Below are 114,960 nucleotides of genomic sequence, written 5' to 3' on the forward strand. Positions count from 1 at the left end.
GCGCCAGCATGAGCAGCTTGACGGCCGTGGCGTCGCCGGGGAGGCCCGACTCCTCGTGGTACGCGACGTTCGCGTCGAGGTCGGCCCGGACCCGCTCGGTGAGGACCTTGCGCAGTCCGGGCCGGCGGGTGGCCTCGAGGCGGAGTTCCAGCAGCGCGAGATAGCCGGTGCGGAATGAGGCGACTCGGCTGACGAGCTCACGCATCAGCTCGGCGTAGGTCTCCCGGTCGCGGCCCGCCGCCCGCTGGCGGGCGATCGTGGCCTCGTCGGGCTGGAGCCGCTCATAGACGCGGGCGCCGGACTGCGTGAGTAGGTCATCGCGGCTGCCGAAGTAGTTGGACGCGGTCCCGGCGGGCACGGCGGCCTCGGCGTCCACCGCGCGGAAGGTCAGGCCGCGCGCTCCTTCCCTGGCCAGCACCTCGATCGCGGCGTCCACGAGGGCGGCGCGCCGCTGGTCGTTCCGTCTCACCATTGACACCACTCCAGCTGTAGTACTACGTTCCAACCACTACAAGCAGAGTACTACGTTTGGAGCGGCCAGAGATGCGAAAGCTCGTGTACTACGTCGGTATCACGCTCGACGGCCGCATCGCGGGCCCCGGCGGCGAGTACGACTTCTTCCCCGGCGGCGACGAACAGCAGTCCGCCGCCTACTCGAACTGGACCAACACGCTGTTTCCCGAGACGGTCCCGACCGCCTACCGCGCGGCGGTCGGCCTGGCCGACGCGCCGAACCGCCACTTCGACACCATCCTCATGGGCCTCGGCAGCTACCGGCCCGCCCTCGACGCGGGGATCACCAGCCCGTACGCCCACCTGCGCCAGTACGTGGTGTCCAGCACCCTCGAGCCCGGCATCGACCCGGCGGTCACCGTCGTCCCGGGCGACCCGCTCGGCCTCGTGCGCGAGCTCAAGCGGGAGGACGGCGCGGGGCTGGACGTATGGCTGTGCGGCGGCGGCAAGCTCGCGGGCGCCCTGCTGCCGGAGATCGACGAACTGGTGATCAAGAACTACCCCGTTGTCGCGGGTGCCGGGATTCCCGCCTTCGACGGCGCCTTCGATCCCACCGTCTTCGACGTCGCCGAGCGCACGGCCTTCCCCAACGGGGTCACCCTCACCCACCTCACCCGTCGCTGACTCGGGGCTGTGGGTCAGCGCTCATTGCCCGCCCGCAGCCAGGCGATGTACTCGGCGACCGCGCGCTCGGTGTCGTAGGCGGGCTCGTAGCCGGTGTCCTGCCGGATGCGGGTGATGTCGAGGTAGGTCTGCGAGCCGGCTCCGCCGGTGGGGAGGTCGACCCGGGCGTCCGGGACGACCTTCTTGATGGCGGCGATGATCTCGGCGTTGCTCGTGGCACGGCCGGAGGCCACGTTGTAGGTGCGGTGGTTGAGGCGGTCCGTGAGCTGGAGGAGTGCGATGGCCCGGCCCGCGTCCTTCGCGTAGCAGAGGTCGAGCGAGTCCTCCGCGTGTGCGGGCGCCGGGAGGGGGGAGAGGTCCGGCTCGGTGCCGCGCGCGGCGGCGTGGACGAGTTCGGGGGCGGCGAAGAACAGCGGGCCGTGCGGCTCGAGCGGCCCCCAGATGCCGGAGATGCGGTAGTTGATGACCTCGATGCCGGTGGCGTCGGCCAAGTGGTCGTTGAGCAGCTCCCCGATCTTCTTGAAGGTCGGGATGAGGTGCCCCGAGCTCAACGACACGGGCATGTCCTCGGTGAGCGGGCCCTCGGCTCCGCCGCCACCGTAGACGCCGATCGTGCTCGCGACCCCCACCCGCCGCACGCCCCAGTCCCGCGCGGCCTGGAGGACGTTGAGCAGGCCGCCGATCGCCTTGCGCGTCGCCTCGATGGGCTGCTCGGGGCTCGGCGGCCAGGGCATGGACCCCGCGAGGTGCACAATGCCGGTGATCTTGTGGCGGGTGCCCACGTCGAGCAGCGCGCGCAGATCGGTGATGTCGGCCCGCTCCACCGCGACTGGCGCGTCAAAGCGCCCTACCGGCGGCTCGGTGGAGCTGCGCTGGACCAGCACACACTCCTCGCCCGCGTCCAGCAGGGCCTGCACGGTGTGGGAGCCGATGAAGCCGAGCCCCCCGGTGACCAGAATCATTCCTGAGCTCTCTCTCATGGTTGTGGCTCCTGGTTGTGGCTCCACCAGAAGCGGAACGTCGTTCCGATTAATATACGGATCCAGGTTCCGTTTCGTCAACGGCCTTCGGGAGGAGGGCGGGGCGCGCGCTGGGCTGAGCACTCTTTACTCGCTGTAGAGGCCACATTGAACGGCCCGTGATGGTTGCCGTCCTAGCCTGGGAGCTTTGTGCGGCAGACGTTCGGTTCAGTGGGGGAGGCGTCGTATGGGCAGCGGCGGCGGGCGCGGTGGCGGGCACGGCGGCGGCAAGGTCCTGGACATCAAGGTGGCGGACATCAAGTCGGTCGCGCCGACGTTCCACCACCAGGCGGTGAAGCTGAGTGAGGCGCTGACCACGCTGATCTCGACGCTGGACGGCTATGGGGAGCCGTGGGGGGACGACAAGCCGGGGAAGGACTTCGGCAAGCAGTACAAGCCGAACCAGAAGCACATCGAGTCGGCGGCCGGGATTCTCGTTCTCGGTCTGACCAGCATCTATGAGGCGATGAACGACATGGCCGACGGGCATGTCGACAATGACAAGCTCATCGAGGGCATGTTCACCAAGGCCAAGCACGGCTCGGGTCATGATCAGGGTCCGGGCGCGGGCGGCCATCGGTGAGTTTCGGCAGCGATATCGAGGACAAGGCCAAGGCCCTGCTGATGAAGCTGGGCATGTGGTGGCCGGATGCCAATTCCGGCACGCTGCGCCACGCCGCGGACGCCTGGCGGACGTTCGCCGACAGCGTGGACGATGTGCGGGTCGCCAGCAACAAGGCGGCCACGACGCTCATCCACCACAACAAGGGCGAGGCGATCGACGCCTTCGAGACCTTCTGGGGGCGTTACGCCAAGGGTGAGGACGAGGGCTGGCTGAGCAATCTCGCCAAGTCGGCCCGGAACATGGCCAAGGCGCTGGACAAGTTCGCCGACACGGTCGATGACGCGATCGAGAAGCTGTGGACGCAGATCAGTATCGATGCCGTCGCACTCGTTGGTGGCGGGCTGCTGACCATCGTCACTGGGGGTGCCTCGGATGGGGTGGCGGCGGAGATCATCGCCATGGCCGCCGGTCTGGGTGTCGCCGTGGAGGAGGCGGTCGCCGTCATCGCGGCGGAGATGCTGACTGGCGCGGTCTTCACCAGTGTGCTGTCGGTGACGATCGACGCGGCGGTGGCGCAGCCGGTGAAGATCGCCCTGGGGCAGCAGAAGGGTTTCAGCCTGGACGAGGTCAATCAGGCGGCCAGGGACGGCATGATCGACGGGGGTATTTTCGGTGCCGGGCTGGGGGTGCTCAAGCCCGGTGTGATGCCGAAGCTCACCGGTGTTCCGGACCTGCTCAAGCCGCCGAAGGTGCCCTCGATGCGGCCGAATCTCGTGGAGGAGGGTCCGGCCGCCCGCCCGGCCAAGAAGTGCCCGTGCACGGGTGAGCCGATCGACATCGCGACCGGCGCGATGCTGATGGAGCACACCGATCTGACCCTGCCCGGTTCGCTGCCGCTGGTCTTCGAGCGCACTCATGTGTCCTCGTACCGGGGCGGGGTGTGGTTCGGCCCGACCTGGGCCAGCCTGCTGGACGAGCGGGTCCAACTGGACGCGGAGGGTGTGGTGTTCGCCGCCGCGGACGGGATGCGGCTGGTGTATCCGGTGCCGGAGCCGGGGGTGCCGACGCTGCCCGCGAAGGGTGCGCGGTGGCCGCTGGAGTGGGACGGCAAGCCGGACGGCGTCATGACGGTGACTGATCCGGAGGCGGGTGTGGTGCGGACGTTCGTCCGTCCCGCCGCGACGGAGGAGCCGGGCGCGGTCTACCTGGTCCTGGAGAGCCTCCAGGACCGCAATGGCGCGCGCATCGACATCGAACGCGCCCTGAGTGGTACCCCGCTGGCGATCCGCCACTCCGGGGGCTACTACCTGGCCATCGACACCGAGGGCCCGCGGGTCACCGCGCTCCGGCTGCTCGATGAGCCGCCGTCGGTCTACGAGCCCGAGTCGAACCGTGCGAGCGGCACGGTGGTGATGCGCTACGGCTACGACGAGGCGGGCAACCTCACCGAGGTCATCAACTCCAGCGGCACGCCCCTGCGGTTCACCTACGACGGCCAGGGGCGGGTCACGTCCTGGACCGACCGCAACGGCACGTCGTTCCGGTACGCATACGGGCCGGACGGGAGGGTGGTGCGCACCGAGGGCAGCGACGGCGTCTTCAACGGCGGCCTGGAGTACGACGACGAGGCGCGGACGACGGTCTACACGGACTCGCTCGGCCACGCGACGAGGTATCGCTACAGCGCCGACGGTCAGCTGGCCGAGGAGACCGATCCGCTGGGCCACACCACGCTGACGGAGTGGGACGCGCGCGGCGACCGTAAGGTCGCGGTGACGGATCCCCTGGGGCGCACGACGCGCTACGGGTACGACGAGGACGGCAACCTGACCGGCGTCACCCTGCCGGACGGCAGCGAGGCACGGGCCACGTACAACGACCTGTGTCTGCCGGTGGAGGTCACCGAGCCGGGCGGCGGGACGTGGCGCCACGCGTATGACGACACGGGGAACCTCCTCACGACGACTGACCCCGTGGGGGCCACCACGGCCTACGGCTACACCGAGCGCGGCCACCTGGCCGAGGTGACGGACGCGCTGGGCAACACCACGCGCCTGACCCCGGACCCGGCCGGGCTCCCCATCGCCGTGACGGACCCGCTGGGCCACACCACGAGCGTCCGCCGGGACACCTTCGGCCGGGTGGTGGAGGCGACGGATCCGCTGGGCCATACGACCCGTATGGGCTGGACGACCGAGGGCAGACCGGCGTGGCGCCAGGAGCCGGACGGCGCCCGGGAGAGCTGGACCTGGGACGGCGAGGGCAACCTCCTCACCCACACGGACCCGGCGGGCAACACCACCCACCAGACCTCCACCCACTTCGACGTCCCTGCCAGCCGCACCGAGCCGGACGGCGCGCGGTACGCCTTCGCCTACGACACCGAACTGCGCCTGACCGAGGTCACCAACCCCCAGGGTCTGACCTGGACCTACACCTACGACCCGGCGGGCCGGCTCACCTCCGAGACCGACTTCAACGGCCGCACCATCGGCTACACCCACGACCCGGCGGGCGAACTGCTGACCCGCACCAATGGCGCGGGCGAGACGCTGCGCTTCACCCGGGACGCGCTGGGCCGCACGACGGAACAACGCGACGAGGCGGGCGCACGGACGACGTACGCCTACGACGCGCAGGGCGCCCTGACGCGAGCGGCGAATCCGGACGTTGAGCTGACCCTCGAACGGGACGCGCTGGGCCGAGTCCGGTCGGAAACGGTCAACGGCCGGACGACGAGGTACGCGTATGACGCCGTGGGCCGCCGCACCGAACGCACGATGCCCTCGGGGCTGAGGAGCGTCTGGACCTACGACGAGTCGGGCCGCCCCACCCAACTGACCGCAGGCACGTCAGGCGTCTTGACCTTCACGTATGACGCGGCGGGCCGGGAGACGGAACGCCGCGTCGGCGAGGCGGTGAGCCTGACGCAGACCTGGGACGGGTCAGACCGCCTGACGGCCCAGACAATCGCCGAGGGCCGTGGCAACGAGGCGAACCGGATCCTCCAACACCGCTCCTACGCCTACCGCCCGGACGGCTACCTCACCGAGATCCGCGAACTGACCTCGGGCACGCGCCGCTTCGACCTCGACCCGTCCGGCCGCGTGACGGCGGTCCACGCGCACGGCTGGACCGAGACGTACGCCTACGACACGGCGGGCAACCTGACGCAGGCCACGGCCCCGGACCACGCGTCGCTTGGCGACCGGGAGTTCACCGGCACGGTGATCCACCGAGCGGGCCGCACGACGTACGAACACGACGCCCAGGGCCGCCTGACCCGCCGCACCCGCAAACTCCTCAACGGCCGGACCCGCACCTGGACCTACACCTGGAACGCGGAAGACCGCCTGACGGACGCGACAACTCCGGACGGCGACCACTGGCACTACACCTACGACCCCCTCGGCCGCCGCATATCCAAGCAACGCCTGGCCGAGGACGGCACGGTCGCGGAATCGGTGACCTTCGCATGGGAAGACACCCGCCTGGCCGAACAATCCACACCAGAGGGCAACCACACCACCTGGGACTACGCCCCGGGCACCCACCGCCCCCTGACCCAAACCGACCACACGTCACTGGTGCGCGAGCCCGGCGAATCCCTCATTGAGAAATTCACCGGTGCCGACGACGACACCACACCGCGTTTCCACGCCATCGTCACGGACCTGGTCGGCACCCCAACGGAGTTGGTCACCGCGGCTGGTGACCTGGCCTGGCAACACCGCACCACCCTCTGGGGCACGGACTTCCCCTCCGGGGCAAGCGGATCAACGGTCGACTGCCCCCTCCGCTTCCCCGGCCAATACGCCGACCCCGAAACGGGCCTGTACTACAACTACTTCCGCCACTACGACCCGGAAACGGCGCGCTACACCGCTGCCGATCCGCTTGGCCTGGATCCCGCGCCTAACCATCACCGGTACGTTGACTCGCCGTTGACGTCGCTCGATCCTCTGGGTTTGAAGTGCGGAGACCCGGTGCCTGTCCCGCGCACCGGTGTGAAGGGACTGCTCAAGGATGCGCAGCTCCCCATCTCGGGGCGCATCCGATTCGTGCCTCCAGAGAACACCTCAGTCAACGCCGGATTGTTGCGCGGTACCCGGAAGGGCTACATTGACCGATTCGGAAATGAATGGATCAAGGGGCCGTCCCGCACTGCCGGACAGCCCTTTGAATGGGATGTCCAGCTGAGCAAGACAGGAAGGGCTAAGCTCGGCTGGCTGAGCCGGGACGGAAGCCACTTGAACGTCTCGCTGGATGGGGAAATCACTCACAAGTAGGCCATGGAGTGCTTCCGGGCACGCTCACTCAAGGAATGAATCATGGAAGATCCTCTTCGCTTCTACGCAGAGGTTCGGGTCGTCGCTTGTCCCGACCGGCCGGAACTGGAGGGGGCTCTCGGTGCAATCGTCGGCATCTCCGAACCGCCGAACCCTGACACCGCTCCGAGCTTTGGGGTGATGCTTGACGGGTTCGACATTGTTCGCGTCTTTTCGAGGGAGCAAATCGCTCTGACGGGACGGGACCGCCAGGAGTCGGATTATTACTGACACCTCGCCTTGGCACGTGGGGACGTCTGGAGTTTGAGCCTGGGCTGATGGAGGTCGGAGGGCCGGTAGCCGGTGGCGGCTTATGCTGGGCGCGTGACACCGAAAGGCGAGCAGGGGCCGGCGCTGCGGGCGGATGCGGCGCGGAATCGTGCTCGGGTGTTGCGGGTCGCCCGTGAGCGATTGGCCGCCGGTGATGACTCGCTTCAGCTGAATGCCATCGCCCGGCTCGCCGGGGTGGGCGTGGGGACCGTGTATCGGCATTTCCCCAGTCGTCACGCGCTGTGGGAGGCGCTGTCGGCCGAGCGCTTTCAGGAGTTGGTCGACGCGGCCCAGGCCGCGGCCGCGGACGAGGACCCTCTCGCGGGGTTGCACCGCCTGCTGCGGTTCGCCCTCCTGGAGGCGTCGGAGGACAGCGGGTTCGCGGCCGTTCTCGAATCCGCCAGCGATGCCGACGTGCAGACCGCGACGCTGAAGGCCGAGCTCGACGGGGCCGTGGCGCATCTGCTCGACCGGGCCCGCCGGAGTGGCGCCATCCGGCGTGATGTCGAGGCCGACGACGTGCGCCGTCTGCTCTGCGGTATCGAGCACGCCATACGTTCCGGCGCCGACGACGACCCGAAGCGCGCCGAGGTCTATCTCGACGTCCTCCTCGAGGGGCTGCGGCCGCCGCGCTGACGGCGGCAGTTCTTCAGCCCAGCGAACTCCATCCCATCCCTAAACCGGATATGTATCCGGTTGTGCTAGCGTGCCCTCATCGAAGCGGATAGCTATCCGATTATGGGTGGCGAGGCGGCGGAGGGCGGCCCCATGGAGCAGCGGGCGGTAGTGACGGCGGGGACCGGGGGGATCGGGCTGGAGACCGCGATGGGGCTGGCGGCGCGTGGGTTCGGCGTGACCGTGGTGGGCCGGGACGCGGAGCGTGGCGCCGGTGCGGTCGAGCGGATCGCCGCGGTCGCGACCGGTGGCGAGCCGCAGTTCATGGCGGCCGACCTCGCGTCCCTCGAAGACGTCCGGGCGCTCGCCGCCCGACTCGCGGCCGAGGGTCCGTTGAAGGTCCTGGTCAACAACGTGGGTGCGATGTTCGCGGACCGGCAGCGGACCGTCGACGGGATCGAGGCGACGTTCGCCGTCAACCACCTCTCGCCGTACCTGCTGACCGAATCGCTCCTCGATCAGCTCAAAGCAGGCGGGCCGAGCCGGATCGTGAACGTCAGCACCGGTGCGATACGCCTCGCCAAGCGCACCTTCGACGCCGTCGAACCGCCCGGTGGCTACTACGGCTTCCACTGGTACGGCCGGGCCAAGCTCGCCAACCTCGCCTACACCCTTGACCTGGCGGAACGCCTGCGCGGCAGCGGTGTCACGGTCTTCGCGGCCGACCCCGGCGGCGCCGCGACCGACATGACCAACGGCACCATGCGCTCGCCGAAGATCGTCTCCCCGGCACTGCGCCTGCTCTGGCCGCTGGTCCGGCGGGCCATCGAACGCTCCACCGCCGGACCCGCGGCCCTGGCCGCCCGGTCGTCCATCGCCGCCGCGACCGACGCCTCCCTCGACGGCCGGACCGGCCTGCTCATCGGCCCCGAGGCCACCCCTGTCCCCGCCTCCCGCGCAAGCACCGACCGCCGGACGGTCGACGGCGTGCTCAGGCTCAGCCGACAGCTGGCACCCGTTGGCGACGATCGCTGACCGTGCCGGCCGGCCGCCCCGAAACGCCGACGTCCCTTACCCGGCTTCCCCGACCCCGGCGCGGGCGACCCCCGCCCTGGAAGCCGCGACAGTGGCGACCGCCGTCGCGGCCAGGGCGGCGCTGACCCACGCCGCGTCCCGGTAGTCGCCCGTCGTCCCGGTCGCGGCGCCCGCGATCAACGGGCCCAGGAAGGCGCCCGCGTTCAGCGCGACCGTGGCGAACGAGCCGCCCAGTGAAGGAGCCTGGGGCGCGACATGCATGACGCGGGCGACGAGCGTTGAGCCGATGCCGAACGACAGGGCGCCCTGGACGATCGTCACGACGAAGAGCGGGGCCGTATGCGCACTGGTCGCGGCCAGCACCGCCCAGCCCACGGGAAGGACCCACAGCGCCAGGAGCAGGCCCCTCCCGAGGCCGCCGTCGGCCGTGCGCCCGGCCGTGGTCACCCCCACGAACGCGCCCGCCCCGAACGTGGCGAGAAGGGCCGGGACCGCGGCGGCCGGAAGGTGGGCGACGTCCGTGGCGATGACGGCAAGGTAGGCGAAGGTCGCGAAGGTCGCCCCGTTCACCACGGCCGCGAGGACCATCGCCAACCGCACCGGGCGCGACCGCAACGCACCCGCCTCCCGCCTGACCGAGACCTCCGCCCGACCCGCCGCGTCGGCGGGCGCCCGACGGAAGACCAGCGCCAGCGCGGGCAGGCACAGGGCGGCCACGGCCCAGAACGCGGAACGCCAGCCGGACCAGTCCCCGAGCAGCGCCCCCGCGGGGACACCCGCGACGCACGACAGCGTGACCCCGGACAGCAGAACGGCGGTGGCCCTGCCGCGCCGATCCGCGGGGACCAGCGCCGACGCCACGGACATCGCGACCGCCAGAAAACCGGCGTTGACGACCGCGGCGACGACACGCGTTCCGAAGAGCACGGCGAAGTCCGTCGTGACCGCGCCGATCACATGCACGACGACGAACGCCGCCAGAAAGCCCGCCAGCGCGCGCCGCCGTGGCCAGCGCGCGCTCAACGCGGCCATCACCGGGGCGCCGACGATCATCCCGATCGCGTACGCGGACGTCAGACTCGCCGCGGCTCCCACCGATACGGACAGGTCACGGGCGATTCCCGGTACGAGACCGGACAGCATGAACTCGGACGTCCCTTGCGCGAAGACGGCGAGCGCGAGGACATAAAGGAAGACAGGCAAGAGGTCGACTCCAGCGATCAGCGATGAGCGTATGCGGGCAAGAGCGGCCGCGTGCTGGGTGTCGGACTACGCCAAGAGCCCGAGAAAGGGACCAGACACACGGAGTCGTGTCCGGTCGCCGGAAGCGAGATCGACCCGGAAATCAGGTCAGGTCAGTGGTCAGACAACTGCTCGCCGCCGAACGACCGGCGGCTCCGTTCTGTCTGATTCAGGGCTCATCACGTCGGGCACCGTACTCACAACCCCCACCGAGATCAATCCGATTTCGGCGCGCCCCAGCCCCTCCGGTACGCCGCCCAGTCCCCCGGCGTCGCCGCGAAGTCCACATACAGCGCGACGCCGAACCGCTCGCGGCGCGCGTCCTCGCGGCTCAGGCCGAGGCGGGCGCCCCGGACGGCGGCCGTCACCGTCTCGGCCGATTCACGGTGGCCCATGTCGTCGGTGTGGAAGGCCGGGAGGCCCATCAGCAGGTCGGTGCCGCGCGGGGTCGCCTCCAGGGCCAGTCGCGTCTGCTGGGCCACATACCCCCCGTACAGGCTCTCCATGGGCATCGCCGTGTCGTACGACATCACCGCGATCTGGTCGACCCGGCGGGCGACCGCGCCGAAGTACGACTGCGACCACCACTTGGGGTGACCGGCGACGAAGCCCGCGACGGAGTGGAGGGAGGGGAGCGGGTCGATCTGGTGGGCGGCCACCGACAGCGGTGCGCGGTGGGCGCGGGTGACCGCGTGCACATCGTCCAGCAGTGACAGGTAGTCCCGGTCGCCGGAGTGCAGGGGCTCCAGATCGAAGTGGACGCCCGCGAACCCCGCGTCCAGCACCTGGCGCGCCGAGCGCACGACGCGTTCGCGCGTCGCCCGTTCGCCGAGGTCCAACCCCGTCTTGCCCTCGGTGGACAGCACGTCGCCGAGCCACGCCTGGACGCGCACCCCGGGCAACTCCCGCCGCACCGCGTGCACCAGCCACCGGGCCTTCGGATAGCGCGCCGCGGGCAGACCGCCGTCATGCTCCAGCGGACCCGCGTGGACATACAGGTCCCGGACGCCGGTGCCGCGCATCCGCTGGACCAGCTCGGCCAGCTGCGCCTCCCCATTGCGCCCGTCCACCCAGGCATGCCCCAGCCACACCGCGTCCCGCTCACGGGTCCGCGTGCCGGGCGCGGGATCCCCCGCGTACTGCAGCCGCAGCGAAACCCCGGCGGTCAGAACGGGCACCACCAGCAGCACAGCGGCCCCCGCCGCCACCCGCTTGGGCCACTTCAGCCGCGGATGCGCCCAGCCCCGCACAAACGCCACCCGCCCCCGCCCGAGCACGGACGCCGCTCGGCGCAGCACACTGACGGACATGCGGTCGGGGTTTTCCGGGGGCATCGGCGGTCAGCCTCCGTCGTAGGACACGACCGTGCCGCGCAGGGCGTCGGCGACGCGTGACCCGAGGTCGTAGTCGCAGAGGTTGACGGTCCAGTTGCCGGCCGTGACCAGGGTCGCGGGCACGCCCTTGTAGGCGATGGCCTCGCGCAGCACCGCGTTCCGGTCGGCGTCCGAGGCGTGCAGGGCGAGGGTGGCGCAGTTGGGCGAGCCGGTGTCCTTGCCGGTGGTGCAGGTCAGGACGGTGTCCGAGCGCCGCTTACGGTCGCCGCAGCCCACCGCCGCCGCGAGGTCGTCGGCGAGGGCGCCGACGGTCCGGTAGCGGGGGGTGCGGCGGATGTCCGGGAGCGGATAGTCGGGGATCTTGGCCTTCTTGGGCGGAAGTACGACACCGCCGAGAGCGGCCGCGACGCGGTTCGCGAAGCGGGGCTCGGTGACCCATACGAACCAGTGACCCGCGGCGACCAGGGTCTGGCCGCTGGGGGGCTTTCTCCGGGAGGCGATGGAGTCGCCGACATCGTCGCGGTCGAAGACTTCCGGATTGAGCACGTGGATGTCGTTCTCGAACTTCGTGCCGTCGATGACGGACGCGCATCCAAGGCTCGAACCCCCGCGTCCACTGCCCTGCGAGCGGCGAGTGACCTCGCACGGGACACCACCCGCTTCGAGGGCTTCCACGACCGCGTCGGCGTCGGTGTACTCGGGCTTCGTGGGCACATTGCCCGGCATCGTGACGCTCGGGCTGGGCGACGAGCCGGTGCCGCCCTGCGTGGTGTTGCCGCACGCGGCGAGGACGGCCATGGCCGCCCCCGCCGCGAACACGCTGATCACTCGCTTCATGAACTCACTTCTTCAGGGGTCCTAGCCCGTCGCCGAGGGACGCGGTGTGAGGCCGGGGCTGGGCTCGGTCGGCTTCTTGTCGCCGCCCCCGCCGCCTCCATCGTCGTTCTTGCCACCCGAGGACGGTGGGGTGGGGGACTGTCCGGGCTCGGGCGACGGAGTACCGGGCTCCGGCTCGCCGGTCCCGGTGCCGGGCGTCTCACCGCCGTAGATCGGGTCGACGGTGAACGAGTGCCCCTTGGGGGTGGCGCCCTCCAACTGTTCCAGGGCCTTCTGGCGCTCCTCGTCGCTCAGGGCCTCCCACGCCTTGGCGTCCTCGAGGCGCGGCTGGAGCTTGTCCCAGTTCTCGCCGCGGGTCTTGATGTCGCCCCCTCGGTGGTCCGAGTCGTCCCCGTACTGCTCGTTCTTCTCGCGGACGTCGGGAGTGTCGGCGGCGTACAGCACGAACAACTGCTTGTCGGTATCCGAGCCGTACGGATTCTTCTGCAACTCCTTGAGGTAATACGCGCTCAGGCGGATGTCCTCGTTGGGGTTCTCCTCGATGTATTTGGTGAGCTGGGCATCGCTGAGGTCTCCCAGATAGGTGCCGTCCGCCGCGGTGAACACATCACGGTTGTCAGCCATGACCTTACGGGCCGTCCCCAGCTTCATATGCGTGATGCCGAGCGACTTGTCCGGCTTGATGGTCTGCTGGAGCGTCCAGTTGAACATCCTGCCGATGCTCGGCAGGAGACCACGGCCGTCCTTGTCGTAGTTCTGGTACCACTGCTGCTCCTGCCAGAGGATCGACAGCAGCAGCGTCTTGCTCATCCCGGTCTCCTTCGCGGCCCGTTCCACGGCGGCGAGCTGCGCGGGGGAGACGTTGATCGGATGCGGGCCGTCGGGCGCGCCCGTCAGGCGCAGTGCGATGGCCAGTGGGCTGTTCTTCTTCAGCGCCTCCTTGACCAGCTTCGGGTCGGAGATCTCCGTGAGGCCCCTGATGGTCCGCAGCGCGGCCGACGCCGTGGTGTCGGCCTTGGTCGCGCGGGAGAGGGCGCCCTCGATGATGCCCTGGGCGTGCCGGACCGGCTCCGACTGGCTGTCGTCACCTTTACCGGAGGCCACCGGCTTGGAGTGGGAGACGCGACCGCTGTCGTCGACGGTCAGCTCATGGTCCTTGGCGTAGCCGAGCACGCTGTTCAGGTCGCGCTGGGCGGCCTCGATCTCGTCGGCCAGGTCGTCGTAGACGCGGCACAGCTCGCGCAGCGCCAGATGCGCCGCCTCGTAGTCCTCGGCGTGCTTGACGAAGGTGCGGCGGGCGGCGAGCCCCGCGTCGGACACCCACTGCTTCTCGATGGTGCGGGCGACGTCGTCACGGGCGAAGGTGCCGATCTCCTCGCAGTGCTTGGCGGCGCTGAGGGCGTCGGTGGCGGCGTCGCGCCAGGCTTGCGGGCTCGCGGAGCGGAGGTCGGGTACGGAGACCATCAGGCGCCCTCCAGCCAGCGGGCGTCCTTGCGGAGTTCCGCCTCGATGGAGAGGTCGGTGTCCATGTAGTCGTCCATGGCGTCCGTGATGGCGGCGGCCGCTTCCCTCGCCGACTTGCCGAGCTCGTGCAGGCGGTTGCGCCATGCCGTGACGCACTCCTGGTTGGGCTTCGCGACCGCCCAGCCCGAATGGGCCTTTCCGGCGGCCTCGGGGTCGTCCAGCTTGATCTTGTTCTGCCCGGTCGCGCTGGCGGTGTGGAAGGCGCCCGCGGTCTTCTTCGGGGACGGTGGATCGACGAAGAGGCCCGGCAGCCCCGGTAGATCGGGAAACAAGGACATCAGGCTTCCCCCCAAGTAGCCGTAATGTTCATGTACTTGGCACCGTACCCGGCGCCCCGCCGAAGGGCAGGGTGCCGCGCGTACGGGCGTGGTTTCAGTACAAGGCTGTGACGGCCCGGGGGGAAAGCGGACCGCGGGGGTGACCCTGTGGAGTGGGGTCAGCCCTGGGAGGCCTTGGCCGCGGCGCAGTCGCCGCAGGTGCCGAAGATCTCGATCGTATGGGCCACGTCCACGAAGCCGTGCTCGGCGGCGATCGCGTCGGCCCACTTCTCGACGGCGGGGCCCTCCACCTCGACCGCCTTGCCGCAGGCGCGGCAGACCAGGTGGTGGTGGTGCTCCTCGCTGTTGCACCGGCGGTAGACCGCCTCGCCCTCCGTGGTGCGGAGCACGTCGACCTCGCCGGCGTCGGCGAGGGACTGGAGGGTGCGGTAGACGGTGGTCAGGCCGACCGAGTCGCCCCGGTGCTTGAGCATGTCGTGGAGCTCCTGCGCACTGCGGAACTCGTCCACCTCGTCCAGTGCCGCCGCCACCGCGGCGCGCTGCCTGGTGGACCGGCCGCGTACTGGGGGACCGGCGGTCGCCACAGCTGCCTCCTCAACCTCGCATGCTCCGTCGCTCTCGGGGCCCGTTCCGCGCCCACCGCGCTTTCTGCCCGGCCATTGTGCCAGTTATCGCTCGGGTAGCGGACGAGAGTGATGGGATGGGCGACGGAGCCGGGCGTTGGCCGAGCGGTGGACCAGGAGCAGTGGACTATACGAGTACATCGTCCCTCAGGGTGCAGCGTTCCTCAGCCGCGGCCACCCGCCCCGCGCGTCTTTTCGCCAGGGGCGCGGCCAGGGCCGTGATCACGGCGAAGACGCCGATGGCGAGGACGACGATGCTCGCGCCGGGCGGGACGTTCTTGTAGAACGAGAAGACCGTGCCGGACAGGGTCACCACGACGCCGATGGTGATCGCCAGCGCGAGCGTCATCGCGAAGCCCCGGGTGGCCTGCTGGGCGGCGGCGACCGGGACCACCATCAGGGCGCTGACCAGGAGCAGGCCCACGACGCGCATGGCGACGGTGACCGTGACGGCCGCGGTGACGGCCAGCAGCAGATTGAGCGTGCGCACCGGGAGGCCGGTCACCCGGGCGAACTCCTCGTCCTGGCAGACCGCGAACAGCTGGCGGCGCAGCCCCAGGGTGATCAGTACGACGAAGGCGGCGAGCAGGGAGATCGCGACGACGTCCTCGGGCGAGACCGTGGTGATCGAGCCGAAGAGATAGGTGGTGAGGTTGGCGTTGGAGCCGGTCGGCGAGAGGTTGATCAGCAGCACACCGCCCGCCATCCCGCCGTAGAAGAGCATCGCGAGCGCGAGATCGCCGCGGGTCTTGCCGTACCAGCGGATCAGCTCCATGAGGATCGCGCCGAGGGCGGAGACGACGACGGCGGTCCACACCGGGTTGGTGCCGGTCAGGAAGCCGAGGGCGACGCCGGTGAGGGCGACATGGCCGATACCGTCGCCCATGATCGCCTGGCGGCGCTGGACGAGGTAGATGCCGACGGCGGGCGCGGTGATGCCCACCAGGACGGCGGCGAGCAGGGCCCGCTGCATGAAGGCGTAGTCGAGGATCTCGAGCATCTCAGGTCAGCAACCCTGTCCGGATCGGTTCGGCGTCGGGCGCCGCATGGGGATGGACGTGATCGTGGCCGGGCAGCGCGTGCTGGCCCACGGCCCTGGGCGGCGGCCCGTCGTGGACGACGCAGCCGTCGCGGAGCACCACCGCGCGGTCGATCAGCGGCTCCAGCGGGCCGAGCTCGTGCAGGACGAGGAGGACCGTGGCGCCGCCGGCGACCTGCTCGCGGAGGGTGCCCGCGAGGATCTCCTGGCTGGCGAGGTCGACCCCGGCCATCGGCTCGTCCATGATCAGAAGTTCCGGTTCGCCCGCGAGGGCGCGGGCGATCAGTACGCGCTGGTGCTGACCGCCGGACAGGGCGCTCACCGGGTCCCGGGCACGGTCGGCCATGCCGACGAGCTCCAGGGCCCGCTGGACGGCCGCCCGGTCGGCCTTGCGCGGCGGCCCGAACCGGCGGCGGGCCAGCCGCCCCGCCGAGACGACCTCGCGCACGGTCGCGGGGACGCCGCTGGCGGCGGTGGTGCGCTGCGGTACGTAACCGATCCGGGCCCAGTCGCGGAAGCGGCGGCGGGGGATGCCGAAGAGAGCCAGCTCACCGCCGCTGAGCGGCACCTGGCCGACGACGGACCGTACGGCGGTGGACTTGCCCGAGCCGTTGGCGCCGAGCAGCGCCACGACCTCACCGCGGCGGACGGTCAGATCGATACCGCGCAGCACGGGGCGGCCACCGAGGGTGGCCGTCGCGCGGCGCAGGGATATGGGGTCCGCGGCCGGGTCCCCGGCGACCCCGGATTCCCCGGCCACCCTGGATCCCTCCCCGGCCACCCCGGATTCCGCGGCCGCCCCGGATTCCGCGGCCACCGCGTATCCCTCCCGGGCCAGCCCGGGTTCCCCGGCCACCCCGGATTCCCGGGTCTCCTCGGCTTCCATGGCTTCCTCCGTCACTTGGCGCCCAGCGCCTTCTCCAGCGCCTTCAGATTGGCTCGCATGACCTGGATGTAGTCGTCGCCCTTGGACCTGGAGCCGATGCCCTCGATCGGGTCCAGCACATCGGTGCGCAGATGGAGATCGCCCGCCAGCGTCCTGGCCGTGCGGTCGCTCACCAGGGTTTCGAAGAAGACGGTGTTGACCTTGTCCTTCTTGGCGATGGTGTGCAGTCCCTTGACCCGGGCCGGGCTGGGCTCGGACTCGGGGTCGAGCCCGGAGATCGCCTCCTGCCGCAGGCCGTAGCGCTCGGCGAGGTAACCGAAGGCGGCATGGGTCGTGATGAAGGTGTCCGAAGAACGGCCCTTCAAACCGCTCCGGAAGTCCTGATCGAGCGTGCTCAGCTCCTTGACCAGGGCGGTGGTGTTCTTCTTGTATGTCGCGGCGTGATCGGGGTCGGCCTTCTCCAGCGCCTTGCCGACGCCCTTGGCCACCTGGGCGTAGCGCACCGGATCCAGCCAGATGTGGGGATCGGCGGCCGCGTCGCCGGAGTGGTCGTGCCCTTCGTGCTCCCCGTGCGCTTCCTCGCCCTCGTGCCCCGCCTCGCCCTCGCCGCCGTGCTCGTGCTCGCCCTCGACCTCCGTGCCGTGGTCCTCCAGCGAGGTGTACGAGGCGGCGTCCGCCACCTGCCTCGGCTCGGCCTGGGCGATGGCCCGGTCGACGGAGGGCTGGAGCCCCTTGAGGTAGACCACCAGCCCGGCCTCGGTGAGGTCGGCGGTCTGCCGGGGGCTGATCTCCAGATCGTGCGGTTCGACGCCCGGCTTGGTCAGGGAGGAGACATGGACGGCGCTCCCGCCGATCCGCTGGGCGAGGAACTGCATGGGATAGAACGACGCCACCACGTCCAGCTTGCCGTCCGTCCTTCCGTCTCCGGCGTTGGTGGAGCAGGCTGTGAGGGTGGTCAGACCCAGTGCGGCGGCTCCGACGAGGGCGGTCATGGGCCTGAGGCGGCGTATGTTCATGACTCTCATTTTCAACAAAGATGGAAACGATTGTCAACAAGTGTCCTCTTGTTGATCGCTTCGGCTATCGATTTGATCCGGGGGGTGCCGCCGCCGGTAACCTGAAGCATTCGCTTCGTCGTCAATGTCGTCATCAATGAAGAGAGCACCGTGGCCGCCGACAAGATCGACACCATCGTCAGCCTCAGCAAGCGCCGTGGCTTCGTCTACCCGTGCAGCGAGATCTACGGCGGTCAGCGCGCCGCCTGGGACTACGGACCGCTCGGCGTGGAGCTGAAGGAGAACATCAAGCGGCAATGGTGGCGTTCCACGGTCACCTCGCGTGACGACGTCGTCGGACTCGACTCGTCCGTGATCCTGGCCCGTGAGGTGTGGGAGGCGTCCGGCCACGTCGCCACCTTCACGGACCCGCTCACCGAGTGCACCTCCTGTCACAAGCGGTTCCGCGCGGACCACCTGGAGGAGGCGTACGAGGCCAAGCACGGCCGGCTCCCCGAGAACGGCCTGGCCGACGTCAACTGCCCGCACTGCGGCAACAAGGGCAGCTTCACCGAGCCCAAGCAGTTCTCCGGGCTGCTCGCCACCCACCTCGGCCCGACCCAGGACTCCGGCTCGGTCGCGTATCTGCGCCCCGAGACCGCCCAGGGCATCTTCACCAACTTCCTCGCGGTCCAGCAGACCTCGCGCAGGAAGCCGCCGTTCGGTATCGCGCAGCTCGGCAAGTCGTTCCGCAACGAGATCACGCCGGGCAACTTCATCTTCCGTACGCGTGAATTCGAGCAGATGGAGATGGAGTTCTTCGTCAAGCCGGGCGAGGACGAGAAGTGGCACGAGTACTGGATGGAGCAGCGCTGGAACTGGTACCGGGACCTCGGTATCCAGGAGGCGAACATCCGGTGGTACGAGCACCCCAAGGAGAAGCTCTCCCACTACTCCAAGCGCACCGCTGACATCGAGTACCGCTTCAGCTTCGGCGGCTCGGAGTGGGGCGAGCTGGAGGGTGTGGCCAACCGCACCGACTACGACCTGAAGGCGCACTCCGCGGCGTCCGGCCAGGACCTGTCGTACTTCGACCAGGAGGCCGGCGAGCGCTGGACCCCCTACGTCATCGAGCCGGCGGCGGGCGTGGGCCGCGCGATGCTGGCCTTCATGCTCGACGCGTACGTCGAGGACGAGGCGCCCAACGCCAAGGGCAAGATGGAGAAGCGCACCGTGATGCGGCTCGACCCGCGGCTGGCGCCGGTCAAGGTCGCGGTGCTGCCGCTGTCCCGCAACCCGCAGCTCTCGCCGAAGGCCAAGGGGCTCGCCGCGGACCTGCGCAAGCACTGGAACATCGAGTTCGACGACGCGGGCGCGATCGGCCGCCGTTACCGCCGCCAGGACGAGATCGGCACGCCCTTCTGCGTCACCGTGGACTTCGACACCCTCGACGACAACGCCGTCACCGTGCGCGAGCGCGACACGATGAAGCAGGAGCGGGTCTCCCTCGACCAGATCCAGTCCTACCTCGGCGGCCGGCTGATCGGCTGCTGACCCGGTCCGGGCCATCGCGCCCGGACCACGGCCCGGGCCACCGCGCCCGGACCACGGGTACCGGACACATACCCGACGACGGGCTCCGGCGCCACGGACGCGAGATCCGTGGCGCCGGAGCCCGTCGACTCGGCAGAACGGGGGTTCACCAGTCGTGCGAGGCGTGACGCATCGCATCACCGCCATCCACGAGGACGGCACGGTCTTCGAGGTGAGCTACGGCTACGGTCCGGGGCAGCGGCGGATGCTCGGCTGCCAACACTGCGACTGGCAGGAGCGGATCACCTACGGCGGCGCCCGGCACAAGGGGCTCGACCACCTCGCCCAGGCGCACGGGGCCCTCGGCTCGCCGCGGATGACCGCCGACGCGGCGGCGCGCCGACAGGTCGTCCTCATCATGCTGGCCTGTTTCGCGGTGGCCGCGGTCATCGTCTGGTGGGCCGCCTCCCAGGGGTGAGCCGCGTCCCAGGCCGCCTCCCAGGGGTGCGCCGGTGGTCGTCGCGGACGGTCCGCCGTTCCCGGCCGAGGGCCAGCGCCGTGCACACCGCCGCCAGCGGCAGCTCCGCGCCGAGGGCCATCGCGAGCGCCGCCGCCAGCTCCCCGCCCGGCGCTGCCGTCACCGTGTCGAACCACGCGTCCACCACCAGCAGCGCCCCCGTCGCCGCCGCGGTCAGCCGGTGGCGGTCGTCGCCGCGCCGGCGCAGCGCGGCGGTGGCGAGCAGCCCGAGCGCTTCGAGGGCGTCCAGGCCCACCCACGCGACGTTCCAGTGGCCGACCCGCGCCGTGGACGGCAGCGTCCGGGCCAGCACGTACAGCCAGGGGACCAGCGCCGCCCCCGAGACCAGCAGCACCGGCTCCGGCCGTATGCGCCGGAGCCGCGGCGCGAACCGCGCCCTCCGCGCGGTCGCCGGGCCCGCCGGGGCGGCGGCACCGCCCTGGACCCGCAGGTCGTGGCCCAGTTGCTGGTACGGCGGCACAGCGATCCGCTGGACCGGCTGACCTCGCGCGAGCGGGACGTACTCGAGCTGATGGCGGGCGGGCGGTCGAACGCGGGAATCGCGGGGGCGCTGGTGATCAGCGAGAGCGCGGTGGCCAAGCACATCAACTCCATCTTCGGGAAGCTGGACCTGCCGGTCGCCGAGGCGGACCACCGCAGGGTGCTGGCCGTGCTGCGCTTCCTGGGCGTGGGCTGAGGGGCGCCCCGAAGGGGCGCGGGGCTGTGCCGATGTGCGGCTCCGTGGCATGGGCGCGAGCCGCCTGCGGCGGGCTGTTCCCCTACCCGCCCCTTCCCACGCAGCGTCGATTTGCGGCTCCGCCGCGTGGGGGCTCCGCCCCAGACCCCGCTCCTCAATCGCCGGAGGGGCTGATTTCAGCCCGTCAGGGGGCACCTCCCAGCGGTAGCTGGGGGAGCTTGAGGACACGCCCGAAGGGCGTCCGGGGTCCTGGGGCGAAGCCCCATGGTTCGGGAAGGGGCGGGGAGGGGAACAGCCCGCCGCAGGCGTACGCGTACCGGCGGGCACCCCCTAGCGGGCCCGCAAACCGTCCAGCAGCAGCTCGCAGACGGCCGCGAAGGCCGGGTCCATGTCCGGGTCCGACCACCGCGGCGCGAAGACGGGGTCGTGGAACTGCGCCGTCGCGTCCCACAGCGCCCGGCCCGTGGCACGGGCGTCCCGCATCGTGAACTCCCCGCTCGCGATGCCGCTTTCCACGATCGTGGTGAGCTGGCCGATCATCGTCTCGACATGGCGTGCGGCGATCTCGCTGTTCTCGGTGGCCAGCGCCAGATACGTGGCGAAGAGCTCCGGATCGACGCCCGCCTTACGGCGCTTGGCGGCGAACAGGGTGAGCAGCCAGTCCTCCAGCCGGTCGGCGGCCGGGCCCTCGGCGCGGGCGATGCGGGACAGGCTGTCGTGCTCCTGGTCCAGCCACCGCGCGGTGACCGCCTCGCGCAGCGCCGTCTTGGAGCGGAAGTGGCGGTAGACGCTGCCGTGGCTGACCCCCAGCGCCCGGGCCACGTCCACCACCGTGGCCTTCGCGGGGCCGTAGCGGCGCAGCACGTCCTCGGTGGCTTCGAGGATGCGGGCGGGCGTCAGGGGGGTCTCGGGCGGCGGCATCGGGTCCCTTACTTCTTCTCGCTGTCGAGGGCGGCCATCTGGGCCTCCGGGTAGCGGTCGCCCGCGGCGGCGTCCGCCGGAACGGCCTCCTCGATGGCGGCCAGGTCGTCGGCGTCGAGCGTAACGTCAAGCGCGCCCAGGGCCTCGGCCAACTGGTCGCGGCGGCGGGAACCGACGAGCGGGACGATGGCGGTGGAGCGCCGGACGCCCTGCGCGAGCACCCACGCGATGGCGATCTGGGCGACGCTGACGCCCTTGGCGTCGGCGATCTTGCGGAGGGCCTCCACGAGTTCGAGGTTGCGGTCGAGGTTCTCGCCCTGGAACCGCGGGGCCCTGTTGCGGAAGTCCTGGGCGTCCGTGGTGCGCTCCCGGTTCCAGTGGCCGCTGATCAGCCCGCGCGAGAGCACTCCGTACGGGGTGATGCCGATGCCCAGCTCACGGCAGACGGGCAGGATCTCGTCCTCGATACCGCGCGCGAGCAGCGAGTACTCGATCTGGAGATCCGAGATCGGGGCGACGGCGGCGGCCCGCCGGATGGTCTCGGCGCCCACCTCCGAGAGGCCGATGTGCCGTACGTAGCCCGCCTGTACGGCCTCGGCGATGGCCCCGACCGTCTCCTCGACCGGGACGGCCGGGTCGAGGCGGGCGATGCGGTAGATGTCGATGTGGTCGGTGCCCAGCCGCTGGAGCGAGTACGCGAGGAAGTTCTTGATGGCGGCGGGGCGGCCGTCATGGCCGGTCCAGGCGCCGTCCGGGCCGCGCAGGGCACCGAACTTCACGCTGGTCAGGGCGCGTTCGCGAGGGGCGGCGGGGGCGGTGCGCAGGGCCTCGCTGATGAGCAGTTCGTTGTGGCCCATGCCGTAGAAGTCGCCGGTGTCGAGCAGGGTGATCCCGGCGTCGAGGGCGGCGTGGATGGTGGCGATGGACTCGGCGCGGTCGACGCCGGCGCCGTACATGGCGGACATGCCCATACAGCCGAGGCCGATGGCGGAGACCTGGGGGCCGGTGGTGCCGAGCTGGCGGTTCTGCACGGGGGTGCTCCTTGGAATTCGGGGTGGGGTGCCCAAGAAGAGTTTGGCATGTGCGATGACAGATTTCAATATCTGTCATCGCCTACCAGTCACCCGTCCGGTTGTCCCGCTTGTCCGGCGAGCTGTCCCGCTTGTTCCGCGACCCGTTCCGCGACCTGTTCCGCGAGCTCCTTACGACACCTTGCGCGGCAGCCGCAGGCTCATCAGCACGGTCAGCGCGATCGCCCCCAGCTGGGCCGCGAGCGTGATGACCAGCGCGTCACCCATGCCCGCCGACGGCCCCAGGGACAGGAAGAGCGTGCCGAGCGTCGCCACGCCCAGCGCCAGCGCCGACTGCTGGGTGGTGACCATCACGCCGCTCCCCACCCCGGCCCGCTCGTTCGGCACATCGGCCAGCACGATCCGGATCAGCACCGGAAGCTGCAGCCCCTGCCCGAACCCGGCCAGCGCGACCCCCGGCAGCAGCCCGGCCAGCGACAGATCCGGCCAGTCCCGCCATACGGCCAGCATCAGCAGCGTGATGCCCACCGCCTGGATCAGCCCGCCCGCGGTCACCACACGGCTGCCGTACCGGCCCACCAGACGCGGCCCCATCAGCGAGGCCACGAAGAACGTCGTAGCCATCGGCGCCAGCGCCAGCCCGGCCTCCACCGGCCCGTACCGCAGCCCCTGCTGCAGCGCGACCGCGATGACGAACATGAAGCCGCCGAAGCCGATCGAGAACGGCACCACCATCGCCAGCCCGCGCCGCAGCCCGGGCAGGGCGAACAGGCTCGGCGGCAGCAGCGGCGTCTTCCCCGCGCGGTCCGCGCGCCGTTCCACGACGTAGAACGCGGCGGCCACGAACGGGAACGCGCCAAGACCCAGCCAGGTCCACAGCGGCCAGCCCGCCGCCCGCCCCTCGGTCAGCGGCACCATCAGCGTGATCAGCGACAGCGCCAGCAGTACCGTGCCCGGCACGTCCACCGGCGCGGGCCGCTTCGAGCGGGTCTCGGGGACCGTACGGACCGCGAGAACCAGGCCGATCAGCGCGACCGGCACATTGACCAGGAAGACCGCGCGCCACCCGGTGCCCGCGATGTCCGCGGCCACCAGTACACCGCCCAGGATCTGCCCCGCGACCATGGACAGACCGGCCGTCGCGCCGTACATGCTGAGCGCGCGGGCGCGGCGCGAACCGCTGGTCGAGGAGTGGATCGTGGCCAGCACCTGCGGAAGCATCAGCGCGGCCGAGGCGCCCTGCGCCACCCGGGCGCCCACCAGGCTCCAGGCGTCCGGCGCGAGGCCGCAGGCCAGCGAGGTCAGCCCGAAGGCCGCCATCCCGGCGAGGAAGAGCCGGCGCCGCCCGAAGGTGTCGCCCAGCCGCCCGCCGAGGACCAGCAGCACCGCGTACGCCACGCCGTATCCGGCGACGACCAGCTCCAGTACGGCCGGACCGGCGTGGAGGTCGTGGTCCATGGTGGGCAGGGCCACATTGACGATGAAGAAGTCGATCAGCGGCAGCGCCGCGCCCAGCAACACGGTGAACAGCCCGAGGGGGCTCAGCGCGGGTCCGGCGGAGGTGTGGGTCCGCCCGGGGGTCGTCGTCGTGCCCGGGGCGGCGGTTCTCGTTCGTATCGTGGATATCTGCGTTTCGGTCACGCTTACGAAGATCCCGCGTCGCTCAGGCTGGTACCAGAGTGTCTTTATCCTGGTACAAGAACTACCTGGCAACCGGCTGAGCCCTCAGGCACCCTGGAGCCATGACCACGATGGTGCAGGACGTGACGACCGGAGCCACGGCCGAGAGCCGGAGCGCGGGGGCCGAGATACGGCGGGGCGAACTGGCCGCGTTCCTGCGCAGCCGCCGGGAGCGGATCACGCCCGAACAGGTGGGGCTGCCCCGGGGCCGCCGCCGGCGCACCCCCGGGCTGCGCCGCGAGGAGGTCGCGCAGCTCTCGGCCGTCGGCGTGACCTGGTACACCTGGCTGGAGCAGGCCCGCGACATCCACGTCTCGGCGCAGGTCCTCGACGCCATCGCCCGCGCGCTGCTCCTGGACCGCAGCGAGCGCGCCCACCTGTTCGCCCTCGCGGGGGCCATCGACCCGACCCCGGCGAGCGAGTGCACGGGCATCCCGCAGTCACTGCAGCTCATGCTGGAGCGGCTCGAGCCGTTCCCCGCCTGCGTCCAGAACAGCCGCTTCGACCTGCTCGCCTACAACCGCAGCTACCGGCTGCTGATGTGCGACCTGGACCAGGTGGCGCCGGAAGACCGCAACTGCCTGTGGCTGGCCTTCACCAACGACGAGTGGCGCTCCAGCCTGGTGGACCGGGACGAGACGATCCGGCTGATGGCGGCCAAGTTCCGCGCCGTCATGGCCGAGCATGTGGCCGAGCCCGCCTGGAAGGCGATCGTGAAGCGGCTGGAGGAGGCCTCGCCGGAGTTCCGGGAGATCTGGGCCCGGCATGAGGTGATCCGGCCCGGCGACAAGATCAAGGTCTACCGCCAGTCGCGGGTGGGCATCCTCCGGCTGGCCTCCACCAGCCTGTGGACCGGCCCCCAGCAGGGCTCCAAGCTGCTCACGTACACCCCGGCGGACGTGGAGACGCAGGAGCGGCTGGAGCGGCTGCATGCGCTGGCGCTCGCGGAGGAGGCGGCGACGGCGGAGGCGTCCCCGGCGACGGTCTGATCCGCCGAGTCCGGGGGCGTCCGGCGGGGCGGCTTTTTCCCCTCCCCGCCCCTTCCCGTAACCAGAGGCTTCGCCCCTGGACCCGTTACCCGGGGCTTCGCCCCCAGACTCCGTAACCCGGGGCTCCGTCCGTTCCGTGGACTCCGGGGTACGGCGAGTGGGCCGTCGCCGTGGAGGGCTGCGCCGGTGGGCCGACCGTGGTCGGCCCACCGGGTGCGGCGGGCGCCCGCGCACGTTCGGGTCGTCCGGCCCGGGGGCTGGGGCGGAGCCCCGGTTTCGGGAAGGGGCGGGGAGGGGACAGCCCGCCGTAGGCGGCACCGTACGCCGGGTGGCCCCCCCCGCGGCCGACTACGCCTTGGCGCTCGCCGAGGTCTGCCCCGTCGGCTTGCCCTCCTCGAACAGCGCGGCCGCGTGCCGGGTCGTCTTCTCGGCCCAGTGGCCCGTGGTCACCAGACCCAGCAGCAGGATGACGGCGCCACAGGCGGCGATGATCCACCACGCGGGGCGGGCCGCGTCGACGAATGCCGCGGCGGCCGCGGGCGAGGCGGCGTGTCCCATTCCGCCCGCCGCCGCCGACGCGGCGCCCGCCGCCAGCACCGCGCCGATGACCGCGACGCCGAGCGACTGGCCCACCTGCCGGCTGGTGGAGGCGACGGCCGCGGCGACCCCGGCCTGGGTGCGGGGCATGCCGGAGACCGCCGTATTGGTGATGGGCGCGTTGACCATGCCGAAGCCGAGGCCGAACAGCACATAGCCGATCAGCAGCCCCACATCGCTGGCCTGGGCGTCGAAGACGGCGAACAGGACCCCGCTGGCCGTTATGGCCACCCCGGCCACCAGCATCGACGGCCGTGGCCCGCGGGCGCCGACCAGCCGTCCGGACAGCGGGGCGCAGACGAAGCACATGAACGCCATGGGCAGCATCCACAGCCCGGCGTGCAGCGCGTTGAGCCCGCGCACGTCCTGGAGATAGAGCGTGTTCATGAAGAGGTAGCCGCCGAGCGCCGCGAAAGCGCACACCGCGACGACCGTCGCCCCGCTGAACGGCGCGCTGTGGAAGAACCGCACATCGATCAGCGGTTCCGCGCGCCGCCGCTCGTAGTGGATCAGCGTGAGCAGCCCCAGGGCGGCGATCCCCGCGCAGGTGGCGATCAGTGGCGAGTCCCAGCCGCGGTCCGGCGCCTCGATGATCGCGTAGGTGAGGGTGCCCAGCACCGCGATGACCAGCAGTTGGCCGATGGGGTCGGCCCGGCGCGGCTTGGGGGCACGCGACTCGGGGACGTATCGGGCGGTGAGGAGCAGCGCCGCGAGCCCGACCGGAAGGTTTATCCAGAAGATCGAGCGCCAGCCGACGGACTCCACGAGCAGCCCGCCCACGATCGGCCCGGCCGCCATGCTGATGCCGACGACCCCGCCCCAGGCCCCGATGGCGCGGGCCCGCTCCCTGGGCTCGGTGAAGACGTTGGTGATGATCGACATGGCGACGGGGTTGAGCATCGAACCGCCGATCGCCTGCACCATGCGGAAGATCACCAGCGCTTCCAGGTTGGGCGCCAGGCTGCACAGCCCCGATCCGAGGGTGAAGATCACCAGCCCGGTCTGGAAGGTGCGTTTGCGCCCCACCCGGTCGGCCGTCGACCCCGAGAGCATCAGCAGGGCGGCGAGGACCAGGGTGTAGGCGTCGATGGTCCACTGCATTCCCGAGACGGAGGCGTGCAGATCACTCCGTATCGAGGGCAGCGCGACATTGAGAACCGTGTTGTCGAGGCTGACGAGCAGCAGACTCATGCAGCAAATCGCCAGCACAAGCATGCGCCGCCGATGGCTGAGCTCACGCATGGTTGAACGCTACATCGATACCGTCGGTGCGGCGGTCATCACCGCCCTGTCGATCCCTCTCGCGGGTGCGGGACAATAAGAGATCGGCCCCGCCCTCCCACCGTAGTACGCACGAGGAAGCTGATCCCATGACGCAATCGCCGCAGACGCCGCACACGGAGCGGACGCAGCTGCGGATCGGACCCCATACGGTCCAGCCGCCGGTCGTTCTGGCACCGATGGCCGGGATCACCAACGCTCCGTTCCGCACCCTGTGCAGGGAGTTCTCCGGCGGCAAGGGGTTGTTCGTCAGCGAGATGATCACCACCCGGGCGCTGGTGGAGCGGGACGCCAAGACGATGCGGCTGATCCACTTCGACGGCACCGAGAAGCCGCGCTCCATCCAGCTGTACGGGGTGGATCCGGTGACCGTCGGCAAGGCCGTCCAGATGATCGTGGACGAGGACCTCGCCGACCACATCGACCTCAACTTCGGCTGCCCGGTGCCCAAGGTGACCCGTAAGGGCGGCGGCTCGGCGCTCCCGTACAAGCGGCATCTGCTGCGCTCGATCCTGCGCGAGGCCGTGACCGCGGCGGGCCCGCTGCCGGTGACCATGAAGATGCGCAAGGGCATCGACGACGACCACATCACCTATCTCGACGCGGGCCGGATCGCCGTCGAGGAGGGCGTGACCGCGATCGCACTGCACGGCCGCACCGCGGCCCAGCACTACGGCGGCACCGCCGACTGGGAGGCGATCGCCCGCCTGAAGGAGGCCGTCCCCGAGATCCCGGTGCTGGGCAACGGCGACATCTGGTCCGCCGACGACGCGGTCCGGATGATGCGGCGGACGGGCTGTGACGGCGTGGTCGTGGGGCGCGGCTGCCTGGGGCGGCCGTGGCTCTTCGGCGACCTGGTGGCCGCGTTCGAGCCCGGCGACGGGGTGTCGGTGCCCGGCCCCGGCGCGTCGGGGTACGCGCGGCCGACGCTCAAGGAGGTCGCGGCCGTGATGCGCCGCCACGCCGAGCTGCTCGCCGAGTGGCTGGAGGACGAGGAGCGCGGCGTGATCGACTTCCGTAAGCACGTCGCCTGGTACACCAAGGGCTTCTCGGTGGGCTCGGAGATGCGCAAGCGGCTGGCGATCACCTCGTCCCTCGCCGAACTGGACGCCCTGCTGGCCGAGCTGGACCTGGACCAGAAGTGGCCCCCCGGCGCGGACGGCCCGCGCGGCCGCACCTCCGGCCGCAACCGCGTGGTGCTGCCCGACGGCTGGCTGGACGACCCGTACGACCTCGCGGGTGTCGGCGCGGACGCGGAGCTCGACACCTCGGGCGGCTGAGCCGGGTAGAGCGGGGCGTAAGGCGGGTAGACCGGGGCGTAAGGCGGGTAAGGGGCATAAGCCGGGTGGGGCGGCCGCGGGCCCGGTAGTCCGGGGGTCACATGGGGTCATCACCGGTTAAAGTGATGGGCTCGTGGTCGCGGTGGGATCTGGACGATCTGGGGGGATCGGTGACAAGCGTCGTCTTCGTCCACGGCACGGGGGTCCGGGCCAAGTCGTACGAGAAGAGCTTCGCGCGGGTCGTGAGCGGCCTGGGGCGGGTGAGAGCCGAGATCAGGGTCGCCCGCTGTTTCTGGGGCGAGGAGCACGGAGCCTCGCTGGGGCTCGGCGGGGCGTCGCTCCCGGTGCGTACGAAGAACCGCGGCGTCGGCGGTGACGGCGCGCTGGACGAGGACGATCCGCTGGCCGTATGGGCGCTGCTGGAGGTCGATCCGCTCGCTGAGCTGCGGGAGTTCGCGCAGGCGGCGCATGACGGCGGCGAGGAGACGGGCTTCGCGCCCGGCCGCGTCGACCCCTGGGAGACCGTCGCCGACAAGGTGCGCGGGCTGACGCTGGAGCCGGTGGCGCCCGAGGCGGAGGAGTCCGGTGGCAGCCTGCCGCGGCTGATCGCGGATCTCGTGCCGCATCTCGACGCGGCCGCCGGCCGCGTGGCCGACGAGATCTCCGGCAGCCTGGGCGGCACCTCGGCCGCCGACGGCATCGAGCCCATCGCGGCCCGCGCCGTGTACGCGCTGGCCGTCCAGCGCGCCGAGGGCCCGTACGGCGACGACGAGCCGCTCGCGGTGGACGGCGCCGACCGCGACACGGTCGTCGGCGCGCTCAGCGATCAGCTGGGCGGCACCGACCGGAGCGGATTCGTCGCCGGTGCCGCGAAGGGCGTCGCCGTACGGGCGCTCAACTCCTACCTCTCGCCGCTCTCCGCACTGGCCCACACCTTCCGTGGTGGCATCACCAGGGGCTCCGTCCCGGCCAGTGGCGACATCCTCCGCTACCAGGTGCGCGGCGCCGGAGTGCGGGACGCGATCCGGGCGGCGGCGCGCGACGCGGTCGAATCGGGGAACGGCCCGGTGGTGCTGCTCGCCCACAGCCTCGGCGGCATCGCCTGTGTCGATCTGCTCGCCGAGCCCGATCCGCCCGCCGGGGTGGAGCTGCTGGTGACGGTCGGCTCCCAGGCGCCGTTCCTCTACGAGCTGGACGCGCTCACCGCGCTGCGCCGCGACGAACCGCTGCCCGCCGCCTTCCCCCGCTGGATCAACGTCTACGACGAGCGGGATCTGCTCGGCTTCGTCGGGGAGAAGGTCTTCCCCGGCCGGGTCACCGATCTGCGCGTCAACACCCGCCAGCCCTTCCCGCGCGCCCACACCTCGTACTTCGCCCACCAGCGGCTGTACGACCTGCTGGCCCCGGAGCTGCCGAAGTGACAGCGGTGGGCGACTGGCGCCGCACCCACGCCGTGATCGTGGCGGTCGAGCAGTACAGCGGCAGCGACGACTGGAACCTCGACGGTCCGGTGAACGACGCGCTCGCGATGCGGACCTGGCTGACCGGGCTCGGCGTGCCGGCGGAGAACATCCGTCTGCTGGCCTCGCCCACGGAAGGGAACAAGTCCGCCGTGGAAGCGGCGGACCGCGACTACCGCCAGGCGGACGGCCACGTCATCCGTAAGGTCTTCATGGAGGAGCTGAGCTCCCTCGACGCGGACCGGCTGTGGATCTACTGGGCGGGACACGGCGTACAGGCCCCGGGAGGCCGCTGGAGCCTGCTGTACCCGGAGACCCGGGACCGGGACATGCGGGGTCTCGACGCGCTGAACCTGATGACGCTGCTGCGCACCGACCATCTGCCGAAGCGGGGCGTGGGCCGGGTCACGGTGATCATCGACGCCTGCTGGCAGGCCCTTCCGCTCCGCACCCACACGATGGTCGCCGACCCGGAGTGGCTCACCAGGAAGCCGGTGATCAACAAGGACCGCGATATCTACTGGATGCGCGCCTGCCAGCCCGGGGCGGTGTCCAAGAACCAGCAGGGCGCGGGCCTGTTCACCTCCGTGCTGTTACGGCAGCTCGAGGCGGCCTCCGCCGGCGGCGCGGCGCCGGACCTCGACCGGGTGTGGCAGGGGGTCCAGGACGAATTCACGCGGCTGGGCCGGGAAGAGGGCCTGCGCCAGTTCCCGACCGTGCACATCAGCAGGGGACACGGGAACGGTGAGGACATCCCGCTCGGCCCGCCCCCATCGCCGCTGGACGAGCAGCAGCGGCGGGAGCGCGGCAAGCTGATCCACGCGATCGGCGCGCTGCTGGGGGCGCAGCCCGGTCGTGCGGGGGAGGTCGTCGTCGGGCTCTGCGAGCTGTTCACCACCGACCCGCCGGACACGACGCCTCCCTCGGCCGAGGAGCTGGTCGACTGGGCGCTGGAGAACCCGCACGGCACCGTCACCCTCCTCGCGGAGCTCAGCGCCCGGACCCCGGTCCGCACGGAGATCCGCAAGGCGTGCCACGTCCTGCAGAACCAGTGGCTGACCCGCGCCGAGTACGCGGAGCTGGCCGGGCTGCTGGAGCGGCTGGGGCAGCGGGGGCGGTGCGACCTCGCCGAGGAGGGCCGGGCGCTGTTCGGCCTGGCCGATCTGCCGTTCCACGATCCGGCCCGGCTCGCCGACGCGCTGGAGGAACTGCTGCCCAAACCGGACCGCCTTCCCCAACTGCTCAGGGTCGTGGAGCGCTTCGCGGCCGTCGACGACGGGCCGGTCGCCGCCGATCTGCGCGCCTGGTCGCTGGGGTGCGCCGAACGGCTGGGGCTCAAGGGCCAGCTGATGGAGCGGCGCGGCGAGGCCACCGAGTACGCCGAGGCCGTCAAGGCGGCCGGGCTCGCCGAGGACCAAGGGGGACCTCCCGGCGGCAGCCGGGGGAGCATCCAGATCCGGCTCCACCCGTCCAGCGGGCCCGGACAGCGGCGCAGGTACGAGGTGTGGGCGCGGCGCGGCGAGGACGTGCACGCCCTGGCCAAGGTGGACACCCCCGCCTCCCTGGACGAGATACGGGGCGGCCTCGAAGCCCTGCTGAGCGCCCAGATCTACACCCCGGACACCCTGGTGGAGTTCTTCGTCTCCGCCACCGACCTCGAACTGGCCGTACACCAATGGCAGTTCGCCCAGCCGGTCAAGCGCCACCTGGGCACGGACTATCCGGTCGTCATGCGCTGCACCGAATTCCGCGAACCCCAGCGCCACGATCTGTGGAAGCGCCGCTGGAGCCGGGTCGGCACCGCCGGCACCCAGGAGCTGCGCTGGCTGCCGGGCCATATGGACTGCGGTGAGGTGTACCGCGTCGTCCAGCAGTCCATGGACACACCCGGCGCGCTGACGACCACCCCCTCGCGGGCCCGTGCGGACCTCTTCAACGCCTGTCTGTTCGGCGGGGTACCCGTCCTCATATGGCACGGCGAGGCGGAACCGTCCATAGCGGAGGACGAGATACGCGAGCTGCTCGGCGCGGAGCGGCCCCTGCGCTCCCTACCCCAGCGGCTGCGTGAACTCCGCTCCGACAGCGACCCCTACAAGAGCCACCACGGCAGCCATATGGCCCTCCTGTGGGACGATCCGCACCGCCCGCTCCCCGACCAACTCGACCTGTCCGCACCCTGAGGAGAGACGAAGAAGATGGCACAGGACTGGAGGCTCTTCCAGGGCGGCGACACCCGGCCCCACCAGGTGGAGACCTGGCCCTCCGCCCCGCCGTGGCGGCGCTTCGGCGATGACGCGCGGCGCCGGGACAAGGAGCGGCCGCTGCCGTATCTGATCTCCGACGAGGACCGCGACGTCGTCAACATGGCGCTGCATCTGCACCGCCCGCTGCTGGTCACCGGACGCCCCGGCACCGGCAAGTCGACCCTGGCCCACGCCATCGCCCGCGAGCTGATGCTGGGCGAGGTGCTGCACTGGCCGGTCAACAGCCGCTCCACGCTCACCGAGGGCCTGTACTCGTACGACGCCGTGGGCAGGCTGCGCGAAGCCTCCCTCAAGCGGCGCGCCGACGAGAGTGCCGGGACCGAGCCGGACATCGGCGACTATCTGCGGCTCGGCGCGCTCGGCACCGCGCTGCTCCCCGCCGACAAGCCCCGGGTGCTGCTCGTGGACGAGCTCGACAAGGGCGATGTCGACCTGCCCAATGACCTCCTCACGGTCTTCGAGGAGGGCGAGTTCGAGATTCCGGAGCTGGCCCGGCTGGGGGAGGGGAGGACGGTCCAGGTGCAGTACGCGGGCTCCCGGGAGAAGGCCGGGATCACCAGCGGCTGGGTCAGCTGCTCCGTCTTCCCCGTCGTCGTCATCACCAGCAACGGCGAGCGCGAGTTCCCCCCGGCGTTTCTGCGCCGCTGCGTCCGGCTCGACCTCAAGCAGCCCGACGAGGCGCAGCTCCAGAGAATCGTCACCATGCATCTGGGCGAGGAGATCGGCGCGCGGGCCCAGGAGCTGATCGCGGACTTCGTGTCCCGGCGCAACGAGCGGGAGCTGGCCACCGACCAGCTGCTCAACGCGGTCCGGCTGCGCTCCTCCGGGGTGCGGGTCGACCAGGACGTCCTCGACAAGCTCTTCCGCTCGCTGAACGAAGTCGACGCGCAATGATCGAGCGGCTGTGTGCCCTGCTGGAGGACGCGGGGGTCGAGCTCTCCGAGGTGGAGCTGCGCGACGTCCTGTGGTTCGCCGCCACCACCGCCCCGGCGCGGGGCGAAGGGGACGGCGACGAACCGCCGCCGTCCAGGCGTTCCGCCGCTCCCGCCGCCGGCGCGGCCGACGGCGAGGACGAGGCGAAGGGCGCCCAGCGGCAGCCCCCCGGGGCACTCACCCCCGGCGGACCCGAGCCAGGACCCCTCGTCCCCGCCGGGCTCTACGCCCCCGGTGCGGCCCGCCCCGCCGCGGCACGCCCGGCCCGGGCCGTCGGCCTCCGGGGCGTCCGGGCGCTCCCCGGGACACGCCGGCTGTCCCGCGCGCTGCGGCCGCTGCGGCGCAGTGTGCCGTCCCGCACGTCCTTCCGCGTCGACGAGACCGCCACCGCCGAGTGGATCGCCGAGACCGGTCTGCCGGACGTGGTGCTGCGCCCCCGCCCGGAGCGCTGGCTGAGCGTCGCGCTCATCGTGGACGACGGCCCGTCGATGGCGCTGTGGCAGCAGCTCGCCGCCGAGGTGCGCGGACTGCTGGAGCGGCAGGGCGCCTTCCGCTCCGTACGGACCTACGGCCTGGACAGCTCCCACCAGGACCGACCGGTGCTCAGGGCGCGCCCGTACGCCCCCGGCGCCCCGCGCCGCACCGCCCGCCAGCTCACCGACACCTCAGGGCGCACCGTGATGCTGGTCCTCTCGGACGGAGTGGGCCCGGGGTGGCGCGGTGGCGCGATTCCGCGGCTGCTGCGCCGCTGGGCCCGCCACTCGCCGGTGGCGGTGCTCCAGCCGCTGCCCGCGCGGATGTGGCCGGAGCGCGGTATGCCCACCCAGCGGCTGCTGGTCGACGCGGGCGGCCGTGAGGGGGCGCCCGGCCGCGCGCTGACGGTGCGCCATCCGGTGCTGCCGCGCGGCCTGGTGTCGTACGACGGCATGACACCGGTGCCCGTGCTGGAGCTGGCCGAGGGCGAGCTGGGCAGCTGGGCGGCGCTCACGGGTACCGGTGGCGGCGGTGAGCCGCTGCCGGTGATGCTGCTGGACGGCGCCGAGAAGCCGGTGGCCGCGCGGGCCACGGCCCAGGTCCCCGAGCCGACGGCCGGGGAGCGCCTGCGTCGCTTCCGCGCCGCCTCGCCCGAGGCCCAGCGCCTGGCCGGGGCGCTGGCCACGGTCCATCCGCTGACCCTGCCGGTGATGCGGCTGATCCACCAGTCGGGCGGGGGCCGTGGGGAGCGCTTCCACCCGGCGCAGCTGGCCGAGGTGTTCCTGGGCGGGCTGCTGCGCAGACGGGAGGGGAGCGCGGAGGAGTTCGAGTTCCACCCCGGTGTCGCGGATCTGCTGCTGGACGCGGTCCGGACGTCGGACGCGCTGGAGACGGCGGCGCAGGTCACCGAGTTCCTGCTGCACCGCCAGGGAAGTGGCCCCGAGTTCCGCGCCCGGCTCTCCGGCGACCACGGGGACTCCCGCGTCGCCGAGGAGGCCCGCCCGTTCGCGGCGGCGTCACCGGAGCTGCTGTCGCGGCTCGGGCTGGTGGAGGACGCGGCGGAGGAGGAGCCGCCGGAGCGGGAGGAGCCCGTGCTGCGGCCGGTGGTACCGGCCGCCTTCCCGGCACGCTCGTACACCTCCGAGCAGGTCCAGCCGCCGGTGATCGCGGTGGTGCGGCGGATCGCGGCGGACGACGGGCTGCCGAAGTCGGTGCGTGACTACGTCGACAGGATGCTGACCGAAGCCGATGAGCGGAACGAGGAGACCGGCTGGTGGGGCGTGCGGGTCCTGCCCGACGTGGCCAAGCAGCTCATCGACGCCGGCTGGCCGGAGTACGCGGACGAGCTGCGGGAGACGGCGCGGGAGCAGATCGAGGGGCTCAGATCCCGGGACGACCTCGAATCCCGCAATCTCCGTGGGCATTTGGCGATCACCCTGAACCAGCTCGGGGAGCACGACGAGGCGGAGCGCGAGCTGCGCGCGGTGGTGGCGATCTCGGGGAGGGTGCACGGCCCGGAGGACGACTACACGCTCTTCGCCCGCGGCTATCTCGTCGAGCTGCTGAGCGACGCCGAGCGGACCGAGGCGGCGGAGGAGGAGTGCCGCACGCTGATCGAGGCGTGGGAGCGCCGGGAGGACGACGACCACTGGAGGCATGCCGAGGCCAAGCATCTGCGGCGGGGGCGCCTGCTGTTGGACCTCGGGCGGGTGGCGGAGGCCGAGGAGGAAATCCGGGTCTCGGTATCCATGGCGCGGGAACTGTACGGGCCCACGCATTTCGACACCGTCAACGCACGTGCCTGGCTGTCGACCGCGATGCGGCGGCTGGACCGGCTCGACGAGGCGGAGGCCGAGATGCGGGCGGCGGCCGAGGAGTGCGCCGCGTCGGCGGAGTCGGAGGTGGATTCGCCCCTGTTGACGGCGCTCTTCACGCTCGGCGACCTGCTGAACCTCGGGCGCCGCGATGAAGAGGCGGAGTCGCTCTGGCACGATCTGGTCAACAGGACATCGGCGGGCCTCAGCCCCACCCACTGGCGGGTGCGCCGGGCGCGTCGCAACCGCGTCGACCGGCTGCGCGGACTGCGGCGGTACGAGGAGGCGGAGTCCGAGGCCGACGCGCTGGTGGCGGAGTCGTTCACCGCCGTCGGGGAGCGGCACGACGAGTCGTTCACCGCGCTGCGGACGCGCGCGTTGGTCCTGGACGACCAGGGGCGGCACGACGAGGCGCTGGCGGCTTTCCGTGACCTTCTGGAACGGCAGACCGCCGTGCTCGGGGGCGAGCATCCCAACACCCTCAGCACCCGGCACCAGCTGGCGGCCGCCCTGGGGAGGGCCGGACGACATGAGGAGGCGTTGGCGGAGTACACCGAGGTGCTCCAGGGCCGCATCCGCGTCTCGGGACCGGATGCCCAGGCGACGCTGGTGGCGCGATACAGCCGTGCCGGGGCCCTGACGCGCGTCGAGCGGGTGGCGGAGGCCGAGCGGGAGTACCGCCTGACCATGGAGGGGGAGGCCCGGGTGCTGGGTCCGGACGACCCGAGCGCCCTGCTGACCGTCTTCCAACTGGCCGCCCTGCTGCGCGACCAGGAGCGCTACGAGGAGTCCGAATCCCTGTTCCGCCGAGTGGTCGAGGGCCGCACCCGGTCCGTGGGGGCCGAGGCCAGGGAGACGCTGGTGGCCCGGCACAGCCTGGGCAATGTGCTCAACAAGCACGGCCGGTTCGCCGAGGCCGAGACGGAGATCCGGGAGACGCTCGCGGCCCGGCGGCGTGTCCTGGGACCGGAGGGCGTCGGCACTCTTTGGACCCGGTTCAACCTCGGCACCACCCTCAAGGGCCTCGGCCGCCTCGACGAGGCGGAGGCCGAATGGCGGGCCGTGCTCGAGATCAGCGAGCGCGCCCTGGGCGACGAGCACAACTGCACCGTGCGGACCCGCGAGGCCCTCGCCGGGTTGCGGGAGTCCGGGGACGACCAGCCGTCCTGAAATATGGCGCGATTCGTTCGCGGGGAACGGCGGGCCCGGTCCCCTGATGCGGGGAGGGGCCGTATCGGGGGCCGGGGAGGAGCTGCCCCTCGCCATCCGCGGAGGTGGTCGGCCACCCCTCCCGGCGTGTCGCTCATCTGAGCGGGACCCCTCTCGTTGTATCCAAAAGGCGAGACAATGGGCCGTGACAAGGCGTGATTCTCGCCACTCTGATCGGGCCTACGCTCAGATGAGCGGCACCCGAGGGATGAACCGGTGGCATCCCGCTGTGCCCACCTCTCCAATGCGTGGCACTCAGTGCCACCCACTTGATGTTCGACACCTCGAACCATCGGTTACGTATAGTGAAATTCCAAGCGTCCATCACGGGCGGAGGGTGGGTGTGTGTTCGAGGCTTGAAGGCATCTCATAAGAGTCTCGTTCGGGCGCCGCACTTTCGAACACGTGGCAGGCGGGTGGTTACAGCCGTATGACGGTGGAGTGGACCTGCTCAGAGGCCTTTGATCTGGGTACGCTCCCCGCCGTCAGGGCAGCCGAGCCGAGGAGATCGAGTCCCGTGCCGGAAACACAAGATCAGCAGAAGTTCGTTTACGACTTCACCGAGGGCAACAAGGATCTCAAGGACTTGCTCGGCGGGAAGGGGGCCAACCTCGCCGAGATGACCAATCTCGGTCTCCCGGTGCCACCGGGCTTCACCATCACCACCGAGGCCTGCAAGGTCTACCTGGCCAGCGGTGCGGAGCCCCCGGCCCTGCGCGACGAGGTGAGTGCGCACCTCGACGCCCTCGAAGCGAAGATGGGCAAGAAGCTCGGCCAGGCGGACGACCCCCTCCTCGTATCCGTACGGTCCGGCGCCAAGTTCTCGATGCCCGGGATGATGGACACCGTCCTCAACATCGGCCTCTCGGACCAGTCCGTGGCCGGGCTCGCCGCGCAGGCGGGTGACGACCGGTTCGCCTGGGACTCCTACCGGCGGCTCATCCAGATGTTCGGCAAGACCGTGCTCGGCGTGGACGGCGACCTCTTCGAGGAGGCCATCGAGCAGGCCAAACACGCCAAGGGCGTCACCGTCGACGTGGACCTCGACGCCGCCGACCTCAAGAAGCTGGTCGGCGAGTTCAAGGAGATCGTCGCCAAGGAGACCGGCCGGGGCTTCCCGCAGGAGCCGCGCGAGCAGATGGACCTCGCCGTACGAGCCGTGTTCGACTCCTGGAACGGCGACCGCGCCAAGCTCTACCGCCGCCAGGAGCGCATCCCCCACGACCTCGGCACCGCGGTCAACATCTGCTCCATGGTCTTCGGCAACCTCGGCCCCGACTCGGGCACCGGCGTCGCCTTCACCCGCGACCCGGCCAGCGGCCACCAGGGCGTCTACGGCGACTACCTGCAGAACGCCCAGGGCGAGGACGTGGTCGCGGGCATCCGCAACACCGTGCCCCTCGCCGACCTCGAGCGGATCGACCAGCGGTCCTACGACCAGCTGATGCAGATCATGGAAACCCTCGAAACGCACTACAAGGACCTGTGCGACATCGAGTTCACCATCGAGCGCGGCAAGCTGTGGATGCTCCAGACCCGCGTCGGCAAGCGCACCGCCGGGGCCGCCTTCCGGATCGCCACCCAACTGGTCGACCAGGGGCTGATCGACGAGCCCGAGGCGCTGCGCCGGGTCAACGGGGCGCAGCTCGCGCAGCTGATGTTCCCGCGCTTCGACCACGAGGTGGCCTCCGGCGACACCGTCCAGAAGATCGGCCGGGGCATCGCCGCGTCCCCGGGCGCCGCCGTCGGCAAGGCCGTCTTCGACTCGTACACCGCCGTCAAATGGTCGCGCTCGGGTGAGAAGGTCATCCTCATCCGCCGCGAGACCAACCCCGACGACCTCGACGGCATGATCGCCGCGGAGGGCATTCTGACCTCGCGCGGCGGCAAGACCTCACACGCCGCCGTCGTCGCCCGTGGCATGGGCAAGACCTGTGTGTGCGGCGCCGAGGAGCTCGAAGTCGACACCAAGCGGCGCCGCATGGTCGTGCCGGGCCAGGAGGAGCTGGTCATCGAGGAGGGCGACGTCGTCTCGATCGACGGCTCCTCCGGCAAGGTCTACCTCGGCGAGGTCCCCGTCGTGCCCTCGCCGGTCGTGGAGTACTTCGAGGGCCGGATGCACGCGGGCGCCGACGACGCCGACGAGCTGGTCGGCGCGGTCCACCGGATCATGGCGTACGCGGACCGAGTACGCAGGCTGCGCGTACGGGCCAACGCGGACAACGCCGAGGACGCCGCCCGCGCCCGCCGGTTCGGCGCCCAGGGCATCGGGCTCTGCCGCACCGAGCACATGTTCCTCGGCGAGCGCCGGGAGAAGGTCGAGCGGCTGATCCTCGCCCACACCGAAGAGGAGCGGGACACGGCGCTGGGCGAGCTGCTGCCCCTCCAGAAGAACGACTTCGTCGAGCTCTTCGAGGCGATGGACGGACTGCCGGTCACCGTCCGGCTGCTCGACCCGCCGCTGCACGAGTTCCTGCCCGACATCACCGAGCTTTCGGTGCGCGTCGCGCTCGCCGAGTCCCGCAAGGACCACAACGAGAACGACCTGCGGCTGCTCCAGGCCGTACACCGGCTCCATGAGCAGAACCCGATGCTGGGCCTGCGCGGCGTACGGCTGGGCCTGGTCATCCCCGGGCTGTTCGCCATGCAGGTGCGGGCCATCGCCGAGGCCGCCGCCGAGCGCCGCAACGCCAAGGGCGACCCGCGGGCCGAGATCATGATTCCGCTGGTCGGCACGGTCCAGGAGCTGGAGATCGTCCGCGAGGAGGCCGAGCGGGTCATCGCGGAGGTCGAGCAGGCCCGGGGCGTGGACCTCAAGCTCACCCTCGGCACCATGATCGAACTGCCGCGCGCCGCGCTGACCGCCGCCCAGATCGCCGAATCCGCCGACTTCTTCTCCTTCGGCACCAACGACCTCACCCAGACCGTCTGGGGCTTCTCCCGGGACGACGTCGAGGCCAGCTTCTTCACCGCCTACCTGGAGAAGGGCATCTTCGGCGTCAGCCCCTTCGAGACCATCGACAAGGACGGCGTCGGCTCCCTCGTCCGCGACGCCGCCCAGGCGGGCCGCGCCACCCGCCCCGACCTCAAACTGGGGGTCTGCGGTGAGCACGGCGGCGACCCGGAGTCCGTCCACTTCTTCCACGAGGTGGGTCTGGACTACGTCTCCTGCTCCCCGTTCCGCATCCCCGTGGCCCGCCTGGAAGCAGGCCGCGCGGCGGCGAATGGGCGGTAGCCGGTAGGGGGCCGGCGGATGGTGACGCCTGCGGCGGGCTGATCCCCTCCCCGCCCCTGCCACGCGGCGGAGCCCATAAGTCCACCGGAGTCGGTGCCGGGAACACCCACCCTCACCCTCGGCATCGGCTCCGGATCTCAAAGGGGGCGGCACCTTGTGCGGAGGTGCCGCCCCCTCTCACTCCCCCCACGGGAGCTGTTGCCGCGCGCATCGGCTACGTGCGGCAACACAAGTGCCCAGTCGCCGTAACGTACTCGTCACCCCCCACGGGAACGAGCAAACTGGCTCTGAGCACCGCCTGTTGAATTCCGGACGGCCCTCGGAAGTCTTTTCCCGGTGGCCCCCGGTTTTCCTGGGGAACAGCTTTCCTCTTCCGGGCTCCGTACCGCTCCCCGTTTCACATCTGGCCAAAAGGGCGTGGTGACTGACCGTGCCAGCGTGCATACTCATCGGTGATCGGGGGGCGATCGCAATGTCACGTGTGGGGGTCTGGTGCTCCGTGTTCATTTCAGTGAACTCGATCTGGCCCGGCTGCGGATGGCGGTCCGCCCGGACGCGCTCTGGGAAACCGTTTTAAGTTTCCATCGGCTGCGGGAGAACCGGGCCGAGACCGTATACGGGAAATGGCGTTCCGAGGCGCGAAACCGGCTCAACGGCGAAGCGCGGCTGCTTGCGCCGCTCATTCCGTCGCGCGGCTATTTCCCGGACTTCCTGACACCCGCCGAAGGGGTAATCGGTTGCGATGCCGCGATGTCCGCGCTGCGCGCCATCTCGGGTGAGCGCTTGCACGCGGAGCTGGCCGGACTTCCGGCGGCCCGGGCGCTCCCGGGGTGGATACGGGATCTGGCGCAGGGCGAGCGAAGATCGCTGGACCGGCTGATCAGCACGCTGCGTGCCTACCACCAGGCCGCCGTTGCCCCGTACTGGCCGCATATCCAGGCCCGGATCGAGGCGGACCGGGTGGCCCGGGGCCGCGCCCTGCTGGACGGGGGCGCCGACGGGCTGCTGGCCTCGCTGCCGCCGACGATGCGGTGGCGGGCGCCCGTGCTGGAGGTCGACTATCCGGTGGACCGCGATCTGTGGCTGCGGGGGCGGGGGTTGTTGCTGCTGCCGTCGTTCTTCTGCCGGGGGACGCCGGTGGCCTTCCGGAACCCGGATCTGACGCCCGTTCTGGTCTACCCCGTCGAACACGCCCGGTGCGGCCTGGTGCCCCGCCCCGAGCAGCGGCCCGCCGTCGCGTCGGGGTCGGGGCCCGGGCCCGGTTCAGGTTCCGGTTCCAGGTCCGGTTCCGGGTCCGCCCAGACGCTCGGCAAGCTGGTCGGGCAGACCCGCTCGGCGGTGCTGCTGGAGGTCGGCGGCGGCTGTACGACCAGTGAACTCGCCCGCAGGGTGGGCGTATCGCTGGCCTCGGCCAGCCAGCACGCCACTGTGCTGCGCGAGGCGGGCCTGGTGCACACCCTGCGCCAGGGCAGCGCCGTACTGCACACGCTGACCCCGCTGGGGGTGGCGCTGCTGCGGGGCGGGGCGCCGGGGGAGCGCGTCTTCGGGGTACCGGCGGCGCTGCCGCCGGTCGCCACGAGCGGACGGGGCCCGTCAGGGCGCGGATGAGGCCTCCCGGCCCCCGGCCATGTCGTGGTCCTCAGCCGTCCCCGGCGTGGCCCCGCCGGCCAGTTCGCCGGTGGCCACCTTGCTGTGCCGACGGCCCCAGCAGAGGAGACATGGGAGAACCACTCGGGCAGCAGCCGGTCGCGGCTCATCGCGAGGAACACCCGGCTCTGCCCCAGGTGAGCGCGACGGCCACGCCGGTCACACCGGCCTCAGTCGTCGATGCCCGTGCGCTCGACGCCCGTGACGATATAGCGCTGGAGCACGAGGAAGACCACCAGCAGCGGCACGATCGACACCGCCGCCGCCATGAACAGCTCATGGAGGTTGACGGTCTGGGCGGTGGTGAACGTCGACAGCGCCACCTGCACCGTCCACGCGTCCCGGTCCTGCCCGATGACCAGCGGCCACAGGAAGGAGTTCCAGGCGCCGATGAAGACGATCGTGCCGACCGCCGCGAACACCGGCCGGGAGTTCGGCACCACGACCCGCCAGTACGTACGCCAGTAGCCAAGACCGTCCACCCGCGCCGCGTCCTCCAGCTCCCGGGGAAAGCCCAGGAAGTACTGGCGGAAGATGAACGCCGCGACCGCGCTGAACAGCGTGGGCACCACCAGACCGCGCAGCGTGGACACCCAGCCGAGCGAGCTGACCAGCACGAAGCTGGGCACGAAGGTGACCGCCGCCGGGACCATCAAGGTGCCCAGGATCCAGTAGAAGACCACATTGGCGTAGGCGTACGGGATGCGCGCCAGGCCGTACCCGGCGAGCGAGGCCAGCAGCAGCGTGCCCACGGTGGTGAGGACCGCGATCAGCGAGGAGTTGAGCAGCGCGTGCGCCATCGGCACATTGGGGTCGTCGAACAACTCGCGGACGTTGGACCAGTGCAGCTCGCCCGGGAAGAACGTCCACCCCGGCGAGGTGATGTCCGCCTCGCTCGACAGACCGTTGCGCACCAGCAGATAGAACGGGATCAGGAAGACCAGCGCGAGCGCGAGCAGCAGCACCAGCCGCACCGCGCGCCCCACGCCGACGAGGGCGTCCCGGACGTCGCGCGACTTCGGCGGAGTGGGCATCAGTCGTCCTTCCGGCCCAGGCCGAACCAGCGGGCCTGCACCACCGTCACCACGGCGATGATCAGCGCCAGGATCACCGCGCCCGCACTGCCCAGGCCCAGGTTCTGCCCCTGGCCCAGCGCCGTGTAGTAGAGGTAGACCAGCGGCGGGCGGGCGTAGGGCGGATAGCCGCGCGAGTCCGACAGCAGGTTGTAGAACTCGTCGAACGCCTGGAAGGCGTTGATCACCAGCAGCAGCACCACAGCGACCGAGGTCGCCCGCAGCTGCGGAAAGGTGATGTGCCGGAACACCTGCCAGCCGGGCCGCGCCCCGTCCACGGCCGCCGCCTCGTACAGCCGCGGGGAGATGCGCTGCAGCCCGGCCAGGAACAGCACCATGTAGAACCCCGCCTGGAGCCACAGCCGTACGGTCACGATGACCAGCCAGTACCAGGGCGGGTCCGTGGTCGACAGCCAGGCGATCTGATCGGCGCCGAACCAGTCCAGCACGGTGTTGGCCAGCCCGAAGCGCACCCCGTTGAAGATCGACATCTTCCAGATCAGCGCCGCCACCACATACGAGCACGCCACCGGCAGGAAGAACACCGACCGGAAGAACGCCTGCGCCCAGCGCAGCCGGTTGACCATCAGCGCCAGCGAGAGCGAGAGCGCATAGGTGGCCGGGACGATGAACGCCGTGAAGACCAGGAAGGTCACCAGGCTGTCGGTGAACGCGTCGTCGCCCAGCATCGCCGCGTAGTTGTCGAGGCCGACGAAGTCCGTGGGCGAGACGGTGTTGTGCGCGTCGAAGAAGCTGAGGTAGACGCTCCAGGCCAGCGGGACGTAGGTGAAGAGGGTCAGCCCCAGCACGAACGGGCCGATGAATATCCAGAACCACAGATGGCGGTTCTGCGGGCCCAGGAGCCCGCGGACGCACGTCCCCCGCATCAGCTCTTCTTCTTCACGCGCCGCAGTTCCGCCTCGGTCTTGCGGACCACCGACCGCAGCTCGCCGTCCGGATCGGCCCCGCCCTTGATGATCCGGCTCAGCGCGTCCTGGTACGCCGTCCGGCTCGCGGAGGTCCACAGCAGCGGCTCGGCATGGCCGTGGTCGGTGACGAAGCGCACCGCCTCACCGGCCGCGCCCTGCCGCAGCTTGGCCGCCTTCGTGGCCAGCGAGATCCGGGCGGGGATGTGGAAGCCGTAGCGGAGCGCGAAGTCCTCCTGGTAGTCGGTACGTTCGACCCACAGCCACTTCACATACGCCTTCGCCACCGCCTTGTCCTGGGCCCGTGCGCTGACCGCCGCCCCGTACGCGCCGACCGGCACCGCGGGTGCGCCGTGCGCCCCGTCCTGGGGGAACGGCAGCACCCCGAAGTCGTCCCCCAGCGCCTTCTTCACCTGCGGCAGCGCCCACAGCCCGGACCACTGCATGGCGGTGAGCCCCTGGGTGAGCGCGGCCGGGTCCGACCAGTCGGAGGGCGCGCCGAGCAGCAGCGACTTCTCGGCGTAGAGCTGACGCAGCTTGCCGAGCGTCCGGGCGGCGGCCGGATCGTCGAAGCCGACCTTGCCGTCCTCGGTGACCAGCGTGAGCCCGGCGGCGTTGAGCGGGGTGCCGCCGAGGACGCCGGGGCCGCCGTCATTGCCCAGGAAGAGCCCCTTGACGTCCTTGGTGGTCAGCTCCTTGGCCGCGTCGATCAGCGCGTCGAGGCTGCGCGGCGGCTCCACCCCCGAGGCCTTGAGCATGCTCTTGCGGTAGTAGAGCAGCTGGGTGTCGATGACCTGCGGAACGGCCCAGACCTTGCCCTGATACGTCTTCGGGGCGAGCACGGCCGGGTTGAAGTCGTCCTTGGCCTCGCTGAGGAGATCGGTGAGGTCGACCACCTGACCGCCCTGGATCTGGTCCAGCGTCGGGCCGTTGACCTCGAAGACGTCCGGGCCGGACTTGGTGAGCAGCGCGGCGGCGGTCTGCTGGTCGTAGTTGCCCGGCCGCCACTGCACCTGGACGTTCGCCTTCTCGAACGCGTCGGCGTAGCGCCTGACGGCCTGTTCGGTGCCGGGCTCGCCGTACTGGTGGTACCACTGCTTGATCACTGGCTGGCCGGCGTGGTCATCGCCGTCCCGCCCGGTGTTGGACCCACAGGCGGCGGCGAGCGCGCCCGTCAGGGCCAGCCCTCCACCCGCACCCAGCAGCCTTCGGCGGCTCATGGACATCGGCGTGCGCCCCCTCGTCTCCCGGTCTCGGTCTCCCGGACTCCCGGTCTCCGTACGACTCAACGATCAACGATGGAGGCGGATTACGACAGAGGTGTTGCGGAGGGATGTCACTTTTCGGTACCGGAATGTGACGCAGAGTCGATGTCGGCGTCGGCCTCGGCGTCGGCGTCGGCGTCGGCATCGGTGTGGGGCTCGGCGCGCTCGGCGTCCATGTCGTCGAAGACGCGCTGGGCGGTGGCGAAGGCCGAGTTGGCGGCCGGGACGCCGCAGTAGATCGCCGACTGGAGCAGCACCTCGCCGATCTCCTCACGGGTCAGGCCGTTGGTGAGCGCGGCCCGGATGTGCATGGCCAGTTCGGCGTCATGGCCGTGGGCGATCAGCGCGGTGAGGGTGATACAGCTGCGGGTCCGCCGGTCCAGCCCGTCGCCGGTCCAGATCTCGCCCCAGGCGTAACGGGTGATGAAGTCCTGGAAGCGAGCGGTGAACGGGGTCGTCCGGCCCACCGCGCGATCCACGTGCGCGTCCCCGAGGACGGCCCGGCGCACCGCCATCCCGGCGGCGTGGCGGGAGCCGTCGTCCCGTGCGGGTGCTGGGCTGTTGAGGTGGGTGAGCAGCGCCCCGGTGACCGCCTCCGGCCGCTCCACGCCCGCCAGGTGGGCGGCCCCGGCGACCTCGAGCAGGCTCGCGCCGGGCACCGTGTCGGCGATTTGGCGGGCGTGGGAGGGCGGGGTCGCGGGGTCGTCCCGACCGGCCACGACGAGGGTGGGTGCCGTGATCTTCTCCAGGTCGGCCGTCATGTCGTACGCGGCGAGAGCGTCACAGCAGGCGGCGTAGCCCGCACGGTCGGTGGCCCGCAGATCCTCGATCAGCGCGGCGCCGACGGGCGTGCGGGCGAAGTCGTGCGAGAACCAGGTGCCGGGACGGCTCGCCACCATCGCCTCCGTCCCCTCGGCCCGTACGAGCGCGGCCCGCTCCCGCCAGACGGCGGGATCCCCGAACCGGGCCGAGGAGCAGACGACGGACAGGCGGCTGATCCGGTCGGGGTGGTGCGCGGCGAGATGCAGCCCGACAGCGCCGCCGATCGAGATCCCCGCGTACGCGAACCGCTCCCATCCCTGATCGTCGGCGAGCCGCAGCACGAGGGCGGCGAGATCGTCGATGGTGGCCGACCCGTCCGAGGGCAGCGGCGCGGCGGGGGAGCCCCCGTGGCCGGGCAGATCCCAGCGCAGTACGCGATGGCCCCGGGCGAGCGCGGGGAGCTGGGGCTCCCAGACGGCGAGGGACGTGCCGATGGAGGGGCCGAGGATGACGGGCGGGGCGGTGGGGGGTCCGCTGAGGTCGTGGTGCGGTGGGGTGTTGGTCATGGGGTGGGAGCTCCGGGGGGGGGCGGGGGTGCGGCGTGGTCTGGGGCTGTGTGCGGGGGTTGGTGGCCGGGTGCGGGCCGGTGGTTGTTCCCCGCCCCGCCCCTTCCCGAACCAAGGGCTCCGCCCCTGGACCCCGGGGCTTCGCTGCCCGGTGCGGGCATCTTCCAGCCCCCCTGCCCCCGAGCGCCCTTCGGGCGTGTCCTCAAGCTCCTCCAGCTACCGCTGGGAGGTGCCCCCTGGACGGGCTGGATTTTCCAGCCCGTCCGGCGCTTGAGGACCGGGGTCCGGGGCGGAGCCCCGGCGGGGGCGGGGGCGGAGCCCCGTGGTGGGGGGCCGGGGGTCCGCCTGGTTCGGGAAGGGACGGGGTGGGGTGGGGAACAGGCCGCCGGAGGCGGCTACGCATCGCGGGTCAGGGCGCGGTCCACCAGGGCGGGGGCCGCGCCCACGTACCTCGTCGGGTCCGTCAGTTCGCGTAGGCGATCAGGCGGCAGGACGCCCGACAGCGCTTCGGCCAACCCCGCACCCTCCTTCGCCGCCTCCGCCAGGAGTTCCTTCGCACGGGCCCGCCCGAGCCCCGGCGCGAGCGCGGCGATGAGGCGCTCGCTGACGATCAGGCCATCCGTCAGCCCCAGGTTCGCGGCCATCCGGTCCGGGAAGACCCGCAGCCCGGAGGCGAGTTCCACGGCGTCGCGGGCGGCACCCCCGGCGAGCCGCAACAGTTCCCGCAGCGGCTGCCACTCCGCGTGCCACGCCCCACCCGGCCGTTCGTCCTCCGCGGCGAGCGAGCCGAGCAGGGTGGCGGCATGGCCCGGGGCCTGACGGGCCGCGGCGGCCATCAGCGTGGCGCGCACGGGGTTCGACTTATGGGGCATCGCGGACGAGCCGCCCCCCGCCCCCTCCGCCACCTCACCGATCTCCGTCCGCGAGAGCACCAGCACATCCGCCGCCATCTTCCCCAGCGCGCCCACGGCGAAGGCGAGCGCGGTGCCCAGGTCGGCGACGGGGGTGCGCAGGGTGTGCCAGGGCAGTTCGGGTTCGGCGAGACCGGTCTCCTCGGCGAACCGGCCCAGCAGCGGAGCCCCGCCGTCGAAGGCCGCCAACGTGCCCGCAGCACCGCCCAGTTGGGCGGGCGGCCGCAGTGCCGTGAGCCGGGCGCGGGCGTCCAGGACGAGCGCCCGCCAGCCCGCCGCCTTCAGGCCGAAGGTGGTGGGTACGGCGTGCTGGGTGAGGGTGCGACCGGGCATCGGGGTGTCGCGGTGCGCGGCGGCGAGCCGCGCCAGCTCCGCCGCCGTACGCTCCAGATCGGCCACGATCAGCGGCAGCGCCCGCGCGGCCACCAGCATCGCGGCCGTGTCCACGATGTCCTGGCTGGTCGCGCCCCGGTGGACGTACGACGCGGCCTCGGCGTCCGTACGGGCCACCGCCGCCGTGAGATCGGCGACCAGCGGGATGACCGGGTTGCCCCCGGAGCGGGCGCGCAGCGCCAGGTCACGTGCGTCGTACAGCTCGACGCGGGCCGCGCCCGCCACCGCCTCCGCCGCCCCGGCCGGTGCCACCACCCGCGCCAGCGCGGCCTCGGCGTCCAGCATGGCCCGCAGAAACGCCGTGTCGCCCGTGGCGGCCTCCACCGCCGACCCGGCCCGCACCGGTGACAGCAGCCCTACATCCTCGCTGTCGGAAGTACCAGGACTAGCGGAACTCAAGGAAAACCGTCTCCCCTTCGCCCTGAAGGCGGATGTCGAAACGATAGGTCCCCGGCGGGGACGCCGCCGTCGCCACCAGCGTCTCGCGGCGCGCCGGATCCAGCGAGGCGAGCAGCGGGTCGGCGGCGTTGGCCTCGGCGTTCCCGGGGAAGTACACGCGGGTGAAGAGATGGTGCAGCAGCCCCCGGGCGTGGACGCACACGCTGATGTACGGCGCGGCGGGCGCGGCCGGGCCGCCCGGTGGCAGGGTACGGGCCGTCCAGTGGCCGTCCGCGTCGGTGGCGATGCGGCCGAAGCCGGTGAAGTCCACGCCGTTGCGCCCGAGGAAGCCGCCGGTCACCGGGTCGCGCCGCATCGATCCGCCCGCCCCGGCGAGCGAGCCGTCCGGGCCCGCCTGCCACAGTTCCACCAGGGCGTCCGGGACGGGGGCGCCCTCGCCGTCGCGGACATAGCCGTGGAGTGTGATGGCGCCGGGGTGCCCCGCCGGGGCCATCTCGCCGCCGCCGGGGAAGGGCAGGGCGTAGCCGTAGAAGGGGCCCACGGTGTGGGAGGGGGTGGGCGCGAGCTTCTCGCCGGGTGCGAGCCGTTCGGCGGGTGCGAGCCCTTCGGCGGGTGGGAGCTCCTGCGCGGGTACGAGCTTCTCGCTCATCGGCGCCCCTCCTCGATCCACGTGGCGGACGGCCCGTCCAGCACGATGTCCCAGCGGTAGCCCAGCGACCACTCCGGCCGCGACAGCGCGTGGTCGTAACGGGCTACCAGCCGCTGCCGCGCCGAGTCGTCCGTCACCGACTGCAGGATCGGGTCGTAGGCGAAGAGCGGATCGCCGGGGAAGTACATCTGGGTGACCAGCCGCTGTGTGAACGCCGCACCGAAGACGGAGAAGTGCAGATGCGCGGGGCGCCAGGCGTTCTCGTGGTTGCGCCACGGATACGCGCCCGGCTTGATGGTGGTGAAGTGGTACGAACCGTCGTCGCCGGTCAACGTGCGCCCCACACCGGTGAAGTTGGGGTCGAGCGGTGCGGGGTGCTGATCGCGCAGATGGGCGTAGCGGCCCGACGCGTTGGCCTGCCACAGCTCGATGAGCTGCCCCCGGACGGGGCGGCCCCGGCTGTCCAGGAGCCGTCCGGAGACGGTGATCCGCTCGCCGAGCGGCTCGCCCTGGTGCTGCACCGTGAGGTCGTTGTCGATCGCGGTGATGTCGGTGTGGCCGAAGACCGGGGTGTGCAGTTCCACGGTCTCCGGGTCGCCGTGCACCGCGACCAGCGGCTGCTCGGGGTGGCGCAGCACACTGCTGCGGTACGGGGGGAAGTCGCGCGGCGGGTGGTCGGTGGCGGGAGCGCCCTCGGCGCGCGCCTTGCCGTACGACTCCCGTATGTGCGCGAGTTCGCTGTCGATGTCGGACTGGGTGAGAGCCATGTCTGCGGTCAGCCTTACCTTTCCAGGACCAGGGCGAGGCCCTGTCCGACGCCGATGCACAAGGTGGCCAGGCCCGTCCCCGAGCCACGGGCGGCGAGCTGATGGGCGACGGCACCGGCGAGCCGGGCGCCGGAGGCGCCGAGCGGATGGCCGATGGCGATGGCGCCGCCGTGCGGGTTGACGATGTCGGGGTTCAGATCAGGCCATTCGGCGAGGCAGCCCAGCACCTGCGCGGCGAACGCCTCGTTGAGTTCGAGGGTGGCCAGATCGGCGAACGAGCGGCCCGCCTTGGCGAGGGCGCGGCGTACGGCCTCGACCGGGCCGAGCCCGAAGTACTGCGGCTCGATACCGGTGACGGCCGAGGCACCGATCCGCGCCAGGGGCTCACGTCCGGTGGCCTTCAGCCCCTCCTCGTCGACGAGCAGCAGCGCGGCCGCGCCGTCGTTGAGGGGCGAGGCGTTGCCCGCGGTGACGGTGCCGCCGGGCTTGCGGAAGGCGGGCTTGAGCTTGGCCAGGGCCTCGGTTGAAGTGTTCTCGCGGATGGTCTCGTCCCGTACGAGCCCGGTGTCCGGATACGGCAGCACCTCGGCCTCGTACGCCCCGTCCTTCCACGCCCGCGCCGCCTTCTCATGGCTGGTGAGCGCGAACGCGTCCTGTGCCTCGCGGGTGATGCCGTGCTTGTCGGCGATCAGTTCGGCGCCCTCGCCGAGGGCGACGGTCCACTCGGGCGGCATGTCCGGGTTGGTCATCCGCCAGCCCAGGGTCGTGGAGTACATCTGCTGGTGCCCGGCGGGGAAGGCGCGTTCGGGCTTGGGCAGTACCCAGGGGGCGCGGCTCATCGACTCCACACCGCCCGCGAGCGCGATATGCGCGTCACCGACCGCGATCGCGCGGGCGGCCTGCAGCACGGCCTCCAGACCAGAGGCGCAGAGCCGGTTGACGGTCGCGCCGGGCACGGTGACGGGCAGTCCGGCCAGCAGCACGGCCATGCGGGCGACGTCGCGGTTCTCCTCGCCCGCGCCGTTGGCGTTGCCGAAGTAGACGTCGTCGATGCGCGCCGGGTCCAGGGCGGGGGTGCGGGCGAGCAGGCCGCGCACCACATGGGCGGCCAGGTCGTCGGGGCGCACCCCGGACAGGGCGCCGCCGTACTTACCGATGGGGGTGCGGACGGCGTCGAGGATGTAGACATCACGCAGGGCGGTCATCGTGCGTCCTTTCCGGCGGCCTTCAGGGTGCGCAGCGCGGCCAGTTCGTCAGGGGTGGGTGGCTCGGTGGTGCCCACGGTGCCGGCGACGGTCAGCTCCCAGCCGGTGGCGGCCCGTACCCGCTCCACGGTGACGCCCGGGTGCACTTCGGTGAGCACCAGTTCGGCGGTGGCCGGGTCGGGGCGCAGGACGCCCAGGTCGGTGATGACGGCGGTGGGTCCGGCGCCCGGCATGCCGAGCTTCTTACGGTCGCCGGGGCCGCCGCCGTGGCCCAGGGTGGTCACGAAGTCCAGCCGCCGCACGAAGTTGCGGGTGGAGTGGCGCAGCACCATGAGCACCTTGCCGCAGTTGGAGGCGATCTCGGGGGCGCCGCCCGCGCCGGGGAGGCGGCCCTCGGGCTTGTCCGGGCCGCGGTCCACGACGGTGGTGTTGATGTTGGCGTAGCGGTCGACCTGGGCGGCGCCGAGGAAGCCGACGTCGATCCGGCCGCCCTGGAGCCAGTAGTTGAACATCTCCGGCACCGGGACCACCGCGTCGGCCGTCTCGGCGAGCTCGCCGTCGCCGATGGACAGCGGGAGCCGGGTGGGCTTGGAGCCGATGGTGCCCGACTCGTAGATGAGCACGAGGCCGGGGTTGACGGTGGCGCGGGCCAGGTTGGCGGCGGTGCTGGGGAGGCCGATGCCGACGAAGCAGGTCCGCGCACTGGCCAGGGCGCGGGCGGCGTTGACCTCCATCAGCTCGTCGGATGTGAAGTCCGTCGTCCCGGCGGGGGTCGCGGTCATCGGGTGAGAGCTCCCTCGCTGTTGCGCACGTTGTCGCGCACGTTCTCCTCGATCCACGTCAAGAACGCCTCACGGTCGCGGGCGATCGGGTCCCATGCCTGGTAGAAGTCGTTGTCGCGGGTCGAATACCCGGTGGCGTAGGAGGGGTGGGCGCCGCCGGGGACGACCGAGACCGCGTCGATCACCCACGTCGGCAGGACGATCCCGCCGGGGCGTGGTGTGAGCTCCTCCACGATCTCCTCCACGGTCACCAGCACCCGGTCCGCCGCGAGCGCCGCCTCCTTCTGCACCCCGGTCAGCCCCCACATCTGTACATTGCCGGCCCGGTCGGCCTGCTGGGCGTGGATGACGGTGACGTCCGGGTTGAGCGCCGCGACGGCGGCCAGCTCCTCCCCGGTGAAGGGGCAGACGACGGTGGAGACGGTGTCCGTACGGGTCGGGATGTCGCTGCCGCGATAGCCCCGCAACACGGCGAACGGCAGCTTGGAGGCGCCCGCCACATAGCGGTTCGCCATGCCCGCGTGACTGTGCTCGTCCAGCTCCAGCGGCCGTGGCCAGCCGTTCTCGACGGCGTCACGGAAGCGGTGCAGCGAGCCCACGCCGGGGTTGCCGCCCCAGGAGAACACCAGCTTGCGGACGAGTCCGGCGCCGATGAGCTGGTCGTAGATGACGTCCGGGGTCATCCGGACGAGGGTCAGATCGGTGATGCCCTGGCGGATGACCTCGTGCGCGGCGGCGTACGGGATCAGGTGGGTGAATCCCTCCATCGCGACGGTGTCCCCGTCGTGGACGAGGTCCGCCACGGCGTCCTGCAGGCTTCGGATGTCGGCCATCGTCACTCCGCGGGTCGGGATGCTCAGTGTGCTGACTAATGTGGTGTCGGTTTCGCACGCTGCCATTGGCCGGTGCGCTCGTCAAGGGAGTCTAGGTCGAATGTCGGCCTCTCGACATGGGGTCTTCCACAGGGCAGAATCACTCAGTGCACGGAGTAATGGGCGGAAGCCGGGAGGCACGGCATGGGCGGCGCGGTCGATCTGAACACGCACCCCGGGCATCTGGCCCGCCGCTTCCAGCAGGCGCACTCACTGCTGTGGGGCGCGATGGTCTCCGAGGAAACCACCTCGCCGCAGTTCGCGGTGGTCAACGTGCTGGTCGAGAAGCCGGACATCGACCAGCGGACGCTGAGCGAACACGTCCACCTCGACCGCTCCACCATCGCCGACCTGGTCGCCCGGCTGGCCCGGCGCGGCCTGCTGGAGCGGGTGCGCGACCCGAACGACGGCCGCCGCAACGTCCTGCGGCTGACGGAGGAGGGCATCCGGGTCCACCGAAAGCTGGTCACCCGGACGTCCCGGATGAACCGGGTCTTCCTCGCGCCGCTGGACGAGGCGGAGCGGGAGACCCTGCTGCGGCTGATCGCGCGGGTCGCGGACGCGGCGGAGGAGCTGCGGGCGTAGGCGCGCGGGGGTCTTTCCCCTCCCCGCCCCTTCCCGAAACCGGGGCTCCGCCCCAGCCCCCGGATCGGGGCTCCGCCCCGGGCCCCGGATCGGGGCTTTGCCTCGGGCTCCGGATCGGGGCTTTGCCTCGGGCTCCGGATCGGGGCTTTGCCTCGGGCTCCGGATCGGGGCTTTGCCTCGGGCTCCGGATCGGGGCTTTGCCTCGGGCTCCGGATCGGGGCTTTGCCTCGGGCTCCGGAACCGGGGCTTTGCCCCGGGCCCGGGCTTCGCCTCAGACCCCGGACCCTGGGCTTGGCCCCGGACCCTGGGCTTGGCCCCGGACCCTGGGCCTGGCTCCGGCCCCCGGTCCGGGCTCTGCCTCAGCCTGCGGATCGAGGCTCCGCCCTTTCCCGCGGCATCGATATGCGTGCCTCCGCCGCGTGGCGGGGCGCTGCCCCGGGCCCCGGGTCCAGGGGCGGATGCCCCAGCCCGGGCCGGGGCATCCGCCCCTTCTCGCAGCATCGATATGCGGCTCCGCCCGGACCCGGGGGCGGCGAGCGACCGTCGCCGTCGTGAACGCCTGCACCGGCGGATGATGGGGCGGGCGCCCGCGCACGTTCGGGTCGTCCGGTCCGGGGTCTGGGGCGGAGCCCCCAGTTTCGGGAAGGGGCGGGGCGGGGAGCAAGCCCGCCGCAGGCGTCACGGACCGGAGGCCGCTGGCCTGGTGCCGATGATGACCGTGGCGTCCAGCTCGTCGCATTCGGCCAGCCGTGGCTCCATCCCGCCCTCCGCCACGATGGCCATCGCCGTGGCCGCCTGCCGTCCGCTCGTCTCGAAGAGCAGGGAGCCGCCCGGGGTCAGCCAGCCGCCCGCCCCGGCGGTCACCCGGCGCAGGACGTCCAGCCCGTCCGCCCCGCCGTCCAGCGCCACGCGCGCCTCGTGGACCCGGGCCTCCGGCGGCAGCAGCCCGACCTCCTCGGTGGGCACGTACGGGACGTTGGCCAGCAGGACGTCCACGCGGCCGCGCAGCGCGGCGGGCAGCGGCTCGTAGAGGTCGCCCTCGTACACCGTGCCGCCCGCCGCCCCCACGTTGCGCCGCGCGCAGCGCACCGCGACGGGGTCGATATCGGCCGCGTACAGCTCCACCCCGCCCGAGCCCGAGCCCGAGGCCAGCGCGGCGCCCAGCGCGCCCGAGCCGCAGCACAGATCGACCACGACGGCCCCGGGCCGGGCCAGCGGTACGGCCTGCTCGACCAGGAACTCGGTGCGTCGGCGCGGTACGAAGACCCCGGGGTCGATGGATATCCGAAGCCCCCGGAACTCCGCCCAGCCGAGTACGTGCTCCAGCGGCAGCCCGGCGGCGCGCCGGTCCACCATGGCGTCGATCTCGGCCGGAACGTGGCCCATGGAAAGGATCAGCCGCGCCTCGTCCTCGGCGAACACGCACCCGGCGGCGCGGAGTCTGGTGACGACGGCGGAGAGGGTGACAAGTGAAGGTGAAGCCGACATGGAAGCCTGGAAGCCTTTCGGGATTCCTGAGGGCGCTCCCGGCAGTCAGCTATCCCGTGTATCCCCGCGGCGAGAGCACCCAGCCTGAACTGGCGTTGATGGGTCTCACCTCCTCGGTCGTACGGGTGGGGCCACAGTACCCGATACCCCGGCGCCGTGGCGGTCACGGTGCGTCCGGGGCACGGAAGGTGCGCCGGTACGCCGACGGGGCGACCCCCGCCTCCGCCGCCAGATGCCGACGCAGCGAGGTGGCGGTGGCGAAGCCGACCTCGTGGGCGACCCGTTCCACCGGCAGGTCACTGGACTCCAGCAGGCGCCGCGCCCGCCGCAGCCGCTGCTGGGTCAGCCAGCGGCCGGGGCTCAGACCGGTCTCCTCCCGGAAGCGCCGGGCGAAGGTACGGGTGCTCATCGCCGCGTGTGCGGCCAACTCGTCCAGCGACAGCGGCAGTTCCAGCCGCTGCAGCGCCCAGTCGCGGGTCGGCCCGGTGCCGGTGCCGCCCGCCGGCGGCAGCGGCCGCTCGATGTACTGCGCCTGCCCGCCGTCCCGGTACGGCGGTACGACGCAACAGCGGGCGACCTGGTTGGCCACCTCGCTGCCGTGGTCCTGGCGCACCAGGTGCAGGCAGACGTCGACACCGCTCGCCGCCCCGGCGGAGGTCAGCACGTCACCGTGGTCGACGAAGAGCACACCGGCGTCGAGCTCGACCCGGGGGAACAGCTCCCGGAAGTGGTCGCCGAGCGCCCAGTGGGTGGTGGCCCGGCGCCCGTCCAGGAGACCGGCGGCGGCCAGCAGGAAGGCGCCGGTGCAGATGGACACCAGACGGGTGCCGGGGCGGACGCGGGACAGGGCGGCGAGGGCCTGCGGGTCCGGGGCGGCGGCCGAGGCCCGGGAGATCGCGTACGGAGGGATGACCACGGTGTCCGCCTCGGCCAGCACCTCGGGACCGTGCCCGGGGGTGACGGTCAGGTCGGAGTCGGTGCGCACGGGCCGCCCGTCCGCGCTCGCGGACAGCACCTCGTAGCGGCCGTCGGCGGACCCCAGGACCCGGTGCGGGATGCCGAGTTCGAAGGGGTAGACGCCGTCGAGGGCGAGGACGACGACCTTGTGGGCGCCGGGCCGCGGGGCCGGGTGCATCAGACGGTCCAGTCCGGCCGCGCGGCCGGCGAGGTCACGGGCCCGGGAGGGCGCGGCGGACGCGGCACTGGGGCCGGGAGTGCCGTGGGCTCCGGGAACGCGGCGGGCGGCAGGGGCGATGGTCATGGCAGGAATGTATCGGAGGCTGACCTTCTGGCCATCGTCCCGGACCGGATCGTACGGCCAGGATCGGGACATGACTTCGACGGACACCCCTGAGAACCTCGCCGCCCCGGACCCTGGGGCCGCCCCGGACCCGGCCGCCGCCCCGGACCCGGCCGCCGCCCCGGACGGCGCCCCCGTGATGCTCGCCCTGCACCAGACGGCCCTCGGCGGCCCCGAGGTCCTGCGGCTGACCGAACTTCCGCGGCCCGCGCCCGGCCCCGGGGAGATCCTCGTCGCCGTGCACGCGGCCGGACTCAACCCCACGGACTTCAAGCACCGCGCGCTGAGCATCTTCCTGCCGCCCCCGCCGCTGACCCTCGGCTGGGACGTCTCCGGCACCGTCGTGGAGACCGGTTTCGGCGTCACCCTCTTCCAGCCCGGTGACGAGGTGTTCGGCATGCTGCCCTACCCGTACGGGGCCGGCTCCCACGCCGAGTACGTGACCGGCCCCACCCGCGCCTTCGCCGCCAAGCCCGCCGGGATCGACCACGTCCAGGCGGCCGCGCTGCCGCTGGCCGCGCTCACCGCCTGGCAGGCCCTCGTGGAGACCGCGGGCCTCCGGGCCGGGCAGCGGGTGCTGATCCACGCCGCGGCGGGCGGTGTCGGCCATCTCGCCGTACAGATCGCCAAGGAGCGCGGCGCGCACGTCACCGGGACGGCGAGCGCCCCCAAACACGACTTCCTGCGCGAGCTCGGCGCGGACGCCTGCGTCGACCACCGCTCCGAGGACTTCACCGACATCGAGGAGCGCTACGACGTCGTGCTCGACGCCCTCGGCGGGGAGACCGCCACCCGCTCCGTGGGCGTACTCCGCCCCGGCGGCACCCTCGTCTCCCTGGTGCCGGGCGCCCAGGACACCCGGGCGGCGGCGGAGAAGGCACGGGTACGCGCCGTCACCCTGCTCGTCGAGCACGACCAGGCCGGGATGCGCGCCATCGCCGAACTCGTCGACCGGGGCAGGCTCCGCGCCCACGTCTCCGGCACCTTCCCCCTCGCCGAAGGCGCCCGGGCCCATGTCCAGGGGGAGACGGGCCGCACCACGGGCAAACTGGTCATCACCGTGCGCTGAGGCGGGACGGCTCGAAGGCCTCCCGGGCGATCGCGCTCAGCTCACGAGCGCCTCGTACCGCACCCCCGTCAGCCGCTCGGACGCGGCCCACAGCCCCCGCCCCGCCGTGTCGCTGAGCGTCCACTTCGCACGGGCCGAACGGATGGGGGAGCCGCGCAACAGCCCCTGGAGCGGCGGGCCGAAGAAGTCGTCCTGGCGGACGTCCGGGCCGGTCGCCGCGTACAGGACGGGGAGCGTGCCCTGCTCCGGGGTCTGGGCGAAATAGCGGTTGCCGATCTCCATGAACCGCTCCTTCCCCCGGTGGCCCTCCATCTTCGGCGCGGCGGACATGAGGTTGGTCGCGGCGTAGCCGGGGTGCGCGGCGGCCGCCACGAGGCGGACGCCCGCCGCGCGCAGCCGGTGGGCGAGTTCGTGGGTGAACAGGAGATTGGCGGACTTGGAGCGGGCGTAGGCGACCCAACGCCGGTACCCCCGCTCCATGTTCAGGTCGCGCGGGTCCACCGTCCCCAGCATGTGCATAAAGCTGGAGACGGTGACCACCCGCGCCCCCGGGCCCGCCTCCAGCAGCCTCGGCAGCAGCAGCCCGGTCAGCGCGAAGTGGCCCAGGTGGTTGACGCCGAACTGCATCTCGAAGCCATCGGCGGTCCTGCGGTGCGGAAGGGCCATCACGCCCGCGTTGTTGATCAGCAGATCGAGCCGGTCGCCCTTGTGCCCGGCCGCGAAGGCCCGTACGGACGTCAGGTCCGCGAGGTCCAGCGGCGCGACCTCCACCCGCGCGCCCGGCGCCTGCGCCCGGATCCGCTCAGCCGCCTCGTCCCCCCGCTTCTCGCTGCGGCACCCGAGCACCACCCGCGCACCGCGCCGCGCCAACTCCCGGGCGGTGACGAAGCCGAGCCCGCTGTTGGCGCCGGTCACGACCGCGGTGCGGCCGGTCTGATCAGGGATGTCGCTCGCGGTCCAGCCCTTCATCGCGCGCTCCTTCGCGGTCTTTCGCGTCTGTCGCGGCCTGCGCTACGCGCCGGTAGCCCCTGTGTCCGGCGACAGCCTAAGGGCGGGGTGCCGAAGGTGCGAGGTGTACGGAACACGCATCGTGATACCGCGCCGCGCCTGCCGGGGTTGCTCGGGTCGGTCGGGTGCGGCGCCGTCTCGCGCCTTCGGCGCAAATTGAGCAGCGGGGCAGGGGGTGCCCGGCGCGGGCCGCGTCGCCGACCGCCGGGCTGGTGGGGGCGGGCGCCGGGGGCGGCTCCGGCGCTCGCGGGCTGGGACCGTTGCCGGGCTGCCGCGATGCGGGGTACCCCTTGGAAAATGGTTGACGAATTAGTTGCTTCAGATCAAGCGTTTTTCCAAGGGGTACCCGGAAGGGCCGCCCCGGCACCCACCGCTCGCAGTCCGGAGGCGCCTCGGGTGCCGAAGGGGGAAGCCGCCACCGGCGTTCACACCCGCCGACCCGGCACCCGGCGACGGCGCCGCGCTCCCCACTCCCTGCCCCGCTGCTCAATCGCGCCGAAGGCGCGAGCCGAAAGCGGCGCCCGACCGAGCGCGGTAGCCCCGCGCACCCCGTAGGCGGCGGGGTGGCTGTCGGAGCCATGAGCGATGATCTGCCCATGGCGTATGCGACGGGGGATACGGGGGGCGTCCGATGACGACCGGTGGCTGGACGGCCGTGGATGACCGGCGCGTGGTGCCCGCGCTGGGTGGGCTCATCGAGGGCACGGGGATGTGGCGGACCGGGACGCTGGCCTGCATGGAGCGGACCGGCCAGTTCCTGACCGGGGCGTGGGATCCGCCCGGCCCCGAGGGCGAGGACGGGCCCGGGATCGCCGGGGAAGGGTCGTGGGTGCGGTTCATCGGGCGGATCGGGGCCGTGGCGCTCCGGGCCGCCGTCGCGTCCACGCGTCCCGAGCGGCGCGAACGGCAGCTGGCGCTGCTGGAGATGTGGGCGGAGAGCCCGTTCGCCGATCCGGCCGCCCGGCTGCGCACCGGGATCGTGGTCACCGAGCGGTTGGCGGTGCGCGACGGGTGCGGGGCGGCCGCCAGCGTCGGGTGGAGCCGTGCGGGGCGGCGCCGGTTCGTCGAGTTGCGGACGGGGGACGCGGAGCCGCCGGGTCTGGGGGAGATCGAGGAGGCGCGGGACGTGCCGCGCGGCTGGGGGAGCCCGGAGCAGCTGCGGCGGCTGGTGGCGCTGGTCCGCGAGCGGGGCCCGGCCCCGTGGGACCGGGAGGCCGTGGCCCTGCTGCGGGAGCGTACGGGCATGGGGCGGCCCGCCGCGTCCCTCGCGCTCGCCGGGCTGCTGGAGCGGATGTACGTCCCGTTCCTGGACGCCGACGAGCGGGCGACGCTGCGGCTGAAGGTGGCCGAGGCCGAGGACGGCGCGTCCGAACTGGCCAGGCTGACCGCGTCGGAGCGGCTGGAGCTGCTCGCGGACGTACTGCCCGAGGACCCGGCCGAGCTGTGGGAGCCGGACGGGATGCGCGGGGTGGCGGAGCGGCTCGCCGAGGCGTGGCAGACGGGGCGCGGCCGGCGGGCCGTGGTGCCCGAGCGCACCCTCAAGGCGGTCGTGGAGCTCCAGCTGCTCCGCCTCTCGGCGGCCGAGTTCTGCGCGGCGTTCACCAACCCCGCCGCCGAACCCGGGCTCAGCGCACCCCTCGACACCTGGATCAAGAACAGCGAGCACGGCCCGCTGCTCACCGACGCCCGGTGGGACATCGTGCGGTTCGAGGACCGGCTGCACTCCCTCGTGCCGCACCTGGCCTGGGTCTACGCCGAGTTGCCCGCAGGCGACCCGGTCCGCGAGGGGCTGCCCGGTCTGGTGCGGCTGCTCCTGGAGCGCCTGGACCACCCGGGGCTGCTGCTGCGCGCCGGGCACCCCGCCGCCGGTTCGGGGCGTACGGTCGCCGAGCTCCAGGAGCGGTTCGGGTTCCGGCCGTACGCGGGTCCGGACCGGCTGGACGTGGCGAGCATCGACGACGGACTCACCGTCATCACGGACGGCACGGTCGACCGCAGGGGCCACCGCTCCCCGCCCAGGGTGCACTTCCGCCCCGCGTTCTACGGCGACGACGAGCGCTCCCAGGCCCTGGCGGCCCTCACCTCCGGCTTCGGCCGGGAGGACCTCCCCCTGGTCGAGTGGGTGCGCGGCCCGGTCTGCGCGCGCATCGCCGAGCGGGTCGAGGGCGCGTCGCTGCCGGTCGGGTCGTACGAGTCCAACCCGGCGGCCTCCGCGCCCGACCTGGTGGCGCGGGTCGCCGGCGCGCTCGGCCTCGACGAGGACGCGGCGGCGCTCCACCTCCAGTTGCTGGCCCTGCCCGCGCCGACCGACCGCAACGTCCGCACCTGGAACGGGTGGAAGGCCGTCCGGCACCAGAAGGCGGCCGCCGCGCTGGTCGAGCGCGGCCTCGTCATCGAGGACAAGCGCCCCCGGGCGGGCCGCCAGGTCTTCCTGCCGGGCGAGTGGATCCACGCCAAGAAGCCGTACCAGCCCATGGAGGCGTGGAAGGCGGAGCTGATCGGGCTGCGGCGCTCCTACAACCGGCGGCTGGAGAATCCGCTGCCGCTGCCCACCCGTACCCTGCCCGAACTGTTCGCCCACGCCTGGTCGCTGGTGGAGAAGGGCGAGGGACCGATCTGAACCGGCCCCTCCGCCTCGTGGGGTGAACCGGCCCCGGGCGGCCTTCCGCGCCGCTACTTCACCCGCACCTCGCACACCATCCGCCGCCGGTGGTCCACCGTGCGCTCGGGCCCGGTCAGCGTCAGCGGCACGGTGTGCCGTACGCCGGAGTCGGCGCTGGAGGAGGCCAGCCGCAGCTCCAGGGCGCCCGGTTCGACCACCCTCGTGCCATCGGCGCCCAGCGGATACGAGGCGAGGTCGGCATGGAAGGCGAAGTGGACCTCGGCGGACTCGCCCGGCCGCAGCGGCACCCGTGCGTAGCCGATCAGCCGGGACACCGGCCGGGCGATACGGGCCACCGGATCGTGGAGGTAGAGCTGTACGACCTCCGTCCCGGCCCGGTCACCGGTGTTGCGCACGGTCAGCCGGACCATGGTCTCCCCGTCGGTCGGCACATCGGTCGCGTCGGCCTCCGGGCGCTCCCAGGCGAACGAGGTGTAGGACAGCCCATGGCCGAAGGGGAACAGCGGGGTCGGGTCGATCGAGCTGGCGTCGCCGCGCAGCCCGAGCGGCGGCTGTGCGTACGTCCAGGGCTGGCCGCCGGACGTGTACGGAACGCTCACCGGCAGTCGGCCCGAGGGGTTGACGCGCCCGCTCAGCACTCCGGCGACCGCCGGGCCGCCCTCCTCACCGGGGAAGAACGCCTGCACTGCGGCGGCCAGCAGGCGCGACCAGCGGCCCAGGGCGTACGGCCGTCCGGTGAACAGCACCAGCACCACGGGGGTGCCGGTGGCCACCAGCGTGTCCAGCAACGCCCCCTGCTCACCGGGGAGTTCGAGGTCGGCGGCGTCACAGCCCTCGCCCGAGGTGCCCCGGCCGAACAGACCCGAACGGTCGCCCAGCACCGCGACGCACACATCGGCGTCCGCCGCCGTCCTGGCGGCCTGCGCCAGTCGGCTCTCTGCGGTGAGCGCCGCCGCACCGGCCGAGGTCGGTCCCCCGGCGTCCCCGGCGGAATCGGCCGGGCCGGGTGCGGCGCACCCCTCGGCATGGGTGATCCGCGCACCGGGCAGCTCGGCGCGCAGCGCGGCGAGGAGCGTCGGCACCTCGATGCCCAGGGGCAGTCCGGGGTGCTCCACCCCGACGTGGCGGGGGAAGGTGTAGCAGCCGAGCATGGCGGCGGGGTCGTCGGCGAGCGGGCCGACCACCGCGATCCGGGCGTCCGGCGCGAGCGGCAGCACATCGCTGTCGTCGGCGAGCAGCACCACCGACTCCTCGGCCAGCTCCCGCGCGACGTCCCGCATCTCCGGGGGATCGAGATCGAGGTCGCCAGGGCCTGCGGAGTCCGCAGCCCCCGCGAGCGCCGACGGCACCGGCGACCAGTCCGCATCCAGCAGCCCCAGCTCGCACTTCTGCCGCAGCACCCGCAGCGCCGCCCGGTCCACCAGCGCCTCGTCCACCTCCCCGGCCCGTACCGCGTCCCGCAGCGGGGTACCGAAGCAGCGCACTGCGGGCAGCTCCACGTCCACCCCCGCCGCCAGGGCGAGCCCGGCCGCGCCGCCCCGGGTGTCGGCCACCCGGTGGGCCAGTTCCAGGAAGGACACCCCGAAGTAGTCGGCGACGACGGTGCCGGTGAAGCCCCAGGTGTCGCGGAGCAGTTCGGTCAGCAGCCAGGGGTTGGCGGCCGAGGGCACACCGTCGAGGTCGTTGTAGGAGTGCATCACCGACCGCGCGCCCCCGTCCCGCACCGCCAGCTCGAAGGGCGGCAGGATGACATCGGCGAGTTCCCGGGGGCCGATGGAGACCGGCGCGTGGTTGCGGCCGCCCCGGGAGGCGGCGTAGCCCGCGAAGTGCTTGAGGGTGGCGACGATCCCGGCGGACTCCAGGCCGCGGACGTACGCGGTGCCGATGGTCGCGACCAGATACGGGTCCTCGCCGATGGACTCCTCGGTACGGCCCCAGCGCGTGTCCCGCACCACGTCCAGCACCGGGGCAAGACCCTGGTGGATACCGGCCGACCGCAGCGAACCGCCGATCAGCTCGGCCGCCCGCCCCACCAGCGCCGGGTCGAAGGACGCGCCCCAGGCGAGCGGGGTGGGGAAGACGGTGGCGCGCCAGGCGAAGAAGCCGGTCAGACACTCCTCATGGGCCAGCGCCGGGATCCCGAAGCGGTTCCCGGCGGCGATCCGGGCCTGGAGGCGGGCCAGCGCGGCGGCGCCCCCGGCCGGTTCGACGGGGAAGGTGCCGAAGGGGCGGGTCAGCTGGCCGATGCCGTGCGGGAGGAGGCCGTCGAGGTCCACTGCCTCGGACACCTCGTGCTGGAGCGGGGCGACGTCCTCACCCTCCTCGGCCTCGGATCCCGGCCAGACGCCGACGAGTTGGGCCAGCTTCTCCTCCAGCGTCATCGAGGAGAGCAGGGCCGCCGCGCGGTCCTCGGCGGAGAGGGAGGTGTCCTGCCAGGGCTGAGGCATGAAGCTCCTTGTCGAGGTGGGAGAACGGCTCGCGTACCGCGCGTGGCCGGCCTATTTGCCGCCCACGCCCATCAGTCCGCTGATCAGCTGACGGCGGGCGAAGAGATAGACCAGGAAGATCGGGACGATGGAGAGCACCACGGCGGTGAGCAGCGCCGGGGTGTCCACCCGGAACTCGCCCACGTAGTCGTACAGCCCCAGGGTCAGCAGCCGGTTGCTCTTGGACTGGGTGAGCAGCAGCGGGAAGAGGAAGCCGTTCCAGGCGTGCAGCGCCGACATCACCCCGACCGTGGAGATCCCGGACCGCGACAGCGGCACCACGAGCTGGAGCAGCACCCGGGTCGGGCTCGCCCCGTCCAGCGCCATCGACTCGTACAGCTCCTCGTCGATGTCGCGCATCGTGCCGACCAGGATCAGCACGCTGACCGGCAGGGAGAAGGCGGCCGTCGGCAGGATCACCGCGAGCAGGGTGTCGTACAGCTGGAGCTTGGTGATGACCAGGTAGACCGGGATCACCACCGCCTGGGAGGGGATCGCGAGACCCAGCAGGAAGATCTGGAAGATCCGGCGGGAGGCGCGGCCGCGGGCGCGGACGACGGTGTAGCCGACGGTCACCGACAGCGTGATCACGATCGCCGCGCACACGGCCGTGACCAGCGCGGTGTTGAGCAGGTAGGAGAGGAAGTCGGAGCGCAGCACCCGCCGGTAGTTGGCGAGCGTCGGATGGTCGGGCAGGGCCAGCGGGCCGTCGTCGATATAGCCGTCGCGGGTCTGGAAGGTGGCGGCCACCAGGACGTACAGCGGCAGTCCGACGATGCCGAGCCAGATCAGGGAGCCGAGCCCGGCCGGGTAGTTGGCGCGGGGCAGACCCCGGCGGCGGAGGCGGGGGCGAGGGGCCGCCGGGGTCTTGTTCGGCGTACGGACGCCGTTCAGGGGGCCGTTCGGGGAGTGGTTCGGGTGGTCGTGCAGGACGTCGGTCACATCCCCTCCCGGGTGCTGCGCATCGCGGCGAAGCCGGTGAGCCGCACCAGCAGCAGCGAGACGGTGGTGGCGACGACGACGAGGATGGTGGCGACCGCGCTGGCGTAGCCGAGGTCGAACGCCTGGAAGCCGTTCTTGTACATCAGGTACGGCACGATCGTGGTGTCCGTGCCCGGCCCGCCCTTGGTGAGGATCAGCACGGTGTCGAAGAAGGTCAGCGCGCCCACCACCATGATCACCGAGGAGGTGACGATGGTGTTGCGCAGCTGGGGCAGGGTGATCGAGAAGAACTGCCGTACGGTCCCGGCGCCGTCGATCGCCGCCGCGTCGTAGAGCGAGCGCGGGATGGCGCGGGCGCCGCCCTGGTAGATCAGCGTGTGCAGCGGGATGAACTGCCAGGCGGTGACGAAGAGGATCGCCCCGAAGGCGCCCTTGGAACTGCCGAGCAGATCGCCGTCCGCGAAGCCCAGGGCGGGCCCGATATCGGCGATCAGGCCGAAGTTGGGGTCCAGCAGGGACTTCCAGACCAGCGCGAGCGCCACGGACGAGCCGAGCAGCGGCAGGAAGAAGATCGCCGACAGCACGGCCCGGTTGCGCTGCCGCCCGGCCGCCCATACGCCCAGCAGCAGTGCGAGCGGGGTCTGGAACACCCAGGTCAGTACGGTCAGGATCAGGCTGAGCCAGATGGCCTGATGGGTTTCCGGGTCGTCCCACAGCCGGGACCAGTTGCTCATCCCGGTCCAGCTCGGGGTGCCGATGCCGTCCCAGTCGGTGAAGGCGAGGGCGCCGACCAGGACCATCGGGGCCACCGCGAAGAAGACGAAGAACAGCGCGCCGGGGAGGGCCCAGACGACGCCGGGCCTGCCGACCCCGGCCCGCCCGACGCTCGCCCGGCCGCCGGATTTCGCGGCGTCCGCCATCACATGCCCTTCAGGACGTCGACGAACCCGGCCGGGCTGAGCTGCCCGTTGAACAGCTTCTGCACGGCGGTGTGCAGCGGCGGGGTGTACTTGGCGGGCAGCGCCTGGTCCCAGGAGAGCGTGAAGTCGGGGGCCTGCTTGACCATGTCGTACTGGAACCGCGCGTAGTCGGGGTTCTCGTGCTCGGCGAGCAGGGAGGTGGCGTCGGAGGTGGTGGGGACGTCCCCGTTGGCGATCAGGTCCTTGGAGTAGTCCTGCTTCGCCGCGAACTTCACGAACTCGATCGCGGCCTTCTGCTTGTCGCCCTTCACCTTGGCGTTGACCGACCAGTAGTTGGTCGGGTTGCCGACGACGCTCTTGGGGTCACCGCTGCCGCCGGGGACCGCCGGGAAGGTGGTCCAGCCCAGCCCCGACTTGGCGAACGCGGGCTGGTTGGCCTTCTGGTTGGCGTACTCCCAGCTGCCCATCAGATGCATGGCCGCCTTGCCCTTGGCGAAGAGCGTGGAGGCCCCGTCGGCGGTGTAGTTGACCGACTTGTAGTTCTTGCCGAACGCGCCCCGGCCGACCAGGTCCCTGACCGTCTGCGCGGCCTTGAGCACCGCCGGGTCGTCCCACGCCGCCATGGACTGGCTCTGGACCTTCTGGAACACCCCGGCCCCGCCGTAGCGGTCCACCAGGTACTCCACCCACATCAGCTCGGTCCAGGCGTCGGTGCCGGCCAGCGCGAACGGGGCGACACCCTTGCCCTTGAACGTGTCGATGAGCTTCAGCAGATCGTCCCAGGACTTCGGGGGCCTGGCCCCGGCGTCCTCGAAGACGTCCTTGTTGTAGAAGAGGATCACCGGCTGCATCCCGCGCATCGGGATCCCGTAGTGCTTTCCGTCGATCGCGCCCGCGTCGAGGATCGTGGGGATGAACGCCTTCTTCAGCCCCGCGTCCTTGGCCATCGCCGGGTCCAGGTCGAGCAGCATGTCCTTCTTGACGAAGTCGCTGATGCTGCCGCCGCCCCAGTTGAAGAAGACGTCCGGGGCGTTGGGCGTGCCCATGGAGGTGCGCATCTTGTCCGAGTAGCCCTCACCGGGTACCTGGGTGAGCTTCACCTTGATGCCGGAGGTCTCGTTGAACCGCTTGACGACCTCGCGCTGCACCTTGGTCGAGGCGTCCTGGTAGACCCAGACGTCGAGGGAGCCGTCATCCGAACCCCCGGGCCCGCCGCTTCCGCAGCCGGCGAGTGCCGTTCCGACCAGCAGCACGGCCGCTGCCAGGGTGGACGCACGAAGGGTGGACCTTGACCGAGGTATGCGCATCGTGTGCCTTCCGGAAGTAGCCCGATAATTCTCGGAAGCGGTTGCGTGGAAGGTATGGGGGTGCTGATGCGGTGTCAAGGGGTGCGGCAGCGGGTGGCGTTGTTCCCCACCCCGCCCCTTCCCGAACGGGGGCTCCGCCCCCGGCCCCGCCGGGGCTCCGCCCCGGACCCCGGTCCTCAAACGCCGGACGGGCTGGAAATCCAGCCCGTCCGGCGTTTGAGGACACGCCCGAAGGGCGTTCGGGGCCGGGGGCGGAGCCCCCGATTCGGGAAGGGGTGGGTGGGGGATCAGCCCCCGGCGGGTGGGGCCGTGCTGGCGCGGACGACCAGTTGGGTGGCCAGCTCGACCCTCGGGGACTCGATCTCCTCCCCCCGCGCCTGCCGCAACACCGTACGGGCGGCCAACTTGCCCATGTCCGCGAGCGGCTGACGCACCGTCGTCAGCGGGGGCGCCGACCACCGGACCTCGGGGAGGTCGTCGAAGCCGACGACGCTCACGTCTTCCGGAACCCGCAGGCCCCGCCGCCGCAGCGCCTCGATCGCGCCCAGCGCCATCTGATCGCTGGACGCGAAGATGGCGGTCGGCGGGGTGGGGCCGGACATCAGCTGATCGCAGCCGTGGAAACCGGACTCGTGGTAGAAGTCGCCCTGCGCGACCAGGGCCTGGTCGAACGGCACCCCGGCCGCCTCCAGCGCCGCGCGGTGGCCGTCCAGCCGCGCCCGGCTGCACAGCAGCCGGGGCGGACCGGCGATCAGGCCGATCCGGCGGTGGCCGAGGCTCAGCAGATGTTCGGTGGCGGCCATGCCGCCCGCCCAGTTGGTGGCGCCCACGGTGGGCGCGTCGAGCGCCGGGGAGCCGGCCGGGTCGACGACCACGATCGGCACGTTCAGCCGCCGCAGTTCCTCGTGCACCACCGGTTCGAGTACGGACGTCACCAGGATCACCCCGTCCGAGGCGCGGGCCCGCAGGTTCTTCAGCCACTGCCGGGCGGAGCCCGCGCGGCCGTGGATCGCCGAGACCACCGTGCCCACGCCGTCCTGGTGCGCGATGTCCTCCACGCCCCGGATGATCTCCACCGCCCAGGGGCTGTCCAGGTCGTTGAAGACCAGGTCCACCAGGGCGGCGCGATCGCCGGGCGCGCTCTGGCGGCGGCGGTAGCCGTGGAGCCGCAGCAGGTCCTCGACCCGGGCCCGGGTCTCGGGCGAGACATCAGAACGGCCGTTGACCACCCGGGAGACCGTGGGCACCGACACCCCGGCCTCCTGGGCGATGGCCGTGATCGTCACCTTGGGCCGGGCGCCGCCCTCGGTGCCCCTGCTCTCCGTAGCCATTACCGCCTCCTCCGTTGACGGGAGCCACCCCCGCCTCTTGCTTCCCGGGGACGCGCCCTCGGAATCTTGCAGAAGTCTTCCGGAAAACCGGATCGGACGTGAAGAGACGAGAGAGGGACTTCCCCTGAAGCTCCTGAGCTTACGCAGCGCCGCACGGCCTGCCCCATCGTCCCGGGCACCGACGACCGACCCGGCCCGGAACCCGCCGGACGCGGCTGCGCACGGCGGTCGCGGTGTGCGCGGTCGCACTCGGCACGCTCGCCACCCTCGGCACCCCCGCGAACGCCGCGGCCGGCACCGCGCCCAGCGCCTCGTCCGGCCCGGCGGCCCGCGCCTCGTCCGGCCCGGCGGCCCGCGCATCGTCCGACGGGGCGGCCCGCGCCGACACCCCGTGGAAGCTGCGGACACCGCTGAGCGAGACCGCCTCGCGGGAGTTCTGGGACGTCGCCGCGACCGGCGTCAAGGACGCCTGGTCGGCGGGCCGCACGACGGACGGCCCCGATGGGCCCGCCCCCCTGATCAGACACTGGAACGGCAGCACATGGGCGGACGTACCCGCCGCCGCCACCGACGTCAAGCCCGCCCAGCTGGAGAAGGTCGCCGCCGCCGCGCCCGATGACGCCTGGGCGGCCGGCAGCCTGGCCGACAACACCTCCGCGCCGATCGTGCTGCAGCACTGGGACGGCAAGAAGTGGACGAAGGTCGGCCACGCGGCCCCCGCGGAGGGGTCGCTGAGCTTCGTCGGCGACCTGGCCGCGTTCGGCACGAAGTCGGCCTGGCTGACCAGTTTCGACTGGGACCCGAACGGCGGCACCCAGGTCTCCCGGCTGGAGCGCTGGACCGGCTCCGGGTGGGAGACGGTGTCCCTGCCCGCCGCCCCGGCGGCGGCCAGGTACAGCCCTGGGACATCACCGGCACCGGCCCGGACGACGTATGGGTCACCGCGAGCGCCATGACCGGCGAGGTGTCCGTACCGCTGCTGTACCACTGGAACGGCAGCGGCTGGACGGTCCGCGAGGTACCGGCCCCCGGCGAGCACCCGACCGGCTGGGTGGCCAACCACGCCGTGGCCACCGGCCGTAACTCGGTCTACGTCGTCGGGAAGACCAACGACCCGCAGTCGCCCACGGCCACCATGGCCGCCCGCTGGACCGGCAGCCGCTGGCAGTCGCTCCCCGCGCTCCCCTTCGGCGAGGCGAACGCCGCGGGCGCGGACGGCGCCGGGCGGCCGTGGATCGCCGGCTGGGCCCCGGGCAACCCGCACTCCGTACTGGCCCGTTGGACCGGTACGGAGTGGGCGACCGAGGAGTTGCCCGCCGACGTCACCGAGCACAGTGAGATGTCCACGGTGCTCGGCGTCGCGGGCGTCCCCGGGACGAAGGGCGTGCTCGCCGCGGGGACGGCAGGCTGTGCGAGCGACCCCGTCCAGTGCGGGGTGCTGGTCTCACGCGACCTGGGCTGACACCGCGTCCGCACTCGCCCGGGTACGGGTCGCATACGCCTGGACGACGATCCCCTCGTCGTCCAGGCACCGCCCCGTCTCCAGGTCGAAGCGCTGCTTCAGCAGCGGGGAGGCGACGAACGGCCGCCCGCCCGCCGAGCCCAGCAGCCCCCGGGAGAGGACGTACGCCCCGGTGAACGGGTCGCGGTTGGCGATCGCGTACACGCGCCCCGAGCGGTCCAGGAAGACCGCCGCTTGGGCGCCGTCCGGCAGCAGGGCGGCCACCCCGCGCCCGGGGGTGAGGTCGGTCAGCTCGCAGACGGCGAACCACCGCTGGTCGACGAGGAGTTCCACGCGGACCGCGGTCCGCTCGGCCGCCATGGGCGTCACGGGCGTCATGGGTGCCATGGTCATCGGCTGGCAGTCCCTTCGAGAGTACGGACGGGGAGGGTGGGGCCGGACAGGATCGTCAGGTCCGGCTTGACCTGGTCGCGCTCGGGCACGAACTTCACCGTCGGGTCGGCTGCGCCCGGCGCGTTGACGAAGGAGACGAAGCGCCGCAGCCGCTCGGGGTCGCCCAGGGTCTCGGCCCACTCGTCGCGGTAGCCGGTCACATGGTCGGCCATCATCGCCTCGAGCTCGGCGCACAGCCCCAGCGAATCCTCGACCACCACCTCGCGGACGTGGTCCAGGCCGCCCTCGATCCGCTCCAGCCAGGCCGAGGTGCGCTCCAGACGGTCCGCGGTGCGGATGTAGAACATCAGGAACCGGTCGATGAGCCGGATCAGCTCCTTGTCGTCCAGGTCCTGGGCGAGCAGATCGGCGTGGCGCGGGTCCGCCCCGCCGTTGCCGCCCACGTACAGGTTCCAGCCGTTGGACGTGGCGATCACGCCGAAGTCCTTGCCGCGCGCCTCGGCGCATTCGCGGGCACAGCCGGAGACGGCCGACTTGAGCTTGTGCGGTGAGCGCAGCCCCCGGTAGCGCAGCTCCAGGTCGATGGCCATCCGGACCGAGTCCTGCACTCCGTAGCGGCACCAGGTCTGGCCCACGCACGACTTCACGGTGCGCAGCGCCTTGCCGTACGCGTGGCCCGACTCGAAACCGGCGTCCACCAGCCGCGTCCAGATCAGCGGGAGCTGGTCCACCCGGGCGCCGAAGAGGTCGATCCGCTGACCGCCGGTGATCTTCGTATAGAGCCCGAAGTCGCGGGCCACCTCACCGATCACGATCAGCTTCTCCGGGGTGATCTCCCCGCCGGGGATCCGGGGAACGATCGAATACGACCCGTTGCGCTGGAGATTGGCCAGGAAGTGGTCGTTGGTGTCCTGGAGAGCCGCCTGCTCGCCGTCCAGGACATAGCCGCTCGCGCCCAGGGTCGGGGCCAGCGAGGCGATGATCGAGGCCACGGCGGGCTTGCACACCTCACAGCCGTCGCCCTCCCGGGCCTCCGCCCGGCCGTGGCTGTCCAGCAGCTGGGCGTAGGTGGTGATGCGCAGGGTGCGGACGATCTCGTACAGCTCGGCACGGGTGTACGCGAAGCAGCCGCACAGCCCCTTGTCCACGCTGACCCCGCCCGCCTCCAGCTCGTCGTTGACGAGCGAGGTGAGCGCCTTGACGCAACTGCCGCAGCCCGTGCCCGCCTTGGTGCACTTCTTCACCTCCGGGACGGAGGTGCAGTGGTGGTCGGTGACGGCCGACCGGATCGCGCCCTTGGTGACGTTGTGGCAGTTGCAGATGACCGCCTCGTCCGGCAGCGCGGAGGGGCCCAGGGCGGCGGGTGCGCCCAGCCCCGCCGGGAGGACGAGCTGCTCGGGGCTTACGGGCGGCACCGAGCCGGTGAGGGGGCGCAGCATGCCGTACGCCTCGGCGTCGCCGACCAGCACCCCGCCGAGGAGGGCGCCGTCGGCGCCCACCACGAGCTTCTTGTAGACGCCCGTACGGGAGTCGGAGTAGACGACGTCCAGACAGCCGTCGGCGGTGCCGTGGGCGTCGCCGAAACTGGCCACGTCGACCCCGAGGAGCTTGAGCTTGGTGGAGGTGTCGGCGCCCGTGAAGCCCTCGCCGACGGGCGAATCGGCGATCTCGCGGGCCGCCACCTCGGCCATCTCGTAGCCGGGCGCGACCAGCCCGTACACCCGGCCGTCGGCGGCCAGCGCGCACTCGCCGATCGCGTACACCGCCGGATCACTGGTACGGCACGCCGCGTCCACCGCGATGCCGCCGCGCTCGCCGACGTCCAGGCCACAGTCGCGGGCCAGTTGATCGCGGGGGCGCACACCCGCCGAGAAGATGACGAGGTCGGTCTCGATGGACGAGCCGTCGGACAGCGTCATGGCGGTCACCGCGCCGTCGGCGTCCGCCGTGATCTCCTTACCGCCGACGCCGGTGTGCACGATCAGGCCCATGTCCTCGACCGTGCGGCGCAGCGCGGCGCCGCCGCCCTCGTCCACCTGGATGGCCATCAGACGCGGGTTGAACTCCACGATGTGGGTGGTGAGCCCGAGTCCCCTGAGCGCACCGGCGGCTTCGAGCCCGAGCAGCCCGCCGCCGACGACGATGCCGGACGAGCGGTTGCCGGCGTACTCCTCGATCGCGAGCAGATCCTCGACGGTCCGGTAGACGAAGCAGCCGTCGCTGTCCTTGCCGGGCACGGGCGGGACGAACGGGTACGAGCCGGTGGCCAGCACGAGCGTGTCGTAGGCGACGGTCAGCCCGGACCGGCTGGTCACGGTGCGGGCGTCGCGGTCGATGACCTGGGCCGGGTCGCCCAGACGCAACTCGATGCCGTGCCGCGCCATGAAGCCCTCCTCGACGAGGGAGAGCTCGTCCGGGGTGCGCCCGGAGAAGTACGAGGTCAGCTGGACGCGGTCATAGGCGGGGCGGGGCTCCTCGCAGAACACGACGACGCGGGCGGTCTCCGTGACCTTCCGTTCGGCCAGCGCTTCGAGAAACCGCTGGCCGACCATGCCGTGGCCGATGAGCACGATGGTGGGTGCGGCGGTTTCTGCGCTTTTGGTGGTTCGGGGGTTCGATGCGCTCATCGTCAGGACCCTCCATCGTTGGTCAACAGGTGGAGCAAGGGGGTGGCGGGGAGCGGTTCGTCGCTCTCCCAGGTACGGGCGAGCGCGCCGACGGTGCCGAGATCGCCGAGAAGGATGCCCCCGAGCAGACGGTCACCGCGGACCACGACTTTGCGGTACGTGTTGCGAGTGGCGTCGGTGAGGTGAATGACGTCGTCGCCGGGGGCGGGGGTGGGGTTGCCGAAGGCAGCGAGGTCGAGGGGCCCGGGGGCGGAATGCCCTTCGGCCGCTGTGGTGAGGGTGAGGCGGGTGAGCGTACGGGTGCCGTGGTAACGGGGCGGGGTTTCGTTGCCGGGTGCGGCCCGGTGGCCGGGTTGTGCCCACTGGTTCCGCGCGGCGTGGTCTGGGAGAGCGGTGTCCGTGTCGCGGGGCGGGGTTTCGTTGCCGGGTGCGGCCCGGTGGCCGGGTTGTGCCCACCCGTTCCTCCCCCAGCTACCGCTGGGAGGTGCCCCCTCCGCGGAGCGATTGCCCACAACCTGGTCCCCAGGTGCGGGGTCGGGGGCGGAGCCCCGCTCGGCCCCAGGGGCGGAGCCCTGGTCGGGTCCTGGGGCGGAGCGCTGGTCGGGGTTCGGGGCGGAGCCCCTGCGGGGGGTGGGGGCAGAGCCCCGGCTGGGTCCGAGGGCGGAGCCCTGGTGGGGGTCTAGGGGGCGGAGCCCCATAGGTTCGGGGAGGGGGGGGGGGGGGGAGAGCAGGCTCGCCAGCACGTCCGCCTGTTCCTGCGCGGCGCCTGCCAACCCGTACACGACCCCCGCGTGCTCCGCGCAGTCACCGATCGCGAACACCCGCGGATCACTCGTCCGCAGCTCGTCGTCGATCACGACCCCCCGCGCCACCTCCAGCCCAGCGGCCACCGCCAGCCCGACCCGTGGCCGGACCCCGCACGCCAGCACGACCAGGTCCGCCTCCAGGGCGTATCCGTCGGCCAGTTCGACGCCGCTCACCGCGCGCCCGCCGCTCACCGCGCGCCCGCCGCTCACCGCGCGCCCGCCGTCCACCGCGCGCCCGCCGTCCACCGCGCGCCCGCCGTCCACCGCGTCCCCCGTGCGCGTGCGCAGGCCGCGGACGCGGCACTCGGTGTGGACCTCCACGCCCAGCGCCGCCATATGCCGCCGCAGGACCCCTGACGCGCCCGGGTCCAGCTGGCGCTCCATCAGGTGCTCGCCCTGCTGCGCCAGGACCACCTGGGCGCCGCGCTGGGCCAGCGCACGCGCGGCGGAGACGCCCAGGAGCCCGCCGCCGATGACGACGGCCCGCGCCCCGGGCCGTACGGCCGCGCCGAGCGCCAGGCAGTCGTCCATGGTGCGGAAGGCGTGGACGCCGTCCGGAAGCTCGTGGCCGTCCGGTTCGAACAGGCCGCGCAGCGGCGGCAGGACCGGGTTGGAGCCGGTGGCCAGCACCAGCGCGTCGTACGGCACGCGGTGGCCGTCGTCGCACACCACCTCCGCCGTGGGACGGTCGATGCGCACGACCCGCACCCCGCTGAGCCGCCGTATCCCGGCGGCGGGGGCGGGGAGCGCGATGACCTCCGGCGCGTACCGCCCGGCGAGCACCTCGGCGAGCAGCACCCGGTTGTACGCGGGGTGCGGCTCCTCGCCGATGATCGTGACCTCGACAGCCACCCTGCCGGCGCCGGTGTCGTCGGTGCCGGTGCCGGTGCCGGCTGCCGAGCCCGCACCGGGACCGGCGACCGCGCCGGCACTCGCGCCCGCGCCCCGCGCAACAAGCTGCTGTGCCAGCCTCGTGCCCGCCATGCCGCCGCCGACGATCACCACCCGGCGGCGGCTCGGGCTCATCGGCTCCCTGTACGACTCCATGCCAGGAAGCCTGCGGGGTGCCTGTTACCCGGTCGCATCCCCGCCGTTTCCCGTAGGCAACGCTGCCCTCAGCGCACCCCGTCAGCTGTTGTGAGGCACTCCGGGCGTCCCCAGCCGGATGGGGAGCCGCCGCGGGCTGTTGCCGACGAAGCTGGGGTGGGGGACCAGCTCCTCGTCGGGGATCGCCAGATCCAGCGCGGGGAAGCGGGTGAAGAGGGCATCGAGGGCGATCACGGCCTCCATGCGGGCCAGCGGGGCGCCCAGGCAGAAGTGGGCGCCGTGGCCGAAGGACAGATGGCGTGCGCCCCGGGTGACGTCGAAGCGGCCGGCGTCCGGGCCGTACGCCCGCTCGTCGCGCCCGGCGGCGGTGTACGAGATGAGCACGGGCGCGCCCTTCGGGATGACCGCGTCCCCGACCGGGAGGTCCCTCGTGGTGTAGCGGAACGGGAAGAAGGACACCGGGCTGTCGTACCGCAGCGTCTCCTCGACCACATCGCTCCAGCTCGCGGCCCCGGAGCGGACCAGATCCAGCTGGTCGCGGTGGTTGCACAGCGCCCGCACCGCGTTGGTGATCAGATTGAGCGTGGTCTCGTGCCCGGCGATGATCGTCAGCATCAGCGTGCCGATCAGCTCCTCCTCGCTGAGCCGGTCGCCGTCCTCCTCACGGACCGCGATCAGCGCGCTGGTGAGATCGTCCCCGGGGTCCCGCAGCCGGGCGGCGGCCACCTGGCCGAGGATCGCCACCATCTCGCGGTTGGCGGCCGGGACCCGCTCGGGCGCGGTCTGGGTGGAGACGATCTCGTTGGACAGCTCGTGCAGCCGGTCCTGGTAGTGGTCGTCCACGCCCAGCAGCTGGCAGATCACGCTCATGGGCAGCGGCAGCGCGAAGTGGCGGCGCAGATCGGCCACCCCGTCCGGATCGGCGGCGGCGGCCGCGCCCAGCCGCTCCAGCAGCGTGCCGGTCAGCTCGTGGACCACCGGGCGCAGCGCCTCCACCCGGCGCGGGGTGAACGCCCGGGTCACCAGGGACCGCAGCCGCTTGTGGTCCTCGCCATCCGCGGTGATCATGCCGCGCACGGTGGCGAAGGTCCGCATCGGCCAGCCGGGCGGGAGCTCGTCGTTCTGCAGCGCGGCGAAGTGGCAGGCGTTCTTGGCCACGTCGGGGTGGGTGACGAAGTCCTTCAGCTCCTCGTGCCGGGTGATGGCGTACGCCGGTACGTCACCGGGCAGCAGGACCGGGACCGCGGCCCCGCGGGCGCGCAGCTCTTCGTTCACCGCGTGCTGGCGCGCCCCGGTGGGGTCCAGGCGGTGCGGTGCGGCGGGGTCGGCGTGCGGCACGGGGCATCGGCCGTCGGTCATCTGCTGTCTCCTGCGGGGGAGTTGGGGGTCGGGACCGGTGGTCAGTCGGGGGGCGTTGCCGGTGAGCCGGAGGCCGAAGCCGAAGCCGAAGCCGAAGCGGAACCCGATCCCGATCCCGATCCCGATGCCGATCCCGATGCCGGGGCATCGGCGGCCAGCTGCGGCGTGGAGAACCGCACCGGCAGCTTGGCCAGGCCCTTGGACCACGGCGAGGTGATCCACGGAAGCTGCTCCTCCGGCACCGCGATCTCCATATCGGGCAGCCGGTGGCGCAGCGTGTCCACGGCGGTACGGGTGATCAGCCGGGCCGGATCCCGCGCCGGGCAGCCGTGCGGCCCCGCCCCGAAGGCGAGGTACGAGCGGTTGCCGACCACCGGACGCCCGTCCTCGGGCAGCACCTCGGGGTCCGCGTTGGCGCCCGCGAGGCCCAGGATGAGCATGTCCCCGGCGCGGATGTCCTGGCCGCCGAAGCGCAGATCGCGGGTGGCGTAGCGGCCGGGGAAGTTCTGGGTGGGCGGCTGGCGCCACAGCACCAGGTCCAGCGCGTCGTCCACGGTGAGGTGACCGCGGGCCAGCGAGGAGCGGAACGCGGGGTCGGTGAGCAGGATCTGGAGCGTGGAGGCGATCCAGTTCACGGTGGTGTTGTTGCCCGCGACGATGATCACCACGAGGTTGTGCAGCACCTCCTCGTCGCTGAGTCCGACGGGGTGCTCCAGCAGCCAGGACGTCAGATCCGCGCCCGGCCGCCGCTTCTTCCCGGCGATCAGCTGGAGCAGGATCTGGCCCATCCGCTTGTTGGCTCCGGTGGCGGCCACGGTCGGGGCGACGATCGTGGTGAGCGTCTCGACCAGCCGGGCCCCGTTCTCCTCGTCGAGGCCCAGCAGTTCGGTGACGACCTGCAACGGCAGGAGGCGGGCGTAACTCTCGACCAGATCCGCCGCGTGCTGGTCGGCGAACCCGGCGACCAGCCGCTCCGCGGTGGCCCGCACCCTGCGGATCAGCTCATGGCCGTTGACCCGCCCCAGCGCGTCGGCCACCGCCGAGCGCATCCGGCGGTGCGCCGCGCCGTCCGCGAACAGCAGCGCGGGGCGCCAGCCCACCAGCGGCATCAGCGGCGAGTCGGCCGCCACCCGGCCCTCGCGCAGCGGGGTCCAGCGGCGCGGGTCATGGGAGAAGTACTGCTCGTCGCGGGTGAGATGGAGCAGCTCACGGTGGCCGATGACCAGCCATGCCTCGACCCGGGGCGCGATCTCCACCGGGACCACCGGACCGTGGTCGCGCCGCATCCGCTCGTACAGGTCGGTGAGCGGACCGTCGAGCGCGGTCCCGTACAGCGGCACCCGGGAGGCGGCCCGCGCGGTCACGACGCCTCCGTCAGCGTCTCGATCAGATGCGAGACGAGCGAGATCAGCGCCTGGACCGAGGACTTGTGCTCCCGGGCGTCGCAGATGACCAGCGGGGTGTGCGGGAGCAGATCGAGCGCGGAGCGCAGATCGTCCTCGTTGTGCGGCGTGCTGTCCGGGAAGGCGTTGACGGCGACGGAGAACGGCACATCCAGGTCCTCCAGATGCCCGATCGCGTCGAAGGACGCCTCCAGATCGCGGGTGTCGACCAGCGCGAGCGCGCCCAGCGCACCGCGCGCCAGGTCCTTCCAGGCGGGGAGGAACCGCTGCTGGCCGGGGGTGCCGAAGAGGTACAGCACCAGCTCGCCGCCCAGGGTGATCCGCCCGAAGTCCAGCGCGACGGTGGTCGTGGTCTTCGACGGCCGCACCTTGGTGTCGAGCCGGGCCCCGGCCTGGCTCATCGTCGCCTCGGTGGAGAGCGGCTTGATCTCCGACACCGTGCCGATCAGCGTGGTCTTGCCGACGCCCATCGGGCCGACCACCAGGATCTTGGCCGCCCCGGCCACGCTGGACTCCACGTACATGACGGGGGTGTCGTCCATGTCATCCATGTCGTCCGTATCGCCCGTCTCGTCCGTCTCGCCTGTCTCGTTGGTGTGGTCTGTGCGGGTCGTGCGGTCCGCGTGGCCCGGGTGGCCCGGGTGGCCCGGGTGGGCCGTGTGGTGGTCGGTCCTGGTTGTGCCGTCCGTACCGGCCATCGAGATCTCAGAGCTTGCTCTCAAGCCCATCGAGCACCTTCCTCAGCAAGTCCAAATCGGCACGTTTTCGCTTGACCACCCGGATCGGCGGACGCGCCACGATGTGCCCCCAGTCGATGAGATCCGCGAGCAGCACCTGCACCACGGCCGGTGGCTGACCGAGATGGGCGGCGACCTCCGCCACCGACAACAGCCCCTGGCAGAAGTCGGCGATCCGCCGGTACTCGGGCTGGAGATGCGGCGGCAGCGCGCTCCCGGACGCCACGACGAGCGTTTCCAGCGGCAGAGCATCCCGTGAGGAACCGGCACGCCCCCGTGTGATCACATAGGGGCGCACCGCGGCCGTGGTGCGTTCCTCACCGGGCTGGCTCATGACGTCGGGCGGCCCATCGGCTCCCGCGGCTGGCTGCTCAGATGGGCACCGATCTTCGCGACCAGTAACTGCATCTGCTGAGCCACCAGGCCGACATCCGCTTCCGTATCGGTGGCCACCCCCAGCGAGGCGCCCTGACCGGCCGAGGTGAACAGCACGAACCCGCTGTCGGACTCGATCATCAGCTGCCGCACCCCGGCCTCGTCGCCGAACAGCAGCGACACCGTGGACTGGCTGGTGACCGTGAGCGCGGCACAGGCGGCGGCCAGCGACTCGGCCTCGGCCACTCCGAGCCGGGACACCTCGCCGGTCAGTCCCTCGGCGGAGTCATGGCCCATGCGCAGACCGTCCTCCGAGACGACGACGGCGTGCCGCACCCCGGGGATCCCGGTCAGCGGACGCAGCATCCATCCAACGTCGGGCAACCTGGATATGGTTCCGGCCACTACCGGCCTCCCTCTCGGTCTTCTCGGTCCGGACTCGTCTCATCCTCGGGCGGTACGGCCTCCGCTTCCGCTTCCGCTTCCGCCTCCGCTTCCGCCTCCGCTTCCGCGCGTCCGCGGCGGGTGCCGGAGACGACGCTGGTGATGGAGGCGCGGGCGGCCTCGGGTGTCCAGGGGGCCGCCGGGGTGGGTGCGGCGCGGGTGGGGGTGCCGGAGGCGGCGGCCAGGTCGACCGCGTCGGCCCCATCGGCGACGTCGGCCAGGTCGGCCACGTCGGTGGAGGAGGCCCGGGAAGCCGACGTGCCTCGGGAGGCCGGGCGGCGGCGGTTGCGGCGCCGGGGCAGCCCGGTGCCGAGGGGCGCGGGGGCACCGGGCGCGTCGGGCATGTCGTCCACGGACCTGCCGTTCAGCAGGCCGCCCCCGGCAGGGTCCGCGACGGCCGGGCCGAGCCCCGCGCCGCCCGCGTCCTGGTTCACCGTGCCGACGACCACGGGTTCCACGACCACCGGCTTGTGGTCCGCCGCCCGTACGGCGCTGGTCTGCTCGGTCAGCAGCCGGTGCGGTACGAAGACCACCACCCGCGTGCCGCCGTACGCCGACGCCGTGGACAGCTCGACGCCGAAGCCCAGCTCCCGCGACCAGCGCCCCACACAGGCGAGCCCCAGCCGGGGCACCGCGCCCAGCTGGGCCAGGTCGAGACCGTCCCGCAGCTGGCCCACGGCCTTCTCCAGCACGTCCGGCGGCATCCCGAGCCCCGCGTCGTCGATCTCGATGACCGCGCCCGCGGCGACCTCGCGGATGGCGACCGCGACCTGGGTACGGGAGGGGGAGAAGACCGTGGCGTTCTCCAGGAGTTCGGCCACCGCGTGCATCAGGCCCTCCACGGCGGGGGCCACCGCGTAGAGGGTCTGACCGCCGTGGACGTCCACCCGGCCGAACTCCACGATGCGCGACTGCGCGCCCCGCACGCAGTCGAAGAGCGACACCGGCCGGGTCTCCCGCCGCGCGGGCCAGATCCCGCACATCACCAGCAGCGTCTGGGCCTTACGGGTCATCTGGGCGGCGGCGTGGTCCGCCTTCATGACCTCGCCCATCAGCCCGGCGTCCTCGACATACTGCTCCAGGCCGTCGAGGACCTGCTGCTGCACCATCGACATGGCGTGCATATTGCGGGCCACGGACTCGAACGACGCCTGGACGGAGTCGCGCAGGATCCGCTCCCGGCGCGCCGCCTCGTCCAGATCGGTCTGTACGGCGGCCAGCCGGGCGACCTCCTCGCCGCGCTCGGCCGCCAGCGCCCGCTCCTCGGCCGCATTGGCTCGTTCCCGCTCGGAAACGGCTCGTTCTCGCTCGGTCGCCCTACGCGCGTCCGCGAGCGCGCGGCGAAGTCTGACCACCCAGGTGAGGCACAGTGATAACACCAGTACCAGCACCGCGGACGCGGCCAGCACGACGGCCCCCGTCCCCGACAGCACCTTCGACACCTCCATCTGGGACACGGCCAAGAAAGGGCAGATACTACTGACCAACTGATCAGTCTGGTCCGGTAGTTGCCAAACTCTCACGACTGGGCGGCCGTGTCCGCACCGGGGTCGGGGTTCCGGCTACGCCGCCCGGGGCAGGCGCAACAGCAGGCGAGCCCCGCCCCGCGGGCTGGTGAGCACCGTAAGGGTGCCGCCGTGGGCGTGAGCGATGTCATTGGCGATGGCGAGGCCGAGACCGGTGCCGCCGTCCTGGCGGGCCCGGGCATCATCCAGCCGGGTGAACCGCTCGAAAACGCGCTCGCGGTCGCTTTCGGGGATGCCGGGGCCGTCGTCGTCCACGGCCAGTTCGACCATGCCGCCCCGGACCGCCACGCTGATGGAGACGCTGGAACGGGTGTGGCGGCGGGCGTTGTCGGCGAGGTTGGTGAGCAGCCGGGACAGCTGCACCCGGCTGCCGGTCACGACGGCGGCCCGGTCCCGGTTCCCGGATTTCGTGAGGCGGTCCCCGGCCGTCGTGGGGTGACCTCCGGCCGTCGTGGGCTGGTCACCCCCGGCCGTCTTTGGCTGGTGACCTCCGGCCGTCGTGGGCTGGTCCATCGTGAGCGTGCCCGGGTGCCGCCGTACCTCCTCGGCCGCCAGCGCGCCGAGGTCCACCGCGGCCTTGGGCGGCGCCTCCTGCGCGTCGAGCCGGGCGAGCAGCAGCAGATCGGAGGCGACGGCCTGGAGCCGGTCGGTGTCCCGCAGCGCCTTGTGCACGGCGGCCGGCCAGTCGGTGCGCGACGGGCGGGCCAGGACCAGCTCGAGCTGTGCGCGTACGGCCGCGATGGGGCTGCGCAGCTCGTGCGAGGCGTCGGCCACGAACTGCCGCTGCCGGGTCATGGCCCGGTGCAGCCGGTCCAGCGTGGCGTTCATGGTCCGGGCCAGCCGGTGGATCTCGTCCCGCGCCCGGGGCACCGGCACCCGGCGGTGCAGATCGCGCTCGGTGATCTCGGTGAACTCCCGCCGCATCGCGGCGACCGGGCGCAGCGCTCGGCCCACCAGCAGCCAGGTGAGCCCCGCCACGAACAGCACCAGACCGGCGGCCGCGGGGGCTGCCTGACGCAGCAGCAGCCCGGTGGCGCTGTCGAGGGAGGTGGTCGAGGGGCTCACCGTCACGCTGTACGGCCGCCCGGCCTGGACGGGTTCGGTGGGCTCGGCGGATTCGGCGGATTCGGCGGATTCGCTGGGTTCGGTGGGTTCGGTGGGGAGCCTCGAGAGCCCGGGCGGCCCCTGCGAGGCGGTATCCGTCGGGGCCGTGGGGGTGACCGTCCGGCCGGAGGCGTCCCTGATCGTCACCTGGCCGGGGGCGGCGACGATGTATGCCCGCTGCGGCATGGCCCGGGCATTCCCCAGCTGGCCCTTGATCGCCACGGCGGCGTTCCTGGCGTCCAGGTCGGCGCTGGCACGGAGGTTGTGCTGGAGGGCGAGCACCAGGGCCAGCATGCACAGCGCGATGGCGAAGGCCACGGTCCCGGCGGCCGCCAGTACGGCCTTGGCACGCACGCTCAACCCGGAGGTCAGGCGCGGGCGGCGGGTCCGTATGCCCTCCGGCTCCTGCTGCCCGTGCGCCAAGTGCTCAGCGTCCGCGTCGCGTTCTGTGCCCGCGATGTGCCCCACTGTTTCACCCTCCGTCGCGGGCCAGCAGATAGCCCGCGCCCCGTATCGTGCGGATCGACCGCCGTCCGTACGGCACATCGATCTTCCGGCGCAGACTGCGGATGTAGACCTCGACCAGATTGGCCCCACCGTCGTACGCGGCGTCCCACACGCTCTGCACGATCTCGGACTTGGAGACCACCTGCCCGGCGCGCCGGGCGAGGTACTCCAGCACGGCGAACTCCTTGGCCGTGAGCGTGACCTCGTCCGTCCCGCGCGCACAGGCCAGCGCCGCGGGCTCCAGCCGCAGATCGCCCAGCTCCAGCACCTCGGGCCGGTCCAGCCCGCCGCGCCGCACCAGGGCGCGCACCCGGGCGATCAGGACGACGAAGGAGAACGGCTTGGTCAGATAGTCGTCCGCGCCCACGTCGAGCCCATCGGCCTCGTCGTACTCGCCGTCCTTGGCGGTGAGCATCAGGATCGGCGTCCAGTCGCCCTCCTCGCGCAGCCGCGAGCACAGCTGATAGCCGGAGCACCCGGGGAGCATCACATCCAGCACGATCGCCGCGTACTCGCCGGACCGGGCGAGCGCCAGGCCGCTGAGCCCGTCGGCCGCCGTCTCGATGGTGAAACCCTCCTGCTCCAGGCCCTCGGTGAGCAGTTCGCGGAGCCGGGCGTCATCTTCCACCACCAGTATGCGCACGCGGTCAGGATGGCACGGGCGAGCTGAGGCCCCGCTGAAACCGGCACCGGGTTCAGCGGGGCCTCAGGTGATTCAGCGAGGACTCAGCATCGGTGCGCCACGGTGAGTGCGCCGACGGATCAAGGGTCCTTCGGCAGCCAGTTCCACTCCCCGAACGAAGGAGAGCTGTGCCCATGTCTCGTACCCTGCCCCGTACCTCGGCCGCGAAGCGGCGCGGTGTCGTGCTCGCCGTGGCGGCGGGCGCCCTGGCGCTGGGGGCCGCGGCCCCCGCCTCGGCCTCGGCTTCCCAGTCCTCCTCTGCGTCGGCCTCCGCCGCCAAGGGGAAGACGTCCCACGGTCCGGCCCTCTGTGTGATCCGGGCCGACGACGACAGCGCCACGCCGACCACACCGACCAAGCCGGGCAAGGCGGTTGAGCATGCCAAGCCGGTCAAGCTGACCGAGGCGCGCAAGGTCGCCGGCAAGAAGGCCGTCGCGGCGTCCAAGGACCGCTCCCGCGGGCACGACGACACCTGCGTCGTCATCCCCGCCTTCCCGACCCACCCCGGGAAGACCTGCAAGGTCGTGGTGATCAGGCATGGCTCCGGGAAGCCGGGCTCCGGCCCCGCCTTCCCCACGAAGCCCGGCAAGCACACCACGCCCGCCAAGCCCTCCAAGCCGGGCAAGCCCACCAAGCCCGGTAAGCCGGGCAAGCCGGGCAAGGTCTGCGTGATCGTCATATCCAAGGACGGGCACCGGGTCACCAAGTCGTCCGCGGACGCGAAGACCGCGGCGGTCGAGGCGACCCGCGCGACCCGCTCCTGATCCACCGGCCGGCCAAGTGGGGGGCCGGCCGTCAAATGCCCGGCGCGCACGGCGCGCCGGGCATTTCCGTACGCCGTGAGACCGTGTCGGCGCCCGGGAAGCGCAGGACGAGCGAAGGCGTTCACACGGCATGTCGATCATTCACAAGACCACGATGAGCCCGACCAAGCTGGAGCTCCTCACCCCGTGGCTGCCCCAGCAGCCGTGGTACGCCGCCGCGGGGCGCCCGCCGGAGCTGTCCCGGGTCGGCGGCTTCCGGCTCGACGATCCGAAGGGCGAGGTGGGGATCGAGTTCATGGTGGTCCGGGACGACGCCGGTGACCGGCCCGCCTGGTACCACGTACCGATGACCTACCGCGCGGCGCCGCTCGACGGAGCCGAGCGGGCCCTCATCGGCACGACCGAGCACGGGGTGCTGGGGCAGCGGTGGATCTACGACGGGCCGCATGACCCGGTGCTGGTGGCCCAGTTGATCGCGCTCCTCCAGGGCTGTGCCGAACCGCAGGCGCAGAGCGAATCGCACACCCCCGACCCCTCCGTCACGGTCGGGGTGACCGGCGCCGGGTTCGACGTCCTGGCAGCCGGGGCCGCGGGGGCGACGGCCGTCGCGAACGGCCCGGACGGCACCCGTCTGCTGCTGGATGACGGAGGCCCCGCCCTCCACGTGACGCGCGTTCTGCGTGCGGAGCCCGGTGCGGAGCCCGGTGCGGAGCCTGGTGCGGAGTCCGGTCCGGACTCCGGTCCGGAGTCCGAGTCCACCGGGCCCCTGGGCCATGTCAGCGCGGGCTGGCGGCTGTCGGAGGGCGGCGAGGCCCGCGGCCGGTACGTCGTGCTGTACGGCGGCGACACGGCGTCCTGACACCCCGAACGCCCCTCACCGAACCGATAGATCCAATGAATTGACGCCCTGGAGGCGAAGCGAGGCCAATCCATGCGCGCTATATTGACGTGTTCCGCTCATAGATCCTACCTTTCCCGGGGCCACCACTCCACGAGTTCCAGCAGGGTTCCAGCAAGGTTCCGCAGGGAGGGACATGTCGGAGTACGTACGCTCACGCATCCGGAACGTCCGCAAGGCCCGTAGCGCGGCCCCCAGAGCCGCCGCCGTCGCGGCCGTCTTAGCCACCCTCGCCACCCTCGGCGCCGCGTTCGGCGGCACCGCCGACGCCGTCGCGCGCGGGCCCCGCCCCGCCGCCGATGTCTATGCCGCCGATGTCTATGCCGCCGATGTCTATGTCGCGCCCAACGGCGACGACCGCGCCCCCGGCACCCGCGCCGCCCCCGTCCGCACCCCCGAGCGCGCCCGCGGCCTCGTACGGAAGCGTGTCCCACACCAGAGTGCCGACCTTACGGTGCACCTCGCGCCGGGCACGTACCGTCTCTCCCGTCCGCTCGTCCTCGACTCCCGCGACTCCGGGGGCAATGGCCACCGCGTCATCTGGCAGGGCGGCAAGGGCACCGTGTTCAGCGGTGGGCGGGCGGTCCGGGGCTGGCGGCCGGTCAAGGGCGACGCCGGGCTGTGGTCGGCGCCCGCGCCCGCCGGGCTGGACAACACCAGGCAGCTGTATGTGAACGGCGTCCGCGCCCAGCGGGCGCGCGGGCCGATCCCGGTGACCCTCACCGCCACCGACACCGGCTACACCGCGTCCGCCGACACCCTCGCCCGCTGGCGCAACCCGTCGGACATCGAGTTCGTCTACCCCAGCGGTGAGGCGCTGTGGAACATCCAGCAGTACGGACTCGGCCCGTGGACCGAACCGCGCTGCCCCATCGGCTCGATGACCGGCACCACCGTCACCATGGCCCAGCCGTGCTGGGACAACTCCACCAAGCGCGTGGAGTTCCCCGACATCCCCGGCCGCAGCATCAACATGGTCGGCCCCGCCAAGCTCACCAGCGGCGCGCTGCCCGGCTATGCCGAGAACGCCTTCGAGGTCCTGGACCAGCCCGGGGAGTGGTACCTCGACCGGCACACCCGCACCGTCTACTACCGCCCGCGCTCCGGGGAGAACCCGCGCACCGCCGATGTGGAGGCGCCGGTCCTGGAGAAGCTGGTCGACGGGCGGGGCACCGGGCGCGCGCCGCTGCACGACATCGCCCTGCGCGGCATCGAGTTCTCGTACGCCACCTGGCTCACCCCCTCCTCGCCCGAGGGCTTCTCCGAGGTGCAGGCGGGCTATACGGTGACCGGCCCGGAGGGCTGGAAGACCCAGGGGCTGTGCGACTACACCCCGGGCGGCACCTGCCCGTACGCGTCCTGGACCAAGATGCCCGGCAACGTGGCCATCAGCCACGGCCGTGACATCGAGTTCTCCGACGACGCCTTCACCCACCTCGGCGCGGCCGGGCTCGAACTCGGCACCGGAACGCGGAACGCGACCGTACGCGGCAATGTCTTCACCGACATCTCCGGCAACGGCATGGAGATCGGCGGGGTGGACGCCCCAGAGCCGGGCAGCGACGCCGACCTCACCCGCGCGGTGTCGGTGACGAACAACCACCTCTACGCACTGCCCCGCGAGTACCACGGCGGCGTCGCCATCCTCAACGGCTACACCCGCGACAACACCATCGCCCACAACCAGATCGACCACGTCGCCTACTCGGCGATCTCGATGGGCTGGGGCGGCTGGCCCGACAAGATCGGCAAACCGGCCACCGCCAATGTCTCCCGCGACAACAGGGTGGCCGACAACCTCATCTTCGACTACATGCAGGCACTCGACGACGGCGCCGGCGTCTACACCCAGGGCCTCACCGGAAGCTCCCTCGGCAACGGCGAGAAGATCACCGGCAATGTCATCCACGACGGGTGGGGGCTGGGCCGGACCGTCTACACCGACAACGGCTGCACCTACGTCACGGTCGAGGGCAACGTCCTCTACGGCGCTCAGGCCAACGTCCTCAGCGCACACGTCGACTACCGTGACGACCTCGGCAACAACGACCCGACCCGCATCGTCGGCAACTACTGGGAGCAGGGCGACCCCGACGGGGACGACAAGGGCGTGGTGACCAGCGGCAACCACATCCTGGCCGCCCCGTCCAAGGCACCCGCCGACATCGTGGCCGCGGCCGGTCTCCAACCCCGCTACCGGGGGCTGCTCGGCCGTACGTACGCCGCCGACTCCGTGCCCGAAGCACCCACCCGCGTGGGCGACTTCGCGGCGGACGGCTCGGTGTACGTCACCTGGAACCCGTCGTATGTCGAGGGCGGGACCCCGGTCACCTCGTACACCGTCACCGCGACGTCCTCCGATGGCGCCCACACCGTCTCCACCACCGTCCCGGCGGCGCGCTTCAAGCGGATCGCGTACGCGGTGGTCGACGGGCTCATCAACGGCACGCCGTACACGGTGACCGTCACGGCCCGCAACGGGGCGGGGCGGAGCGAGACGTCGCTGTCCGCCGCGCCCGTCACGCCCACGGCGGATGGTTCCGGTGTCCTGCCCGACGCCCCCACCGGTGTGAAGGCCAACGCGGATGCCACGGCGGCGACACTGTCCTGGACCCCGCCCAAGACCACCGGCACCACCCCGGTCATCGGCTACCGCATCACCGTCTCCGACGGCCGTACGGTCACCGTGACCGGCCGCGACGTCCTGGTCTCCCAGCCCCGGGCCAAGGGGATGCTGCGGGTGATCGGCAAGCTGCGCCCGGCCACCGCGTACACCTTCTCGATCGCGGCACTGACCGCCACGGGCACCGGCCCGTCGGCGGATGCGTCCGTCACGACTCCGAACGGATAAGGGGGCGAAAGCTCAAATTCTGCTCTGAAATGGCACTCATCAGGGTTCATCACCGTTCAGAAAGACAAAACTGACGGTACTTGAGCAGTTCGGATGGACACGGATGGAAAAGGTTGGACGGGGGCATTCCGATGTGTGCCATGACCAGACGCCCGGACCTCTATGACATCGCCTATCTGGTGGGCGGGCGGCCGTGGGTGATCCAGACCCTTCTGATAGCGCTCCAGGAGCGGGATGTGATCACCCTCCGGCGCTCCCGGATCCGCGCCACGGCGGGCGAGGGGGCCGAGCACCCGGGGGCCGAGCACCCGATAGAGCGGGCGCTCATCGCGCTGTGCCCGAGCTCGCGGCCGGTGGACCGCGTGGTCCCCGCGCTGCTCGACGGACCCGAACTGGCGGAGATCCGGCTCCGGCTCGCGGCTGACGGACTGCTCACCCGTCTCCGGGGCCGCCCCACCCGCACGGGCAGGCGCCGCGTGGAAGCGGCCGTGCGGGAGGGGGCGCTCCCCTCGTACGTCTTCTACGGCCCCGTCGTCGTCCCGGAACCGGCCCGGCGCAGGGCCGTCAGCGACGCGATACCCATCCCGACCGGCGACCCGGCCTACTGGGACCGGAACCTCCTCATCGCCTACGACCCCGGGTACCTCGACCAGGAGTCCTTCTACACCGCACATGGGTGGGCCGACGACCGTGGCGGAAGCCATGGCGGCGACCACGGTGGGAGCCACGGCGGCGACTATGGCGGCGGCCACCACTCCTGCGGCGGAGGGGGAGGCGGTGGCGGTGGCGGCGACTAAGCCTGCCCGGTGGGTCGCCTGCGGCGTGCTGCACCCCTCCCCGCGCCTTCCCACGCAGCGTCGATTTGCGGCTCCGCCGCGTGGGGGCTCCGCCCCAGACCCCGACCGCGCCGCAGGTGGCGCGGCGGGCGCGCCCGGCGTCAGGCGGTGGCCGCGTCCTCGTAAGGCGTGGGGCAGCCATGCGTGGCGGTCACGGCCGTGAGCAGCACCACCGAGTCCTCCAGCGCCCGCAACCCGTGCCGTTCGTGCGGCAAGTCCTGCACCTGGCCCGCGATGAGATCCAGCCGGTCACCGCCGCCGGTCAGCCGTACATGCCCGTGCAGCACCTGGAGGCTGGCCGCCGGGGGAGCGTTGTGCTCGTCGAGCTCACAGCCGGAGACCATGGCGATCACGCTCTGCCGCAGCGGGCCGTCGTGCAGGAACAGATGTGCGCTGCGCCCGTGCGGATCGGCCTTGGCCTGGTCCAGATGGTGGCGCGCGAGCGCGGTGAGGTCATCCATGTGTGCCCCTCGATCGGTCCGGTCTGATCGTTGGCGGGTTCCCTCAATCCTCACCGGCTAGCGTGGTGGGCGCCAGTCCGCAGCCGCGCCGTGCAATTTGCCGTGCAACCGCCCCGTGGAGAGAGGTACCGCAGCAGTGGCCGACTACCTGACCGTACTGACCACCACCGACACCCCCGAGAAGGCCGAGGCGCTGGCCCGTGGGGCGATCGAGGCCCGGCTGGCGGCCTGTGCGCAGATCAGCCAGCCCGTGACATCCGTGTACCGGTGGGAGGGCGAGGTCGAGACGGCGGCCGAGTGGCAGGTGCTGTTCAAGACCACCGCCGCGCGCTACGACGAGCTGGAGGCGCATATCCGCGAGGCGCACGACTACGAGACCCCCGAGGTCATCGCGACGCCCATCGTGAACGGCAGCGAGGACTACCTGGCGTGGGTGGTGTCGGAGACGACGATCGGCTGACGGTGATCGAGGGCCGGGGCGTGGGCTACGGGGTGTCCGCCCGGCTGCTCCCTCCCTGCCCCTTCCCACGGCATCGATATGCGGCTCCGCCACGTGGTGGGGCTCCGCCCCTCAGCCCCGGGGTCCAGGGGCGGAGCCCCTGGTATCGGGAAGGGGCGGGGAGGGGAGCGGCCCGCCGCAGGCGTCACGATCCGCCAGACGCCCCCGGGCCCCTGGGCGAGATCCGGGGCGACGGTCAACGCGAGCCAGAGCGCGAGCCGGCGCCCGAGCCCCGCTCCGCCAGCGCCTCCTCGATCCCCCGCTCCCGCGGCCCAAGGAAGTGCGGATCCGGCTCGAACGCCGCGTCCAGCGCCGCCTTGCCCGCCGCCACGACCTCCCGCGTGCCACCGAAGTACCAGGTCGCATCGTGCGGCTCGTCGACCGCGACCCCGTACGCGTCGATCCCCGCCGCCCCGCACAGCGCCAGCGCCCGGCGGACATGGAACCCCTGGCTCACCAGTACCGCCTTGTGCACCCCGAAGACCCGCCGGGCCCGGCTGCAGGAGTCCCAGGTGTCGAACCCCGCGAAGTCGCTCACGATCCGCCGGTCCGGGACCCCGCGCTTGACCAGGTACGCGCGCATCGCGTCCGGCTCGTCGTAGTCATGGCGGCTGTTGTCGCCCGTGACCAGCAGCGCATGGATCCTGCCGGTCTTGTAGAGCCGTACGGCGGCGTCCAGCCGGTGCGCCAGATACGGCGACGGCTCCCCGTTCCACAGCCCCGCCCCGAAGACCACCCCGACCGGGGCCGAGGGCACATCGGCGACCGTATGGATCCGGTCGTCGGTGCTCAGCCGCAGCCAGGTCGCGGGGAGCAGGGCCAGTACGCACACCAGGACGCTCCCCCGCACCAGTCGCCGCCACCCCCGCCGTGTTCTCGGCAACCGCCCCCGCACCCACCCCAGCATGCGCTCCCCCTCTTCGCCTCACTGATCGGCTCGCGCTGTGGGACGCCGGGGAGGGGAGCGGCGGTTGCCTCATCCGGCCCAGGTGACGCGCACCACGGCGATCAGCTGCTGACTGGCCACCGGCAGGAAGAAGCGAGCGGCGCAGTGTGGCCGGCGTTCGATGCCGACGACGCGGAGCCTGTCGCTCGGGGCGGGTCTGCCGCCCGGATAGGCTGAGTGACCCCCCCGTCAGCGAAAACAACAGGTGATCCACGCCATGCCCCCGATTCCCACCGCAGAGCTCCATCTCCATATCGAGGGCACCCTGGAGCCCGATCTGGCCTTCGCGCTCGCCGGGCGCAATGGGGTCGAGCTGCCGTTCGCCACCGAGGAGGAGCTGCGGGCCGCGTACTCCTTCGGGGACCTCCAGGACTTCCTGGACCTCTACTACGCGCTGATGACCGTGTTGCGCACCGAGGACGACTTCGCCGACCTCACCAACGCGTATCTGGCCCGCGCCCGTGCGCAGGGCGTACGGCATGCGGAGATCTTCTTCGACCCGCAGGCGCACACCGCGCGCGGCGTGGAGATCGACACGGTCATCCGCGGGATCGGCCGCGCGCTGGACGCCGCGCCGCGCGCGTACGGCATCACCACGCGTCTGATCATGTGCTTCCTGCGCGACGAGAGCGCCGAGTCGGCCCTGGCGACCTTCGAGGCGGCCCGCCCCCACCTGGACCGGATCGCCGCCGTCGGCCTGGACTCGGCGGAGGTCGGGAACCCGCCCTCGAAGTTCCGCGAGGTGTACGCGCTGGCGCGGGAGGCCGGGCTGAAGTGCGTCGCGCACGCGGGGGAGGAGGGGCCGCCCGCGTATGTGTGGGAGGCGCTCGACGTCCTTGGCGTGGACCGCGTCGACCACGGGGTGCGGAGCCTGGAGGACGAGGCGCTGGTGGCCCGGCTGGTCGCGGACCGGACCCCGCTGACCGTCTGCCCCCTGTCGAACGTCCGGCTGCGCGTCGTGGACCGCGTCGAGGACCATCCGCTGCCCGCGATGCTGGACGCCGGTCTGCTGGTGACGGTCAACTCCGACGACCCCGCCTACTTCGGCGGCTACGTGGGCGACAACTACACCGCCGTACGGGACGCGCTCGACCTCGACGAGGCGACCCTGCGCACCCTGGCCCGCAACTCCTTCCAGGCCGCCTTCCTGGACGAGGAGACGCGGGCGGCGTATCTGAAGGAGGTCGAGAGCTGGAGCTGACGCCGACCGGAGGCGGTCAGCCCTCGGCCGGTTCCAGCCGCACCGCGCACACCTTGAACTCCGGCATCCGCGACACCGGATCCAGCGCCGGGTTCGTCACCGTGTTGGCCCGCCCCGGACCCGCCCAGTGGAACGGCATGAACACCGTGTCCGGCCGGATGTCCCGGCTGATACGGGCCGGGGCCACGGCGCGGCCGCGCCGGGAGACCACCGCGATCGGCGCGCCCTCGGCCACCCCCAGCCGCTCGGCGAGCAGCGGGTGGAGCTGGACGTAGGGGCCGGGCGCGGCCTCGTTGAGCTCGCTGACGCGCCGGGTCTGGGCGCCGGACTGGTACTGGGCCAGCACCCGGCCCGTCGTCAGCAGCACCGGATACTCCGCGTCCGGCTCCTCGGCCGCCGGGCGATGGCTGACCGGGGCGAAGCGGGCCCGGCCGTCGTCCGTGGCGAAGCGGTCGAGGAAGAGGCGGGGCGTACCGGGGTGCGGGTGGGCTCCCGGGGTTATGGATTCGGCGGGTGTGGAGTGGGCCGGGCTCTTGGATTCGGCCGGTGTGGGGTCGGCCGGGCTCTTGGATTCGGCCGGTGTGGGGTCGGCCGGGCTCATGGATTCGGCCGGTGTGGGGTCGGCCGGGCTCATGGATTCGGCCGGTGTGGGGTCGGCCGGGCTCATGGATTCGGCCGGTGTGGGGTCGGCCGGGCTCATGGATTCGGCCGATGTGGGGTCGGGCGGGCTCACGGATTCGGGCGGGCTCATGGATTCGGCCCCCTCCGAGCCGTCCCGTTCCACGCCCTCCGGGCAGGGCCAGAACACCCCGTCCTCCTCCGCGATCCTCCGGTACGTGATGCCCGAGTAGTCGGCCGGACCCCCGGCCGAGGCCCGCCGCAGCTCCTCGAAGACCTCCTCCGCGTCCGCCGGGAACCCCTTCTCCCAGCCCAGCCGGGCCGCGAGCCCGCTCAGCACCCACAGGTCCGTCCGGACGCCCGGCGGCGGGGTGAGGGCCGCCCGGCGGAGGAGGACCCGGCCCTCCAGGTTGGTCATGGTCCCGGTCTCCTCGGCCCACTGGGCCACCGGCAGCACCACATCGGCGAGCGCGGCGGTCTCCGAGAGCACGACGTCCGCGACCGCCAGGAAGTCCAGCGACCTCAGCCGGGACTCCACATGGGCCGCGCGCGGGGCGGAGACGAGCGGGTTGGAGCCCATCAGCAGCAGCGCCCGGACGTCCTGTCCGAGCGCGTCCAGGAGTTCGTAGGCGCTGCGCCCCGGCCCGGGGAGGTCGTCGGGTTCGACGCCCCAGACCGCCGCCACATGGGCGCGCGCGGCCGGGTCGTCCAGCTTGCGATAGCCGGGCAGCTGATCGGCCTTCTGGCCGTGTTCGCGGCCGCCCTGGCCGTTGCCCTGGCCGGTCAGGCAGCCGTAGCCGGACAGCGGGCGGCCCGCGCGGCCGGTGGCCAGGCACAGGTTGATCCACGCGCCCACGGTGTCGGTGCCCTTGGACTGCTGCTCGGGGCCCCGGGCCGTCAGCACCATCGAGCTCTCGGCGTCGCAGAACATCGTGACGGCCTTACGGAGCTCAGGAACCGGGACGCCCGTGATCCGCTCCACCAGCTCGGGCCAGTGGGCCATCGCGGCGGCCCGCGCCTCGGGCCAGCCGCTGGTGCGCCGTTCGACGAACTCCTCGTCCACCCGGCCCTCCGCGACCACCAGGTGCAGCAGCCCCAGCGCGAGCGCGAGATCGGTGCCGGGGCGCGGCGCCAGATGCAGATCCGCCTGTTCGGCCGTACGGGTCCGCCGGGGATCGACCACGATCAGCTTGCCGCCCGCCTCCTTCAGCTCGGTCAGATAGCGCAGCGCGGGCGGCATGGTCTCGGCCAGGTTCGAGCCGACGAGGACGACGCATCCGGTGCGGGCCACGTCCGCCAGCGGGAACGGCAGCCCGCGGTCAAGACCGAAGGCCCGCTGATGGGCGGCGGCGGCCGAGGACATGCAGAACCGGCCGTTGTAGTCGATCTGTGAGGTGCCGAGCACCACCCGGGCGAACTTGCCCAGCGCGTACGCCTTCTCGTTCGTCAGCCCGCCGCCGCCGAAGACCCCCACCGCGTCGCGGCCGTACGCCCGGCGGGTGGACTCCAGGCCCTCGGCGATCCGGTCGAGGGCCTCCTCCCAGGTGGCCGGTTCGAGCCGACCGGTGTCAGGGCGGCGGACCAGCGGCTCGGTCAGACGCACCCGGGAGGAGAGCACGGCGGGCGCGGTGCGGCCCTTGCCGCACAGCGCGCCACGGTTGACGGGGAACGCGGTGCGCTCGACGACCTCGACGCCGACCGGCCGACCGCCCGGCCCGTCACCGGGTCCCTCACCTGGCCCGCTGCCCGGCGGCACCGGGCGCAGCGCCATACCGCACTGCAGCGAACAGTAAGGGCAGTGCGTATCGACGGGGTCGGAGGAGGCGGGGGAGTGCTCCCCGGGAACCGGAACGTGCGCCATGCGAAGGAGCGTGCTACGGCCGTGTTACAGCCCGCGTCACCTCGCATTACGCCTGCGGGAAGCGGACCTCAGCACGGCGCGGGGCGGCCGGTGAAGTCGACGCAATCACCTGTGACGGCCACGCAATGGCGGCGCAATCTGCCGCTGCCAGGCTCTCGTCATGACGCCCCACCCCGCTCCTCCCGGTGCACCTGGCCCTCCTGGTCCTCCTGGCCCTCCTGGTCCTCCTGGCCCCGACGGCACGGCGGACTTCGACAGTGCCCGGCAGATCATGACCCGGTTCACCGCCCAGCTCACCACCCAGCTCGACCGGCTGGGTCACCACGGCGTCCGCCGGGGCGGCCGCGTTCGCCCGCCGGCGCTCGTCGCCGTCGCCCACGGCAGCCGGGACCCCGAGGCGCTGCGCACCGTGAACGCCCTCCTGGACCGCGTCCGCGCGCTCCGCCCCGGACTACCCGTACGCCTGGGCCATATCGAACTCAACCGGCCGCTGCTGGCCGACACACTGGCCGCGCTGCGCGGCGAGGCGGTGCTCGTCCCGCTGCTGCTGAGCCGAGGCCACCACATCAAACGGGACATCCCGGACGCCGTCGCGGCCGCGCCCCATCTCACCGCCCGGATCGCCGCCCCGCTCGGCCCGGACCCGCTGCTCGCCGAGGCACTGCACGCCCGGCTGGCGGAGGCGGGCCGACGCGCTGCGGTTCCGCCCCTGACGGGCGGCGTCGTCCTCGCCGCCGCGGGCTCCCGCGACCCGGACGCGGCCGTCGACACGGCCCGTACCGCCGCCCTGCTCAGCGCCCGGCTCGGCGGGGTGCCCGTGCTGCCCGGCCACGCCTCCGGCTCCGGCCCCGCCGTGCCCGAGGCCGTACGCGCCCTGGCCGCGCTCGGCCACGACCGGATCGCGGTCGCCTCCTACTTCACCGCGCCCGGCCGTTTCGCGGCCCAGTGCGCGAGCGCCGTACCCGGCCTCGCGGCCGCCCCGCTCGGCGCCCATCCGGCGGTGGCGCGTCTCGTACTGCGCCGTTACGAACAGGCGCTGGCCTCTGCGCCCTTGTCACACCCGGCGGCTACCGTCGGTGTATGAGTCCCAACGCACCCCCTGAACCGGAACCGGATCCGGCCGACTCGGCCGGTGTCCCTTCGGCCGGTGCCGCCTCGGCCGGTGTCCCCGAGGCTGGCCCCCGCCGCGTCCCCGGCTATGCCGCGGCGGACCTCGAGCGCTGGGCGCCCGAGCCCGACAAGCGGCCGGGCCGGACCGCCTTCCAGCGGGACCGGGCGCGGGTGCTGCACTCCGCCGCGCTGCGCAGACTGGCCGGGAAGACCCAGGTGGTGCCCGCCACACCGGCCGCCGACCCCGGACCGGCCGGACGCGCCCCGGCCTTCGACGCCACGCCCCGCACCCGGCTGACCCACTCCCTGGAGTGCGCCCAGGTGGGCCGTGAGCTGGGGGCCGCCCTCGGCTGCGACCCGGATCTGGTGGAGACGGCCTGTCTCGCCCATGACCTCGGCCATCCGCCGTTCGGGCACAACGGCGAGCGGGTGCTCAACGAGATCGCCGAGCCCTGCGGCGGCTTCGAGGGGAACGCGCAGTCGCTGCGGCTGCTGGCCCGGCTGGAGCCGAAGCGGTTCGTGCCCGGCCGGGGCACCGGCGAGCCGGTGAGCGTCGGGCTCAACCTCACCCGCGCCGCGCTGGACGCCGCCACCAAGTACCCCTGGCCGCGCGGCGGCCATCCGCACAGCCCCCGCTCCCCGAAGTTCGGGGTCTATGAGGACGACGTCCCGATCTTCGAGTGGTACCGGCAGGGCGCCCCCGAGGGCCGTACGACCTTCGAGGCCCAGGTCATGGACTGGTCCGACGATGTCGCCTACTCCGTCCACGACGTCGAGGACGGGCTGCACGCGGGCCATCTGAACCCCGCGCGCCTGCTCGCCGAGCCCGAGCGCCACGAGGTCTTCGCCGTCGCCGCCGACCGCTACGCCCCGGGGGCCGAGCCCGACGAACTGGCCGAGGCGCTGGACCGGCTGCTGGGCCAGGAGTGGTGGCCGCACGGCTACGACGGCTCGTCCGTCGCCCAGGCCCGCCTCAAGGACGCCACCAGCCAGCTCATCGGCCGCTTCTGCCTGGCCGCCGAGGGCGCCACCCGCGCGGCGTACGGCACGGGCCGCTTCACCCGCTACCACGCCGAGCTGGTCGTCCCCCGCGCCACCCGTCTGGAGTGCGCGGTCCTCAAGGCGGTCGCCGACCGGTATGTGATCCAGCGCGCCGACCAGGAGCTGGTCCGGGCCGATCAGCGCGTGGTCATCGCCGAGCTGGGCGAGGCCCTGATCGCCCGCGCCCCCGACGGCCTGGACCCCCAGTTCCGCGCGCTCTTCGACGCGGCCGGGGACGACCGGGGCCGGCTGCGGGCCATCGTCGACCAGATCGCCTCCCTGACCGACACCTCGGCCCGGGGGCTCCACGCCCGGCTCACCGTTTGAAGCCGGAAGCCGCCCGCCGGATACGGCTTCCGCGCACACATACGGCCTACCGGCCCTTCCGGACGCAAGCGCGGTGCGGGAGGCTCCCCTGGGTAAGGCACTCATAGAGGAACCGCTCGGCACGGCTCGGCAGCCAGGAGGACACAAGTGGTGGACGCACACCAGACATTCGTCATCGTCGGAGGGGGCCTGGCCGGGGCGAAAGCCGCGGAAACCCTTCGAGCGGAGGGATTCACCGGGCGGGTGATCCTCATCGGTGACGAACGCGACCACCCCTATGAACGGCCCCCGCTCTCCAAGGGCTTCCTCACCGGCAGCCAGGAGCGCGACAGCGTCTTCGTCCACGAGCCCGCCTGGTACGCCCAGGCCGATGTCGAGCTCCACCTCGGCCTGCCCGCCGTCCACCTGGACCGCACCGCCAAGGCCGTGACCCTGGGCGACGGCGCCCGGGTCCACTACGACCGGCTGCTGCTGGCCACCGGCGCCGAGCCGCGCCGCCTCGACATCCCCGGCACCGATCTGGCCGGGGTCCACCATCTGCGCCGGCTCGCCCACGCCGAGCGGCTCAAGGGCGTCCTCACCACCCTCGGCCGGGACAACGGCCAGCTGGTCATCGCGGGCGCGGGCTGGATCGGCCTCGAGGTCGCGGCCGCCGCCCGCGGCTACGGCGCCGAGGTGACCATCGTCGAGCCCGAGCCCACCCCGCTCCACCCCGTGCTCGGCCCCGAGCTGGGCGCCCTCTTCGCCGACCTCCACGGCGAGCACGGCGTCCGCTTCCACTTCGGCGCCCGCCTCACCGAGATCACCGGCCAGGACGGCATGGTGCTGGCCGCCCTCACCGACGACGGCGAGGAGCACCCCGCCCACAGCGTGCTGGCCGCCATCGGCGCCGCCCCGCGCACCGCCCTCGCCGAGGCCGCGGGCCTGGAGGTGGTGGACCGCGCGGCGGGCGGCGGCATCGCGGTCGACGCCTCGCTGCGCACCAGCGATCCGGACATCTTCGCGGCGGGCGACGTGGCCTCCGCCCCGCTCGCGTTCCTCGAGGGCACCCCGGTACGGGCCGCGCTCCCGCCGAGCGCCCGGCTGCGCGTCGAGCACTGGGCCAACGCCCTCAACGGCGGCCCGGCGGCGGCCCGCGCCATGCTCGGCCAGGACGTCGCGTACGACCGGGTGCCGTACTTCTTCTCCGACCAGTACGACGTCGGCCTGGAGTACTCCGGCTACGCCCCGCCCGGCAGTTACGACCAGGTGCTGGTGCGCGGCGACGTCGGCAAGCGGCAGTTCGTCGCCTTCTGGCTGAACGACGGCCGCCTGCTCGCGGGCATGAACGTCAACGTCTGGGATGTCACCGAATCGATCCAACGGCTCATCCGCGGCGGGCAGCAGCTCGACCCGGCGGCCCTGGCCGACCCGACCGTCCCGCTCACCTCGCTCCTCCCGTAGGCCCGTACCCGTAGGCCCGTAGGCCCGTAGGCCCGTAGGCCCGTAAGCCCTGGGCGCTCAGGCCCTCAGACGCCCTCAGACCCTTCGGAACACCGGGGTCCGGCAGGCGGCGGACAGCCGTGTCGGACCCCGGCCGTAGAATTCGGGCGTGGCAGGCAGGATCAACGATGACGACGTGAAGGCGGTACGGGCAGCGGTCCCGATCGACGCCGTCGTATCCGAATACCTCCAGCTGCGGAACGCGGGGGGTGGCAATCTCAAGGGCCTGTGCCCCTTCCACGACGAGAAGAGCCCGTCCTTCCAGGTCAGCCCCAGTAAGGGGCTCTACTACTGCTTCGGCTGCCAGGAGGGCGGCGACACGGTCGACTTCATCATGAAGATCGACCACCTCTCCTTCGCCGAGACCATCGAGCGGCTGGCCTCCCAGTCCGGGATCACCCTGCGCTACGAGGAGGGCGGCTACACCCCCGGCCGCCAGCAGGGCGAGCGCACCCGGCTGGTCGAGGCCCACAAGGTGGCAGCGCAGTTCTACGTGGAGCAGCTGGACCGCCCCGAGGCGGAGATCGGCCGGAAGTTCCTCGCCGAGCGCGGTTTCGACCAGGCCGCCGCCCAGCACTTCGGCGTCGGCTACAGCCCGGCGGGCTGGGACCACCTCGTCCGCTACCTGCGCGGCCGCGGCTTCACCGACCAGGAGCTGATCCTCTCCGGCCTCGCCCAGGAGAGCCGCCGCAATCCGATCGACCGCTTCCGCGGCCGTCTGATGTGGCCGATCCGCGACATCTCCGGTGAGGTCGTCGGCTTCGGCGCCCGCAAGCTGCGCGACGACGACAACGGCCCGAAGTACCTCAACACCCCGGAGACCCCGCTCTACAAGAAGTCCCATGTCCTCTACGGCATCGACCTCGCCAAGAAGGACATCGCCAAGACCAGCCGGGCGGTGGTGGTCGAGGGCTATACGGACGTCATGGCCTGCCATCTCGCGGGCGTCACCACCGCCATCGCCACCTGCGGCACCTCCTTCGGCGGCGACCACATCAAGATCCTCCGTCGGCTGCTGATGGACAATTCGGGTGCCGAGGTGGTCTTCACCTTCGACGGTGACGCGGCGGGCCAGAAGGCGGCCCTGCGTGCCTTCGAGGACGACCAGAAGTTCGCCGCCGAGACCTACATCGCGATCACCCCGGGCGGGATGGACCCCTGCGAGCTGCGGCTCGCGGAGGGCGACGACGCCGTCAAGTCGCTGGTCGATAGCCGTACCCAGCTGTTCGAGTTCGCCATCCGGCAGATCATCGCCCGCCACAACCTGGACACGGCGGTGGGGCGCGCCGCCGCGCTGGAGGAGGCGGCGCCCGTCGTCGCCGGGATCAAGAACAGCTCCATCCAGCACGAGTCGGCGGTGCATCTCGCGGGTCTGCTCGGCATCCTCGACACCCAGTTCGTCGTGCGACGCGTCTCGCAGCTGGCCCGCTGGGCGCGGGAACGCGGCCGCGGCGGGGGTGGCGACCAGCGCGGCCGGGGCGACCAGCGCGGCGGTCCCGGGGGCGGCGGACCGCGCCAGGGCCACCAGGGCGCCCCGGAGGCCCAGGGCGCCCCGGTGCCCCCGCGCGGCCCCGCCCTCAACCTCCGCAGCCCCGCCCATCGCGTCGAGCGCGAGCTGCTCAAGCTGGCGCTGCAACACCCCCATCTGGTCTCCCCGGCCTTCGACGCCTACGGCATCGACGAGTTCACCGCCCCGCCGTACGCGGCGGTGCGCCGCGCCATCGAGGACGCGGGCGGCGCGGCCGCCGCGGACGACGACTATCTCGCCCGGGTCCGGGAGGCGGCGCCCGACGACACGGTCCGGGCGATGGTCACCGAGCTCGCCGTCGAGCCGCCGCACACCCGCCGCGACCCGGACGAGGTGTACGCGGGCGTGCAGTTGGTGGCCGTCCGGCTGGCCGCGGTGAACCACCGCGTGACCGAGGTGCGGGGCACCCTCCAGCGCCTGGGGCAGCACGCCGACCCCGCCCACCTCGCCGCCGTGCAGAACGAGCTGTGGGTGCTGCAGCAGTACGGCCAGTCCCTCCGGGACCGGGGCGCGGCGGCGCTGTAGGACGAGCGGGCGCTCAGGGCGGGCGAGGGGCGGCGAGGGGCGGCCGGGGGGCGGCGAGGGGCGGCCGGGGGCGGCGGGGGCCGGTGGATGGGTTCCGGCCAGCACGTTCGTGCTCCGGCGGGCGGGCCAGAGGGGTCGCTGTAGCCGCCGGGTAGTCGTACGGTCACGGGCCGCTGAGCAAAAAGTGCCCGCACGCCCCTCGTGGCGGGCCTGTGTCGTACTCCACACTGGGATGCGGTGCCTGAGTCCTCGGAGCGCGGCGGTCTAGGCCGGGTAGGGCCGGAATCCCCCGCAGAGTCGCTCAAGATGTACGGGACGGACGGCGGCGCGGCCGCCGTGCCGTACCCGATCGTTCTGCCCCCTCAGCAGCGATCACCCTGGAGGTCGCCCCCGTGCAGACCCAGACCCTCACCGACGCGGCCCTCGCGGCGCGCCCCCTGTCCCCCCACTCGTCCCGCGCCACGGCGGTAGCGCCGGCCATGCCCGAGGACTCGGCGGACCTCGCCCCGGAAGGCGTACCGGATACCGGCCAGGACGCCGCACCGGGCCCCACGGCCGAGCTCGCCCCCGACACCGCCCCGGCCCCCGCGCCCGACGGCGCCGCCCCCGAAGCGGAACCCGCAGAGCCCACAGAGCCCACCGAGTCCGCAGAGCCCGCTGAGTCCGCCGAGCCTGCCGACCCGGTCGAGGCCGTGGAGCCCGTCGAGCCCGTCGAACCGATCGAGCCGCCCGCCCGCGCCGACACCAGCGGCCCCTCCGCCGACCTCTTCCGCCAGTACCTCCGCGAGATCGGGCGGATACCGCTGCTCTCCGCGGTCGAGGAGGTCGAGCTGGCCCGCCGGGTCGAGGCGGGCCTCTTCGCCGAGGAGAAGCTCGGCAACACCCCCGACCTCGACTCCCAACTCGCCCTGGACCTGGACCGGTTGGTGGTCCTGGGCCGGATGGCCAAGCGCCGGCTGATCGAGGCCAACCTCCGCCTCGTCGTCTCCGTCGCCAAGCGCTACGTCGGCCGCGGTCTGACCATGCTGGACCTGGTCCAGGAGGGCAACCTCGGCCTGATCCGCGCGGTCGAGAAGTTCGACTACGCCCGCGGCTACAAGTTCTCGACGTACGCGACCTGGTGGATCCGCCAGGCCATGTCCCGCGCCCTGGCCGACCAGGCCCGGACGATCCGGGTCCCGGTGCATGTCGTCGAGCTGATCAACCGGGTGGTCCGGGTCCAGCGCCGGATGCTCCAGGAGCGCGGCTACGAACCCACCCCCGAGGAGGTCGCCGCCCATCTCGACCTGCTCCCGGAGCGGGTGAGCGAGGTGCTGCGGCTGGCCCAGGAGCCGGTGTCGCTCCACGCGCCGGTGGGCGAGGAGGACGATGTCGCCCTCGGCGACCTCATCGAGGACGGCGACGCGGCGTCCCCCGTGGAGTCCGCGGCCTTCCTGCTGCTCCGCGAGCATCTGGAGGCCGTGCTGTCGACGCTCGGCGAGCGCGAACGCAAGGTGGTGCAGCTGCGGTACGGACTGGCGGACGGCCGCCCCCGCACGCTGGAGGAGATCGGCCGGATCTTCGGGGTGACGCGGGAGCGGATCCGCCAGATCGAGTCGAAGACGCTCAACAAGCTCCGCGACCACGCCTTCGCCGATCAGCTGCGCGGCTATCTGGACTAGCGCCCCGGCCCACGCCCACGCGGGCCGGGCCGCCCCGAAACGGCGCCGGGCCGGGCCTCACATGCCGTCGTACCCACCGGCCTCGTACCCACCACCAACCTCATACCCACCGGCCGCCCCATGGCCCGGGGCCTCCTGATCACCGGCGCCGGACTCGAACGCCCCGGACTCGAACGCCCCGGGGTGGATCTGCTCCCGCACCGCCACGTACTGCTGCCGCACCGACTGCCCCACCGGCAGATCCTCGCCCGGTTCGAAGACCTGGCTCGCCGCGGCCGGCCAGCGCGGCGGCTCGTGCGGCGAGTGGGTGCCGTGCGAGACGCCCAGCGCCCACGCGGCCTGCCGGGCCGCGCCCAGCGCGGCGTAGTCGGCGGGCTGGACCACCACGACCTGCGCGCCCAGCACCGCGGGCGCGATCGCGCGGACGGCCTGGAGATCGGCCGCGGGCCCGAGCAGGAAGACGCGCCGCACCTGCACCCCGCGCCCGCGCAGCACGTCCAGCGCGTCCGCGAGCCCGCACAGCATCCCCTCGAACGCGGCCCGCGCCAGATGCTCGGGCTTCATCGACTCGCGCCGCAGCCCGGTCAGCGTCCCGGCCGTATGCGGCAGATGCGGGGTCCGCTCGCCCTCCAGATACGGCAACAGCACCAGCCCGTACGACCCCGGGGTGGACTTCATCGCGAGCGCGGAGAGCCCCTCGAGATCCGTGCCGAGCAATTCCGCCGTACCGCGTAGCGCCCGTACCGCGTTGAGCGTATGGACCACTGGTAGATGCATGCCGGTGGCGTCCGCGTACGACAGGATCGTGCCGGTCGGATCGGCCAGCGCCTCATGGTGGACGGAGAAGACCGAGCCGGAGGCGCCCAGGGAGATCACCGCGTCGCCGACCCCGACCCCGAGCCCGAAGGCGGCGGCCATGGTCTCGCCCGTACCGGCGGAGATCAGCAGCCCCTCGGGGGTGTGCCCGGCGGCGTCGGCCGGGCCGATGACCTCCGGCAGCCGCACCTGGTGACCGAGGGCCAGCTGGACCAGGTCGGGGCGCCAGGACCCGTTCGCCGCCGACCAGTAGCCGCTGCTGGAGGCCGTACCGCGGTCGGTCGTACGCCGCACCGGCCGCCCCAGCAGCTGCCACACCAGCCAGTCGTGCGGCTGCATCAGCTCGGCCACGCGGTGCGCCGCGTCCGGCTCGTTCCGCGTCAGCCAGCGCAGCTTGGCCACCGGCTGCGAGGCGGTCGGCACGGCGCCGACCGCCTGGGCCCACGCGGTACGGCCGCCGAGCGCCTCGGTGAGGTCGGCGGCCGCGGACTGGGCGCGTTTGTCGTTGCCCACCAGCGCGGGGCGCACCAGCACCCCGCCCGCGTCCAGCGCCAGCAGCCCGTGCTGCTGCGCCGAGACGCCGATGGCCTGGACCCCTTCGAGCAGCCCGCCCTCGGCGGCCTCGCCGAGGGACATCAGCCACGCCTGCGGGTCCACATCACCGCTGCCGCCGACCGGATGCGGGGCGTACCCCTGTTTGATCACGGCACCCGTATCGGTGTCACAGACGACGATTCGTGTGCTCTCGGACGAACTGTCCAACCCGGCGACTATCCCCATGGATCAGATCATGCCACCGCCGGGTCTAGGTGTTGCTGGTGCCCCAGTCGTCCTCGCCCACCGCGCGGGGGTCGCGCTGCCCGATCTTCTCGCGCAGCGGCCGGACCTTGTCCAGCGCCCGCACGGCGGCATGCCGGCCTCCTTGCGCGGCCGATTCGGCGGTATTGCGGACGGCCGGGTTCCGTGCGAACTTCTGCGCGCACGCGCGCAACTGCTCGTACCGCTGGCGGCCGGCTCGCGTGCCCAGTACGTAACCCACAGCCATCCCGGTGATGAACGTCAGCCGGTAGCGCATCGACCTGCCCTTCTCGCTGTCCTTCACATCTGGACCCCGGGGTCGTGCCGCACGTCTACCCGCCCGCGCCGCAGATCACCCACGATCATCCAGAAGATCATCCCTGGATCGGCGGAGGTTCGCCCGAGGGCGGACGCGGCGAACCGATTGGCGGAGCACCCCCCTGCTTGCGCTAATGTATGTGTCGCAGCGAGCGCACGCCGTCCGGGAGATCCGGGCGGGGCCACGGTCGCGGCACACGGAGCAATCCCCTGTAGCTCAATTGGCAGAGCAGCCGGCTGTTAACCGGCAGGTTACTGGTTCGAGTCCAGTCGGGGGAGCTCGGTCCCCTGTAGCTCAATTGGCAGAGCATTCGGCTGTTAACCGGAGGGTTACTGGTTCGAGTCCAGTCGGGGGAGCAGGGAGGAGGACCCCTTGTGGGGTCCTTTTTCATTTCCGGTCCCCTCCGGGCGTGATCTACGTCATGATCGCAGCCAGGGGGCCGCCCAGCGTCGGCCCTCCGAAGCAGCAGATCGTATGAGCGGCTATGCTGCGGCAGACGGCGCGCGCGGATGTGTACGACGCGCCGTTACGGGGCGGTAGCTCAGCCGGTTAGAGCAGCGGACTCATAATCCGTCGGCCGTGGGTTCGAGTCCCACCCGCCCCACCTGGGCACTACGCGGGCAGACCCATCCTGGCCCGCGAAGCCGCGAAGACGGGAGTCGCCGCGCTGAGGCGGGGGCTCCCGTTCATCCGTTCAGAGCAGGATCCAGGGGCCCGTCTCCACCGCTATCCGCGCCGCCCGTGGCGGTGCCACTCGCGGCCACCGTCGCGAGAGATCCATAGCCCTTCGCCCTTCACCAGGTCGTATGTCGCCGTCGTCGCGTCCGCGATGCCGTAGAGCGTCGTGCCGTCGACGGTCAACGAGGTGAATGCCGCCGGCGTCTTCAATTCGTGGAAGGCGTTGTTGGCGCGGTCGTCGGCGAGCCAGTAGCGGCCGTCTTCCTCGCCGACGAGCAGCCGACCGTCCGCGAGCGCCTTCAGGACCAGCGACTCCGGGCCGCGCTTCAGGTCCCTCCAGGGAATTCCGCCGGCCAGGACCGTCCGCCAGTGTTCGCCGCCGTCGGTCGTCAGCAGCAGGCCGCGCACGTGCTCGCCCCGGACGAGGGACAGTGCCGCGGTGCCGCCCCGCGCGGCGAGGACGCCCCCCGTGTACGGCTTCGGGACGGCTCTGGAGCCGAGGGTGTGAGCGTCGCGCTGCCATACGACGCGGTTGGGGTCTTCGGTGAGGGGCTGGTCCAGGCTCCAGACCGTGCCCCGTTCGTCGATGGCGAAGCGGATGGCGGAGTCCGGCACTCCGGCCGGGGGCGCGACGGTGCGGGTGGCGGGGCGGTAGACGAGGGTCGGTTCCGGTTCGGCGAGCAGTACGTCGCCGGGGCGGGTGCGCGAGGGGGTCTCGGTGATGACGGTCTTGTGCGGCTTGCCGCGTACGTCGAGGGCGTACGCTCCCTCCGCTCCCTCGCCCGGCGGGACCCGTACGAAGCCCCCGCCCACCCCCTTGAACGCGGGCGGCGCCTCCTCCGCGTCCGCGTGTTCCGCGTGCTCGGCGACCGTATGGCCGTCGGGCCCGACGATGCGCCAGGCGGTGGCGGCCGGTCCCTCGTCGTCCTCGACGTTGTCGGCCTCGTACGCCAGGAGCAGCGAGCCGTCGTCCGCGCGGGCCACGTCGGTGGGTGCCCCGGCCGCCTCGATGACATCGGCGGGGCGCGGGTGAGGGGCTTCGATGACGCGTCGGTACTTCGTCTCGCGGTTCCCGGAGTCACCGTCCCCCGAGCCTCCGGCGCCGGAGCCGCCCGGGCCGCAGGCGGTCAGCGCCAGCGCCGCACTCGCCGCGGCCATGAGTCCGGCCGTCCGCCACCCGCGTTTCCCCAGCGACACCATCGGCACATCCTCACATGACTCAAGCCCTTTGCGGAAAGCGCGAAGCGCGGCCAGAGTGAACGTATGCGTAAGGACATTGGCGCCGTGCCGACAGTGGTCGGGCGCTTCGGATCGGGGGCGGGGGTTCGATGAGTGACGCACCGCTGGCGGGTGCCCTGCGGCTGCCGGACGGCTCGTGGGTCCGGGGGCGTGGTCTGCGGAATCCGCGGCCGGAGGGGCCGCTGCCCGGGTTCGGGCTGTATCTGGGGTCCACCCGGCTGCGCCGGCGGCATGACGGGGACCTGGGGTGGGAGCGCGCGTGGGTCGAGTGGCCCGATTTTCTGCTGCCCCGTGACCGCGACCTGGCCGTACGGCAGATCCGCGCACTGCACCAGCGGGCCCGGGCGGGCACGCCCGTGGAGGTCGCGTGCGGGGGTGGCGTCGGCCGGACCGGGACCGTCGTCGCCTGCCTGGCCGTCCTGGCGGGGGTGGCCCCCGCCGACGCTGTCACCTGGGCGCGCGCCCACCATCACCCCCGGGCCGTCGAGACGCCGTGGCAACGGCGTTGGGTGGCCGGCTTTCCGGCCGGCTGATGTGGACATGGGAGGCCCGGCGGCCCTCAGTTCGCGGCCGGGGAAGCGGTGTCGTCGGCCTTGACGTCGAAGTTGATCTGGTCTCCGTCGACAGAGGACACCGTGACCGATACGCCCAAGGTGCTGCCGTCATCCGCTGTGAGCCTGCACCGGGTGGTGTTACCGACCTTGCCGACGAGGTCTTCCGGACAGGCGATGTCCGGCTTCGGCCGGCCCGTTGTGGCGGCGAGCTTCTCGGCGACTATGGTGGCCAGCTTGTCCGCGGACAGCTTCGGCTTGGACTTTTCGACGCTGACCGAGGCCGAGCAGCCGACGAGCAGCGCGCCGACGGCCACGGCCGAGAGGATCGAAGTCGCCGCGGACAAGCGGGCTGTGGTCATGGTGGGCTCCGGTCTGTGGGGATCATGACAAGAAGAGGCCGGAAGCATACTTGGCAGGCGCGCTCCGGGTGCGAGAAGGGGGCCGCCGCGGCGACCCCCGCTCTCGCGTTCGGTTGAACGGTTTGGTCAGCCCTTCACCGCGCCGGAGAGCATGCCGGAGATGAAGTGCCGCTGCAGGAAGACGTACGAGGCGACGACCGGCAGGGCGACGATGATGGACGCGGCCGCCAGTACGGAGTACTGGGTGGTGTGCTCGCTCTGGAAGAAGGCCAGGCCGAGCGGTGCGGTGCGCTTGCTCTCGTCGGTGATCATGACCAGCGGGAGCAGGAACTCGTTCCAGGTCCACATGAACACCAGCATCGCCATCGTCAGCAGCGCCGGACGGCTGGTGGGCACCAGGATCCGCCACAGCAGCCGCCAGTCGGACGCCCCGTCCAGGCGCGCCGCCTCGATGACGCTGACCGGCACCGAGCGGAAGAAGTTGCGCATCCAGAAGACGCCGAAGGCGAGGGACTGGGCGGTTTGCGGGAGGATCAGCGACCAGTAGGAATCGGTGAGTCCGGTGTCGCGCAGATTGAAGTAGAGCGGGATGACGAAGGCCTCGGGCGGCACCATCAGCCCGATGAGGGTGACGTAGAAGAGGGCTGATCGGCCGGGGTAGTCGAAGTGCGCGAAGGAGAAGCCCGCCAGGATCGCCAGGACGGCGGTCAGGAGCACCACCGAGACCGCGACCAGCAGGCTGGAGGTCAGATAGGTGGCGAAGTGGCCCTGGCGCCAGGCGGTGGAGAAGTTGCCGAGGTCCAGGTGGCGAGGCCAGGTGAAGGAGGGCCCGGACTCCGCGGCGGGGGTCAGCGCGGACGACACCACGCCGATCAGCGGCAGCAGGGCCAGCGCGGCGAAGACGGTGAGGATGGCGTAGTTGAGCGCCCGTTCGCGGCCGGAGATCACGTCTCGTCCTCCTGTGGCTGGACCTTGGTGATCAGGAAGGTGAGAAGGAGGATCACCGCGGTCAGGGTGACGGCGATGGCGCAGGCCGAGCCGACCTGGCCGGTGCCGAAGGCCCGGTTGTAGACCTCGTAGGCGGGCAGGCTGGTGGCGTTGCCCGGGCCGCCGTGGGTGGCGACGTACACCAGGTCGAAGGTGCGCAGGGCGGCGATCACGGTGAGGGTGAGCGCGACGGTGATCTGCCCGCGCAGTCCGGGCAGGGTGACGGCGAAGAACTCCCGCACCGCGCCTGCCCCGTCCAGCTTCGCCGCCTCGTACAGCTCCGCCGGGATCTGCCCGATGCCGGCGATGAACAGCACCAGGCACAGGCCGATCTCCAGCCAGGTGCCGATGAGTCCGACGGCGGGCAGGGCGGTGGAGAAGTCGCCGAGCCAGGGGCGGGCGACCGCCTCGAGACCGATGGCGCGCAGCGCGGTGTTGAGCACGCCGTCGGGAGCGTAGATCGCCGTCCAGGCGGTGGCGGTCACGACCATGGCGACCACCTGCGGCAGGAAGATCATCGCGCGGAAGACGGAGACGCCGCGCAGCCGGCCGGCCCGCGTGGTGACCGCGGCGAGCATCAGGGCGAGCGCGATCGGGATGACGGAGAAGAACAGGATCAGGACGAAGGAGTGGAGGAAGCCCGCGCGCAACTGCGGGTCGCGGGCGATCTCGGTGTAGTTGTCGAACCCCGCCCAGGTGGAGACGGAGATTCCGTCCCAGTGGAAGAGGGAGATCTGCACCAGCTGGCCGAGCGGGACCAGCAGGAAGACCGTGAGGACGATCAGGGCGGGAAGGGCGTAGAGGTAGCCCTTCCACTGGATGACGCGGCCGCGGCGCCGGACCGGCTCCCGGGTGGGGGCGCCGGCCGGGCGCTTGCGTGCCGTCGGGCGGTGTGCGGTGGCGGCCATGAGATGGGGGTCTACCTGCTGTTCTGGAAGGAGGAGTAGTCGGACTGGAGGCGGCTGGTGAACGCCTTGGGGGTGAGGTGTCCCGCGGTCAGCTCCTGGACGGCGGCGGTGAGGGTGTCGTAGAAGGTCGGGGTGGTGTAGTCGAGGTAGGGCAGCAGTCCGTCCTTCTCGCTCACGGCCTTCCACCGGGTGAGGATGTCCGCGTCGACGGTGCCGGGTGTCGGCTTGTAGTCGGCCGGGGGAATGGCCGGCAGGTTGCCGTGGGTGGCCGCGGCCTTCATGCCGTTCTTGTTGACGAGGAAGTCGATGTACGCGCCGGCGACGTCGGGGTGCTTGGACTTGGCGGTCACGGACCACGCGAGGCCCTCGCCGCCCTGGGTGAGCGGGGGCTGCCCGGCGGCCGGGCTGAGTGCGGTGAAGCCGACGTTCTTCTTCATCTTCGGGGCGAGGACGGCCGACTGCCAGGTGCCCTCCAGGAGGAACAGCGACTTGCCCCGGCCGAAGGAGTCGACGGCCTGGTCCTTGCTCTTGCCGTTGAAGCCGGAGCCCAGATACCCCTTGTCGGCCCAGCGGCGCAGCGTGGTCGCGGCCTTGAGGGTGCCGGAGTCCGTCCACTTGGCGTCGCCCTCGTCGAAGACGAGCTTGCGGACCTCCGGCTTGCCCGCGGCGAGGGCCTGGATGACGCCGAAGATGTGGATGCCGGGGCTCTTGTCGGCGTCGCCGTAGGAGAGGGGCTGCAGGCCCGACGCCTTGGCCTTGGCCAGCGCGCTCTCGAAGCCGCCGAGCGTGGTGGGCAGCGGCAGGCCGAGCGACTTCAGCTTGGCCTTGTTGTAGTAGACGCCGATGATCTCACCGGTCTGTGAGACGCCGTACAGATCGCCGGTCTCCCAGGTCTTGCCGTCGGGGGTGAAGCGGTTGAGGTCGAGCAGTTGGGACGGGAAGGCGGTGTCCCAGCCGTACGCCTTGGCGTAGCGGTCCACCGGCTGGAGCAGCTTGGCCTTCACGAAGGCGCCCATGTCGGGGTAGCCCTGGTTCGCCTGGACGACGTCGGGCGGATTGGCGGAGGACAGCGCGAGTTTCAGGGTGGTCTTGAGGTCCGCGAAGGACCGGGAGACGCGCTTGATGGTGACGTTCGGGTACTTCGCCATGAACGCCTTGTTGAGCGCCTCGGTGGCGGCGTCGGCGCCCGGATCGGTGTTCTGGTCCCACACGGTGAGGGTGACCTTCCCGGCCTTGGCGGGGTCGGTGGCGACCGGGCCGGAGGTCTTGGCGCTGGTGGCCGATCCGCCGCTGGGGCCGGGGGAGCAGGCCGCGACTCCGGTCAGGACACCGGTGGCGAGCGCCGCCGCGGCTATGAGGCGCCGACGGGGGTGTCGTGGGGTTCTCTCGGCCATGGGGTGGTCCTCCTGGTGCTGGGGGTGCTGGGGGTGCTGGGGGTGCTGGGAGTGCCGGGGGTGCTGGGAGCGCTGGGGGTGCGGTTGGTGCCGGGGCGGCATCTGCCGGATGGGGTGGGGCGCGGTCGTCCGATCCGACCCCGGCCTGACCCCGACCCGACCCGGATCGCGGGAGCTAGGGCTTGATCGCACGGATGCGGATGAGGTCCGCCTCCGGAATCCGGGGGGTGCGTTCGAGGAAGGCGTCGATCGCCTCCCAGCGCGGTGCGCTGTTCGCACCGCCCAGGTTCTGCACCGACAGGGCGGCGCACAGTCCGGCGAAGCGGAGCCGGGTGGCGAGGGGCCAGTCGTGGTTCAGGCCGGTGATCAGTCCCGCGGTGAACACATCACCGGCGCCGGTGGGGTCGACGGCCGGCACCCGGGGAACGGCGACCCGGACCAGTTCGCCGGTGGTGCCGTCCACCGCCACCGCGCCGTTCCCGCCATCGGTCACGACGACGTCGGGCACATGGTCGGCGAGCACCTTCACGGCCTCCTCGACCGTGCCGGTACGGGTGTAGCTCGTCGCCTCGACGGCATTGCAGACGAATACGTCGACCTCGGCGAGCCGGGTGAGCAGATCGCGTGACCACTGGCCGGTCGGGTCCCAGCCGACGCCGCCCACCACCCGGGTGCCGCGGGCGCGGAACTCGGCCGCCCAGGCGGGCAGCGGCCGTCCGATCCCGAGTTGCAGAAAGCGGACGGCGGGCAGTTCGCCCTCCCACACCTCGGGGCGCAGGGCCCCCTTCTCCTCGTAGGTGAGGAAGGCGCGATCGTGTTCCTGGGTCACCGCGACCGTGACCGGGGTGTGCACGGCGGGATCGCGGCGCAGCCAGGTCGGGTCCAGGTTCCGCTCGGCCGCGAGCCGGGCGGCGAGGTGCTCGCCGAAGAGGTCGGTGCCGATCACCCCCAGGATCCCGGTCCGCAGTCCGAGGCGGGCGGCGGCGACGGCGCGGTTCGCGGTTCCCCCGGGGGAGACGGCGAACCGGTCGGCGTACACCTCGGTTCCCGGAGCGGGCAGGTGAGGGATGCCGCCGAAGACGAGGTCGCAGAAGACCTCGCCGGCGAAGAGCACGTCGAGCACGGAGACCGCCTCTTTCCGGTGCGACCACGGTGAAGTGCTCAACTATGAGCATTGCCCCTATGGAATGACAAGAGTCGATCAGCAACGAGAATGTCTCTTGTCTTCATGACTGACTTCGGTCATGCGGTGCTATCTTCAATGCGTGACTTCACGCAAACGACATGCGAAGATCGTCGAGTCACTCCGGTCGACCGGAGTGGCCTCGGTACGCGAGCTCGCCGAGAACTTGCAGGTCAGCGAGTCCACGATTCGCCGGGACCTGACCCTCCTCGACCGCAACGGCGAGCTGCTCCGCACCTACGGCGGCGCGGCCCTGTCGCCGCACGGGGCCGCGGAAGCCGCCGGTGCGGAGGTGGAGCCCGAGACCCCGTTCGACCAGGTCATCTCGCGTGACGAGGCGCTGAAGGAGGCGATCGCCGAGGAGGCCGTGAAGCTCGTCGAGGACGACAGCGTGATCGTCCTCGATATCGGAACCACCCCCCTGGCCATCGCCCGCCGGCTGCGGGGCCGTCCCGTCACCGTCATCACCAGCAGCCTGCCGGTGCTCGACGTACTCCGCGACGACGAGGCCGTACGGCTGGTGATGCTCGGTGGTGTGCTGCGCCGCAACTACCAGTCCCTGGTCGGCTCCCTCACCGAGCAGGCACTCCGCCAGGTCAGCGCCGACCTGCTCTTCCTGAGCTGCACCGGGGTGCGGCCCAACGGTCATGTCGTGGACAACATGGCCGTCGAGGCCCCCCTGAAACAGGCCATGATCGAGACCGCCGGAAAGGTCGTCCTGGTCGCCGTCGAGACCAAGTTCCCCGGCACCGGATCGCTGCGCGTGTGCTCGCTCTCCGACCTCGACGTCCTGATCACCACCAGCGGTGCCGACCCCAACACGCTCCAGCTCTGCCGCGAGGCGGACGGAAAGGTGATACTCGCATGAAGTTGACCGTCCTCGGCGGCGGCGGATTCCGCGTGCCATACGTCTACCAGGCCCTGCTGCACGATCAGGGCTCCCCCCGTATCGACGATGTGTGGCTGTACGACACCGACCCGGCCCGGCTCAAGGCCATGGCCGAAGTGCTCGCCCAGTTCGCCGACGGCCATGCCGAAGCGCCCAGGGTGACGGTCACCACGTCGCTCGACGACGCCCTGGAGGGCAGCGACTTCGTGTTCGCCGCCATCCGCGTGGGCGGGCTGGCGGGGCGGATGTGCGACGAGCGGGTCGCCCTCGACCTCGATGTCCTCGGCCAGGAGACCACCGGCCCGGGCGGCCTGGCCTATGGGCTGCGCACCATCCCCGTCATGCTCGACATCGCGCACCGGGTGCGGCGGCTGGCCCCCAGCGCCTACGTCATCAACTTCACCAACCCGGCCGGCATGATCACCGAGGCGATGCAGAGCGTCCTCGGCGATCGGGTCCTCGGCATCTGCGACACGCCGTCAGGTCTGGGCCGCCGCATCGCCACGACCCTCGGCCTCGACCCGTCCCGGGCCCAGTTCGACTACGTCGGTCTCAACCACCTCGGCTGGATGCGCCGCGTCCTGCACGACGGCGAGGACATCCTGCCCCGGCTGCTCGCCGACGAGCAGCGCCTCGGCGACCTGGAGGAGGGCGTGGTCTTCGGGCGCGAGTGGCTGCGCGATCTCGGTGTGATCCCCAACGAGTACCTGTACTACTACTACTTCAACCGGGAGGCCGTACGGTCCATCCTCGACGCCCCGCAGACCCGCGGCGAGTTCCTCGCCCGCCAGCAGCGGGAGTTCTACCAGCGGGTGACGGAGGCCGCCGGGGGCTCGGCCGTGTCGCTGTGGCGGAAGACCATCGCCGACCGCAGCGCCAACTACATGGCCGAGGCCAAGGGTGCCGTCCAGGGAGAGGCCCGACCGGACGAGGACTTCCGGCCGGACCCCGCGCACCAGGGGTATGCCGGGGTCGCCCTCGCGGTGATGGCCGCGATCAGCCGCAATGAACGCGCCACGATGATCCTCAACGTACGCAACGGGACCACCGTCTCCGGCCTTCCCCACGACGCCGTCGTCGAGGTGCCCGTGACCGTTGACGCGGGCGGCGTCCACCCGCTCACCATCACCCAGCCCGATCTCCACCAGACCGGGCTGATGCAGCAGGTCAAGGCGGTCGAGCGGCTCACCATCAGCGCCGCGGTCACCGGTTCCCGGACCGATGCCGCGAAGGCGTTCGCCCTCCACCCGCTGGTCGACTCGGTCACCGTCGGCCGCAAGCTGCTCGACGGCTACATCGACCGCATCCCCGAAGTGGCCGAGGTGTTCAGCCGCCGGACGTCCTAGCGGCGACGGGGCCCGGCGGCCGCCTCGGCCGCCGGGCTTTGCGTGCTCAGCCGTGGGAGACGGTCAGCCCGTAGAAGCCGACGCGCGCTCCGTTCGTCGTGCTGTCGGAGGACGACTGGTTGTACGAGCCCGCCTTGAAGTACTGCTTGTACTGGAAGAAGGACGACGGGATGTCGTAGTGCGTCGTGCTGCCGTTGACCGTCAGGTCGATGGTGTCGCCGCCGGAGACGCCGATCGTGTAGTTCCATGTCTTGCCGACCGACACATGGCCCACGTTGTGCAGCGTCTGGCCGCCGTCGGGGGAGTTCTCGGTGCCGAGGACGATATCGCCGTTGGCGCGGTAGTACAGCTCCACCAGCGGCTTCGTGGAGGAACCGCCCGAGCCGAGGTGGATCTGGCCGACGCAGACGTTCTTCGTCACCGACACCACGCGCAGCGTCGCCTGCAGCTTGTGCGAGCCGCCGAGCGACCAGTCCGCGGCGCCGCCGTCGCGGTTCATCTCGCGCAGTTCGGAGCGGGCGTAGTTGGAGTTCGGGGTGGTGACGCCCTTTTCGGGCGCCCAGAACGTCATCGCCCCGTCGCGCTTGTCGGTGTGGAAGTAGTCGTCCTGGAATCCGCTCGCCCCCTGGAGCCGGGACGAGGGGATGGTCGTCGGCTTGCCGGGGGAGCCGACCGGCTCCTGGAGTTGCCACACCGAGAGGTCGAAGTTGCCGCCCGGCGCCTTCGACGGGTCGGCGAAGGCGGCCGTGGGGGAGGCGGTCGTGGGGGAGGCGCCGGCGGGGCCCGCGAGGGCCAGGCCGCCGACGACGGTGGTCACGGTCGCCAGCGCGGTGAGCAGCGTACGGATGCGCATGGGAATTGCCTTCCCGTGGGGGGTTGGCATGGACCGCAGTCCATGTATATGAAGTTGGTGTTTCGTTGTGAACGCCGAGATGTGACGAGACGGTAGAGTCGTGGTGTGTCCGCGTCAATCCTCCGAACGAGTTCGGTGGGGTGCGGTGCCGGTCTTTCACTCCGGCTCGCGAAAACCACGTGTCGCCCGGCCACGCCGTGCGCTATGTTCCGCGTGGTGATTCCACTGACCGTCAGCAAAGGACTGAAGCCCATGGACTCGGCGTCCCCCAGCGGCCGCCGTCGGCACTGAGCGATCGGTGCCAACAACCCGTCTCCTCACGGCGGCCCCACGCATCCGTACACCGCTTCCTTCCGCGGCGCCTTTCGCCGCGTTGATCCGTGAGGTCACATCACCATGGGCACTGACGTCCAGAGTTTCGCCGTAGCCAACCTCCGCCGCCGCCCCGTGCTTGTCGAGGCCGGGGGCTTTGTGGCGGGGTTCGACCCCGGCACCACCAGCCCGTACATCAACTACGCGACCCCTCTTCCCGGCGCCCGGCCCACCGCCCGGGACGTCATGGAACTGATCGGGGCGTTCCGGGTGCGCGGGCTCAAGCCCCGGCTCGAGTTCGCGCCGGACGCCGCGCCCGAGGTGGAGCCCGCGGTGCGGGAGGCGGGGTTCGGCGTGGAGGCCACGCACGCGTATCTGGTGTGCACTCCGGAACGGCTCGCCGTTCCGCGGGGCACGGCGGCCGTTCCGGTGGCGGTTCCGGCCACGGACGAGGACTACCGGGCGATCGACGCCGCGCTGTCCGAGGCGTTCGCCAGTGAGTTCGCCGCCTCCGAGGAGTGGGCGGCCCGGCTGCGCCGCGTCCAGGAGGACGGCGGCGCGGTCCGGTTCGTCCGGGCGCCCGACGGGGGCTGCGCGGGCGGGGCCACCTGCTCGGCTCCCGCCGTGGGCACCGCCGAACTGGCGGGCGTGGGCACCCGGCCCGCCTTCCGCGGCCGGGGTATCGCCGCCGCGGTCACCGCCGCGCTGACCGAGACGATGTTCGCCCGGGGAGCCCGGTCGGTCTGGCTGGAGTACTCGGGCGAGGGCTCCCGCCGCGTCTACGAACGCGTGGGTTTTGAGGCGCGTGGGACTCGTCTGTACATGAGTCTCGAGAGCTGATGGGGGGCGGGGCTGCGGGGTGCCCGGCGGATTTTTCCCCTACCCGCCCCTCCCTCAACTGGGGCTCCGCCCCAGCCCCCGGCGCCCAGGGGCGGAGTCCCGGGCTCGGTGGAGTCCCGGGCTCGGTGGAGCCTCGGGCTTGGCGGGGCCTCGGGCTCGGGGGCGCCGGACTCGGCGGAGTCCCGGGCTCGGTGGAGCCCCGGGCTTGGCGGGGCCTCGGGCTCGGCGGGGTCCCGGGCTCGGCGGGCCCCGCACGTGGCGGAGCCCCGCACGTGGCGGAGACGCATGTCGGCAGGTGTTGGGAAGGGGCGGGTAGGGGAGTAGCCGGGGGCTGGGGCGGAGTCCCAGTTGTGGGAAGGGGCGGGGTGGGGAGCAGGCCGTCGCAGGCGTCACGGTCCGTCGGACAGCTCCTAGTGCGGGGCCGCCGCCTCCAACTCGTCCACGCTTCCGGACATGATCGTGCGGATATGGGCGGTCAGGTGGTCGATCGGCCAGTCCCACCAGGCGAGGGCCAGCAGCCGGGCGATGTCCTCGTCGTCGTAGCGGCGTCGGATGAGCTTGGCCGGGTTGCCGCCGACGATCCCGTAGTCGGGAACGTCGTCCACCACCACGGAACCGGAGGCGATGACCGCGCCGTGGCCGATGCGCACGCCGGGCATCACCATCGCCCGGTATCCGAACCAGACGTCATGGCCGATCACGGTGTCGCCCCGGCCCGGCAGCCCCGTGATCAGGTCGAAGTGGTCGGCCCACGAGCCGCCCATGATGGGGAAGGGGAACGTGGACGGGCCGTCCATGCGGTGGTTGGCGCCGTTCATGATGAACCGCACCCCTTCGCCCAGCGCGCAGAACTTCCCGATGACCAGCCGCTCCGGCCCGTAGTGGTACAGCACATTGCGGGTCTCGAACGCGGTGGGCTCATCCGGGTCGTCGTAGTACGAGAACTCCCCGACCTCGATCAGCGGCGAGGTGATCAGCGGCTTGAGCAGCACCACCCGTGGCTGCTCGGGCATCGGGTGCAGCACGGTCGGGTCGGCGGGTATGGCCGGCATCGCGCATCGCCCTTTCTTGTCGAGGGGCCAGGGGCCAGGGGCCAGGGGGCAGGCGTCATGATCGCAAGGTCGGGGCCCGGTGTCGCGTGTATTTGGCGGGGGCGGCCGCGAAGCAACCCGAGCGCGCTCCCTGGAGTCCTTGAGCGGTGAAGCCCGTCCGCTCGATCCGCCTTGCGAGGTGCCGCCGTGCGTTCGTCCGTTCCCGTCGTGGCCGCCGCCGTGGCCGTGGCCGTGCTGCTCGCCGGGTGCAGCGAGGGCGGCCACGAGAGGCGGAGGCCGGTGGAGGGGGCCACCAAGGGGGCGGCCGGTGCCTCGCTCGGGGACTTCAACGGCGACGGCTACGACGACTTCGCCACCGCCATCCGCCCCACCAGCGCCTCCCGGGGACCGCTGCCCGCCCGGCTCGCGGTGGTCTACGGCGGGGCGCACGGCCT

At 72.0% G+C, this 114,960-nt stretch carries 95 protein-coding genes, 3 tRNA genes and 1 pseudogene (2 of these 99 cut by a window edge); 41 read left to right on the top strand and 58 right to left on the bottom strand.

Annotation, left to right across the window (positions count from 1 at the left end; all coding sequences use genetic code 11):
• Nucleotides 1-472, bottom strand: partial view of a TetR/AcrR family transcriptional regulator gene (locus LIV37_RS33060; RefSeq protein ID WP_020871436.1) — the 5' portion only. It extends 107 nt beyond the left edge of the window; 472 of the gene's 579 nt are visible here — the first part of the coding sequence; its start codon is at nt 470-472; the stop codon falls past the left edge of the window.
• A gap of 71 nt (nt 473-543) precedes the next feature.
• On the opposite strand from LIV37_RS33060, the gene LIV37_RS33065 reads away from it, so the two are divergent.
• A complete protein-coding gene (locus tag LIV37_RS33065; protein WP_020871437.1) occupies nt 544-1,137 on the top strand; it encodes a dihydrofolate reductase family protein in 594 nt (197 codons plus the stop codon).
• 14 nt (nt 1,138-1,151) lie between these two features.
• Here LIV37_RS33065 and LIV37_RS33070 read toward each other — a convergent pair whose 3' ends face one another.
• Nucleotides 1,152-2,117, bottom strand: a complete 966-nt coding sequence (locus tag LIV37_RS33070; RefSeq protein WP_274596669.1) for an NAD-dependent epimerase/dehydratase family protein — start codon at nt 2,115-2,117, stop codon at nt 1,152-1,154.
• A gap of 226 nt (nt 2,118-2,343) precedes the next feature.
• Here LIV37_RS33070 and LIV37_RS33075 point away from each other — a divergent pair, with 226 nt between their 5' ends.
• The 5 genes from LIV37_RS33075 to LIV37_RS33095 all read left to right on the top strand — a co-directional run bounded on the left by LIV37_RS33075 (nt 2,344) and on the right by LIV37_RS33095 (nt 8,969).
• Nucleotides 2,344-2,739, top strand: coding sequence for a hypothetical protein (locus LIV37_RS33075; RefSeq protein ID WP_020871439.1), 396 nt, complete (start codon nt 2,344-2,346; stop codon nt 2,737-2,739).
• A complete protein-coding gene (locus LIV37_RS33080) occupies nt 2,736-7,010 on the top strand; it encodes a polymorphic toxin type 17 domain-containing protein (RefSeq protein ID WP_020871440.1) in 4,275 nt (1,424 codons plus the stop codon). Before LIV37_RS33075 ends, LIV37_RS33080 begins: the two co-directional genes overlap by 4 nt.
• 42 nt (nt 7,011-7,052) lie before the next feature.
• Complete coding sequence (locus LIV37_RS33085; protein ID WP_020871441.1) at nt 7,053-7,280, top strand: hypothetical protein; 228 nt, start codon at nt 7,053-7,055, stop codon at nt 7,278-7,280.
• 93 nt (nt 7,281-7,373) lie between these two features.
• Nucleotides 7,374-7,955, top strand: a complete 582-nt coding sequence (locus LIV37_RS33090; RefSeq protein WP_243146123.1) for a TetR/AcrR family transcriptional regulator — start codon at nt 7,374-7,376, stop codon at nt 7,953-7,955.
• 102 nt (nt 7,956-8,057) lie between these two features.
• Nucleotides 8,058-8,969 (top strand): SDR family NAD(P)-dependent oxidoreductase, encoded by a 912-nt coding sequence (locus tag LIV37_RS33095; protein WP_020871443.1) that lies wholly within the window; start codon nt 8,058-8,060, stop codon nt 8,967-8,969.
• Between the two features lie 36 nt (nt 8,970-9,005).
• Here the strand turns inward: LIV37_RS33095 and LIV37_RS33100 are convergent, their stop codons facing one another.
• From LIV37_RS33100 to LIV37_RS33140, 9 genes are all read right to left on the bottom strand, one after another.
• Nucleotides 9,006-10,172: a Cmx/CmrA family chloramphenicol efflux MFS transporter gene (locus LIV37_RS33100; protein ID WP_020871444.1), complete on the bottom strand. Its 1,167-nt coding sequence runs from the start codon at nt 10,170-10,172 to the stop codon at nt 9,006-9,008.
• A gap of 254 nt (nt 10,173-10,426) precedes the next feature.
• A complete protein-coding gene (locus LIV37_RS33105; protein WP_121825127.1) occupies nt 10,427-11,521 on the bottom strand; it encodes a glycoside hydrolase family 18 protein in 1,095 nt (364 codons plus the stop codon).
• 30 nt (nt 11,522-11,551) lie between these two features.
• Entirely contained in the window at nt 11,552-12,382 is an 831-nt protein-coding gene (locus tag LIV37_RS33110; RefSeq protein ID WP_185058011.1) for a hypothetical protein, read from the bottom strand.
• Nucleotides 12,383-12,403: 21 nt separating this feature from the next.
• On the bottom strand, nt 12,404-13,846 hold the full coding sequence (locus LIV37_RS33115; RefSeq protein ID WP_020871447.1) for a hypothetical protein: 1,443 nt from the start codon (nt 13,844-13,846) through the stop codon (nt 12,404-12,406).
• Nucleotides 13,846-14,184, bottom strand: a complete 339-nt coding sequence (locus LIV37_RS33120) for a hypothetical protein (protein ID WP_020871448.1) — start codon at nt 14,182-14,184, stop codon at nt 13,846-13,848. Before LIV37_RS33120 ends, LIV37_RS33115 begins: the two co-directional genes overlap by 1 nt.
• Before the next feature lie 158 nt (nt 14,185-14,342).
• Nucleotides 14,343-14,768: a Fur family transcriptional regulator gene (locus tag LIV37_RS33125; RefSeq protein ID WP_020871449.1), complete on the bottom strand. Its 426-nt coding sequence runs from the start codon at nt 14,766-14,768 to the stop codon at nt 14,343-14,345.
• Between the two features lie 166 nt (nt 14,769-14,934).
• Complete coding sequence (locus LIV37_RS33130; protein WP_020871450.1) at nt 14,935-15,807, bottom strand: metal ABC transporter permease; 873 nt, start codon at nt 15,805-15,807, stop codon at nt 14,935-14,937.
• A 1-nt stretch (nt 15,808) separates the two neighbouring features.
• A complete protein-coding gene (locus LIV37_RS33135; RefSeq protein WP_020871451.1) occupies nt 15,809-16,732 on the bottom strand; it encodes a metal ABC transporter ATP-binding protein in 924 nt (307 codons plus the stop codon).
• A gap of 11 nt (nt 16,733-16,743) precedes the next feature.
• Nucleotides 16,744-17,748: a metal ABC transporter substrate-binding protein gene (locus LIV37_RS33140; protein WP_121824219.1), complete on the bottom strand. Its 1,005-nt coding sequence runs from the start codon at nt 17,746-17,748 to the stop codon at nt 16,744-16,746.
• A gap of 150 nt (nt 17,749-17,898) precedes the next feature.
• Here LIV37_RS33140 and LIV37_RS33145 point away from each other — a divergent pair, with 150 nt between their 5' ends.
• A complete protein-coding gene (locus tag LIV37_RS33145; RefSeq protein ID WP_020871453.1) occupies nt 17,899-19,281 on the top strand; it encodes a glycine--tRNA ligase in 1,383 nt (460 codons plus the stop codon).
• 163 nt (nt 19,282-19,444) lie between these two features.
• A complete protein-coding gene (locus LIV37_RS33150; RefSeq protein ID WP_243146122.1) occupies nt 19,445-19,738 on the top strand; it encodes a hypothetical protein in 294 nt (97 codons plus the stop codon).
• Here the strand turns inward: LIV37_RS33150 and LIV37_RS33155 are convergent.
• The gene (locus tag LIV37_RS33155) at nt 19,707-20,258 is read right to left on the bottom strand and encodes a hypothetical protein (protein WP_185058102.1); all 552 of its coding nucleotides are present in this window, start codon (nt 20,256-20,258) and stop codon (nt 19,707-19,709) included. The two genes, LIV37_RS33150 and LIV37_RS33155, sit on opposite strands and share 32 nt — an antisense overlap.
• Here LIV37_RS33155 and LIV37_RS33160 point away from each other — a divergent pair.
• A pseudogene (locus tag LIV37_RS33160) lies at nt 20,202-20,474 on the top strand (response regulator transcription factor); the annotation flags it as partial. The gene LIV37_RS33155 and the pseudogene LIV37_RS33160 sit on opposite strands and share 57 nt — an antisense overlap.
• Nucleotides 20,475-20,804: 330 nt before the next feature.
• Here LIV37_RS33160 and LIV37_RS33165 read toward each other — a convergent pair.
• From LIV37_RS33165 to LIV37_RS33175, 3 genes are all read right to left on the bottom strand, one after another.
• Nucleotides 20,805-21,395 carry a TetR/AcrR family transcriptional regulator gene (locus LIV37_RS33165; RefSeq protein ID WP_020871457.1) on the bottom strand — a complete coding sequence of 197 codons (591 nt, stop codon included), beginning with the start codon at nt 21,393-21,395 and terminating at the stop codon, nt 20,805-20,807.
• Nucleotides 21,396-21,403: 8 nt separating this feature from the next.
• Nucleotides 21,404-22,426: an aldo/keto reductase gene (locus LIV37_RS33170; protein WP_020871458.1), complete on the bottom strand. Its 1,023-nt coding sequence runs from the start codon at nt 22,424-22,426 to the stop codon at nt 21,404-21,406.
• A 171-nt stretch (nt 22,427-22,597) separates the two neighbouring features.
• Complete coding sequence (locus LIV37_RS33175) at nt 22,598-24,067, bottom strand: MFS transporter (RefSeq protein WP_020871459.1); 1,470 nt, start codon at nt 24,065-24,067, stop codon at nt 22,598-22,600.
• Nucleotides 24,068-24,177: 110 nt separating this feature from the next.
• On the opposite strand from LIV37_RS33175, the gene LIV37_RS33180 reads away from it, so the two are divergent.
• Complete coding sequence (locus tag LIV37_RS33180) at nt 24,178-25,095, top strand: helix-turn-helix transcriptional regulator (RefSeq protein WP_121825124.1); 918 nt, start codon at nt 24,178-24,180, stop codon at nt 25,093-25,095.
• Between the two features lie 348 nt (nt 25,096-25,443).
• Here LIV37_RS33180 and LIV37_RS33185 read toward each other — a convergent pair whose 3' ends face one another.
• The gene (locus LIV37_RS33185) at nt 25,444-26,934 is read right to left on the bottom strand and encodes an MFS transporter (protein WP_121824218.1); all 1,491 of its coding nucleotides are present in this window, start codon (nt 26,932-26,934) and stop codon (nt 25,444-25,446) included.
• Between the two features lie 128 nt (nt 26,935-27,062).
• Between LIV37_RS33185 and dusB the strand changes: the two genes are divergently transcribed.
• The 7 genes from dusB (at nt 27,063) to LIV37_RS33220 (ending at nt 41,250) form a co-directional block, all read left to right on the top strand.
• Nucleotides 27,063-28,253 (top strand): tRNA dihydrouridine synthase DusB, encoded by a 1,191-nt coding sequence (dusB, locus tag LIV37_RS33190; protein ID WP_020871462.1) that lies wholly within the window; start codon nt 27,063-27,065, stop codon nt 28,251-28,253.
• A gap of 170 nt (nt 28,254-28,423) precedes the next feature.
• Nucleotides 28,424-29,674 carry a lipase family protein gene (locus LIV37_RS33195; protein ID WP_121825123.1) on the top strand — a complete coding sequence of 417 codons (1,251 nt, stop codon included), beginning with the start codon at nt 28,424-28,426 and terminating at the stop codon, nt 29,672-29,674.
• Entirely contained in the window at nt 29,671-31,893 is a 2,223-nt protein-coding gene (locus LIV37_RS33200; RefSeq protein WP_020871464.1) for a VMAP-C domain-containing protein, read from the top strand. Before LIV37_RS33195 ends, LIV37_RS33200 begins: the two co-directional genes overlap by 4 nt.
• A gap of 15 nt (nt 31,894-31,908) precedes the next feature.
• Nucleotides 31,909-32,871 carry an AAA family ATPase gene (locus LIV37_RS33205; protein ID WP_020871465.1) on the top strand — a complete coding sequence of 321 codons (963 nt, stop codon included), beginning with the start codon at nt 31,909-31,911 and terminating at the stop codon, nt 32,869-32,871.
• Entirely contained in the window at nt 32,868-36,368 is a 3,501-nt protein-coding gene (locus LIV37_RS33210) for a tetratricopeptide repeat protein (protein WP_121824217.1), read from the top strand. Before LIV37_RS33205 ends, LIV37_RS33210 begins: the two co-directional genes overlap by 4 nt.
• A gap of 556 nt (nt 36,369-36,924) precedes the next feature.
• Nucleotides 36,925-39,642 carry a pyruvate, phosphate dikinase gene (gene ppdK / locus LIV37_RS33215; RefSeq protein ID WP_020871466.1) on the top strand — a complete coding sequence of 906 codons (2,718 nt, stop codon included), beginning with the start codon at nt 36,925-36,927 and terminating at the stop codon, nt 39,640-39,642.
• A 492-nt stretch (nt 39,643-40,134) separates the two neighbouring features.
• Nucleotides 40,135-41,250, top strand: a complete 1,116-nt coding sequence (locus tag LIV37_RS33220) for an ArsR/SmtB family transcription factor (protein WP_020871467.1) — start codon at nt 40,135-40,137, stop codon at nt 41,248-41,250.
• A 209-nt stretch (nt 41,251-41,459) separates the two neighbouring features.
• Here LIV37_RS33220 and LIV37_RS33225 read toward each other — a convergent pair whose 3' ends face one another.
• The 10 genes from LIV37_RS33225 to LIV37_RS33270 form a co-directional block, all read right to left on the bottom strand.
• On the bottom strand, nt 41,460-42,323 hold the full coding sequence (locus LIV37_RS33225; RefSeq protein ID WP_020871468.1) for a carbohydrate ABC transporter permease: 864 nt from the start codon (nt 42,321-42,323) through the stop codon (nt 41,460-41,462).
• A complete protein-coding gene (locus tag LIV37_RS33230) occupies nt 42,323-43,249 on the bottom strand; it encodes a carbohydrate ABC transporter permease (RefSeq protein ID WP_020871470.1) in 927 nt (308 codons plus the stop codon). Before LIV37_RS33230 ends, LIV37_RS33225 begins: the two co-directional genes overlap by 1 nt.
• Nucleotides 43,249-44,514, bottom strand: a complete 1,266-nt coding sequence (locus LIV37_RS33235) for an ABC transporter substrate-binding protein (RefSeq protein ID WP_020871471.1) — start codon at nt 44,512-44,514, stop codon at nt 43,249-43,251. Before LIV37_RS33235 ends, LIV37_RS33230 begins: the two co-directional genes overlap by 1 nt.
• Before the next feature lie 110 nt (nt 44,515-44,624).
• A complete protein-coding gene (gene pcaDC / locus LIV37_RS33240; protein ID WP_020871472.1) occupies nt 44,625-45,881 on the bottom strand; it encodes a bifunctional 3-oxoadipate enol-lactonase/4-carboxymuconolactone decarboxylase PcaDC in 1,257 nt (418 codons plus the stop codon).
• Nucleotides 45,882-46,276: 395 nt separating this feature from the next.
• Entirely contained in the window at nt 46,277-47,584 is a 1,308-nt protein-coding gene (gene pcaB, locus LIV37_RS33245) for a 3-carboxy-cis,cis-muconate cycloisomerase (RefSeq protein WP_121824216.1), read from the bottom strand.
• Entirely contained in the window at nt 47,571-48,233 is a 663-nt protein-coding gene (gene pcaG, locus LIV37_RS33250; protein WP_020871474.1) for a protocatechuate 3,4-dioxygenase subunit alpha, read from the bottom strand. The genes pcaB and pcaG overlap by 14 nt, the downstream gene beginning before the upstream one ends.
• Nucleotides 48,230-49,000, bottom strand: coding sequence for a protocatechuate 3,4-dioxygenase subunit beta (pcaH, locus tag LIV37_RS33255; RefSeq protein WP_020871475.1), 771 nt, complete (start codon nt 48,998-49,000; stop codon nt 48,230-48,232). Before pcaH ends, pcaG begins: the two co-directional genes overlap by 4 nt.
• A 14-nt stretch (nt 49,001-49,014) precedes the next feature.
• Nucleotides 49,015-50,205 carry a thiolase family protein gene (locus tag LIV37_RS33260; protein ID WP_020871476.1) on the bottom strand — a complete coding sequence of 397 codons (1,191 nt, stop codon included), beginning with the start codon at nt 50,203-50,205 and terminating at the stop codon, nt 49,015-49,017.
• Nucleotides 50,202-50,987, bottom strand: a complete 786-nt coding sequence (locus tag LIV37_RS33265; protein ID WP_020871477.1) for a CoA-transferase subunit beta — start codon at nt 50,985-50,987, stop codon at nt 50,202-50,204. The genes LIV37_RS33260 and LIV37_RS33265 overlap by 4 nt, the downstream gene beginning before the upstream one ends.
• A complete protein-coding gene (locus LIV37_RS33270; protein ID WP_020871478.1) occupies nt 50,984-51,820 on the bottom strand; it encodes a CoA transferase subunit A in 837 nt (278 codons plus the stop codon). The genes LIV37_RS33265 and LIV37_RS33270 overlap by 4 nt, the downstream gene beginning before the upstream one ends.
• A gap of 183 nt (nt 51,821-52,003) precedes the next feature.
• Here LIV37_RS33270 and LIV37_RS33275 point away from each other — a divergent pair, with 183 nt between their 5' ends.
• Nucleotides 52,004-52,444: a MarR family winged helix-turn-helix transcriptional regulator gene (locus tag LIV37_RS33275; RefSeq protein ID WP_020871479.1), complete on the top strand. Its 441-nt coding sequence runs from the start codon at nt 52,004-52,006 to the stop codon at nt 52,442-52,444.
• Between the two features lie 678 nt (nt 52,445-53,122).
• On the opposite strand, the gene LIV37_RS33280 is transcribed toward LIV37_RS33275, so the two are convergent.
• Nucleotides 53,123-53,932, bottom strand: coding sequence for a putative protein N(5)-glutamine methyltransferase (locus LIV37_RS33280; RefSeq protein ID WP_020871480.1), 810 nt, complete (start codon nt 53,930-53,932; stop codon nt 53,123-53,125).
• Between the two features lie 163 nt (nt 53,933-54,095).
• Entirely contained in the window at nt 54,096-55,193 is a 1,098-nt protein-coding gene (locus LIV37_RS33285) for a GlxA family transcriptional regulator (RefSeq protein ID WP_020871481.1), read from the bottom strand.
• A gap of 70 nt (nt 55,194-55,263) precedes the next feature.
• On the opposite strand from LIV37_RS33285, the gene LIV37_RS33290 reads away from it, so the two are divergent.
• Nucleotides 55,264-56,301 carry an NADP-dependent oxidoreductase gene (locus LIV37_RS33290; protein WP_020871482.1) on the top strand — a complete coding sequence of 346 codons (1,038 nt, stop codon included), beginning with the start codon at nt 55,264-55,266 and terminating at the stop codon, nt 56,299-56,301.
• Between the two features lie 36 nt (nt 56,302-56,337).
• Here LIV37_RS33290 and LIV37_RS33295 read toward each other — a convergent pair whose 3' ends face one another.
• The gene (locus tag LIV37_RS33295; protein ID WP_020871483.1) at nt 56,338-57,270 is read right to left on the bottom strand and encodes an oxidoreductase; all 933 of its coding nucleotides are present in this window, start codon (nt 57,268-57,270) and stop codon (nt 56,338-56,340) included.
• Nucleotides 57,271-57,940: 670 nt separating this feature from the next.
• Here LIV37_RS33295 and LIV37_RS33300 point away from each other — a divergent pair.
• Nucleotides 57,941-59,929, top strand: a complete 1,989-nt coding sequence (locus tag LIV37_RS33300; RefSeq protein ID WP_020871484.1) for a hypothetical protein — start codon at nt 57,941-57,943, stop codon at nt 59,927-59,929.
• 53 nt (nt 59,930-59,982) lie between these two features.
• Here LIV37_RS33300 and LIV37_RS33305 read toward each other — a convergent pair whose 3' ends face one another.
• The 5 genes from LIV37_RS33305 to LIV37_RS33325 all read right to left on the bottom strand — a co-directional run bounded on the left by LIV37_RS33305 (nt 59,983) and on the right by LIV37_RS33325 (nt 66,918).
• Nucleotides 59,983-62,379 (bottom strand): beta-xylosidase/alpha-l-arabinosidase, encoded by a 2,397-nt coding sequence (locus LIV37_RS33305; RefSeq protein WP_020871485.1) that lies wholly within the window; start codon nt 62,377-62,379, stop codon nt 59,983-59,985.
• Between the two features lie 51 nt (nt 62,380-62,430).
• Nucleotides 62,431-63,246, bottom strand: coding sequence for a carbohydrate ABC transporter permease (locus tag LIV37_RS33310; RefSeq protein ID WP_185058090.1), 816 nt, complete (start codon nt 63,244-63,246; stop codon nt 62,431-62,433).
• 110 nt (nt 63,247-63,356) lie between these two features.
• On the bottom strand, nt 63,357-64,280 hold the full coding sequence (locus LIV37_RS33315; protein ID WP_020871487.1) for a carbohydrate ABC transporter permease: 924 nt from the start codon (nt 64,278-64,280) through the stop codon (nt 63,357-63,359).
• Nucleotides 64,280-65,587, bottom strand: coding sequence for an extracellular solute-binding protein (locus LIV37_RS33320; protein ID WP_121824215.1), 1,308 nt, complete (start codon nt 65,585-65,587; stop codon nt 64,280-64,282). Before LIV37_RS33320 ends, LIV37_RS33315 begins: the two co-directional genes overlap by 1 nt.
• A 287-nt stretch (nt 65,588-65,874) precedes the next feature.
• Nucleotides 65,875-66,918, bottom strand: a complete 1,044-nt coding sequence (locus tag LIV37_RS33325; RefSeq protein WP_020871489.1) for a LacI family DNA-binding transcriptional regulator — start codon at nt 66,916-66,918, stop codon at nt 65,875-65,877.
• A gap of 233 nt (nt 66,919-67,151) precedes the next feature.
• On the opposite strand from LIV37_RS33325, the gene LIV37_RS33330 reads away from it, so the two are divergent.
• Together LIV37_RS33330 and LIV37_RS33335 are read left to right on the top strand one after the other, a co-directional pair.
• The gene (locus tag LIV37_RS33330) at nt 67,152-67,874 is read left to right on the top strand and encodes a hypothetical protein (RefSeq protein WP_243146121.1); all 723 of its coding nucleotides are present in this window, start codon (nt 67,152-67,154) and stop codon (nt 67,872-67,874) included.
• A complete protein-coding gene (locus LIV37_RS33335; protein ID WP_020871491.1) occupies nt 67,871-68,380 on the top strand; it encodes a hypothetical protein in 510 nt (169 codons plus the stop codon). Before LIV37_RS33330 ends, LIV37_RS33335 begins: the two co-directional genes overlap by 4 nt.
• On the opposite strand, the gene nirD is transcribed toward LIV37_RS33335, so the two are convergent.
• From nirD to LIV37_RS33390, 11 genes are all read right to left on the bottom strand, one after another.
• Nucleotides 68,363-68,758 carry a nitrite reductase small subunit NirD gene (nirD, locus tag LIV37_RS33340; protein WP_373920686.1) on the bottom strand — a complete coding sequence of 132 codons (396 nt, stop codon included), beginning with the start codon at nt 68,756-68,758 and terminating at the stop codon, nt 68,363-68,365. The two genes, LIV37_RS33335 and nirD, sit on opposite strands and share 18 nt — an antisense overlap.
• Before the next feature lie 11 nt (nt 68,759-68,769).
• Nucleotides 68,770-71,400: a nitrite reductase large subunit NirB gene (gene nirB, locus LIV37_RS33345; RefSeq protein ID WP_020871493.1), complete on the bottom strand. Its 2,631-nt coding sequence runs from the start codon at nt 71,398-71,400 to the stop codon at nt 68,770-68,772.
• A 2-nt stretch (nt 71,401-71,402) separates the two neighbouring features.
• Nucleotides 71,403-73,211 carry an FAD-dependent oxidoreductase gene (locus LIV37_RS33350; RefSeq protein ID WP_420834388.1) on the bottom strand — a complete coding sequence of 603 codons (1,809 nt, stop codon included), beginning with the start codon at nt 73,209-73,211 and terminating at the stop codon, nt 71,403-71,405.
• A 123-nt stretch (nt 73,212-73,334) separates the two neighbouring features.
• A complete protein-coding gene (locus LIV37_RS33355) occupies nt 73,335-74,612 on the bottom strand; it encodes a cytochrome P450 family protein (protein ID WP_020871495.1) in 1,278 nt (425 codons plus the stop codon).
• A gap of 41 nt (nt 74,613-74,653) precedes the next feature.
• Nucleotides 74,654-75,976: a cytochrome P450 gene (locus LIV37_RS33360; protein WP_020871496.1), complete on the bottom strand. Its 1,323-nt coding sequence runs from the start codon at nt 75,974-75,976 to the stop codon at nt 74,654-74,656.
• Nucleotides 75,973-76,737, bottom strand: coding sequence for a GTP-binding protein (locus LIV37_RS33365; RefSeq protein ID WP_243146120.1), 765 nt, complete (start codon nt 76,735-76,737; stop codon nt 75,973-75,975). The genes LIV37_RS33360 and LIV37_RS33365 overlap by 4 nt, the downstream gene beginning before the upstream one ends.
• Complete coding sequence (locus tag LIV37_RS33370) at nt 76,721-77,086, bottom strand: DUF742 domain-containing protein (RefSeq protein WP_020871498.1); 366 nt, start codon at nt 77,084-77,086, stop codon at nt 76,721-76,723. The genes LIV37_RS33365 and LIV37_RS33370 overlap by 17 nt, the downstream gene beginning before the upstream one ends.
• Nucleotides 77,083-77,532, bottom strand: coding sequence for a roadblock/LC7 domain-containing protein (locus LIV37_RS33375; RefSeq protein ID WP_121824213.1), 450 nt, complete (start codon nt 77,530-77,532; stop codon nt 77,083-77,085). Before LIV37_RS33375 ends, LIV37_RS33370 begins: the two co-directional genes overlap by 4 nt.
• Nucleotides 77,532-79,019: an ATP-binding protein gene (locus LIV37_RS33380; protein ID WP_214663989.1), complete on the bottom strand. Its 1,488-nt coding sequence runs from the start codon at nt 79,017-79,019 to the stop codon at nt 77,532-77,534. Before LIV37_RS33380 ends, LIV37_RS33375 begins: the two co-directional genes overlap by 1 nt.
• A gap of 114 nt (nt 79,020-79,133) precedes the next feature.
• Nucleotides 79,134-80,624: a sensor histidine kinase gene (locus LIV37_RS33385; RefSeq protein WP_243146119.1), complete on the bottom strand. Its 1,491-nt coding sequence runs from the start codon at nt 80,622-80,624 to the stop codon at nt 79,134-79,136.
• A gap of 49 nt (nt 80,625-80,673) precedes the next feature.
• Complete coding sequence (locus tag LIV37_RS33390) at nt 80,674-81,351, bottom strand: response regulator transcription factor (RefSeq protein ID WP_020871501.1); 678 nt, start codon at nt 81,349-81,351, stop codon at nt 80,674-80,676.
• Nucleotides 81,352-81,524: 173 nt separating this feature from the next.
• Here LIV37_RS33390 and LIV37_RS33395 point away from each other — a divergent pair, with 173 nt between their 5' ends.
• From LIV37_RS33395 to LIV37_RS33410, 4 genes are all read left to right on the top strand, one after another.
• Nucleotides 81,525-82,154 carry a hypothetical protein gene (locus tag LIV37_RS33395; protein WP_020871502.1) on the top strand — a complete coding sequence of 210 codons (630 nt, stop codon included), beginning with the start codon at nt 81,525-81,527 and terminating at the stop codon, nt 82,152-82,154.
• A gap of 130 nt (nt 82,155-82,284) precedes the next feature.
• Complete coding sequence (locus LIV37_RS33400) at nt 82,285-83,013, top strand: maltokinase N-terminal cap-like domain-containing protein (RefSeq protein WP_020871503.1); 729 nt, start codon at nt 82,285-82,287, stop codon at nt 83,011-83,013.
• A gap of 175 nt (nt 83,014-83,188) precedes the next feature.
• Nucleotides 83,189-85,903 carry a fibronectin type III domain-containing protein gene (locus LIV37_RS33405; protein WP_020871504.1) on the top strand — a complete coding sequence of 905 codons (2,715 nt, stop codon included), beginning with the start codon at nt 83,189-83,191 and terminating at the stop codon, nt 85,901-85,903.
• A gap of 140 nt (nt 85,904-86,043) precedes the next feature.
• Entirely contained in the window at nt 86,044-86,700 is a 657-nt protein-coding gene (locus LIV37_RS33410; RefSeq protein WP_020871505.1) for a TIGR04222 domain-containing membrane protein, read from the top strand.
• Nucleotides 86,701-86,840: 140 nt separating this feature from the next.
• Here the strand turns inward: LIV37_RS33410 and LIV37_RS33415 are convergent, their stop codons facing one another.
• Complete coding sequence (locus LIV37_RS33415) at nt 86,841-87,200, bottom strand: cupin domain-containing protein (RefSeq protein ID WP_020871506.1); 360 nt, start codon at nt 87,198-87,200, stop codon at nt 86,841-86,843.
• 136 nt (nt 87,201-87,336) lie between these two features.
• Between LIV37_RS33415 and cutA the strand changes: the two genes are divergently transcribed.
• Entirely contained in the window at nt 87,337-87,660 is a 324-nt protein-coding gene (gene cutA, locus LIV37_RS33420) for a divalent-cation tolerance protein CutA (protein ID WP_020871507.1), read from the top strand.
• A gap of 235 nt (nt 87,661-87,895) precedes the next feature.
• On the opposite strand, the gene LIV37_RS33425 is transcribed toward cutA, so the two are convergent.
• Nucleotides 87,896-88,606: a SanA/YdcF family protein gene (locus tag LIV37_RS33425; protein WP_121824211.1), complete on the bottom strand. Its 711-nt coding sequence runs from the start codon at nt 88,604-88,606 to the stop codon at nt 87,896-87,898.
• 256 nt (nt 88,607-88,862) lie between these two features.
• Between LIV37_RS33425 and LIV37_RS33430 the strand changes: the two genes are divergently transcribed.
• A complete protein-coding gene (locus LIV37_RS33430; RefSeq protein WP_121825116.1) occupies nt 88,863-89,846 on the top strand; it encodes an adenosine deaminase in 984 nt (327 codons plus the stop codon).
• Between the two features lie 16 nt (nt 89,847-89,862).
• Here LIV37_RS33430 and LIV37_RS33435 read toward each other — a convergent pair whose 3' ends face one another.
• Nucleotides 89,863-92,325 (bottom strand): molybdopterin oxidoreductase family protein, encoded by a 2,463-nt coding sequence (locus tag LIV37_RS33435; protein WP_121824210.1) that lies wholly within the window; start codon nt 92,323-92,325, stop codon nt 89,863-89,865.
• A 271-nt stretch (nt 92,326-92,596) separates the two neighbouring features.
• On the opposite strand from LIV37_RS33435, the gene LIV37_RS33440 reads away from it, so the two are divergent.
• From LIV37_RS33440 to LIV37_RS33460, 5 genes are all read left to right on the top strand, one after another.
• Nucleotides 92,597-93,409, top strand: coding sequence for a sirohydrochlorin chelatase (locus LIV37_RS33440; protein WP_121824209.1), 813 nt, complete (start codon nt 92,597-92,599; stop codon nt 93,407-93,409).
• The gene (locus tag LIV37_RS33445) at nt 93,406-94,803 is read left to right on the top strand and encodes a deoxyguanosinetriphosphate triphosphohydrolase (RefSeq protein WP_020871510.1); all 1,398 of its coding nucleotides are present in this window, start codon (nt 93,406-93,408) and stop codon (nt 94,801-94,803) included. Before LIV37_RS33440 ends, LIV37_RS33445 begins: the two co-directional genes overlap by 4 nt.
• A gap of 147 nt (nt 94,804-94,950) precedes the next feature.
• On the top strand, nt 94,951-96,246 hold the full coding sequence (locus tag LIV37_RS33450) for an NAD(P)/FAD-dependent oxidoreductase (protein ID WP_020871511.1): 1,296 nt from the start codon (nt 94,951-94,953) through the stop codon (nt 96,244-96,246).
• A gap of 148 nt (nt 96,247-96,394) precedes the next feature.
• Nucleotides 96,395-98,338, top strand: a complete 1,944-nt coding sequence (gene dnaG, locus LIV37_RS33455) for a DNA primase (RefSeq protein WP_121824208.1) — start codon at nt 96,395-96,397, stop codon at nt 98,336-98,338.
• A gap of 392 nt (nt 98,339-98,730) precedes the next feature.
• Nucleotides 98,731-99,999 (top strand): RNA polymerase sigma factor, encoded by a 1,269-nt coding sequence (locus LIV37_RS33460; protein ID WP_020871513.1) that lies wholly within the window; start codon nt 98,731-98,733, stop codon nt 99,997-99,999.
• A gap of 57 nt (nt 100,000-100,056) precedes the next feature.
• On the opposite strand, the gene LIV37_RS33465 is transcribed toward LIV37_RS33460, so the two are convergent.
• Both LIV37_RS33465 and LIV37_RS33470 read right to left on the bottom strand, forming a co-directional pair.
• Entirely contained in the window at nt 100,057-101,595 is a 1,539-nt protein-coding gene (locus LIV37_RS33465; protein WP_020871514.1) for an FGGY family carbohydrate kinase, read from the bottom strand.
• Nucleotides 101,596-101,620: 25 nt separating this feature from the next.
• A complete protein-coding gene (locus tag LIV37_RS33470; RefSeq protein ID WP_020871515.1) occupies nt 101,621-101,890 on the bottom strand; it encodes a hypothetical protein in 270 nt (89 codons plus the stop codon).
• Nucleotides 101,891-102,137: 247 nt separating this feature from the next.
• On the opposite strand from LIV37_RS33470, the gene LIV37_RS33475 reads away from it, so the two are divergent.
• The 3 genes from LIV37_RS33475 (at nt 102,138) to LIV37_RS33485 (ending at nt 102,536) form a co-directional block, all read left to right on the top strand.
• A tRNA-Asn gene (locus LIV37_RS33475) sits at nt 102,138-102,210 on the top strand.
• A gap of 5 nt (nt 102,211-102,215) precedes the next feature.
• Nucleotides 102,216-102,288 (top strand) — tRNA-Asn (locus tag LIV37_RS33480).
• 174 nt (nt 102,289-102,462) lie between these two features.
• Nucleotides 102,463-102,536: transfer RNA gene (locus LIV37_RS33485), tRNA-Ile, on the top strand.
• Between the two features lie 122 nt (nt 102,537-102,658).
• Here the strand turns inward: LIV37_RS33485 and LIV37_RS33490 are convergent.
• The gene (locus LIV37_RS33490; RefSeq protein WP_020871516.1) at nt 102,659-103,810 is read right to left on the bottom strand and encodes a hypothetical protein; all 1,152 of its coding nucleotides are present in this window, start codon (nt 103,808-103,810) and stop codon (nt 102,659-102,661) included.
• Between the two features lie 128 nt (nt 103,811-103,938).
• Between LIV37_RS33490 and LIV37_RS33495 the strand changes: the two genes are divergently transcribed.
• Complete coding sequence (locus LIV37_RS33495; RefSeq protein ID WP_020871517.1) at nt 103,939-104,382, top strand: protein-tyrosine phosphatase family protein; 444 nt, start codon at nt 103,939-103,941, stop codon at nt 104,380-104,382.
• A gap of 26 nt (nt 104,383-104,408) precedes the next feature.
• Here the strand turns inward: LIV37_RS33495 and LIV37_RS33500 are convergent, their stop codons facing one another.
• The 5 genes from LIV37_RS33500 to LIV37_RS33520 all read right to left on the bottom strand — a co-directional run bounded on the left by LIV37_RS33500 (nt 104,409) and on the right by LIV37_RS33520 (nt 109,174).
• Nucleotides 104,409-104,762 (bottom strand): DUF4333 domain-containing protein, encoded by a 354-nt coding sequence (locus tag LIV37_RS33500; RefSeq protein WP_020871518.1) that lies wholly within the window; start codon nt 104,760-104,762, stop codon nt 104,409-104,411.
• 126 nt (nt 104,763-104,888) lie between these two features.
• Entirely contained in the window at nt 104,889-105,710 is an 822-nt protein-coding gene (locus LIV37_RS33505; protein ID WP_020871519.1) for a carbohydrate ABC transporter permease, read from the bottom strand.
• Complete coding sequence (locus LIV37_RS33510) at nt 105,707-106,657, bottom strand: carbohydrate ABC transporter permease (protein ID WP_020871520.1); 951 nt, start codon at nt 106,655-106,657, stop codon at nt 105,707-105,709. The genes LIV37_RS33505 and LIV37_RS33510 overlap by 4 nt, the downstream gene beginning before the upstream one ends.
• 11 nt (nt 106,658-106,668) lie before the next feature.
• On the bottom strand, nt 106,669-108,051 hold the full coding sequence (locus LIV37_RS33515; protein WP_020871521.1) for an extracellular solute-binding protein: 1,383 nt from the start codon (nt 108,049-108,051) through the stop codon (nt 106,669-106,671).
• Between the two features lie 175 nt (nt 108,052-108,226).
• Entirely contained in the window at nt 108,227-109,174 is a 948-nt protein-coding gene (locus tag LIV37_RS33520) for a carbohydrate kinase family protein (RefSeq protein WP_020871522.1), read from the bottom strand.
• Nucleotides 109,175-109,316: 142 nt separating this feature from the next.
• Between LIV37_RS33520 and LIV37_RS33525 the strand changes: the two genes are divergently transcribed.
• On the top strand, nt 109,317-110,102 hold the full coding sequence (locus LIV37_RS33525) for a DeoR/GlpR family DNA-binding transcription regulator (protein WP_121824206.1): 786 nt from the start codon (nt 109,317-109,319) through the stop codon (nt 110,100-110,102).
• Nucleotides 110,099-111,469: a 6-phospho-beta-glucosidase gene (locus LIV37_RS33530; protein WP_020871524.1), complete on the top strand. Its 1,371-nt coding sequence runs from the start codon at nt 110,099-110,101 to the stop codon at nt 111,467-111,469. The genes LIV37_RS33525 and LIV37_RS33530 overlap by 4 nt, the downstream gene beginning before the upstream one ends.
• A gap of 46 nt (nt 111,470-111,515) precedes the next feature.
• On the opposite strand, the gene LIV37_RS33535 is transcribed toward LIV37_RS33530, so the two are convergent.
• Nucleotides 111,516-112,322, bottom strand: a complete 807-nt coding sequence (locus LIV37_RS33535) for a polysaccharide lyase family 7 protein (protein WP_020871525.1) — start codon at nt 112,320-112,322, stop codon at nt 111,516-111,518.
• 396 nt (nt 112,323-112,718) lie between these two features.
• Here LIV37_RS33535 and LIV37_RS33540 point away from each other — a divergent pair, with 396 nt between their 5' ends.
• Nucleotides 112,719-113,474 (top strand): GNAT family N-acetyltransferase, encoded by a 756-nt coding sequence (locus tag LIV37_RS33540; protein WP_020871526.1) that lies wholly within the window; start codon nt 112,719-112,721, stop codon nt 113,472-113,474.
• Nucleotides 113,475-113,884: 410 nt separating this feature from the next.
• Here LIV37_RS33540 and LIV37_RS33545 read toward each other — a convergent pair whose 3' ends face one another.
• Nucleotides 113,885-114,526, bottom strand: a complete 642-nt coding sequence (locus LIV37_RS33545; protein ID WP_020871527.1) for a CatB-related O-acetyltransferase — start codon at nt 114,524-114,526, stop codon at nt 113,885-113,887.
• Nucleotides 114,527-114,712: 186 nt separating this feature from the next.
• On the opposite strand from LIV37_RS33545, the gene LIV37_RS33550 reads away from it, so the two are divergent.
• On the top strand, nt 114,713-114,960 hold the 5' end (the start) of the coding sequence (locus tag LIV37_RS33550) for an FG-GAP and VCBS repeat-containing protein (RefSeq protein WP_020871528.1). 1,315 nt of this gene lie beyond the right edge of the window; 248 of the gene's 1,563 nt are visible here — the first part of the coding sequence; its start codon is at nt 114,713-114,715; its stop codon lies beyond the right edge, outside the window.

Source organism: Streptomyces rapamycinicus NRRL 5491, assembly GCF_024298965.1.
Lineage (GTDB): Bacteria > Actinomycetota > Actinomycetes > Streptomycetales > Streptomycetaceae > Streptomyces > Streptomyces rapamycinicus.

Coding starts and splice junctions, on each gene's coding strand:
- LIV37_RS33435 (WP_121824210.1), bottom strand. CDS start 92,325: ATGGCGCACGTTCCGGTTCCCGGGGAGCACTCCCCCGCCTCCTCCGAC.
- LIV37_RS33065 (WP_020871437.1), top strand. CDS start 544: ATGCGAAAGCTCGTGTACTACGTCGGTATCACGCTCGACGGCCGCATC.
- LIV37_RS33410 (WP_020871505.1), top strand. CDS start 86,044: ATGACCAGACGCCCGGACCTCTATGACATCGCCTATCTGGTGGGCGGG.
- LIV37_RS33305 (WP_020871485.1), bottom strand. CDS start 62,379: ATGCCTCAGCCCTGGCAGGACACCTCCCTCTCCGCCGAGGACCGCGCG.
- LIV37_RS33415 (WP_020871506.1), bottom strand. CDS start 87,200: ATGGATGACCTCACCGCGCTCGCGCGCCACCATCTGGACCAGGCCAAG.
- LIV37_RS33430 (WP_121825116.1), top strand. CDS start 88,863: ATGCCCCCGATTCCCACCGCAGAGCTCCATCTCCATATCGAGGGCACC.
- LIV37_RS33535 (WP_020871525.1), bottom strand. CDS start 112,322: ATGCGCATCCGTACGCTGCTCACCGCGCTGGCGACCGTGACCACCGTC.
- dusB (WP_020871462.1), top strand. CDS start 27,063: ATGACGCAATCGCCGCAGACGCCGCACACGGAGCGGACGCAGCTGCGG.
- LIV37_RS33380 (WP_214663989.1), bottom strand. CDS start 79,019: ATGGAGGTGTCGAAGGTGCTGTCGGGGACGGGGGCCGTCGTGCTGGCC.
- LIV37_RS33285 (WP_020871481.1), bottom strand. CDS start 55,193: ATGACCATCGCCCCTGCCGCCCGCCGCGTTCCCGGAGCCCACGGCACT.
- LIV37_RS33470 (WP_020871515.1), bottom strand. CDS start 101,890: ATGCGCTACCGGCTGACGTTCATCACCGGGATGGCTGTGGGTTACGTA.
- LIV37_RS33395 (WP_020871502.1), top strand. CDS start 81,525: ATGTCTCGTACCCTGCCCCGTACCTCGGCCGCGAAGCGGCGCGGTGTC.
- LIV37_RS33465 (WP_020871514.1), bottom strand. CDS start 101,595: ATGGGGATAGTCGCCGGGTTGGACAGTTCGTCCGAGAGCACACGAATC.
- LIV37_RS33540 (WP_020871526.1), top strand. CDS start 112,719: ATGGGCACTGACGTCCAGAGTTTCGCCGTAGCCAACCTCCGCCGCCGC.
- LIV37_RS33400 (WP_020871503.1), top strand. CDS start 82,285: ATGTCGATCATTCACAAGACCACGATGAGCCCGACCAAGCTGGAGCTC.
- LIV37_RS33085 (WP_020871441.1), top strand. CDS start 7,053: ATGGAAGATCCTCTTCGCTTCTACGCAGAGGTTCGGGTCGTCGCTTGT.
- LIV37_RS33105 (WP_121825127.1), bottom strand. CDS start 11,521: ATGTCCGTCAGTGTGCTGCGCCGAGCGGCGTCCGTGCTCGGGCGGGGG.
- LIV37_RS33070 (WP_274596669.1), bottom strand. CDS start 2,117: ATGAGAGAGAGCTCAGGAATGATTCTGGTCACCGGGGGGCTCGGCTTC.
- nirB (WP_020871493.1), bottom strand. CDS start 71,400: ATGAGCGCATCGAACCCCCGAACCACCAAAAGCGCAGAAACCGCCGCA.
- LIV37_RS33280 (WP_020871480.1), bottom strand. CDS start 53,932: ATGTCGGCTTCACCTTCACTTGTCACCCTCTCCGCCGTCGTCACCAGA.
- LIV37_RS33210 (WP_121824217.1), top strand. CDS start 32,868: ATGATCGAGCGGCTGTGTGCCCTGCTGGAGGACGCGGGGGTCGAGCTC.
- LIV37_RS33320 (WP_121824215.1), bottom strand. CDS start 65,587: ATGCGCATACCTCGGTCAAGGTCCACCCTTCGTGCGTCCACCCTGGCA.
- LIV37_RS33275 (WP_020871479.1), top strand. CDS start 52,004: ATGGGCGGCGCGGTCGATCTGAACACGCACCCCGGGCATCTGGCCCGC.
- LIV37_RS33235 (WP_020871471.1), bottom strand. CDS start 44,514: ATGTCCATGAGCCGCCGAAGGCTGCTGGGTGCGGGTGGAGGGCTGGCC.
- pcaDC (WP_020871472.1), bottom strand. CDS start 45,881: ATGACCAACACCCCACCGCACCACGACCTCAGCGGACCCCCCACCGCC.
- LIV37_RS33315 (WP_020871487.1), bottom strand. CDS start 64,280: ATGGCGGACGCCGCGAAATCCGGCGGCCGGGCGAGCGTCGGGCGGGCC.
- LIV37_RS33335 (WP_020871491.1), top strand. CDS start 67,871: ATGACCGGCGAGGTGTCCGTACCGCTGCTGTACCACTGGAACGGCAGC.
- LIV37_RS33260 (WP_020871476.1), bottom strand. CDS start 50,205: ATGACCGCCCTGCGTGATGTCTACATCCTCGACGCCGTCCGCACCCCC.
- LIV37_RS33425 (WP_121824211.1), bottom strand. CDS start 88,606: ATGCTGGGGTGGGTGCGGGGGCGGTTGCCGAGAACACGGCGGGGGTGG.
- LIV37_RS33325 (WP_020871489.1), bottom strand. CDS start 66,918: ATGGCTACGGAGAGCAGGGGCACCGAGGGCGGCGCCCGGCCCAAGGTG.
- pcaH (WP_020871475.1), bottom strand. CDS start 49,000: ATGGCTCTCACCCAGTCCGACATCGACAGCGAACTCGCGCACATACGG.
- LIV37_RS33515 (WP_020871521.1), bottom strand. CDS start 108,051: ATGGCCGAGAGAACCCCACGACACCCCCGTCGGCGCCTCATAGCCGCG.
- LIV37_RS33110 (WP_185058011.1), bottom strand. CDS start 12,382: ATGAAGCGAGTGATCAGCGTGTTCGCGGCGGGGGCGGCCATGGCCGTC.
- pcaG (WP_020871474.1), bottom strand. CDS start 48,233: ATGAGCGAGAAGCTCGTACCCGCGCAGGAGCTCCCACCCGCCGAAGGG.
- LIV37_RS33205 (WP_020871465.1), top strand. CDS start 31,909: ATGGCACAGGACTGGAGGCTCTTCCAGGGCGGCGACACCCGGCCCCAC.
- LIV37_RS33510 (WP_020871520.1), bottom strand. CDS start 106,657: ATGGCCGCCACCGCACACCGCCCGACGGCACGCAAGCGCCCGGCCGGC.
- LIV37_RS33355 (WP_020871495.1), bottom strand. CDS start 74,612: ATGACCGACGGCCGATGCCCCGTGCCGCACGCCGACCCCGCCGCACCG.
- LIV37_RS33300 (WP_020871484.1), top strand. CDS start 57,941: ATGACGACCGGTGGCTGGACGGCCGTGGATGACCGGCGCGTGGTGCCC.
- LIV37_RS33130 (WP_020871450.1), bottom strand. CDS start 15,807: ATGCTCGAGATCCTCGACTACGCCTTCATGCAGCGGGCCCTGCTCGCC.
- LIV37_RS33490 (WP_020871516.1), bottom strand. CDS start 103,810: ATGGTGTCGCTGGGGAAACGCGGGTGGCGGACGGCCGGACTCATGGCC.
- LIV37_RS33185 (WP_121824218.1), bottom strand. CDS start 26,934: ATGCGTGAGCTCAGCCATCGGCGGCGCATGCTTGTGCTGGCGATTTGC.
- LIV37_RS33440 (WP_121824209.1), top strand. CDS start 92,597: ATGACCCGGTTCACCGCCCAGCTCACCACCCAGCTCGACCGGCTGGGT.
- nirD (WP_373920686.1), bottom strand. CDS start 68,758: ATGACGCCCGTGACGCCCATGGCGGCCGAGCGGACCGCGGTCCGCGTG.
- LIV37_RS33495 (WP_020871517.1), top strand. CDS start 103,939: ATGAGTGACGCACCGCTGGCGGGTGCCCTGCGGCTGCCGGACGGCTCG.
- LIV37_RS33095 (WP_020871443.1), top strand. CDS start 8,058: ATGGGTGGCGAGGCGGCGGAGGGCGGCCCCATGGAGCAGCGGGCGGTA.
- LIV37_RS33140 (WP_121824219.1), bottom strand. CDS start 17,748: ATGAACATACGCCGCCTCAGGCCCATGACCGCCCTCGTCGGAGCCGCC.
- LIV37_RS33115 (WP_020871447.1), bottom strand. CDS start 13,846: ATGGTCTCCGTACCCGACCTCCGCTCCGCGAGCCCGCAAGCCTGGCGC.
- LIV37_RS33295 (WP_020871483.1), bottom strand. CDS start 57,270: ATGAAGGGCTGGACCGCGAGCGACATCCCTGATCAGACCGGCCGCACC.
- LIV37_RS33405 (WP_020871504.1), top strand. CDS start 83,189: ATGTCGGAGTACGTACGCTCACGCATCCGGAACGTCCGCAAGGCCCGT.
- LIV37_RS33545 (WP_020871527.1), bottom strand. CDS start 114,526: ATGCCGGCCATACCCGCCGACCCGACCGTGCTGCACCCGATGCCCGAG.
- LIV37_RS33180 (WP_121825124.1), top strand. CDS start 24,178: ATGGTGCAGGACGTGACGACCGGAGCCACGGCCGAGAGCCGGAGCGCG.
- LIV37_RS33290 (WP_020871482.1), top strand. CDS start 55,264: ATGACTTCGACGGACACCCCTGAGAACCTCGCCGCCCCGGACCCTGGG.
- LIV37_RS33075 (WP_020871439.1), top strand. CDS start 2,344: ATGGGCAGCGGCGGCGGGCGCGGTGGCGGGCACGGCGGCGGCAAGGTC.
- LIV37_RS33135 (WP_020871451.1), bottom strand. CDS start 16,732: ATGGAAGCCGAGGAGACCCGGGAATCCGGGGTGGCCGGGGAACCCGGG.
- LIV37_RS33445 (WP_020871510.1), top strand. CDS start 93,406: ATGAGTCCCAACGCACCCCCTGAACCGGAACCGGATCCGGCCGACTCG.
- LIV37_RS33500 (WP_020871518.1), bottom strand. CDS start 104,762: ATGACCACAGCCCGCTTGTCCGCGGCGACTTCGATCCTCTCGGCCGTG.
- LIV37_RS33225 (WP_020871468.1), bottom strand. CDS start 42,323: ATGCCCACTCCGCCGAAGTCGCGCGACGTCCGGGACGCCCTCGTCGGC.
- LIV37_RS33270 (WP_020871478.1), bottom strand. CDS start 51,820: ATGGCCGACATCCGAAGCCTGCAGGACGCCGTGGCGGACCTCGTCCAC.
- LIV37_RS33230 (WP_020871470.1), bottom strand. CDS start 43,249: ATGCGGGGGACGTGCGTCCGCGGGCTCCTGGGCCCGCAGAACCGCCAT.
- LIV37_RS33370 (WP_020871498.1), bottom strand. CDS start 77,086: ATGAGCCAGCCCGGTGAGGAACGCACCACGGCCGCGGTGCGCCCCTAT.
- LIV37_RS33120 (WP_020871448.1), bottom strand. CDS start 14,184: ATGTCCTTGTTTCCCGATCTACCGGGGCTGCCGGGCCTCTTCGTCGAT.
- LIV37_RS33265 (WP_020871477.1), bottom strand. CDS start 50,987: ATGACCGCGACCCCCGCCGGGACGACGGACTTCACATCCGACGAGCTG.
- LIV37_RS33530 (WP_020871524.1), top strand. CDS start 110,099: ATGAAGTTGACCGTCCTCGGCGGCGGCGGATTCCGCGTGCCATACGTC.
- LIV37_RS33165 (WP_020871457.1), bottom strand. CDS start 21,395: ATGCCGCCGCCCGAGACCCCCCTGACGCCCGCCCGCATCCTCGAAGCC.